Below are 107,036 nucleotides of genomic sequence, written 5' to 3' on the forward strand. Positions count from 1 at the left end.
GCGACCCCTCGGCCGCCGCGCAGGCGTTCCTGGCGTTCCCCGTGCTGTGGGCGGCCACCCACCTCCGGCGCGGGGCCGTCGCCCTGATCACCGGCGTCGCGCTGCTGGGCGACGCCGCGAGCCTGCTGGCGATCCTGCCCGCCGCGGACGCCCTCATCGACGTCGTCTTCTTCGGGGCGGTGCTCGTGGTGACGGCCGCGATGCTCGACCGCGCCGCCGTCGTCCAGGACCGCCTGGTCCAGGCGCTGCAGCAGCAGGCCACCGTCGACTCCCTCACCGGCCTGCTCAACCGCCGGGTGTTCGAGGAGGCTCTGGCCCACGCGCTGGACCGGGCACCGCACCCCGACGGCACCGCGCTGGTGCTCCTCGACGTCGACTCGTTCAAGCAGATCAACGACCGCCACGGGCACCCCGTGGGTGACGACGCGCTCGTCCACCTGGCCGGGCTGGTCCGCCGGCACGTCCGCGCCGGCGACGCGGTGCTGAGCCGGCTGGGCGGCGACGAGCTCGCCGTCCTGCTGCCCGGCTGCACGCCGGAGGTCGCCGCCCAGCGGGCCGACGAGCTGCTGCAGTCGGTGCGCTCCACCCCGCTGGCGCTGCCGGGCGGCGGGCTCCTGGCGCTGTCGGTCAGCGTGGGTGTCGCGCACGCGCCGGAGCACGCGCAGGGGATGCGGGACCTGTACGCGGCCGCCGACGCCGCCCTCTACTCGGCCAAGCGCGGCGGTCGCGACCGCGTCGAGGTCGCGCCCTAGCCCGTCACCGCAGGTGGCGGACGGCGGCGGCGAGCGTCCGCGCGCCGAGCCGCCCGTCGGCCAGGCCGAGCGCCACGACGTCGTCGAACACCCGCTGGTCGGCGGCCGCGCCCCGGACGGCCGCGTCCATCAGCAGCGGCCACCGGGACAGCTGCGAGGCCGCGGACGTCGACCGCAGGTGGGCGCCCAGCCGTCGCCGCAGCGCCCGCCGGTAGACCCGCCCGGCCTCGGCACCCGCGCCGGCCGCGCTCCCGGCCAGCGCCCCCGACAGGACGGCGTAGAAGATCCCCTCCCCGGTCAGCGGGTTGATCAGCGAGGCCGCGTCGCCGGCGAGCAGCACCCGGCCGTCGGGCTGGCGCGGCCGGCCGGTCGACAGCGGCAGCCGGTGGGCGCGCAGCCCCTCCGGTTCCACGCCGGGCAGCAGCCGGTGCAGACCCGCGACCAGCGCCTCCCGGCTCGCCCCGCCGGAGACCAGCTCGCCGTACCCGACGTTGGCCCGCCCGTCGCCCAGCGGGAACGACCACGCGTAGGCCGGCCAGCGCAGCTCCGTCGTCACCAGCACCTGGGTGCCCGGGCGCACCGGCGGCTCGGGGGCGTAGCCGCGGATGGCCACGGCGATCCGGTCGTCGCGGGTACGGGGGAGGTCCAGCGCCCGGCGGACGACGGACTCCGCGCCGTCCGCCCCGACGAGGACCGAGGCCCGGAGGGTCCCGTCGACGACCACGCCGTCGTCGTCCACCTCGAGCGACCGGACCCGGTGCCGGCGGAACTCCGCGCCCGCCGCCTGCGCCGCCGCCAGGATGCGGGCGTCGAGCACCTCCCGCGGCACCACGTGCGAGGGCCGGTGCGTGTCCCGCTCGACGACGGCGCCGCGCGGCGCCCGCAGCGACAGCCGCGGCACCGCCGGGTAGCCGGCGACCAGCTGGTGCGGATCGGCGCCGAGGACGGCCAGGACGTCGAGCGCCTCCGGGGCGATGCCGTCGCCGCAGACCTTGTCGCGGGGGAAGTCGGCCCGGTCGAGCACGAGCACCGAGGCGCCGGACCGCCGCGCGGCCAGGGCGGCCGCGGCGCCCGCGGGGCCACCGCCGACCACGACGACGTCCCAGCTCTCCACCGCGCGAACGCTAGTTCAGGGCTGCTGGGCGAGCAGGGCGCGCCAGCTGTCCCGGTCGTGCGCGGCCGGCTCGGTGGTGCGCAGGAAGTCGGTGACCACCCGGCAGAACCGGTCGGGGTCGTCGATGTGCGGCCAGTGGCCGGCGCCCTCGAAGACCTCCACCCGCGCGGTCGGGACCAGCGTCCGCACGATGTCGGCGTGGCTGATCGGCACGATCGGGTCGCGGCTGCCCCAGACGACCAGCATCGGGATCGCGTTCGCCAGGTACAGCCGGTCCACCGCGGTCACCGCCTGGCCGCGGGCGTCGACGACGCTGCGCAGGGTGCGCAGGAAGGCCCGTCGCGCCTCGACGTCGCGCAGCGCCAGCAGCGCCTCCCCGGCCTCGGCCAGGTCGCGGGCCTGCTTCCAGCCGACGAGGCGGCCGACGCCCTCCACCGCCTTGAACCCCGCCCGCAGGACGCCGGAGACGCCGGCCAGACCGGTGAGCACCAGCTCGGCGCCCGGCAGGGTGGCCGCGCGCAGGCCGGCGGTGAGCTCGGGCCCGAGGCCGCCGCTGCCGACCAGCACGATCCGCTGGCAGCGCTCGGGGAACTGGTAGGCGAACTGCAGCGCGATCCCGCCGCCGAGGGAGTGGCCGACCACGGTGACCTGCTCGACGTCGAGCACCGAGAGCAGGTCGCGCATCCCGTTGGCGTAGCCGGCGATCGAGTAGTCGGCCCGCGGCTTGTCGGAGTTCCCGTGCCCGAGGAGGTCCGGCGCGATCACGGTGTGGTGCTCCGCGAGTGGCCCGATCACGCTCGCCCAGGTCTGCGCGTTGTTGCCGATGCCGTGCACGAGGAGCAGGGCCGGGCCGCTGCCGGCGCGCAGGAACGCCCGCCGGTGGCCGTGCACCACCCGCGTCTCCTGCACCACCCCGGCCGTCATGGGGCCCAGTGGAACACCGTTCCTTTGCGCGCGGGTTACGCGGCTCTCGTGCGGGATGGCGGTTCTGCACCGTGCAGAACCGCCATCCCGCACGGGGAGGGTCAGGGCGGGGTGGCGGTCCACTTGCGGGGCGGGTGCTCGTAGCCCTCGACGAACGCCAGCAGCCCGGCGGCGTCGGTCACCACACCGAGGGCGTCGAGCCGGCGGCGGTCGAGGTAGCCGTCGTCGGCCATGCGGCGCAGCTGGGTGAGCAGCGGCTGCCAGAACCCGTCGACGTCGACCAGGACCGTGGGCTTGGCGTGCAGGCCGAGCATCCCCCAGGTCCACGCCTCGAACAGCTCCTCGAGGGTGCCCGCCGCGCCGGGCAGGGCGACGAAGGCGTCGGAGAGCTCGGCCATCCGGGCCTTGCGCTCGTGCATCGAGGAGACGACGTCGAGCCGGGGCAGCCCGCGATGGGCCACCTCGTCGTCCACCAGGTGCTGCGGGATGACGCCCACGACCTCGCCGCCGGCGGCCAGCGCCGCGTCGGCGACGACGCCCATCAGTCCGACGTTCCCCCCGCCGTACACGATGCCCACGCCGGCGCGGGCGAGGTCGGTGGCCAGCGCCGCGGCGGCGGCGCGGTGGGACTCCGGGCCGCTCTGCGAGCCGGTGAAGACGGCGACGCGCACCTCAGCGGGCCAGCACGTCGTCGACGAACCCGTTGACCTGCTCGGTGACCACCCGGGGGAAGGTCTCGAAGGCGGCGGCCTTCTCCGGAGAGGCGTCGTAGGCGGCCACGGCGGCGGTGAACGCGGCCTCGTCGCCGTCGTGCGCGACCGCCCAGGTGAAGGTGTCGAGCGCGGAGTCGGCGTAGGCGAACACCACGCGGAACCCGAACTGCTCGCGGACGGGGAGGACCGTCGGGAACCAGGCGAGGAAGTCGGCCATCCGGCCCGGCTCGAGGCGGTAGCGGCGCAGCTGCACGGTGGTCACCGGTCGATCCTGCCAGCGCCGTCCGTGGGGTTCACTGGGGCGGTGTTCTCCCCGACCGACGGCTGGACCACCTGCGACCTCGGCCACCGGCACTGGGGACGCGCGGGTGCCGCCGGGCTGCTGCTGCACCGCGCCGGCGAGGACGGGCCGGAGCTGCTCCTCCAGCACCGCGCCGAGTGGTCGCACCACGGCGGCACGTGGGGCACGCCCGGCGGCGCGCTGCACCTGGACGAAGGGCCGTCGGAGGGCGCGCTGCGGGAGGTGCGCGAGGAGCTCGGGCTGACCGCCGACGACGTCGTCCTGGGGGAGTGCTCCGTCGACGACCACGGGGGCTGGGCGTACACGACGGTGCTGGCGACGCCGGCCCGGCCGATCGACCCCGCCGGGCTGCGGCTGGACGGCGAGAGCACCGCGGTGGGCTGGATCCCGCTGACCGGCCTGGACCGGGTGCCGCTGCACCCCGGCCTGGCCGCCTCCCTGCCCCGCCTCCTACCGCTGCTCTAGGGGCGGAGGAGATCCAGGGGCGTCACGCCGACGATTCTCCTCCGCGGACCGGGGCGACGAGGGCGCGGTGGTCCCCGACGTCGACGGCGATCGCCCGGCCCGGCCCGGCGGGCTCGGCCCCGAGCGCCACGAGGTGGTCCAGCTGCAGCCGCGGATCGGCGCCCGGGAACGTCGCCGCCCGCACCAGGGGGACGCCGCCCAGCACCCGCGCCGGCAGCGCCCCCGGCAGGTTCAGGTCGCCGGCCAGCACGACCGGCCCGGGCAGCGCGGAGATCCAGCGGCGGAGCGCCCGCAGCTGACGCAGCGCCGTCGGCGGCGAGAAGGACAGGTGGGTGCCCACGACGGTGAGCCCCTCCAGGCGGGCGGCGACGGCGACGCGCGGCTCGTCGGGCACCCACCACCAGCGGAGTCGTCCGGAGCGGGGGTCCGGCGCCTTGACCGGCAGCCGGGCGCGGCCGCCGCCCAGTGGGAGGACCGACCACTCCAGCACCGGCCGGCGGCTGACCAGGGCGATGCCGTACCGCGGTCCGGGGAGCTCCGCGCCGGGGCCGCGGGCGACCGGCGGGTCCTCCGGCGACCAGGAGCGGACCGGACCGGGGGTGCCGGCCACGGTGGCGACGAACCGCCACCCGGTCGATCCGAGGGCCGCGGCCACGACCGCAGCCTGGTCGGTGCTCCCGGAGCGCGGCTGCCCGGCGTCCACCTCCTGCACGGCGAGCACGTCGACGTCGAGCGAGGCGACCGAGGCGGCGATCCGCTCCGCCGTCAGGACGGCTCCCGTGGGGCCCCGGCCGGAGGCCAGGTTGAGCGTGCCGACCTGCAGTACCGCGCCGTCGGTCACCCGACCGACGGTACGGGACACGAATCGGGGAAACGTGGTGTGTGACACCTCCGGACACGGGTAAGGGCCTGCGCGTGAGCACCCGTCACCGCGCGCCCGAAGCCACCGGTCGCCCTTCGTCCGGCCGTCCGGCAGCTCCTCGTGCGGCCGTCTGGGCCCGCACCCCCGCGGCGGACCGCCGTACCTGGCGGGTCCTCATGACGGCCGCCGTGGCCGGGCTGGTGGCGGCGCCCGTGCTCGCCACCGCGGGTTCGGGCGGGGCCGAGGCGTCCGCGAGCTCCGCCGACGGGGCCGGCGGCGGAGGTGGTGCCGGGGCCGTCGCCGGGGGACCGGACACGTCGGCGCCGGAGGACTTCGGCCGGCTCTCCCCCCTCTTCGGGGCCCCTGGGCTCGACGGCTGGCCGTTCACCACCACCGCCGCCGCCAGCGGTGGGTACTCCGCCGCGCGGGTCTCGGGCATCGGCGTCGCCGGGAGCCGGTTGCAGGGCTTCCTCGTGACGGTCGACTCCCCGCAGGCGGGCGGTGCCGCGGGCGCCCTCCCCGGCGCACCGCTCCCGGCCGCCGACGCCGGCGGTGCCGCCGCCGGTGGCGCTCCCGTTGCCGGCGGTGGCCCGGCTCCCGGAACTCCGACCGCGCAGCCCCCCGCCACGGGCAGCACGCCCGTCGTCCCCGTCCCCGGAACGCCGGGCACCTCCGCGCCTGCTCCCGCGCCCGCGCTCCCGCCGGTCGTGTCCGGCCCGGTCGGCGGGGTCGTCCAGGGCACGGGTGAGGTGGTCGGCGGCGTGACCGGCGGTGTCGGCTCCGTCGTCGGCGGTGTGACCGGCGGCGATCCGGTCGGCGGGGTCGTCCAGGGCACGGGCGAGGTCGTCGGCGGCGTGACCGGCGGTGTCGGCACGGTCGTGGGCGGCGTCACCAGCGGGGTCGGCGGGCTGCTCGGCGGGTGACCGGCCCCCGGAACCGGCCGCGGGCCGGCGCGGCAGCGGCACTAGCGTGCCGGTCATGAGCGCGCGCGACGACGTCTCGGAGATCTTCGACCCGACGGCGTGGCGGCCGGTCGAGGACTTCGAGTTCGCCGACATCACCTACCACCGGGCCGTCGAGGCCGGCGTCGTCCGCATCGCCTTCGACCGGCCCGAGGTGCGCAACGCCTTCCGGCCGCAGACCGTCGACGAACTGCTCACGGCCCTCGAGCACGCCCGGCTGTCCACCGACGTCGGGTGCGTGCTGCTCACCGGCAACGGTCCGAGCCCCAAGGACGCCGGCTGGGCGTTCTGCTCCGGCGGCGACCAGCGGGTACGCGGCCGGTACGGCTACGAGCACGCCGCGGGCAGCTCCGGGCGGCTGCACATCCTGGAGGCGCAGCGGCTGATCCGCTTCATGCCCAAGGTCGTCATCTGCGTCGTCCCCGGCTGGGCGGCCGGCGGCGGGCACAGCCTGCACGTCGTCAGCGACCTCACCCTGGCCAGCGCCGAGCACGCCCGGTTCAAGCAGACCGACGCCGACGTCGGCAGCTTCGACGGCGGCTTCGGCTCGGCCTACCTGGCCCGCCAGGTCGGGCAGAAGTTCGCCCGCGAGATCTTCTTCCTCGGCGACGAGTACTCCGCCGCGGACGCCGTCGCGATGGGCATGGTCAACCGGGCGGTGCCGCACGCCGAGCTCGAGGCGACCGCGCTGGACTGGGGCAAGCGGATCGTGGCCAAGAGCCCGACCGCGCAGCGGATGCTCAAGTACTCGTTCAACCTGATCGACGACGGCCTGGTGGGCCAGCAGCTCTTCGCCGGGGAGACGACCCGGCTGGCGTACATGGCCGAGGAAGCCGTGGAGGGCCGGGACGCCTTCCTGGAGAAGCGGGACCCTGACTTCTCCCGGTTCCCCTGGCACGTCTGACCGCCGAAGTGGCCGCTTCGGCGGGGGAGTGAGGAGGACGACGCCGTGATCGTCGAGGTGGTCGGGGGCGCGGACCAGCGCCCGGAGGTGCGGGTCGTCGAGGTCGAGGAGCTGAGCCGGGTGGTCCTGGCCCTCGGCGAGGTCACCGACGCGGAGGCCGACGAGGCCCTGCAGGCGGCCGGTCTGGGCCGGCTCGAGGGCGCCGACACCGCGCTGCTCGAGGTGGCGGCGTTGCGCGCCGCGGCCGGCGCCCCCGCCGGGGAGTGGGTGCAGCGGTGGGAGGAGCTCGTGGCGCGGGACGCTCCCGACGGGGGCAGGCTCCGGGTCAGGGTGGAGGGCGCAGCCGGGGCGTGATCGCGCCCACACCCGCGTGGAGGTCCTCTGTCCTTGTGGTCGGTCCACCGAACGGCCAGGATGTCGCGGTGCGCACGACCAGGGACGGGAGCGCGGTGTGAGCGGGACGCCCGGCAGACCACTGAGTGCCGAACTGTCCGAGCAGCTGCTCGCAGTCGCGGTCGACATCCTGGCCGAGGAGGGCTGGGGCCGGCTCAACAGCGACCGCGTCGCCGCCCGCGCCCACGCCGGCAAGGCCGGCATCTACCGCCGCTGGCCCACGATGTCGGCACTGGCCCGGCACGCGGTGAGCCGCTTCCGGCTGGTCGACCGGCCGGAGGACACCGGAACGCTCCGCGGTGACGTCTCCGCCCTGGTCGACCGACTGCGCCGCCCGCTGTCCCACGAGGAGTGCGCCGTCGCGAGCCTGGTGGGCGCCGCGCGGCACGACGACGAACTGCGCGCCGGTCTCGACGCCGCCCTGGTGCGGCCGCTGGCGCTCGCCGTCTCCTCCGTCGGCGACTGCGCGACCGCCCGGGACGAGCCGATCCCCGAGGCCCGGCTGGCGCTGCTGCGCTCGGTGATCGAGGCCTTCTACTGGCAGCGCTACACCGCCGCCGGAGACGGGTCCCTCAGCGACGAGCGGCTCGAGCGGCTGGTGGACGACGTCCTGATGCCGCTGATCGCCCCCGAGCGGGAGTCCGCCGCGGTCTGAGCCCGCTCAGTCCCGCCCGTTGAGGGTCTCGCTGCTCGCCAGCGCCGACTCCAGCCCGAGCAGGACCCGCTCCACCAGCTGGGCCGCCTCGCGTGCCCGGGCGGGTGCCTCCGCGGCTGATGGCAGCGGCTGCCGGTACTCGTCGGCGACGGCCCGCGCGGTCGAGGTCCACGTGGCCGAGGTCAGCCCCGCCGCGCGGCGGAACTCCTCCGGCTTGCGGTCGAGCAGCTCGGCCCACGCCTCGGCGAGGGCCGTCTGCAGCATCCGCCGCGAGGTCTCGGCGAGCTCGCGCTCGTGCACCCGGAGCGCCGGGGTGACCGCGACCGTCGCGACCATCCCGCGGTGTCCCGGCTCGGCCAGCCGCGCGATGTGGTCGCCCACGATCTCGATCAGCGAGCGGCGCAGCGCCTGCTCGGGGGACTCGTCGGCGGCACGCCCGCTGACCGCCTCCGCGGGAGCCGCGACCCACTCGGCGCGGTCGGCGAAGAACAGCTCCTCCTTGGTGGAGAAGTGGTTGAACACCGTCTGCACGGCGACGTCGGCGGTCGAGGCGATGTCGGCGATGGTCACCGCGTCGAAGCCCCGCTCGGCGAACAGGCCCTGGGCGGTCGAGAGGACCAGGGCCCGAGTCGCTGCCTTCTTCCGCGCCCGCCGGTCGCCCCCGTCACTCATCGCTCAAACCCTAACCACCGAGAGTCATCGCTCGCGACTCAGGACCGGGCTGCCCGGCTCCAGTCCTCGGCGACCGTGCGTGCCCAGGTGTCCACGAGCGCCTCCAGCCCGACGACGTCGAGGTCGGCGGCGACGTCCGCGGTCGTCATCTGCCAGACGGTCGGGCGGTGCGGCGCGGGATCGGGGTTCGGGTCGTCGTCCAGCCGCCGCACGAGCGTGTCGACGACGGCGTGCACCGCGGCCGGGTCGTCGGGGTCGGGGTGCTGCGCGGCGTAGGCGGTGTCGGCCAGTGCCACGGTGGCTGCGGCGCGGGCGTCGCCGGCCGCCTCCTCCCGCAGACCCCGGGTGGTCTCCTCGAACAGCCGGCGGCAGGCCGCCGCGGCGCCGTCCGCCCCGCTGCGGCCCGTCGGTGGTGCGAGCACCGCCCCGCACCCGGGGCAGGCGGCGGGCTCCGCCGCGGTGGTGGCGGGAGGAGTGGCGGGACGCGGTGCGGACACGGCGTCCATCGTCCTCCACCCCGGGGCCTCCCGCCGGTCGCGCCCGCGCGGGACCCGGTGCGCGGCCGGCCGCGCCGTCCGGGGAAGCTGAGGGGACGTCGTCGCAGGTGAGGAAGGAGCCCGTACCCGGTGCGGACCACAGGAGCGGTGCTGTTCGAGCCCGAGACCGACTACCGGGTCGTCGACCTCGAGGTGGTCGACCCGGGTCCGGGCGAGGTCCTGGTCGAGATGGCGTTCGCCGGCCTGTGCCACTCCGACGAGCACATGCGGCACGCCAACCCCGGCGGCGCGTACCCGATCGTCGGGGGGCACGAGGGCTCGGCCGTCGTCCTCGCCGTCGGACCGGGCGTGACCCGGGTGGCCCCTGGCGACCACGTCGTCACCAGCTTCCTGCCCGCGTGCGGGCACTGCCGCTACTGCGCGACCGGCCGGTCCAGCATCTGCGACGCCGGCGCGACGATCGCGACCGGCCGACTGCCCACCGGCACGATGCCGTTCCGGCTGGACGACGGCCGGGAGCTCGGGGGCTTCTGCATGGTGGGGGCCTTCGCCCGGCACACCGTGCTGCACGAGTTCTCCTGCGTGCGCATCGATCCACAGGCGCCGCTGGACACCGCGGCGCTGCTGGCGTGCAGCGTGCCGACCGGGTGGGGATCGTCGGTCTACGCCGGCGACGTGCAGCCGGGCGACACCGTCGTCGTGATGGGCCTCGGCGGGGTCGGCGTGAACGCCGTCCAGGGGGCCGCGCACGCCGGCGCGCTGCACGTGATCGGCGTCGACCCGGTGGAGATGAAGCGCTCGTTCGCCGAGACCGTCGGGGCCACGCACACCGTCGCCGACGCCGCGGCGGCCGCCGGCCTCGCCCGCGAGCTCTCCCGGGGCACCGGCGCCGACGTCGTCGTGGTGACGGTCGGGAAGATGTCGGCCGAGGTGCACGCCGGGGCCAGCCGCTGCCTGGGCAAGGGCGGCACGCTCGTGCTGACCGCGCTGGCCGACCGCCCGGGCGACGGCATGGCGACCCTCAACGGGCAGCTGACCACGGTGTTCGAGCACCGCGTGCAGGGGACGCTCTTCGGGCACTGCAACCCGTTCTCCGACATCCCGCGGTTGCTGCGGCTGCACGAGGAGGGCCGGCTCGAGCTCGACCGGCTGATCACGCGGCGGTACGCGCTGGACGAGCTGACGCAGGGCTTCCGCGACCAGGCGGCCGGGGAGACGGTGCGCGGCCTGCTCGTCCACCAGGCATAGGAAGCTCTCCCCACGCCTCCGGGACCGCGGACGTGGGGAGAGCTTCCTATGCCTCGGGTCCTCGGGGGAGTTGTGGGGTTGCGCGGCGTCGGGGCGGGGCAGTGGTGCGACCGTGGCTGCATCCGCGATCGCCGTCCTCGACGTCGACGGCACTCTCGTCGACACCAACTACCAGCACGCCCTGGCCTGGTACCGGGCGTTCCGGTCGATGGGCGAGACCTTCCCGATCTGGCGTATCCACCGGCTGATCGGCATGGGCGGTGACCAGCTGGTGGCGGCCATCGGCGGCGACGAGCTGGAGGAGCGGATCGGCGACGAGCTGCGCGAGCGGTGGGTCGAGGAGGCCGATCCGCTGATGAAGGAGGTCGCGGTGCTGCCCGGCGCCCGCGAGCTGCTGCTGGCGCTCAAGGAGCGCGGTCACCGGGTGGTGCTGGCCAGCTCCGGCAAGCCGCACCACGTGGACCTCTCCCTCGACCTGCTCGACGCCCGCGACGTCGCCGACGCCTGGACCACCAGCGACGACGTCGAGGAGACCAAGCCCGCGCCGGACCTGCTGCAGGTGGCGCTGCAGAAGCTCGGCGCCCCGGAGGACGCGGCGGCGGTCCTCGTCGGCGACTCGGTCTGGGACGTCGAGGCGGCGAAGCGGGCCGGGATGCCGGCGGTCGTGGTGCGCTCGGGCGGCTTCGGCGACGACGAGCTGCGCGACGCCGGCGCCGTGGCGATCTTCGACACCCCGGGCGACCTCGCGGCCGCACTGGACGACACCCCGCTGGCCTAGGAGCGTCGCCCTCAGCCGGAGGCGGCCTGGCGGGCCCGGTACTCCGAGATGCTCAGCATCGGCGGACGCTCGTCGACCGCGACCGGGCTGCTGTAGGGCACGAAGACGTCGCCGTCGCGGCGGAACTGGGTGAGCAGCCCGCTGACCGCCCGGCCGTGCCCGGCCCGGGCCAGGATCGACGAGAGGACCTGCCCGGCCATCCGGCTCAGCGCGTCCTGGGTCTGCGAGGTGTGCCGGCGCACGCCGAGGTCCACCTGGGCCAGGCCGGGGAGCCCGATCAGCTCCAGCAGGTCGAGCAGCAGGCCGACCTCGACGCCGTAGCCGGAGGAGAACGGCACCTGTTCGAGGAACTCGCGGCGGCCGGCGTACTCCCCGGCCAGCGGCTGGACGACGCCGGCGAGCTCGGGCCACCAGGCGTTGAGCAGCGGCCGCGCGGTCAGCTCGGTGACCCGACCGCCCCCGGCCGGGCTGGTCACGCCGTCGGCGGACAGCGGCCGGGTGTAGCAGCCCTTGACGTAGCCGACGGCGGGGTCGGTGAGCAGCGGGCCGAGGAGTGCCGGCACGTAGTGCGAGACGTCGCCGAGCAGGTCGGCGTCGTGGAAGACGACGAGGTCGCCGGTGGTCGCGGCCAGCGACTTCCACAGCGCCTCGCCCTTGCCGGGGCGGGAGCCGTGGGCCGGCAGCACCTCGGCGGTGGTCACGACGTCCGCGCCGGCGGCCCGGGCGAGCTCCGCGGTGCGGTCGGTGGAGTCGGAGTCGACGACGACGAGCTCGTCGACCAGTGGCACCCGGCGCACCCAGAGCTCGACGATGTCGGTGACCAGCCGCCCGACCGTGGCCTCCTCGTCGCGGGCAGGGAGGACGACGCTGACCCGGTGCCCGCCGCGCCGCTTGGCGCGCAGCAGGGCCGCGGCGTCGATCTCGGCCGGCCCGGTGGCGGACGTCGTCCGCGACTCGAACCAGGCGCGCGCGTCGGGTCTCACCGGTCCACTGTCGGTGCTGGCCGGGCGTCCCGCCAGGGCCCGTCCAGGGGATTCACCTGCCGGTCACCGGACGTCCCCTCGCCCCGGACCCGTGCCAGCTCCCGCGCGGTGACGCTGTCGGGGCCGATCACGGCGCCCTCCCCGGTGGGCTCCGGGTGGCCGAGGTCGGTCAGCCAGCCGCGGAGCACCCGGTGCAGCTGCTCGGCGCCGACGACCTCGCCGGGCGGGGCGAACGAGCGGGGGTGGACCAGGAAACCGCGCTGCTGCGGCCCGCCGAGACCGCCGTGCGACCCCACGTGCGGCTCGAACGGCGAGGCCTCGTCGGTGGCGGGGTCGTAGGCGCTGTTGACCACGACGTCGGGGCAGTGCGGGAACGCCGACACCCGCGCGACCAGCCGGGGCGCGTGCTCGCCGTAGGGTGCCAGCGGGTCGCTGCCGAGCACCTCGCCCGTGGCCAGCCGGTGGATGCCGTCGCGGCCGAGCACGACCGGGCCGTGTTCGGTGGACTGCACGAGCAGGAAGCCGATGCCCGCGTGGTCGACCAGGCCGGGGAGCAGGTGCGGCCAGTGCTGCTCGATCTCCTCCAGGGGCACCCGGCCGGGCAGGTCGGCGAACGAGATCGACGCGGTGTGGCCCGAGACCGTGGCCACCACGCCGGGAGCGACCCGGGCCACGTCACCGGGGCGGCCCTCGGGCAGCTCGTGGTCGTGGGCGTCGCTGCCGGCCTGCACCCGGGCGCGCAGCCGGCGGGCGACCGGGCCGGCGCCCTCGCCGAGCGCGGCGCCGATCTGCCAGCCGCCGTCGGCCGGGTGCCGGCTGCTCCGCGACCCGGTGCGCACCGCCCCCGGATCGGCGCCGCAGAGCCGTCCGACCAGCGCCTCGACGGTCTCGCCGAAGCGCTCCTCGAACGCCTCGCCCTGGGTGAGGCCGTGGTCGGAGAGGCAGACCAGGTGGTACTCCCGCGGGGCGAGCGCGGCGGCGCGGTGCAGCCGGCCGATCTGCTGGTCGATGGTGCGCAGGACGGCGAGGGTGTCGGCGCGCTCCAGCCCGGCGTGGTGCCCGGCCTCGTCGTAGCCGAGGAAGTCCGCGTAGGCCACCGGCCGGCCGGCCAGCATGTCCTCCAGCAGCGCGAAGACGACGACGTCCCGGCTGATCACCGTGGTGCCCGGCCGCAGGAGCGGCCAGAGCCCCCCGCGGGACACCCGCGGTCGGACGTCGTCGCGGCGCTCCCGGGCGGCCGCAGCGAGTTCGCGGCCGATGTCGACGGCCGACACCGCGAGGGTGCGCAGCGCGTTCACCGGGTTGGCGAAGTAGGCGTAGTAGCCCGAGCCCACGCGGTCGAGCGTGCGGGTGCGGCGGCTGCCGGCGGGGACGATGTGCGCCAGCGAGCTCATCGTGAGGCTGACGTGGGGGGCGTCGCCGGTGAACAGGTTGCCCCGGCCCGCGCCGTCGCCGGCCAGCAGCCCGCGCCCGTCGGACAGCCGGCGCTCCACCATCGCGGCGTCCTCCGGGTGGGAGACCCGCACCACCCGGTCGCGGTCCTTCTCGTACCAGCGGAAGCCGAAGACTCCGTGGTTGCTGCCGTGCAGGATGCCGCTGACGGCGGCCCCGGTCTGCGAGCTCCAGTCGGTGTGCCAGGAGGTCATGGTGTGGCTGCCCGCGCGCAGCCAGCGGGCGACGTTGGGCATGGACCCGTCGCGGACGGCGCGGCGGGCGGTCTCGGAGGAGAGCGCGTCGATCTGCAGGAAGATCACGCCGGGCGGTCGCGCGCCGGAGTCCCCGGCGCGGCGGGCCCGGCGGCGGGCGCGGCGGAAGAACAGCTCGTCGTCGTCGATGGCCAGCACGCTGCTCACCACGCCGGAGACGGCGGCCATGACGACGGCGACGAGCACGCCGGTCCGCACGTCCTCGACGACGACGCCGGGCACGAGGAACGACACCCCGAGCACGGCCACCCCGAGGAGCAGGAAGCTGCCCAGGCCGAGGGTGAGGAAGGCCAGCGGCAGGGCGACCCGCATGACCAGCGGCCACACGACGGCGGTGAGCAGGCCGAGCAGCAGGGCGACCAGCGGCGGTTGCCACCACGAGCCCAGGTCGAGGCGGTCCGACCGCTCGTCGAGCAGGTGCAGGGCGATGGTCGCGGCCAGCCAGGTCACCAGCACGCGGGCGGGGGCGCGGCCACGCTGGAGGACGCGGCCGTGCTGGGCGGGGCGGGTCATGCCGGTCCGGAGTGCTCGCGGGACCCGCAGGGCGCCGGCTCGGGACCGGTCTCGGGCTCGCGCGCGGCGGGCGTCGGGAGGACGGGCGCTGGATCGTGGTCCCGGCGCGCCCGCCGGCGGGCGGCGCCGGCCAGGTTGAGCAGCGCGCTGACGAGGAGCACCAGCAGCGTGGCGATGAGGGTGGCGATCAGCGGGCTGTCGAAGACCCCACCGCTGACCACGCCCAGGGCGGCGTAGGCGGTGGCCCACAGCAGCGCGGCGAGCATGCTGGCCGGGACCAGCCGCCGCCAGGGGTAGGCCAGCGCGCCCGCGGCCAGCAGCACCGGGATGCGCCCGGCCGGCAGCAACCGGCCGACGACGATGATCTGCCAGCCGTGCCGGCGGAACTGGTCGCGGACCTCGGCGATCCGGTCGGCGTGCTGCCCGCGCGACACCCAGGCGACGGCGGAGGGGCCGCCGGACCGGCAGACGGCGAAGGTGACGAGATCGCCCGTCCAGGCGGCGACGGTGGCCAGCAGCACGACGAGGACGAGGTCCATCTGGTCGGAGGTCGTCGCCAGCGCGGCCGCGGCGCCGACCACCGCGCCGGTGGGCACCACGGGGACGATCGAGCCCAGCAGCACGCCGCCGAACACCACCGGGTAGCCGAGCCCGGAGGCGTCGGTCCAGCTCGACGCGAGCGCGCTCATGCGCGGTCCCCGGTGGGGAGCAGGACGGCGGCACCGGGCTCGGTGAGCGCGACCCGGGTGTCGAGGCCACGGGCGGCGACGGCGTCGGCGAACCGGCGCGGCGGCTCGGTGAGCAGCCGGCGCATCCGCGAGCGCAGCGGCGGGACGACGGTGCTGCCGGGCAGGGCGAGGGTGCCCCAGTGCACCGGGACGACGACCCGTGGCCGCACCCGGGCGACCGTCTCGGCGGCGCGGACGGGGTCGAGGTGACCGGGCCCGAGCGTGGGACCCCAGCCCCAGACCGGGAGCAGCGCCACGTCGATGCCGCCGTCGCCCAGGCCGTGCATGCCGTCGAACAGGTCGGTGTCGCCGCTGGCGTAGACGCGGTGCCCGGCGCCCTCGAGCAGGTGCCCGACGGCCGGGGCCTCGGGGCCGTGGGTGAGCCGCGGGCCCCAGCGGTGGCTGCTGTGCTCGGCCGGGACGGCGGTCACGCGGAGCTCGCCGTCGGTCAGCGACTCCCCGGGGGCCAGCTCGTCGACGCGGCGGAACCCCCGGGCGCGCAGCCACGCGCCCGCACCACGCGGCGCGACGATCCGCACCGACGGGCCGAGCATCCGCAGCGAGGGGACGTGCAGGTGGTCACCGTGCTGGTGGCTGAGCACCACCAGGTCGACGCCGGCCCAGGTGGCCGGATCCGGCAGCGCGGCCACCCGCCGCAGCCCGCCGACGCGGGGGGTGAGCACCGGGTCGGTGAGCACGGTGCGACCGGCCAGCTCGACGCGGACGGTCGAGTGGCCCAGGAAGTGCAGCACCGGGGCGGTCACGGCTCCAGTGTCCTCCGCCCTGCTGACGGGATCATCGGGGTTTCCCCTGGTTCACCCCCTGGGGGTGGCTCGGCCCGACTGTGCGCCTGAGCGGTCGATCACGCTGTCCAGGACCCAGCTGAGTGCGACGCCGATGGCGGCGCCGAGCGCGTTCGTGACCACGTCGCGGAGCGTGGCGTCGCGGCCCGGAGCCGCCCACTGCCAGAGTTCCACGGTCAGGGACGCGCCGGTGCACAGCACCCAGGCCAGCCACGGCCGGACGGCGGGGAACGACCGGCACAGCAGGAACGCCAGCGGGACGAACAGCAGGACGTTGGCCCCCGCCTCGACCAGCGAGCTGGAGGCGGCGCCGTCGGTGAGCTCGGTGACGGCGCGGAGCCCGCCGTTGAACAGCCGGTCCGGCCGGGGGCCGAGGGTGATGGCGGCAGCGGCCAGCACGTACAGCGCCAGGGCGAAGCGCGCCGCCCGGACCATGGGGAGAACGCTAACCGGTTCCAGCTCCCCCGAGCGGGTGAGTCCGCGCGGTGGCAGCATCGACGGGGTGAAGACCTGGCTCGACGCCTGGCCGGTGTTCCGGCAGCTCACCGGCAACGACCCGCTGGGCCGCGGCACGGCCGCGCGCAGCAAGGCGACCGAGCAGGTGGTCAGCCGGACGGCCACCGCCGACCACGTCGCGAAGAGCGTCTGCCCGTTCTGCGCCGTCGGCTGCGCGCAGAAGGTGTACGTCGAGGACGGCCGGATCACCCAGATCGAGGGCGATCCGGACTCGCCGGTCAACCGCGGCCGGCTGTGTCCCAAGGGTGCGGCCAGCAAGCAACTGGTGACCAGCCCGACGCGCGTGACGAAGGTCCGCTACCGCCGTCCGTACGGGACGGAGTGGGAGGACCTCGAGCTCGACACGGCGATGGAGATGATCGCCGACCGCGTGCTGGAGGCCCGGCGGAAGGGCTGGCAGGAGGAGGACGGTCCGCCCGGGAACCGGCACCGGGTGAACCGGACGATGGGGATAGCAAGCCTCGGAGGGGCGACCCTCGACAACGAGGAGAACTACCTCATGAAGAAGCTGTACAGCGCCATGGGCGCGATCCAGATCGAGAACCAGGCGCGCATATAGCACTCCTCCACGGTGCCCGGTCTGGGTGCCTCGTTCGGTCGTGGCGGTGCCACGAACTTCCTGGAGGACCTGTCGAACTCCGACTGCATCGTCATCGAGGGTTCGAACATGGCCGAGTGCCACCCGGTCGGCTTCCAGTGGGTGATGGAGGCCAAGGCGCGCGGCGCGAAGATCGTGCACATCGACCCGCGGTTCACCCGGACCAGCGCCGTCGCCGACCTGCACGTGCCGCTGCGGGTGGGCACCGACATCGCGTTCCTCGGCGGGCTGATCCGGTACGTGCTGGAGAACGACCTCTACTTCCGCGAGTACGTCGTCGCCTACACCAACGCCTCGGCGCTGGTGGGTGAGGACTTCGTCGACACCGAGGAGCTCGACGGCCTGTTCTCCGGCTTCGACCCGGAGACCAACCACTACGACGAGGCCAGCTGGCAGTACGAGCCGGAGGAGCCGCCGCACTCGGGCTCCGACGACCCGGCCGAGGCCGCCGAGCAGGAGCGCTCCGAGCAGCACCCCGACGTCAAGGAGTCCGACCGCGCGCAGGCCGCCGGCAGCGGCGGGCCGCCGATCCCGGCCAAGCCCAAGCGGGACGAGACGCTCGAGCACCCGCGGACGGTCTTCCAGGTCCTCAAGCGGCACTTCGCCCGGTACACCCCGGAGATGGTCGCCGAGGTGTGCGGCATCGAGCCGGCGGTGTTCGAGCAGGTCGCGAAGTGGGTCACCGAGAACAGCAACCGCGAGCGGACGACGGCGTGGGTGTACTCGGTGGGCTGGACGCAGCACAGCGTCGGCGCGCAGTACATCCGCACCGCGTCGATTCTGCAGACCCTGCTGGGCAACATCGGCCGTCCCGGTGGCGGGATCATGGCGCTGCGCGGGCACGCGAGCATCCAGGGCTCGACCGACGTCCCGACGCTGTTCAACCTGCTGCCGGGCTACCTGCCGATGCCGCACGCGATGCAGCACCAGACGCTGGACGAGTACTGCGCCGACGCGGCCGGCAAGGCCGGGTTCTGGGGCAACAAGCGGGCGTACACGGTCAGCCTGCTCAAGGCCTGGTTCGGCGACGCCGCTCAGCCGGAGAACGACTTCCGGTTCGACTGGATCCCGAAGATCAACGGCGACCACAGTTCCTACCGGACGATCGCCGACATGATCCAGGGGAAGGTGTCGGGCTACTTCCTCGTCGGCGAGAACCCCACGGTCGGGCACCCCAACGGCCGGATGAACCGCTTCGGCCTGGCCAACCTGGACTGGCTCGTCGTCCGCGACCTGCAGATGATCGAGTCGGCGACCTTCTGGAACGAGTCGCCGGAGATCGAGACCGGGGAGCTCGCGCCGGAGACGATCGGCACGGAGGTCTTCTTCCTGCCCGCCGCCTCGCACGTCGAGAAGGAGGGCACCTTCACCCAGACCCAGCGGATGCTGCAGTGGCGGGAGAAGGCGGTCGAGCCGCCGGGCGACGCCCGCAGCGATCTCTGGTTCTACTTCCACCTCGGCCGGATCCTGCGCTCCCGGCTCGAGGGCTCCACCGACCCGCGCGACCAGGCGCTGCTGCACCTGACGTGGGACTACCCGGTGCACGGGGAGACCCAGGACCCCGACGCCTCGGCCGTGCTGCGCGAGATCAACGGCACCGGCCCGGACGGCCGCGCGCTGTCGACGTACATCGACATGAAGGACGACGGCTCGACCACCGGCGGCTGCTGGATCTACACCGGCGTCTACGCCGACGAGGTGAACCAGGCGGCCCGCCGGAAGCCGGCCCGCGAGCAGGGCGCGGTGGCCTCGGAGTGGGGCTGGGTCTGGCCGCTGAACCGCCGGATCCTCTACAACCGCGCCTCCGCCGACCCCGACGGGAACCCGTGGAGCGAGCGGAAGAAGTACGTCTACTGGGACGAAGCCGCCGGCGAGTGGACCGGCCCCGACGTCCCGGACTTCGAGGAGACCAAGCGGCCGGACTATGTGCCGCCGGAGGGCGCCAAGGCGCAGGACGCGCTGGCCGGCAACGACCCGTTCGTCATGCAGGGCGACGGCAAGGCCTGGCTGTACGCGCCGGCCGGGCTGGTCGACGGTCCGCTGCCGACGCACTACGAGCCGGTGGAGTCCGTCGCCGAGAACGCCTTCTACAAGCAGCAGGCGAGCCCGACGATCGAGCGGATCGAGGGCCCGTGGAACCGGGAGAACCCCTCGATGAGCGAGGTCTTCCCGTTCCAGGTGACCACCTACCGGCTCACCGAGCACCACACCGCCGGCGGGATGAGCCGCACGCTGCCCTACCTGTCGGAGCTCCAGCCGGAGTTCTTCGTCGAGGTGTCACCGGAGCTCGCCGCGTTGCGCGGGCTGACCCACGGGGACTACGCGACGCTGGTCAGCACGCGGACGGCGATCGAGGCGAAGGTGCTGGTCACCGAGCGGGTGCGGCCGATCCGGCTGCGCGGCGGGCAGGTCGTGCACCAGATCGGGATGCCCTACCACTGGTCCTACAGCGGCATCTCGACCGGCGACTCGGCCAACGACCTGCTGGGCATCGCGCTCGACGCGAACACCCACATCCAGGAGGACAAGGTCAGCACCTGCGACATCGTGGCCGGCCGCCGTCCGCGCGGTTCGGAGATGCTGGAGTTCGTGGAGTCCTACCGGCGGCGGGCCGGGGTGGCCTCGGGCCGGGTCGGCGTCAACGGCCGGGCGCCGGTCGAGGGCTCGACCGGCCACGCGGAGACCGGCTCGTGAGGCCGGCCCCGGCGGCTCCCGGCACAGGTGCTCGGAGCGTTGTCGTGCTCTGCCCACGCATCTGGGCAGAGCACGAAGAGACGCACGGGATAGGTGCTCTGCCGACGCTTGTGCTCTGCCCGGCACCGTGGGCAGAGCACGAGTTCCGGGGGACCCACTACCCCACCCTCGGAGGGAGGCCGGCATGACCTCGATCAGCTCGGCGAGCCCGGCCTTCACCGGCAAGGACCCCGACCACCGCCTGTTCGGGCCGCTGCCCGACGTGCAGGGGGAGGCCGGCTACACCGAGAGCCACCCGGCGCGGGTCGGGTTCTTCACCGACACCTCGGTCTGCATCGGCTGCAAGGCCTGCGAGGTCGCCTGCAAGGAGTGGAACACGCTCCCGATGGACGACTCGCACGGCACCCGCGACACCATGGGCCTGTCCGGGATGTCCTACGACAACACCGGGCAACTGGGCGCCAACAGCTGGCGGCACGTGGCGTTCATCGAGCAGGTGCGCACCGTCGACCTGCCGATGCCGACGTTCGGCCGGCCCGGCGACGACCGGCAGGGAAGCAGTCCCTCGCCCGCGGCGCACGACCACCCCGACGCGCAGGCGCACGCCCAGGCCAGCGTGCTCAACGCCGAGGCGCTGAGCGAGTTCGACCCGCAGACGGGACAGAGCGGCACCGACAAGCAGGTGCGCTGGCTGATGAGCTCCGACGTCTGCAAGCACTGCACGCACGCCGGCTGCCTCGACGTCTGCCCGACCGGGGCGCTGTTCCGCACCGAGTTCGGCACGGTCGTCGTCCAGCAGGACATCTGCAACGGCTGCGGCTACTGCGTACCCGCCTGTCCGTACGGCGTGATCGACCGCCGGGAGGACGACGGCCGGGTCTTCAAGTGCACGATGTGCTACGACCGGCTGACCGACGGGCTGATGCCGGCCTGCGCGACCGCGTGCCCCACCCAGTCGATCCAGTTCGGGGACCTCGACGAGCTCCAGGCCCGCGCCGACGCCCGGCTGGCCACCCTGCAGAGCCAGGGCGTGGAGACCGCCCGGCTCTACGGCCGCGACGAGGACGACGGCGTCGGCGGGAACGGCGCCTTCTTCCTGCTGCTCGACGAGCCGGAGGTCTACGGGCTGCCGCCGGACCCGATCGTCACCACCCGGGAGCTGCCGGCGATGTGGAGGGCCGCGGGCAAGGCGGCCGTGATGATCGTCGGTGCCGCGGTGGGTGCCGTGCTCAGCTCGAGGCGCCCCCAATGACGGAGCACTTCGCGCGCGAAAGTCTCCTGGGAGGGTTCCGGTGACCGAGGGGATCGCGACGCCGGGCGGTGGCTGGCGGCGGGCGGACGGCCCGCCGGCCGAGACCCGGAAGAAGAAGCGCAAGGGCGGACGGCGCGGTCGTGGCGAGGTCGCCATGGTCGACGACGTCGAGTTCACCTCCTACTACGGCCGGCCGATCATCAAGCCGCCGGTGTGGAAGACCCCCGAGGTGCCGCTCTACCTCTTCTTCGGCGGCGCGGCGGGGTCCGCGGCCGTGCTCGGCGCCCTCGGTGAGTTCACCCGGCGACCGGTGATGACCCGGTCGGCGCACCTGTTCGCCGGCGGCGGGGCGCTCGCCTCGGTGGTGCTGCTGGTCGCGGACCTCGGCCGCCCAGAGCGTTTCCTGCACATGTTGCGGGTGTTCAAGCCGACCTCGCCGCTGTCGGTGGGCACCTACATCCTCTCGCCGTTCAGCGGGTTGGCCGTGGCGACGGCGGGCCTGCACGTGCTGGGCCGGTGGCCGGTGCTGCGTCGCCTCGCCGGGGTCGGGTCCGCGGTTTTCGCCGGACCGCTCGCCACCTACACCGGGGTGCTGCTGGCCAACACCGCCGTCCCCTCCTGGCACGCGGCCGGCACGCAGCTGCCGTACGTCTTCGGGGCGTCCGGGATGGCGGCGGGCGGCGGCATCACGATGGCGCTGACGCCGGTCGAGGAGGCCGCGCCGGCGCGGCGGCTGGCCGTCACCGGCGCGGTGGTCGAGCTGGCGATGATGCAGAAGGTCGAGACCGACCACGGGATCGTCAGCGAGCCCTACCACGAGGGCAAGGCCGGCCGGCTGCTGCGCGCGGCGAAGGCGTGCACCGCAGCGGGAGCCGCGGTGACGGTCGCGGCCGGTCGACGCCGGGCCGGAGCGGTGCTGGGCGGCGCGCTGCTGGCCGCGGGCTCGGCGCTGACCCGGTTCGGCGTCTACGAGGCCGGCATGGCCAGCGCGCGGGACCCGAAGTACACCGTCGTCCCGCAGCGCGAGCGGATGGCCGCCCGCGCCGTCGCCGACCACGCCTCCACCGTCACGAGCTAGGAGGCGTCGAGCTCCGCGAGGTCGGCGTCCACCATCGCCTGGACCATCTCCCGGAAGCCGACCGTGGGCGCCCAGCCCAGGCGCTCCCGGATCCGGCGGGAGTCGCCGGTCAGCACGGCCGCGTCCGTCGGCCGCAGCAGCGCGCTGTCGGAGCTGACGTAGGCCTCCCAGTCGAGGATCCCCACGCGGGCGAAGGCGGTCGCGACGAGGTCGGTGAGGCTGTGCGCTTCGCCAGTGGCGACGACGTAGTCGTCGGGCTCGTCGGCCTCCGCGGCCAGCACCATCGCGCGCGCGTAGTCCGGCGCCCAGCCCCAGTCCCGGTGCACGGCCAGGTTGCCCAGCGTCAGCCGCTCGGCCCGGCCGGTCGCGATCTCGGCGACGCCGGCGGTGATCCGGCGGGTGACGAAACGGTGCGGACGGCGGGGTGACTCGTGGTTGAACAGGATCAGCGAGCTGCAGTGCAGGCCGCGCGACCGGTACATGCCCACCACCTGGTGGCTGACGGCCTTCGCGGCGCCGTAGGGGTTCAGCGGGCTGACCGGCGAGCTCTCGCTGATCGGTCCGCCGTCGCCGCTGCCGGCGAAGACCTCCGCGCTGGAGGCCTGCACGAACCGGGTCGGGAGGCCGCGCGTGTACAGGTGCTCCAGCACGCCGATCACCGGCCGGGCGTTGGTGTCGAACGTGCCGACCGGGTCGTCCCACGAGGCGGCGACGCTGGACATCCCACCGAGGTTGACGAGGACGTCGGGCTCGACGGCGTCGACCACGGCGGTGAGCGCCGCGAGGTCGCGCAGGTCCGCCCGGTGCAGCGTCAGCCGGTCGCCGAGGGCAGCCAGGTGCGGCAGCTCCCGCGCGGCCGCGGGGTCCTCCTGGACGACGCCGGCGACGGCGTACCCCGCGGTGACGAGCTGCTCGGCGAGGTAGCCGCCGTCCTGCCCGGTGAGCCCGGTCAGCAGTGCCGTCCGCATGCTCAGACCCCCAGCGTGCGCTGCTCCGCCAGGTCGGCGTCGACCATCATGCGGATCATCTCCTCGAAGCCGACCTTCGGCCGCCAGCCCAGCGTCTCCCGGGCCTTGCTGCAGTCGCCGATGAGCAGGTCGACCTCGGCGGGCCGGAGGTAGGCGGGGTTGAGCGCGACGTAGGACGACCAGTCGTCGATGCCGGCGTGCGCGAAGGCGACGTCGAGCAGCTCGCGGATGGAGTGGGTCTCGCCGGTGCTGATCACGTAGTCGTCGGCGGTCTCCTGCTGGAGCATCAGCCACATGGCCTCGACGTAGTCGCCGGCGAAGCCCCAGTCGCGGCGGGCGTCGAGGTTGCCGAGCTCCACCTTCTCCTGCAGGCCGAGCGTGATGCGGGCGACCGCGCGGGTCACCTTGCGCGTCACGAACTCCGGCCCGCGGCGGGGTGACTCGTGGTTGAAGAGGATCCCCGACGAGGCGTGCATCCCGTAGGACTCGCGGTAGTTGATCGTCATGTAGTGGCCGAAGACCTTGGCCACGCCGTACGGCGAGCGCGGCCACAGCAGCGTCGACTCCCGCTGCGGCACCTCCTGGACCTTGCCGAACATCTCCGAGCTCGACGCCTGGTAGAAGCGCACCTTGGCGGGGTCGTCGCCGCAGTACAGCCGGGTCGCCTCGAGCATGTTGAGCACGCCCATGCCGGTGACGTCCGACGTCAGGCGGGCGTTCTCCCAGGAATAGGCCACGTAGGAGATGGCGCCCAGGTTGTAGATCTCGTCGGGCCGGGCGGTGTGCACCGCGCGCAGCAGGCTGGACAGGTCGGTGAGGTCACCGAAGAGCAGCTTCAGCCCGGGGATGCCCCGCACGATCTCGACCTTGGGGTTGTTCTGCCCGCGGACGAGGCCGTACACCTCGTAGCCCTTCGCCAGCAGCAGCTCGCTCAGGTACAGGCCGTCCTGACCGGTGACACCGGTGATCAGGGCTGTGGGCACGAGCCACCCCTTCGTCGACAGCGGGAAACGTGGGACCGGGCGCCGAGGAGACTAGTGGGGCACGAGCGAACGGCTGGACGAGCCGGGGAGTGCCGTCCCCCGTAGGGGCCAGTGGCGCACGTCTCGTGTGCGATCGTCCTCGGGTCTTCGGCCGCACCGAGGCGACGACCGACTCACGGGGGCTCCTCCGCCGATGGCGACGACCGACACGATCGCGGGGCCGGCCGTTGCGTCGCCGCATCGGTCGGGTCCGCCGTCGCCGGACGCCGGCCGCCACCTCCGGGGCGACATCGAGGGGCTGCGGGCGGTCGCCGTCCTGCTGGTGATCGCCGACCACCTCCTCGGGTGGCCGAACGGCGGCTTCATCGGCGTCGACGTCTTCTTCGTGATCTCCGGGTTCCTGATCACCGGGCTGCTGCTGCGCGAGCACCGGGCGACCGGGCGGATCTCCTTCGCGGACTTCTACCGGCGGCGGATCCGCCGCATCCTCCCCGCGTCGGTGCTGGTCCTCGTCGTCACCGCGGCCCTCGCGCACGTCGTCTTCTTCGCCAACCGGGCCCGGGAGACGGTGGACGACGCGTTCTGGGCGTTGCTGTTCGCGGGGAACTGGCACTTCGCCTCCGACGGGACCGACTACCAGCAGGCCGGCGACGCGGTCTCCCCGCTGCAGCACTACTGGTCCCTGGCGGTCGAGGAGCAGTTCTACGTCGTCTGGCCGGTGGTCCTGCTCGCGGTCCTCGGGCTCGTCGCGCGCCGCGGGAGGACCGGCCGGGTCGCCGTGGGCGGGGTGGCGGTGCTGGTCGTGGCCGCCGGCTACGCGTGGGCGGTGCACGAGACCGCCAGCGCCCCCACCTGGGCCTACTTCTCCACGTTCTCCCGGTCCTGGGAGCTGGGGCTGGGCGCGCTGCTGGCGGTGTGCGCCCCTGCCCTGTTCGGCATGCCGGTGTGGCTCCGGTCGGTGCTCGGCCTGGCCGGGCTCGCCGGGATCGTGCTCGGCGCGCTCCTGATCGACTCCGCGACACCCTTCCCCGCACCCTGGGCGCTCGTGCCCGTGCTCAGCACCGTCGCGGTGATCGCTGCGGGCACCGGCGGTGCGCCGCCCCTGCTGCTGGACAACCCGCCGGGGCGCTACGTCGGCGGGCTGTCGTACTCCCTCTACCTCTGGCACTTCCCGGCGATCGTGCTGCTCGCCGAGCTGGTGCCGGCCGGCGTCGGCCACCAGGCGCTCGTCGCCGCGGTCACCGTCGTCGCGGCGACCGCGAGCTACCACCTCGTGGAGCAGCCGATCCGGCGCTCGGGGTGGCTGCGCCCGGGCCCGCGCCTCCCGCGCCGTCGCGTCGCGCGGCTCGGCGGCTGGACGGCGACGGCGCTGGCCGCGGCTGTGGTCGCCGTGGCCGTCGTCCTCCCGGCCACCGGCTCCGGCTGGCCGTGGGCCCAGGCCGCCGTCCCGGCGGCGACGCCGGCACCCCCGCCGCCGCTCGCCCCGGCACCCGTGGTCGTCACGCCGGACCCGGTCGCGGAGGCAGCCGCGGTCGCCGCACAGGCACAGGCCGTGCTCGGCGCCGACATCGGCACGGCTCTCGCGGCGACCGAGTGGCCGCCGGCGGTGTCCCCGTACCTCGACGCGCCGGCGGCGGCGTTCGAGTCGCCGGAGTGGGCGGTCGACGACTGCCTCAACGTCACCACCGAGGCCGACCTGCCACGCTGTTCGTACGGCGACCCGGCCGCGCTCCGGACCGCCGTCGTCCTGGGGGACTCGGTCGCCATCAGCTGGATGCCCGGCATCCGCGCGGCGCTGGAGCCCCGGGGCTGGCGGATCCAGCTGCTGACCCTCGGCCAGTGCCCGCAGGTGGGCGTCCCGGTCCGGGCCATCTACGTCGAGGCGGACTTCACCGCGAGGTGCACGGCGCACCAGCAGTGGGCGATCGAGCAGGTCCGGCTCCTCCGGCCCGACGTCGTCGTCCTGTCGTCGGCCGCGAACTCGATCACCCGCCTCGCCTCGGGCAGCACTGATGCGCAGGCGCTGGCCGAGTGGCGCGAGGGGCTCCTGGGAACGCTCAGCGCGTTGGACTCCGTGCCGTCGCGGACGGTCGTCCTGGGGACGCCGCCCCCCGGCGAGAGCATCCAGGACTGCCTGACGCGGTTCAACGGCCCACCGGACTGCGTGTCGACGATCAGCGGGTGGACCAGCGACTTCATCCGCACGGAGCAGGAGACCGTCGCGCAGTTCCGGGGGACGCAGCTGCAGGCGACCTACGTCGACACCCGGCCGTGGGTGTGCGACGCCGCGGCCCGCTGCCCGCTCGTCGTCGGGTCGACTCCCGTCTACGCCGACGGCACACACCTCGTGGCGTCCTACTCTGCACGTCTGGCACCGCTGCTCGCCCCGGCCCTGATCGGCTGAGTCCCGCCCCCCGGCCCGCGCCCGGCCACGACAGATCCACGGGAGTTCCACCAGCGATGGCGACTGACACATCCGCGACGCGCCCGGCCGCCGAGGCGCCGCCGGGGCCGCGCCTGTCCGGTCTGCCGCGGGACGGCGCGCACCACGTCCGGGGCGACATCGAGGGGCTGCGGGCGGTCGCCGTCCTGCTGGTGATCGCCGACCACCTGTTCGGCTGGCCGCACGGCGGGTTCATCGGGGTCGACGTCTTCTTCGTGATCTCCGGGTTCCTGATCACCGGGCTGCTGCTCCGCGAGCACCGGGCCACGGGGCGGATCTCGTTCCCCGACTTCTACCGGCGGCGGATCCGGCGCATCCTCCCGGCGTCGGTGCTGGTCCTGGTCGTGACCGTCGTCCTGGCGCACGTCGTCTTCTTCGCCAACCGGGCGCGCGAGACGGCGGACGACGCGCTGTGGGCGCTGCTGTTCGCCGGGAACTGGCACTTCGCGATCGACGGCACGGACTACCAGCAGGCCGGCGACGCGGTCTCCCCGCTGCAGCACTACTGGTCGCTGTCGGTGGAGGAACAGTTCTACGTCGTCTGGCCGGTCGTCCTGCTCGTCGTCCTCGGGCTCGCCGCCCGGCGCGGACGGTCGGGCCTGTGGGCCGTGGCCGCGGTCGGGGTGCTGGTCGTGGCGGGCGGCTACGCGTGGGCGGTGCACGAGACGGCCGACGCCCCGACGTGGGCCTACTTCTCCACGTTCTCCCGGTCGTGGGAGCTCGGGCTGGGCGCCCTGCTGGCGGTCTGCGCGCCGGCGGCGGTCCGCATCCCGGCGCGGCTGCGCCCGTTGCTGGGCTGGGGCGGGCTCGCCGTGATCGCGGTCGGGGCGTTCTCCATCGAGTCGACCACGCCGTTCCCCGCCCCGTGGGCGCTCGTGCCGGTGCTCGGCGCGGTCGCGGTCATCGCGGCGGGCACCGGCGGCGACTCCCGGCTGCTGCCGCTGGACAACCCGGTCGGCCGCTACACCGGTGGGCTGTCGTACTCCCTGTACCTCTGGCACTTCCCGGTCATCGTGCTGCTGGCCGACCTCATGCCGGTCGACGGCCGCTACTACGCCGTCGTCCTGGCAGCGACGCTCGTCGCCGCCACGGCGAGCTTCCACCTCGTCGAGCAGCCGATCCGCCGGTCGAACTGGCTGCGGCCGGGTGCGAAGCGGCAGCCGCGCCGCCGGTCCGCCCGGCTGGGTGGCGCGCTGGTCACCGCGGTCGCCGCGGGGCTGGCCGTGGTCTTCGTCGTCCTGCCGGCCACGGGGTCGAGCTGGCCGTGGGAGCAGCCGGCGGAGGCCGCCGCGGCGCCGGCCCCGGCGCCGGTCCTCCCGCCGCCGGACCCGGCCGCGGACGCCGCGTCGGTCGCGGCGACCGCGCAGGTGGCGCTCACCCAGGCGATCGACGCCGCCGTGGCCGCGACGGAGTGGCCCGAGCTCGTGCCGGGCTTCGACTCCCCGTCGGAGCAGGTCTACGCGCCGGAGTGGGTGGTGGACGACTGCCTCGACATCCGCTCGGAGGCCGACGCCGACCGCTGCACCTACGGCGACCCGGACGCGACGAGGACCGCCGTCCTGATCGGGGACTCGGTGAGCATCAGCTGGCTCCCGGGCATCCGGGAGGCGCTGGCGGGCACGGGCTGGCGGGTCCGGCTCCTCACGCTCGGCCAGTGCGCCCAGCCCGCGACGACGGAGACGGACACGCGCGCCGCCCGGTTCGCCGACTACTGCGCGATGCACCGCGACTGGACGGTCGAGCAGGTGCGGCTGACGCAGCCCGACCTGCTGATCATGTCGTCGGCCGGCAACTCGCTGACCCGCCTGGCGTCGGGCAACGAGGGCCCCGACGCGCTCGCCGAGTGGCGTGCCGGCCTCGCGGAGACGCTGACGGCGCTGGACACCGTGCCGTCCCGGCTCGTCGTCCTCGGCACGCCGCCGCCGGCGGCGAACCTCCAGCAGTGCGCCACCCGCTTCAACAGCCCGCAGGACTGCGTGACCTCGATCTTCGACGAGACGACGGACTTCATCACCGCGGAGGCCGAGACCGTCGCGCAGTTCCGCGGGACGCAGCTGCAGGCGACCTACGTCGACACCCGGTCGTGGATCTGCGACGCGCAGGAGCGGTGCCCGCCGTTCGTGGGGACGACGCCGGTGTACGCCGACGGCACGCACATGACGGCCGCGTACTCGCGGGGGCTGGCGCCGCTGCTGGCCGGCGTCCTGCTCGACTGATCCGCATCCGCGGACCGCGCGCGGGACGAAGGCCGCCGTGGGGATGCTCGTCTTCGCCGTCCCGGCGCTGCTGGTCGTCGTCCTCGGCTATGCCGTCGGGTACACGGTCGCGGGCTGGTTCGGTGCGTCGCCGGCCGTGGCCGAGGGGCTGGGCTGGGCGACCGGACTGGTACTGCTGGCTGCCGTCGTGACGGCCGCCGTGCGATGGCGACGGCGGAGCCGCCGGGCGAAGGGATGAGCACCGCCCGCGGAGGCATGACGCAGCTCTCGCGCCCGGGCGCCGCAGCGAGGTGCGGAGCCGGCCGGGTGGCACGATCGGGGCGGGCGGAGGACCGCCCGGACGCAGCCGATCGGGGACCCATGGACGACGAGCGCACCACCGGCCCGGCCGAGCCGAACGGCGAGCCGCCGTACGGGCAGCCCGGGTACGGCCAGCCGCAGTACGGTGCCCAGCCGCCCGCCGACCAGCCCTACGGGACGCCGCCCCCGGCCCCGGCGCCCTACGGGGACCAGCCGTACGGCGCCCAGCAGTACGGGACGCCGCAGTACGGAGCCCAGCCGTACGGAGCGCAGCCCTACGGCGCGCAACCGTACGGCGGCCAGCAGTACGGGGCCACCGCGTACGGAGCGCCCGGTTACGGCACCGACCAGTACGGCAACCCGTACCCGCCCGCGCAGTACGGCTACCCGCCGGGCTACGCGCCGCCCTCGCAGGCGCCGGGCACCGGGATGGGCATCGCGGGCTTCGTCACCGGGCTGATCGGCCTGCTGCTGTGCTGGATCCCCGGCCTCGGCATCATCTGCGCCGCCCTCGGCGTCATCTTCGGAGCCATCGGCATGAACCAGCTCAAGCGGGTCGGCGGGAACCCCGGCCTGGCGATCACCGGGCTGGTGCTGGGCATCCTCGGCGTCGTCCTCTTCGTCGTCTTCCTGTTCGCCTGGACCAACGACCCCTACTACTACTGACCGGCGAACCGGGATGGCGACCGAGCAGTTCGCCGCCCCGCCCGGAGCCTGGGTCCGTCGGGCGCCCCGACCCCTCGGGATCGGGGTCCTGCTGCTGCTCGCTGCCCTGCCCGCGGTCCTGGGCGTGCTGGCGCTCCTGCTGGACGACGACGACCACCTGCCGTTGGGCGACATCGCGATCTCCGAGCTGGCCGTCCGTGACATCGGCCAGCACGAGGTGCTGCTCGGCCCCTACTCCCGCTTCGGCTGGCACCACCCCGGCCCGATGGAGGCCTACGTCCTGGCCGTGCCCTACCGGCTGCTGGACGGCGCCCACGAGTCCCTCGCGGTGGGCGCCCTGGCCGTGGCCGGGATCAGCCTGGTCGCGGCCGTGCTCCTGGTCCGGCGGCACGCAGGCTTCCTCGCCGCCGTCTGGACGCTGCTGGTCCTGATGGTGAGCGTCCGGATGCTGGGCGCCGACTTCCTCCACGACTCCTGGAACCCCCTCCTGCCGGTGCTGCCGCTGCTGGCCGGCGCGCTGCTGTGCTGGGCCGCGGTCCGCGGCTCCGCGTGGGCGCTGCCCGTCGCGGTGCTCCCGCTGTCGCTGGCCGTGCAGTCCCACATCGGCTACCTGGCGCCGGTGGTCGCGGTCGGCGTCGTGCTCGTCGCCGGTCTGGGGGTCCGGCGCTTCCGGCGGCTGCCGGCCGGCCAGTGGGGCGGGAAGCCGCGCCCGCGACCGGCGGGCCGCTGGCTGATCGCGGCGGGTGCGGCCGTCGGGATCGCCCTGGTGCTGTGGCTCCCGCCGATCATCCAGCAGGTCACCGGCGACCCGCGCAACGGCGACCTGCTCCTCGACTACCTGCGGAACGGCACCGGCGAGGCGGCGACCGGGTTCCCGACCGGGTTGCGGGTGGTCGCCGACGAGTTCGGCAAGCTGCCCGTGTACCTGACCGGCGGGGAGCCGCCGGAGGCATCGCTGCTCCCGGAGCGGTGGCCGGCATGGGCGATCGCGGTCGGGCTCCTCTGTTTCGGAGCGTCCCTGGTCGTCGCCGCGCTCCGCCGCCGCGAGGAGGTCCTCTGGCTGGGCGCCTTCACGCTCGCCGTGGCCGCCGCCGGCGTGGCAGCCGTCGCCCGGCTCGAGGGCCTCCCGTTCTTCTACATCACGCGGTGGACGGTCGTCATCGGCGTCCTGGCCTGGGTGACGGTCGGCCTCGGCCTGCTCCCCGAGGTGGTGCTCGGCATCCGGCGGGCCGTCGCGTGGGCGGGGCAGGGGTCGCGGGCGGAGGTCGTGCTCGGCGTCCCGTTGACGGCGCTGGCGACGACTGCGGTGTTGGTCACCGGGGTCGGCGTCGCCTGCGCGGAGATGCCGTCGACGGACCCGACCGGCGAGGTCGTCGAACTCGAGGCGGCGGTCGTCGACGACCTGGACGGGCTCGGGCTGACCACGGCCGCCGACCCGCCGGTCGTCCGTGTCGAGTTCGCCCCGACGACCAGGTCGACGTTCCTCGGCACGTCGTTCGCCGGCACGGGACTCCTGCTGGAGCTCGTCCGGGACGGGATCGATGCCCGGGGCACCGAGGAGTTCCGTCTGCAGCTGGGCCTGCGCTACACGCAGGGCGCCGAGGTGCCCGGCTACGTCGCGACGCTCGCCTACGCCGACGGCACCTCGCCGCCACCCCAGCCGTGGCAGCGGGTGCTCGCCGTGGGCGCGGAGTACCAGGTCTACGGCGGGGTGCCACCGTCCTGACCTGGGTCGCCGTCAGCCGAGCAGCCCCCGCTCGGCCTTGGCCAGCAGGGCGGTGCGGACGGCGTCGTCGACCTGCGCGGAGAACGCCGGATCGGCCTCGGCGCGGGCCAGCACGGCGTCGATCATCGCGGGCAGCACGTCCGGCGTCACGGTGAGCACGAGGGTGCCGCCGGCGGCGAGGAACCGCACCGCACGGTCGCCCGGGGCCACGTCCTGCACGGCCTCGGCCGAGCCCAGGTCGTCGGAGATGACGACGCCGGCGAAGCCCAGCTCCCCGCGCAGCAGGTCGGTGACGACGACGGAGGAGAACGCCGCGGGCGCGGTCGGGTCGATCAGCGCGTAGGTCGCCGAGCTGGTCATCACGAACGGCGCGGCGGGGGAGCCGGCCAGGGTGCCGAAGGCAGCCACCTGCTCGTCGTCGCGGGTGGTGACGGTGTCGGTCACCCCGGTCGCGTCGTCGGTGTTGCCCTCCACCCGGCCGAGGCCCGGGAAGTGCTTGACGGTGGCGGTGACGCCGTGGGCGGCCAGGCCGTCGATCACCGCGCCCGCGGCGGGGACGACCTCGGCCGCGGTCGAGCCGTACTGCCGCCCGAACACGCCGATCGGCCCGTTGCGCCGCTCGGTGCCGGCGGGGACGACGTCGACGACCGGAGCCAGGTCGAGGGTGATGCCGGCCGACGCGAGCGAGGCGCCGAGCCCGTCGGCCAGCGCGGCGAGCTGGTCGGGCGGGAGCGCGCCCTGGACCACGGCCGACGGGAGCTCGGCGAAGCTCGGGCCGGAGAGCGTCTGCACCTGCCCGCCCTCCTGGTCGACCGCCACCCAGGGCCGCAACCCCGGGGTGAGAGCGGCCCACTCGGCGGTGGCGGCGGCGTAGTCGGTCGCCGGGAGGCTGCTGCGCCCCCGCAGGAAGACGCCTCCGACGCCGGGATCACGGACGAGCGCGACCGCCGTCGGCGACGGGTCGGCCGCGGGGACGCCGACGACGAACAGCTGGGCGACCTGGCGACGGCGGTCCAGCCCGGCCAGCGCGGCGTCGACCTGCGCCTCCCGCGCCGCCTGGGCCTCCGCCTCGGGGTCCGGCGGCGGCGGAGCGGACGACGGCGCGCTCGAGCCGTCGTCGGCGGAGGGATCGGCGGCCGGGGGATCGTCGCCGCTGCCGCAGGCCGCCAGGAGGAGCAGCAGCAGGATGCTCAGCGTGACCGCGAGCTGACGCCGCGTCGAGGATCGGCGGGCGCGGCTCGGCGCGTCGTCCGCCGCGGACCCCGGTGAAAGTCCGGGAAACCGACCCGGCCCACTACTCTCTGCGCACACCGGAACGTGCCCGGCCCGAAGGGGAGGGTCGTCCGGGGTCACGGACGCGCGGGGGACGGCGGCATGGCGCACAACGGTGAGGACCCCGCGGCCGGACCGGCGAGCAACGGCACGGAGCCCACTCTGCCCGAGCGGGGCGCCGGCTCCGGCCGTGCCGCGCCGACCGTCACCGGCCAGCCGGCGTGGTCGGCTCCACCGCCGGGCTGGTCGACGTCCGCGCCCGGCCCGGCCGCTCCGGAGGCGGGACCGGGAGCGGGCTACGGCGAGTACCCGGCGATGGTCGGCGCCCTGCCGCCGCTGGGCTGGACGCTGCCCACGCCGCCGGAGGGCATCCCGGTCGTCGTCCCCGGACAGCAGCCGGAACCGGAGGCCGGCCGCGGCGGCGCTGGGCTGGGGATCCTCATCGGCGTGCTCGTCGCGTTCCTGGTGCTCGGCATCGGCGCTCTGACCTGGTTCCTCCTCGCCGGGGCCGACGGCGACGGCTCCACCGACGGCGCCCTCGGCGGACACAGCGGCGGGGTGACGTCGCCGGCCGACGTCCAGCCGGTGGGCGACGACGAGGAGGGCACCGGCACCGGCCCGGCGGCGGACCCGGAGGCCGACGCGGTGGCGGAGCTGGACGCCCTCGCCGCGGCCGATGCGGCCCGCGTCGACCTGGACGGGCGGTGGGTCGCGCAGCTCGCCTCCAAGAGCGTCGGCACCACCGACCCGCTGCAGGTGGCCGCGAACGGCAGCCACGTCTTCTACGGCACCGACATCCTGCTCGAGCACCAGGCGCTGCTTCAGGAGGTCGGGGGCGCCGCGGACGTGCTGCTGCTGACCAGCACCGACTTCGGCAAGCGCGCGGTCGACGGCGCCGGCCGGCCGTACTGGGTCACCCTCGCCGACCCGGGCTGGTTCACCAGCAGCGAGGACGTCGTGGCCTGGTGCGCCGACCTCTACCCGACGATGACGGCGGAGCAGCTGGCCAACAGCTGCGCGCCGCGGACGCTGGACCTGCCACACGACTGAACGACCGGCTCACGGTTCCCACCGTTCACAAGGGGCTGGGCCGCGGGGCACCGTCTCGATAACCTCCGCCTCCGGCGGCAGATGGGGGGAGCTGACGATGGGGGAGCAGCAGGTTCGGGGAGTGCGCCGGTACGTGGCGCTGGCGATGTGGCTGGTCGCTGCGGGCGCTGCCGCGGTCATCGGGCTGGACCCGGACGGCTTCCTGAGGTCCTGACCGGGCGGTCAGGCCGTCACGGCCTCACGGCGGTCCGACGGTCGCGCCTGCACCGGTCAGGGCGGCGTGGAGTCGCTCGCCATCCCCGCGCATCGATGCTCCTGGTCCGACGCCCATGCGCTGGAGCAGGAACGGAGCGACGTCCAGCAGGTCCACCTCGGGACGCCCGTTCCCGCCCGTCAGTCCCGGCCCGACCATCACGAGGATGCCCTCGGGGACGTGGTAGGCGGTGTTCCCGCCCCCCAGCCGGGTCCGCGTCTCGATGCCGAGCTCTTCGAGCGGCCAGGACGTCGGCGATGTCGTTCCGCTGCGCACCTGGCGCGGCAGCGCGCTCTCGCCGACGGTGAGGTCCCAGTCGATCCGGAACGAGACGGTGACCCCCTCGGCCCGGATGTCGGTCAGCAGCGGGCCCAGGTCGGTGCGCAGCGCGCCCAGGACCGAGGCCGCTGCCGCGGCGGCGCCGGGGTCCGGCAGCAGGAGGGAGGTGCCGGGGTACATGGCCAGCCCGACCTCCACCGAGCCCAGCCCGAGGGCGGCGGCGAACCGCTCGGGGTCGGCGACGACGTAGGTCTCTGTGATCGGCTTGTACGGGATGGCGCCCTGCCCCATCGACGAGGCGATCACCACGGTGGTGTCCGGTGACCGGCGTGCGTGTCGCAGCATGCGGCCGAGGTGGTCGTCGAACAGGTCCATCGCCGCGGGCACCAGCCCGGCGAAGACGTCGTCGGCCCGGTAGTCCGCCTCGTAACCGGGCATCGCGTCGCCCCAGTACCGGTGCATCATCCCGGCGACGTGGTTGGTGAAGAAGACGCTGAGGTCCGGCGTCGCGCGCCGGTGCAGCCGCCAGAACAGGTCGAAGGCCGGGACCACCTGCATCATCGGGCGGGCGGCCTTGTGCCGGGCGTCGCGCCGCTCCCGCGCGAGATGTCGCACGAGCGTCGCCACGGAGCGCGGGGTCATCCCCCGGATCGCGAGGTCGGCGCCGGTGCGGATCATCTCGGACGCCGAGAGCGCGGCGTCCGACGAGAAGGCGTTGCCCGCGGTCATGGCGAGGTTGAACCGCTGGAAGCGCTGCAGGCCGACCGGCACGGTGTCGGCCGTCCGGGCGAAGGTGTCCGGGACGTGGAACCCGCCGGTCGGCTGCACCCGCGCCGGCCAGCTCTGCATCGCTCCGAAGAGCCCGACCCGCTTCCCGGCGGCGGCCGCGACGTCCCAGAGGTTCTCGCCGCGGAACGTGTCCGGGTCCTGCCCCAGGTCGAACGACCGGTGCTCGTCGGTGTACGAGGAGGTGTGGAACGAGGGCCACGTCCGCCACGGCTGCAGCTCGACCGGGTCGTGGCAGACCGTCGTGGCCGCGACTCCGTCCCGGAGGGCGGTCGCCAGCGCGCCGCCCGGCCGACGGGCGACGTGGTGGTCGACGAGCTCCCACGGCACCTCGTTGAGCTCGTACAGCAGGATGCGACCCACGACCACCGTCCGTATGCGGAACCGACAGGCTCGCCACCCTAGGGCCGTGACCAGGACCGGGACGGTCCTGCGGCCGGAGCTACCCCGCTCGGGTGACACCTCCCGCCGGTGTGACTGCCAGACGCACGCTGCCTGGTTCGATCGACCGGGCTGGAAGTGGTCACGCAGCGTCGCCTCGAGCCGACCGCAGCGGGAGGTGAGAGATGACGCGGCAGTGGCACGGAGCCGACGAGGCCAGGGGTGACGTCTCCGGCGACGTCGGAGCCCGAGGCGCGCCGCCGCGGTTCCCGACAGCGGCCTTCTGGCTCGTCGGCGGTCTGATCGGGCTCGTCAAGCTGGTCACGGTCGTCACCACGCCGGACCGCTTCCGCATCCTCGCCTTCAACTCCGACGACCTGCACTACTACGTGCTCACGGCGCTCAACCTCGCGCAGGGGAACGGGTCGACGTTCGACGGCCTGCAGGGGACCAACGGCTACCAGCCGTTGTGGTTCCTCCTGCTCTCCGGCGCCTTCCGCGTCACGGGGGTCGACCGGCCGGGCGCCTACGTCGTGACGATGGTGCTGCTCGTCGTCCTCTGGGGGCTGGCGCTGCTGCTCCTGCACCGGCTGAGCCGCGACGTCCTCGGCGCGACCGGTGCGCCGGCCGCGCTGCTGGTCCTGCTGCCGCACGCCCGGTGGTGGACCGGGTGCGAGAACGCGCTGGTCGTCGCGGTGCTGCTCGCCGCCGTGCTGCTCCTGCTGCGGCGCGGACTGCTGCGGCCCGGTGCGCCGCGGATCCGGGACGTCGCGCTGCTCGGTGTCCTCCTCGCGGTCCTCGTCCTCAGCCGCCTCGACACCGCCGTCCTCCTCGGCGTCCTCGCAGTGGTCGGGCTCTCCCGGTGGCGGCGGATCGGCGCGGTCGTCGTCCTCGTGGCGCCGACGGCGGTCGCGCTGGCGGTCTACGCCGCGGTCAACCAGGCCGCGTTCGGGGTCCCCGTGCCGGTCAGCGGCCTCGCCAAGCAGCTCGGGCCGCTGGGCCGCAACTGGTCGGTGGTCGGCGACTTCCTGCTCTACGGCCAGCTCGGGCCGGTGCCGATGCTCCTCGGCGTCACGGTGGTCGCCGGTGCCGCGCTCGCGCTCTGGCTGCTCGCGCCCGCCCGCCGGTCGGCACTGCCGGAGCCGGTGCGCGACAGGGCGGGTGACCTCGGCACGGTCATCGCCGTCCTGCTCGCCGCCCAGCTCGGGCAGCTCGCGTACTACGCGGTCGCCTCCTCGTGGGAGCTGCAGGGCTGGTACTTCTCCTTCGGCGTCGTCGCGCTCGTGCTGTCGGCGGGGGTCGTCGGCGCGCGGCTCGCGGACGTCCGGTTCCTCCGGCCGGCGGTCGCCACGGTGCTGGCCGCGTTCCTCGCCGTGACGCTCCTGCACGAGGCCACCGTCGTGGGGCAGCGGGACCCGGACGCCGACCCGACCACGCGCGACATCGACGCCGGCACCTGGGCCGACGAGTCGCTGCCCGACGACGCCGTCCTCGCGATGGGCGACTGGGCCGGCTCACTGGCGGCCTCCACGACCCACCCCGTCGTCCAGCTCGAGGGCCTGGTCGGGTCGCCGGACTACCTCGACGCGCTGCAGGACGGCACGGTGCCGGCGTACCTGGAGTCGCTGGGCGTCACGCACTACGCCCGGCTGCTCCACCCCGGCGAGGTGGAGACCTGCCGGCCGGCCGAGCCGTACTTCGGGCTGGGCCCCACGGCCACGATCGACGTGTGTGGCGCGCGCGAGGTCTACCGGGGGAGCGTGCAGGGGCAGGTCGACCTGGTCATCTGGGAGCTCCGGGTCGCGAGCTGACGGCTCAGCCTGCCCAGGTCTCGTAGAGGCGGACGTCGGCGGCGGTCGGGTCGTTCTTGTAGAACTCCCAGCAGGCCGCCGCGCCGGTCGGGGTGAACCGCGGGTCATCGAGCGTGGTCACCGTGCCGTCGGGGGCGGTCACCCAGGCCGTCGTCCCGGCGAACCGCACGTCGGCCTCGACCTCGCTGCCGTCCTGCGGCACCGCTGACCGGTAGGGCCGGGTGGTCACCTCGACGACGCCGTCCTCGGTGACGATGCCGGCGATCCACCGGTCCGGCGCGAAGACCATGTGGCAGTGCGCGGTCGGCGGGTCGGTCCGGTTGAACGCGATGAGCGCCAGCGACCCGGACGCGCTGCCGGGCCCGAAGCCGAACCGGGCGCCGATGCGGGTGACCGGCCGGCCGAGGTCCTGCTGCACGTAGGCGGCGCCGGCGGAGCTCGCCGGCAGGTTGCTCACCAGGGCGCCGTCCTGCACCGTCGGCTCGGCGGTGGTCGCCGCCAGCGCGACCACGATCGGGACGCCCTCGTCGCCGGTGGCGGGCAGCGGGCCGTCCGGCTTCCCGTCCCACCGGGTGGTCAGGCGTACCGGGATGTCCGGTGGCGCAGCGGCCGGTCGCCCCGCACCGTCGATCCGCGAGGTGCAGGCGGTCGCGGCGACGCCGATCCCGGCGAGCAGGACCGCCCGCCGGGACCACCGGGCGCCGTCAGACACGCGGCTCCACGAGAGGGGCTCCCAGCTGGTCCTCCTGCCGGTGCCTGTGCGGACCGGAGGCGGGGGACTGCGTCGGCGGCTCCTCGGCGGATCCGTCGGACCGGCGCGCGGAGGCCTCGCGCACCACGGCGGCGGTGCAGCCCAGCAGGACGCCGAGCGCCAGGCCGACGGCGAGGGTGAGGGCCACCCGCGGGCTCACCGGGTCGTCGCTGGCCCGGGCCTCGTCGACCACCTCGACGCTGACCTGCGCCGGGCGCCCGCCGGGCTGCTCGAGCTCGTCGACGACGTCGATGAACTCCGTGGTGATGGCGTTGGCCAGGTCTGCCGCGCGCTCGGCGGAGCGGTCCTCGACGGTCACGCGGAGCAGGGTGCTCTCCCCGTCGGCGACCACCGACACCCGGTCGGCGAGCTCGGAGGTCGAGTCGTCGAGGCCGAACCGGTCGATGACCGGGAACAGCACCCGGTCGCTGAGCACCAGACCCGGATAGGACTTGATCTTCTGCTGCGCGAGCAGGGTGCCCTGGTAGGCGTCCTGCAGGGAGGTCGCCGTCGCCTCGCCCGACCCGCCCACGGCGGTGACGTAGACGCTGGCGGTCCCGGCGTAGACCCGCGGGCTGAACACCACCACGGCCGCCGCGGCGATCAGGCCGGCGAGCACGGAGGCGACCAGCAGGACCCAGTGCCGCCGGAGGGCGGTCAGAAGGGCGGAGAACGTCATGAGGGACCTCCCGAGAAGGACAGGACACGGTGCGGAGCGGCGGTGCCCGCCGGCTGCGGGAGTGCGCAGAGGCCGGCGAGCAGGGCGAAGGGGACGTAGAGATAGACGTCGGTGAGCTGGTTCTCCACGAGACCGACGAGCAGCCACACGCCCAGGGCGACGAGCAGGACGCGCGGCAGGTCGCCCTGCCGGCGGGCGAGCGCCCGGGCGTCGAGGGCGCATCCGACGACAGCGAGGGCGAATGCGAGCGCGAGGAGCACGCCACCGGCGGCGAGCAGTTGCAGGTAGATGCTGTGGCCGTCGGCGATCACGGGCAGCCCGATGCCGCGGAACGGCGAGTGCCCGAAGTCGACGAGGGCCTGGTCGGCGATTCCGGCGCGGATGGAGTCGCTCTCCGCCGCGCTGGCCGCGCCGGTGAGGCGGAGCGACTCCGCCAGACCGGTGACCGAGTCCGGCGCGACCGCGACCGTCACCGCGGCCGCACCGAGCAGCAGGCCGGCCGCCGGCACGATCAGCCGCCGCCCGGCAGGCAGCACGCACAGGGTCACGAACACGCCGACGGCCGCGCCCACGAGCCCGCCGCGGCTGCCGCTGACCAGGAGGCCACCGGCGAGCACGGCGCCGACGCCGAGCCACGCGGCCCCGCGGGCGAGAGTCGACGTGGTGACGACCCGCCAGGTCACGACCGGCGCGACCAGCGCGATGGCCACGGCCAGGTGGTTGGGCTGGGCGCTGAGCCCGGCCTGGCGGCCGCCGATGTCGATGACCGGGATGAGAGCCGCGCTGATCCGGGTGACGCCGACCGCGTCGGTGAGCGCGACAGCTGCGCTGACGGCCGCGCCGAGCACCCAGGCGTCGGCCAGGCGGCCGGCCATGGCGGGCCGCACCCGGACTGCGAGGCAGGCCGCGAGCGGCAGGGCGGCCGCGGAGATCAGCCATCCCACGGCGCCGAGGACGTTCGCCGCGTGCCAGGTCGGCAGCGTCGCGGCGATGACGGCGGGGATCGGCACCTGCACCCGCCGCTCGAGGTAGGAGTCGGCGGTGGGCCAGACCTCGGAGGCGGCGAACACCAGCACGATCGCGGCCGGCAGCACGACGGCCCACGGGGGGACGGCGAGCGAGCGCTTCCGCACGACCGCCACGGTGACCAGTACGAGGGTGGCGGCGGCCAGGGCCAGGTGCGCGACCTGGAAGCCGCCGATGCCGGCGCCGTTCCACGAGGCGGCACCGACCGCGACGGTCAGGAGCGCGAGGCCGACGGCGTCCGGACCCCGGAGCGCCGCGGCGACCGCACCCACCGCGAGCAGGACGACGACGGCGACCAGCACGCTCAGACCGGCGACGCGGGGGACGTCGGCGAGCAGCACACCGGCGACCACGGCCGCGACCAGCGGCGGCACGAGCAGGGCCGTCCACCGGCGTGTCACGAGGGCACCCCCGCGGCCGCCGGAGGAACCGTCACGGTAGCGGGCCGGCGGGCGCCCAGCGCCATCGAGACGAGGGCGAGCGCGGTCGCGGCCACCAGGCCCCAGGCCAGCCCCTCCACCCCGCCAAGCGCCATGCCGAGCACGGCTGCGGCCACGAGGGTCGTGAACTGCACGAGCTGCTGGCCGAACAGGGCGCGACCGCGCCGGTCGCCGCGCAGCTGCGCCTGCAGCGGCACGGTCAGCGCCGCGATCGCGGTCTGCAGGGCGATGGGGGCGACCAGGTCGGCAAAGCCGGTGTACTGCGGGAACAGCGCCTCCAGCAGCACGTTCCGCAGCGGGATCGCGAGCAGCACGACCAGGCCCACGCCGGCCATGGCGATCGTCGCGACACGGCGGGCGCGGCGGAGGGCAGCGTCGTCCCCGGCGGCCGAGAGGCGGGCCAGCACCGGGGTCAGCAGGACCAGCAGCGCGGCCATCAGCGTGACCGCGGGCTGGAAGACCAGCAGTTGCACGGCGCGCAGGCCGGCGGTGTCCCGCTCGCTCAGCACGGCGCCGGCGAGCAGCAGGACGACATAGACCTGCACCTGGCCGAGCACCGAGGTGAGGGTGAGCCAACCGGAGAGGTAACGGCTCTCCCGTACCCAGGCCCCGGGGTGCACGGGCCACTGCCGGGCCGGCAGCGCGAAGGCGGCCGCGGCTGCCAACGCCCCGGCGCCCCAGGCGAGGGCCAGCGGGCCGACCGACCAGCTGCCGGCCACCCAGACGACACCCAGAGCGGCGAGCTGCACGACCGCCCACACGCCGTCGACGACGAGCGCGCGCACGGTGTCGCCGCGGGCCAGCAGCACGTAGCGGGCGGCGTCGGCGAGCAGCACGAACGGCACCCACGGCACGAAGACCAGCAGCGCCGGCACGAGGACCGCGCCGACCAGGCAGACCAGAGCGCTGAGGGCGCCGAGGACGGCGGCGGTGCCGAGGGCCGAGCGCTCCAGCGCCGTCCGTCGGTCCGGAGCGGTCGCCGGCAGGTGCGCGAGCAGCGACTCCCCGACGACCGCGCGGGCGCCGGCGAGCAGCACGGTGACGACGGCGTAGGCGAGGACGAAGCCGCCGAAGTCGTCGGGGGAGAGCACGGCCGAGGCGAGGAAGGCCGTGAGGTAGTTGCTGGCGGAGCTGACGACCTGGTCGGCGATCCCGGCGGCCGCCCGTCGGCGGGTGGGGATCACCAGATCTGCGAGGTGGTGCGCGTGAAGAACGGTGCTTCCGGGTCGAGCTCCCGCACCCCTCGCGCCGGGACCCCGGCGAAGACCCGGGAGCCGGTCAGCTTGCGGCTGACGACCGAGCCGGCGGCGATCAGCGCACAGTCGGGCACCTCGGTGCCCGGGAGCAGGAGGCAGCGGCTGGCGACCAGCGAGTGGTGGCCGATCCGGATCGGTTCCGTCGTCTGGCGCACCGTGTCGATGTCCACCGCGTGCGTCTGCACGATGATCCCGTAGCCCGCCAGTCCGGAGAAGTCGGCGAGCTCGACCAGGTCGCAGGCGTCGATGAAGTGCAGCACGGTGACCACCGCGTGCCGGCCCATGATCAGAGCGGGTCGGCGGTCCTGGCCGGCGAAGTAGCCCTTGTCGGCGCGGACGGCGTTCACCCAGACGAGCATGTTGATGATGGAGCTGTCACCCATGCGTACCTCCGAGCACCCGCGGAGCAGGTTGAGGTGGCCGATGCGGGCGCCCTCGCCCATCTCGAGGGAGTCGACGTCGACGATCGACCGGCCGATCGAGGCGGTCGGGTGCAGGCGGTAGCCCAGCAGCCGGGTGTGCACGAACCGCCGGAGGCCGCCGGGCAGGAGGACGCACAGCACGGCGAGCGCGGTGCGCAGGGTGCGGGGACGGACGGTCACGAGGAGCTCCCGAGGGTGGTCGCGGGCGAGGTGATCCACGGCTGCTCGACGGCGAGGTCCTTGCGGACGACGAAGCCGAAGATGTTGCCTTGGCGGCGAGCCAGGCCGTTCAGCGCCGCGTTGAGCAGCGGGACGGCGGCGCGGCGTCCCGACAGCAGGCCGCGCATGGAGGGCGTCAGGGCGCGGTCGCTGCCGATCAGCCACGCGGAGGTGAACTCGACGGGCACGGCGTGCGCGGGATCGAAGGAGGCGACGGTCTTGACCACCTCGCGCCGGGTCCAGCGGTAGACGTGGTTGGGCACCGCGGTGCCGTCGACGCCGCCGGTGACCCCGCCGCCGTCGCGGACCGCGTCGTGCTCGTAGACCCCGGCCAGGCCGAGGCGGCAGGCCAGCCGCATGAGCGGGGAGTCCTGGTTCTCGACGGCGACGACGGTCTTGCGGGCCAGCCGGTACATCTCGTACAGCGCCTGGTGCGGCCGCGAGCAGTGGTGCAACCCGGCGTGGGCGAACACGTGGTCGAAGCTGCCGTCGGGCAGGTCGACGGCGTGCGCGTCGGTGGTCAGCCCGCCGCTCAGCCGGCTCGACGGGGAGTCGGGCTCCAGGTTGGCGAAGACGACGTCCTCGAGCCCGAGGTCCGCGGCGACGGCCTGGTCGAACTCGCCGGCGAACTGCACGAACACCCGGTCGGACCGCTGGATCACGCCGGCGTCGAGCAGCCTGCCGAGGATCCGTGCGTACGCGCCGGCTCCGGCCTCAGCCATGCGACATCTCCCTCGTGCGCTGCGCGGCCGTGTAGACCGCCGTCAGGTTGTCGATCCACGCCGGGATCGAGAAGTACGTCTCGTACGCCGACCGGCAGGCCGCCGAGAGGGCGGCCCGGTCGCGTTCGACTCCGGCGAGTGCGGCGGCGAGCTCGTCGCGGGCCGGCTCACGGGGCACGACGGCGCCGGTGCCGTGCCGGGTGACGTCGTCGGCCGCGCCGTTGCCCGCCCAGGCGACGGTCGGGACGCCGGCCGCCAGCGCCTCGACGTAGGTGAGCGGCGGGCCGGCCTCGGGCCAGAGGCTGGGCACGACCAGGCCGGTGTAGCCGGGCAGCAGCGCGCGGACCGCGGCGTTGGTCCGGCCGCCGAGCAGCCGCACCCCTGGGCGGGCGCGTAGCTCACCGGCCAGCTCACCGTCGCCGACCACGTCCAGCTCCACGCCTTGGGGCCACAGCTCCAGCAGCTCTCGGACGCCCTTCTCCGCCGACAGCCGGCCGAGGAAGAGCCACCGCGCCGATCCCGGGGGGGCCGGCGACGCGCCCGGGACGTCGGCGACGGCGTTGGGGACGACGGTGAAGCGCGCCGGGTCCACCCCGGCGACGGCGAACTCGTCGACGGCGCGCTGCGAGATGGCGACCAACCGGTCGGCCCGGCGGACGACGGGACCGGTGGCAGCACCGTGCCGCCCGGCGACCGCGAGCGGGAGCGTCGCGATGCGGGAATCCCGGAAGCAGCCGTGTCGCAGCCCGGCCCAGCGGTCGGTGAGGCAGTCGGTACAGCGGTGCCCGTCGCGCAGCAGGGTCGCGGCGGCGCACATCGGCCGGAAGTTGTGCAGCGTGGCGACCACCGGGCCCGTCCAGCGGTCGAGCCAGCGGGTGCCGAAGTTGGGGAAGAGGTTGTGCACGTGCACGACGTCAGGGGCGGCGGCGCGCAGCTGCGCCGTCGGGTCCGGGCCGAGGCCGGTCGCGATCGTCGCGGCCGCCTCCAGGCGGTAGCTGCGCCGGCGCCGTCGCTCGTCGTGGGACTGGCTGACCAGCGTGACCTCGTGTCCGGCGGCCGTCAGCGCCTCGACCTGAGCGCGGACGACGACGTCCTCACCGCTCGGGACGTCGGCGGCGTGGAAGCTGTGCACGACGGCGACCTTCACGCCGCCTCCGCCCGGGAGACCGGGCGCCGCCCGGCGAGCTGTTCGACCCAGCGGACGTAGGCGTCGCGGGCGGCGCTGGAGTCGAGGACGTCGCGGGCGAAGGCGCGCCCGCACGCGGCGAGGGCGCGGCCCAGCGCGTCGTCCCCGGCGATCCGGACCACCGCGTCGAGCAGGGCGGCCGGATCGGCGGGCGCGACGCGGAGGCCGCCTCCGGAGGCGGTCATCTCGGCGGCGCTCGCGCTCAGCGGCGAGGTCGCGGCGACGACCGGCCGGCCGGCGGCGAAGTAGGAGGTGAGTTTGCTGGGAACGCACATCTCGGCGATCTCGGGCCGCTCGTTGAGCACCAGCACGTCGGCGGCGCGCAGCGCGGTCTCGAACACGCCGTCCGGCAGCGGGTCGAGGAACTGCAGCGTGCGCAGGTCCCCGGCCAATGTCTCCAGGGAGCGCCGCTGGTGACCGTCGCCGAGGAACACGAAGCGCACCGGCAGTCCGCGGGCCTGAGCCGTCCGGGCCGCCTCGACGACGCTCTCCAGCCCCTGCTTGGCGCCCATGTTGCCGGCGTGCAGGGCGATGACCTCGTCATCGCGCCAGCCGAGCTCCCGGCGCAGCGCGAGGGGGTCGCCGGTCGCGGACCGGACGTGGGTCCAGTTCCGGATGGTCGTGATGCGGTCGTCGTCCACGCCGAGGCGGACGAGCGACTCGCGGAAGCGGTCGTGGATGGCCGCCACGCCGTCGGCGGCGCGGAGCAGCCGGCGCTCGAGCGCGGCGGTGGCCGCGGCCTCGCGGCCCGTCAGCGCACTGACCTCGACCGCGGCGCGGCTGTAGAGGTCCTGGACGACGACGCCGACAGGGGTGCCGCCGGTCAGCCGCCGCCCCAGGGCGGCAGCGACGGTGAGCAGTGCCGGGCTCACGGCGAGGACGACGTCGGGCCGGGGCACCCGGACGGTGGCGGCGCGCGCGGCGAAGGCCGCCTCCATGAGGATGCGGGTGCGGCCGGACGGGGTCCGGGGGATCGGGTGCGGCACCCGGAGGTGGTGGACACCGTCCTCGACGGTCCGGTACGTGCGGGGGGCATACCCCTCGGACAGGGACCACTGGGGGTAGTGCGGGAGGCCGGTGACGGCGTGGACCTCGTGCCCGGCGTCGGCCAGGAAGCGCACCATCCCGGTGGTGTAGGGCGCGATGCCGGTGGTCTCGGGGGCGTAGTTCAGACCGAGGACGAGCACGCGGAGCCCGGTCATCGTGCCTCCTCTCTGGTCTGTCCGGCCGGCTGGGAGCACGGCGGGCCGGAGCCATGAGGCCATGCACTCGTGGATCCGGCCATCACCCGACCGGGGGTCCCGTCCGCAGCGCGCGGGGAGTGGAGCGCCGTCTCCCCCCAAGGGGTCGACCGCGCCGGCGCCGAGGCGTCAGGAGGCCTCGGACATGCGCTCGGGGGCGACGTTGTCGCAGAACCACGCGTAGCTGTCAGCGAGCCCCTCGCGCAGCCCGGTGGTCGGCGCCCACCCGAGGTCGGTGATCCGGCTGACGTCGAGCAGCTTGCGGGGCGTCCCGTCGGGCTTGGACGTGTCGAACACGAGCTCACCCCGGTAGCCGACGACGTCGGCCACGAGCTCCGCGAGCTCGCGGATGGTCACGTCCTCCCCGGTGCCGACGTTGATCGTCTCCGGCTCGTCGTAGTGCTCGAGGAGGTGGACGCAGGCGCGGGCCAGGTCGTCGACGTGGAGGAACTCGCGGCGCGGCGTGCCGGTGCCCCAGATGGTCACCGACGGCGCACCGGTGCGGGCGGCCTCGTGGAAGCGCTGGATCATCCCGGGGATGACGTGGCTGTTCATCGGGTCGTAGTTGTCGCCGGGCCCGTACAGGTTGGTGGGCATCACGGAGATGTAGTGGACGCCGTGCTGGCGGCGCAGGGCCTGGATGTGCAGGATCCCGGCGATCTTGGCGATGGCGTAGGCGTCGTTGGTCGGCTCGAGCGCGCCGGTCATCAGCGAGTCCTCGCGGATCGGCTGGGCGGCGAACTTCGGGTAGATGCAGCTCGAGCCGAGGAACAGCAGCTTGCTGGTGCCGTAGCGCGCCGCGGCGTCCAGGACGTTGACCTGGATCCGCAGGTTGTCGGAGATGAAGTCGGCCGGATAGGTCGAGTTGGCGATGATGCCGCCGACCTTGGCGGCCGCCAGCACGACGGTGGCGGGGCGGTGGGCGGCGAAGAAGGCGTCCACGGCCGCGCCGTCACGGAGGTCCAGTTCATCGGAGCTCCGGGTCAGCAGGTCGGTGAAGCCGAGCCCCTGGAGACGGCGGAGGACGGCGCTCCCGACGAGCCCCCGATGGCCCGCGACGTAGGTACGCGCGTGCCGGTCGAGCGGTGCTGGCGTCATGGGGTGTCTCCGCGGTCTCGGGCGTGCTCCGAACGGTCGGCGAACCGTCGACCACGTGGCTCCTATCCCGGGGGAGCGACCGCGATCAAGGCCATGGGTGGACATCAGCCCCGCACGGGGTCCCCCGATCGGTCGTCGGCCACCCGATCGGGTGCTCCGCCGGCTGACGCGTGATCCGCGCTCAGCGGTGCCTCCCAACCGTCGGCTGGCGGGTCGAGGAGGGGGCGAGGCAGTGCGCAGGCTCAGGGGCCCGGAGGCGCCCTCAGCGGCAGACGGGCACCGCGACGTCGGTGTTGTGGATGTACGGGCCGCCGGGGACGTCGCCGTTCATGAACGAGTTCGCCGGTGTCCAGCGGCCGTTCCACTCGTCGGACTCGACGAGGTACCAGAACCCGTCCGGCGTCACGCTGGGGACGCTGGGCGCGTGGGTCACGGACCCCACTGGTGCGGGCGCGCAGATGGTCGGGACGGTGCTCTGGCGGGAGATCAGCCGCGACAGCCGGTTTGTCCGGTTCGCCGTCGCCGACTAGGTGAGCTCCTGGCCCACGGTTCTGTTCGTCCCCGTCGGCCGGCGGACGGTTCCCGCGCTGCCGGTGGCGGCAGCGCCGGCTGCACAACGCGGACGCAGCGTCCCGTCGAGACGCGCGCTCAGGAGGAGCCGTCCCAAGGCCGCCGCACCTCATCCCAAGAGGTGACGGGGGGCTGTGCGCCGCCGGTAGGACGCCGATCATCGATCCAGGACCCTCGAGCATCGCTCCGGCGGTCGGGACCGGCCGGAGGGGGAGCATGGGCGCGCGCACGGACCGCACCGCCGGTCGTCTGGCCCTCGGGCTCGCCGACTCCGCCGTCTCGAGCATCGGCAACCTCGGCGTCAGCGTGCTGGCGGCCCACCTCTGCTCGCTGACCGGCTTCGGCGTCTTCGCCACGGCGATGCTCGTGCTGCTGCTCGCCACCATGGCCGCGCGCAGTGGCCACGGGGAGGCTCTGGTGCTGCGCATCCGGGACGGTGGCGCGTCGCCGGCGGACGTACAGGACTCGACGACGTCGGTCGTGCGGCTGTCCGGGGCGCTGGGCGGCGGGATCGCCGTCCTGGCGACCGTCGTGGGGTTCGTCGCCGGCTTCGGCGAGGGGTTGACCACCGTGCTGGTCGCCGCGGCCGCCCTCCCGCTGCTGTGCCTCCAGGACCACCTGCGCTGGATCGAGTACGCCCGCGGCGCCAGCCAGCACGCCCTGGTCAACAACGCCCTCTGGACCGGCACCTCTCTCGGCGCGCTCGCGGCCGCAGCCGCGGTCGTCCCGCACCCCGTGTCCGCGCCGCTGTGCCTCGCGGCGTGGGCGGCAGGCACGATCCCGGGCATCGCCTACGGACTACGGCGCACCGGCGTCTCGCTCACCCCCGCGCTGCGGCCCGGCTGGCTCCAGCGGAACCGGCGGCTGGCGACACCGCTGTTCCTCGACTTCACCCTGACCCAGGCCACCGCCCAGGGGGCCACGCTCGTCATCGCCGCCCTCGCCGGGCCACTGGACATGGCCGCGATCCGCAAGGGGCAGATCTGGTTGGGGGCGGCCGCCGTCGCGACGACCGGTCTGCTCGCCGCGCTGCAGCCGCTGCTCGCGCAGCGGGCCGCCGTCCAGGGCCACGCCGCCACGGTCCGTCTCGGCACCCTGCTCGGCCTGGCGGGCATGGCCGGCCTCCTCTTGTACGGGCTCGTCGTCGCCCTTCTCCCAGGGGATCTCGCCCGTGTGCTCGTCGGGGAGGGCTGGGACGAGGCCCGTCCCTTCGTCTGGCCCCTGGCGGTGCAAGCGGCCGCAGGTCTGCTCGGAGGGTGCTGGGGCCTGAGCCTGCGGGTCACGGGCCGGCTGGCGGCTCAGGTGCGCTGGCGGACGGTCCTGGGGCCGCTGTCCCTGGTCGTCGTCGCCGTCGTGACCGCCGGTGCGGGCGCGGTCGCCGGCACCTGGGCGCTGGCGGCGGTCGCCGCGGGCACCACGGCCGTCTGGGGAGTCCTGCTCGCCACGGCTGATCGAGAGGAGCGCCGGCGTGTACCCGTCATCGTCTGAGCCGGCGCAGCCCGCCGTGCCGCTGGCCGCCCGCGTCCTCACGCTCCTGTTCGCGGTCACGGCCGCGGCGCCGTTCCCGGGGAGCGGGCCGGTGGTCTTCGCCGTCGCGCTGCTGGCCGTCGGCTACGCCGCGCTCGTCGGTCCGCTGCGCCGTCCGTCCCTGGCCCTCACCGGCTTCATCGCCTGGTGCGCGGTCACCGTGGCGTGGTCGGTCGCACCGGGCCAGACCGTGCGCGGGGTGCTGATCACCGCCGCGACCAGCCTGGCCCTGTGCTCGCTGGCGGCACGGCTGCCCCGGCTGACCGTCGTGCGCGCGCTGGCGACGGCCCTGCAGCTGCTCATCGGCCTGGGGTGGGTCATGTACCTCGCGCTCCCGGCGGTGGGGACCGAGCAGGAGGCCTACCATTCCGGCGCCTGGACCGGCCTGTTCGCCCAGCGCAACAACGCTGCCTTCGTCCTCGCCCTCGCCGCTCTGACCTTCCTGTTCCTGGCTCTCTCCCCGGAGGCGCCCGGCCGGGGGTCCTCGCTCGCGTGGACCGCGGTCGCGCTGATCACGCTGACGGCCGCCGAGAGCGGGACCGGGCTGGCCGTCACCACGGTCTGCGCGCTGCTCATGCTGGCGGTGACCCACGCCCGCCACTGGTCGCGGTCCGCCAAAGGGCTGGCCCTGGGCGTCCTCGGGGCCGCCGCAGCGGCGGTCGCGCTCAACGTGGCGGCGACCGTCGAGTTCGTCACCGGGCTGCTCGGCCGGGACGACACGCTGACCGGGCGCACCGTGATCTGGGCGGCCGTCGAGCCCTACATCGCCGCGAGGCCGGACGTCGGCTACGGCTGGCAGGCGCTGTGGACGCCGGACTCGGTGGAGACGCGCGCCATGTGGGCCACCGCGCACTTCGACTTCCCGCACGCGCACAACAGCTACCTGGACGCGCTCGCCCAGACCGGCATCGTCGGCCTCGTGCTGCTCCTGCTCGCCGTCCTCGGCGTCCTGGTCACGGCCGGACGGGCGCTGCTGCGCGGAGAGGACGGCTCGCTGCCGGCCTGGCCGGCGGTGATCACCATCTGCCTGCTCCTGTACGGCATCAGCGAGCAGTCGTTCCTCGGCTACTTCGGACTGCTGCTGGTGGTGACGGCCGCGGTGCTGGCCCGGCCCACCGCGGTGGAGCGGACCGCCGCCGGGGAACCCGCGCAGGGCGCCGTCCCGGTCGGCTGACGGCCACAGTCAGGCGCGGGTGCCCTCCACCAGCTCGGCCACGCCGCGGAGGAATCCCGCTCGGGAGAACTGCTGCTCGACGACGGTTCGGCCGCGGGCGGCCGCCGTGGCGAGGTCCTGCGGGGTCAGTCCAGCCAGGGCACCGGCGAAGTCCTCCGGCGTCCGCACGACGGCAGCCGCGGCCTCGTGCGGGATCCCCTCGAGGGCGACGGGCGTGGCGACCAGCGGGACGCCGAGCGCCATCAGGGTGAGCGTCTTGAGCTTCACGCCCGCCCCGGCCCACACCGGCACGACGCCCGCGGCCACGCCCGCGCAGGCGTCGGCCAGCTCGGGGACGAAGCCGCGGTAGTCGACGGCAGGGTGCCCGGCGAGTTCCTCGGCCTGGGCGGCCGAGCCGCCGGCGCCGACGACCCGGAGCGTCCAGCCGCCCCGCTCCAGCTCGGGGCCGGCTGCGCGCAGGAAGCGCTGCAGCCCGTCCCAGTTCGGCGTGTAGCTCAGCGTGCTCATCCACAACAGGACACGTCCCGCCGGGTCCGTGCCGGGAGCCGGCGGGGGCGCGTCGACCGCGGAGGGCAGGACGGCGGCCGGCCGGTCACCGAAGAACCGGCGCAGCCGCTCGCGCTCCTCGGCGGAGGTCACGACGACCTCGTCCACCGAGCGCAGCACCCGCCGCTCGAAGGCCCAGTGCAGCGGCAGCGCCGTCAGCGCCCGCAACTTCCCGATCGGCGAGGAGACGGTGGAGAGCGCGTCGAGGTCGGTCGCGGTCAGCACGTTCGACTTGTCCCAGATCACCCGGGTGGCGTGCACCCGGCCCGCCGCCAGTCCTCCCGGCTCCCCGACGAGGACGGCGAGGTCGTGTCCGCTGCCGGCCTCGGCCAGGGCGGCGTCCAGCTCCGGGCTCCACTGGCGGAACACCCAGGGCGGGGTGGCCCGGGACAGGCCCCGAACGATGCGCCCCAGGCGGGCCGCCGGCGTGCCGAGGTCGCGCTGCCACGGGGCGAGGGCGAGGACGTGGACGCCGGGGAGCCGGTCGCGCAGCTCGGCGACCTGGGCGTCGGTCGTGTCGGGACGCCGCACGCAGACGGCCGTGAGGTCGGTGGTGGCGGCGAGCCCCTCGAGGACCATGAAGCGGCGCAGGGCGTCGCCGTGGTCCAGCGGCCACGGGAAGAAGGTGACGACCGCCAGGGCGCGCGGCCGGGCGGTGTGGTCGGCGGGGTCAGCGGGCGAGGACACGGCGGTAGACCTCCTCGACCCGGTCGACGTGGACCCCCAAGATGTACCGGCCGAGGTAGCGCGTCCGTGCGGACGCGCCCATCCCGGTGAGCGTGTCGGGGTCGAGCACCTTGCCGACGGTCGCGGCGATGGTGGCCGCGTCGGCGTCGACGTCGTAGACGAGACCCGTGACGCCGTCCTCGACGGCCTCGCCGCAGCCGCCGACGTCGGGGACGACGGCCGCGCGGCCCATGGCCGCGGCCTCGAGGAGCACCAGCGGGAGCCCCTCCCACCGGGAGGTGAGAAGCACGAGGTCGGCCTCGGCGAGCCGGCCCGGGACGTCGTCGGACGGCCCGGGGAAGCGGAGCCCCGGCACGTCCCGCTCGCGCACCTGCCGGCGACACTCCTCGAGGAGCTCTCCCTCTCCGATCCAGATGGCGTCGACCGCCTGCATGCCGTGATTGAGTTCGGCGACGGCGTCGATGAAGCGGAGCGGGTCCTTCTGCGGGGACAGCCGGCCGACGGCGAGCACGGTCGGCCGTCGTCCGGTGGTGACCGGGAGGGTCCGGTCACGGCCCGATCCGGTGTCGGGGACGGCGTTGGGGACCGTGGTGACCCGCGCCGAAGATCGCCCGAAGTCGCGGACGAGCATGGCGGCCACCGCGTCCCCGCAGGCCACGAGGACGTCGCCGCGGAAGGACACGAGACGGGCCGCGGCGGTCGCCGGGAAGACGTTGTGGACGTGCTCGACGACGCGGGTGCGCAGACCCGTCCGGGCCAGACGGGCGAGCAGTGCGACGCCGCGCTGGTGGGCGTGGACGACGTCGAACTCTCCGGACCGCACCACACGGACCAGCCACAGGGCGTGCCGTAGCCGGTCGGTGGCGCCCCGCCGGAGTGGGGCGAGGGTGCGGGTGACGCCGTCGGGCAGCTCCGCCCACAGAGCTCCGCCGGGCTCGGCGGCCACCGTGACGTCGTGGCCCCGGGTGGCCAGCTGCCCGGCCAGGGTCACGACCACGCGCTCGAGCCCACCGACGCCGAGGCTGTCGGTGAGGTGCAGGATGCGCAGGGGCGCAGGTCCCGTCATGCCACCTGGCCCCATGGGGAGGGGATCACCCGGCGCCCGGCGGCGCGGCGCAGAGCGGGGGCGTCCAGGCGCTCGACCTCGAGGACCGACGCCAGGCCGTTCGCCGCGAGGAGGCCGGCGATCTCCGCCTGGTGGTCGTCGACGTGCTCGCCGCGTGTCGCCCGCCGGGGGACGAGCACCGGGTACACGCCGTTCTCGAGGGCCGCGAGTGCCGTGCCCACTCCGGCGTGAGCGACCACGACGTCGGCCTCCCGGAGGCAGGCAGCGAACTCCGCCGCATCCATCGAGGCGAACGTGCGGCCGGGCAGGTCGTCGCGGGTGGTCGAGCCGAGCTGCCACACGGTGCGCTCGTCGGCCAGGCCGCTGGCGAGGACGGCGTCGACGAGCGCGTCGAAGCGGTAGGGGCGGATGGTGCCGAGCGTGACGAACAGGCGCGGCCGTGTCTCGGTCCGGCGTCCGGCCTCGAGCGGGAGGGCGAGGAAGTCGGCGAGGACGTTGCGGTACGGCTGCCAGACCCCCGTCGCCCAGGACGCGTGCTGGGTGTAGAGGCGGCCGAGGCGGAGGGCCGCTACGATCCGGCCGGTCAGGGAGGGCCCCTGCATCCGGGCGAGACTCTCGACATAGACGCACGGGATGCCGAGCAGACGCGCGGCCAAGAAAGCGCTGATCGCGACGGCGGCACCGGTGCTGACCACGACGTCCGGGCGCTCGAGCCGGAGGACCCGCCAGAGCGTGGTCATGGCGGCCAGTGACCCGCGCAGGTCGCGCGGGCCGACGTAGGGCACGACGGTCACCCGCTCGCCCCGGAGCACCGAGCGGCTCTGCGGGGTGTCGAACGTGACCCAGGACGAGTCCTCGGGCGCCATGACCGCAGCCAGGCGGTACAGCTCGCTGAGGTGTCCCCCGGTGGAGGCGACCAGGAGCGCGCTGTGCCCCCGCAGGTCCAGCGTCGGCGGGTCGCCCCGGTCGACGAGGAAGTCCTCCGAACCGAGGTCGAGGAGTTCGGTGAGGGCCACCTCGGCGACGTGGGAGTCGTTCTCCATGCCACGTGCTCCTGCTCGCGCGGCCGCCGGACGGACGGGTCGTCCCCTCCGACGGATGCGGCTGGGCCTTGCGAGCGTGTGGTCCCGGATGATGCATTGCGAGCAATCTGATGGGGGTCTCACTCCAAGGGAGCAGACGCCGACGGGACCTCGACCCCATGGGGTCAGGTCGTCCGCCGAGACGGGGTCGGACAGCCCCGGAGCCACCTACAGTTCCGGCCGCGCGGCATCGATCACTGCAGTGCCGCCGACTCGGAGGGGGATCCGGATGGAAGCCAAGGACATCGCCGGCGCGCTGCGAGCGCGCTGGTGGCTTCCGCTGCTCGGCCTGCTGCTCGGCGGCGCCGCCGCGGCGCTGCTGGTGGCGCAGTCGACGCCGCTGTACACGTCCACCACTCAGTTCTTCGTCTCGACGGCCGGGTCCACCTCCGCCTCGGAGGCGCTGCAGGGCGGCCAGTTCTCCGAGCAGCGGGTGGCGTCGTACGCCGAGCTGCTGCGCGGCCCGGACCTGGCGGCGGCCGTGATCGACCGTCTGGGTCTGGACGAGACTGCGGAGGAGCTGAGCTCCCGGCTGACCGTCACCGCACTGCCCGAGACCGTGCTCGTGTCCGTCTCCGTCGAGGATCCCTCGGCAGAGCAGGCACAGCGGATCGCCGCGGCGGTGGGCGAGGAGTTCGGCGACCTGGTCGCCTCCCTCGAGCGCGCCGACTCCGACGGCGACGCCTCCGTGGTCGTCTCGACGACCCAGGAGCCAGTCGTGCCGGACGAGCCCTCGTCGCCACAGTCGCTGCGGCTGCTGGCGATCGGCCTCGGCGGCGGGCTCCTCCTCGGTGCGGTGGGTGCCGTCGTGCGAGCACGGCTGGACCGCTCGGTGTCGACGACCGAGCAGGCGGTGGCTGCGGCCGGCGCGCCGGTGCTCGGCGTGGTGGTGCGCGACCGCGGCCTCCGGTCGACGCACGTGGCGGGCGGTCAGGCCGCCGAGGACTTCCGCCGCCTGCGGACCAACCTGCAGTTCCTCGACGTGGACACCGCTCCGCGGGTGCTCATGGTCTCCAGCGCCCTGCCGGGCGAGGGGAAGACCACGACGGCCGTCAACCTGGCCCTCTCGCTGGCGGAGTCGGGGCAGCGTGTGGTGCTCGTCGAGGCCGACCTCCGCCGGCCGAAGGCCGTCGAGTACCTGAACCTGGTGCCGAGCGTGGGCCTGACCCAGGTGTTGACCGGCCGGGCAGAGCTCGGCGACGTCACCCAGGTAGTGGGCGAGGTCGGCCTGGAGGTCATAGGGGCCGGCCCGCTGCCCCCGAACCCGGGCGAGCTGCTCGGCTCGGCACGGATGGCCCGCCTCGTCACGGAGCTGCGGGAGAGGTACGACTACGTGCTCTTCGACGCGCCGCCGCTGCTGCCCGTGGCCGACGCGGCGGGTCTCGCCCCGCTTATGGACGGCGTCCTCGTCTCCGTCCGTCACCGGTGGACGAGCCGGGGCCACCTACGGGAGGCCGCTGACACCCTGACCCGGGTGAACGCCCGGCCGCTGGGGGTGGTGGTCGGCATGGTCTCCGGCCGCAGCCCGCTGGCGGCGGCGCAGGGCCGTACCGCCCGCTACGGGTACGCGCTGGCCCGCTGACCGGCTGATCCCGGTCGGTCGCCGTGACCGCGGGCCGGTAGCTTCCGCTCATGGCACGGGGGGATCACTGGTGGAACGAGCCGCCGTGGTGGGCGTGGGCCACGATGGCGGTCAGCCTCGTGGCGATCATCGTGATGCTGCCGTTCGCGCTGAACCGCACGCCGCCGGACGCGGGGCCGTCGACAGGTCAGACGCCGCGGCCGAGCAGTTCGCCGAGTTCCTCTCCGTCGTCGTCGTCCGCTGAGCCGACGCCGACGGCGGATGCCGACGCCGCTCAGGTGCTCGTCATCGGCGACGTGGACACGCGGGGCTTCGCGACGGGCAGCGAGGGCTGGCCCGCCCTCGTCCAGGAGCGCCTCGACGGCGTCGAGCTGACGGTCGCCGCGACCGGCGACTCCGGCTACGCAACCCGGGAGACCCCCTCCTCGCCGACCTTCGCCGAACTCGCCGACGGGGCCGACCTCACCGACGTGGACGTCGTCGTGGTGTTCGGCAGCCGGTTCGACGAGGCGGGCATCGCCGACTACGTGCAGATCGGCGCGAGCGCGACGCTGGGCGCCATCGCCGAGGAGGCGCCGGACGCCGAGATCGTCGTGGTCGGTCCCACCTGGCCGCCGGAGGGCCTCGCACCCATCGGCGTCCGGACCAACCGGGACATCGTCCGGGCCGCGGCGCAGGGGGTCGGGGCCTCGTTCATCGACCCGTTGGCCGACGGGTGGTTCTCCGACGTCCCCGGGGCGCTGGGATCCGACGGCGTGCACCTCACCGCCGCGGCCGACGCCTACCTCGCCGACCGCATCCAGCCGCTCGTCGAGCAGGCGCTCGCGGCCGCCTGACTGCGGCCTCTCGGGGGAGGTGGTGGGCCTGACGGTCCTGCCGGCGCCGGTGATCGCCGCCGCGCTCCGGTCCGGTCTCGTGCAGTCGGTCCGCCGTCGTCTCGGCATGGTGCTGGTCCTGCGATAGCGGCTGCACCGTGAAGGTCGCGGGTGTCGCCTGCCGAGTCCCTCATGGCGCATTCGGCGCACTCCCCTCGCTCGTCACCGGGGTCCGTGTCGTCGGGCGGGTACCCGTACGCCTGTGGCTAGCGTCCACCAGGACATGTGCCCGGACCGACGGCGGTCAGGGCGCCACCACGGGAGGACTGCACATGAAGCGACGTATCGGACTCGTCGGCGCGATCGCGCTCGGCCTGGGACTCATCACCGCCGGCACGGCAGAGGCCGCACCTCGGGCCGCGGACACACCGCAGGCCACGGACACCATCTACGCCCCCCAGGACTTCGTAGAGGCGCTGTCCGACACCCGGGCCACTGGCCACTACGAGGTCGAGGGCACGGGTCTGCGCATCTGGACCGACGGCACGCCCAGCAGTGCGAGCACCAACAAGGTCGCCGAGTATGTCGCCACGAGCACGCCGCTGGCGCGGGTGGGCGAGCCGAGCCTCGACTACACGGGGACGACCGGCACCACCCCACCTGGCTTCCAGCTCGTGGTCGACTTCGACGGCAACGGCACGCGCGATGGCATCCTCGTGGGCGAGCGGGTCTACAACGGTGACTGGTGGGTGAACGGGGCCGCAGCTGGGTTCGTCAAGGCCGGTGCGCCCGTCACCGGGGGTGGGTCAGGCACTCAGTGGCACGGCACCCTCGACCAGTGGCGCGCGAACTTCCCGGCCGCGAACGTGGTGGCCTTCGGCTTCTCCTTGGGCTCCGGTGTGCAGGGCGACGGCGTTCTCGACGCGATCAACTTCGCGGGTACCCGCTACACCTTCGCGGAGACGGTGACCCTGGAGAGCAAGAACGAGTGCAAGAACGGCGGATGGGCGACGAGCACGGACCCCGTGTTCCGCAACCAGGGTGAGTGCGTGAGCTCGTTCGCACGGACGAAGGACTAGGACACCGGACGGGCCCCGTCGCGCCGACGCCGGTGCGCCGGGGCCCGTCCTCTGTGTGTGCGGGCACACCTCCCACCGCGAGTAGGCATGCCGATCGCCGGATATCCCCATGCGACGGCAGCCGGGCGCATGCGGGGCTCCGTCGGCCAATAGGCTCACCGGCCCACGGAGACGACGTGGCAGAGAGGCCACGCCGAGACGGGAGTCCGATGCCGCAGGTGCAGCTGTCGTGGGGGAGCTCCACCCACATCGGACAGCGCGAGGAGAACCAGGACAGGCTCCTGGCCGCTCCTCCGGTGTTCGCTGTCGCCGACGGCATGGGCGGGCACGCCGCGGGCGCGGAGGCGGCACAGAAGGCGGTCGACTGCCTGTCCGCGCTCGGCGGTCGCGAGTCCCTCGCCGTCGAGGAGCTACAGGAGGCGGTGCGCCAGGCCGACGACGGCATCCGGGCACTGGGGGAGGCCGATCCCTCCATGGTCGGTGCCGGCAGCACGGTCGCGGGCGTGGCCCTGGTCGAGGACGCCGGCGAGCTGATGTGGGCCGTCTTCCACGTCGGTGACTCGCGCGTGTACTGCTGGACGCCGCACGCATGGGGTCAGGTGACCGTCGACCACTCGTTGGTTCAGGTGCTCGTCGACAGCGGCCACGTGGCGCCGGAGAACGCGGCCACGCACCCGCAGCGCAACATCGTGACCCGCGCACTGGGCGTCGGGGCCGGGGGCGATGCGGCCGTGACGCTGTTGCCCCTCGTCGAGCGGCAGCGCTTCCTCGTCTGCTCCGACGGCCTGTCCAACGAGGTGACCGACGAGTGGCTCGGAGAGCTGCTCGGCGGGCCCCGTTCCCCCGATGTCCTAGCCCAGCAGATGGTCACCGAGGCCGCCGAGAACGGCGGTCGGGACAATATCGCTGCCGTGGTCGTCCAGGTCGACGGTCTCGTGGAGGACGTCGCCCCGTTCGCCTGAGCGGGGAGCGCACTCCTGCCCGGGCGCGCCTGGCTCCATCGCGCACTCGTCAAGGGGTAGGCGTAGCGACGTGTTCGATGCCCTCGGTGGTGGCGGGAAGTGGCTGAAGGAAGCGGCGTGAACCCGCAAGTCCGCGAAGGGATGATCGCTTCGACGGAAGGCCGGTATGGGCGTCTGGGCGTCAATCACTGGCGCGAGCTGAGCCTCCGCGCGGGAGGGCGAATTGTTCAACGGGCGACCCCCTTGTCCACGTGATCGACTGAAGCGTCGAGTGTTCCCAGGCGAGGTGCTGGAGGCGGGGCGATGCGCATCTCGGTCGTCGGCTGTGGGTACCTGGGTGCGGTGCACGCGGCCTCGCTCGTGGAGTTGGGGCACGAGGTCGTCGGCGTGGACGTGGACGCACGCAAGATCGCTGATCTTCGCGCCGGGCGGGCTCCCTTCTACGAACCGGAGTTCGCTGAGCTCCTCACCCACTCGGTCGCCTCGGGGCGGCTCACCTTCACCACGGACATCGCGGCAGCCCGAGACTGCACGGTCCACTTCATCTGCGTCGGGACGCCGCAGAAACACGGCGAGTACGCCGCGGACCTCCGTTTCGTGCAGGACGCCGCCGAGTCGCTGCTGGGGGTGCTTGAGCCGGGGGATGTCGTCGTCGGCAAGTCGACGGTCCCGGTGGGGACGGCCGCTGGGCTGGCTGCGATGGTCTCCGAGAAGGCACCTGGCGTACGACTGGCGTGGAATCCGGAATTTCTCCGAGAGGGCTTCGCCGTCCGAGACACGCTCCACCCGGACCGGCTCGTGTACGGGGTTCCGGACGCCGACGGGGGGGTGGTCGAGGAGACGCTCGACGAGGTCTACGCCCCGATCGTCGCGCGCGGCATCCCGAAGGTCGTCACGGACTACGCGACGGCGGAAATGGTGAAGACGGCAGCCAACAGCTTTCTCGCCACCAAGATCAGTTTCATCAATGCCATGGCGGAGCTGTGCGAAGCCACCGGTGCTGACGTGAAGCAGCTCGCCGACGCCATCGGCTACGACGACCGGATCGGGCGGAAGTTCCTCAATGCCGGCCTCGGATTTGGTGGCGGGTGTCTCCCGAAGGACATCCGGGCGTTCATGGCTCGGGCGGGAGAGCTCGGCGCCGACCAGGCGCTGACCTTCTTGCGCGAGGTCGACAACATCAACATGCGCCGCCGTATCCGCATGGTGGAACTCGCCCGTGAGGTCTGCGACGGCTCGCTGCTCGGCAAGCGCGTCGCCGTGCTGGGTGCGGCGTTCAAGCCCGACTCCGACGACATCCGCGACTCCCCGGCTCTCAACGTCGCGGCCCAATTGCAACTACAGGGCGCCGTCGTCCGGGTGACCGATCCTGCGGCCATCGAGAACTCCCGACGGCAGTGGCCCCAGCTGGACTACGCAGACAGCGCGGAAGAGGCGGCTGAGCGTGCGGACGCCGTCCTCGTGCTGACCGAGTGGAAGCAATACCGCGCACTCGACCCTGTTGCCTTCGGTCAGGTCGTCGCGCAGAAGCGGGTGCTGGACGGCCGAAATGCGCTCTCGCGGAAGGCCTGGACCGAGGCCGGTTGGACTTATCGAGCTCTGGGGCGCCGCGCCAGCTGATTGTCGACTGGTGGTCGACCGTGTTCAGGCGGTACTGGAGTGACTACACAACTGCTCTGTCGCGAGTCGGAGTCGGTCCGTAATGTCGACGGGGTCGGTTGAGGGTTGGAGCAATTGGTTCATTCGCAGGGTCGGTCCTTAGCCATGCCAGGGCTCGGAATCGACGTTCCGCACGGGGGTGCGTCTCTTCATGGCCGTCGCGTCCAACGAAGACTTCCATCCACCTGACGTCACGCATGCTCGCGGGTGGGGGTTCCTCGCCCCCCGCCTGCGCGGTGACGGGACGGCCGCCCGCCGGGCATGGCGTACGGCCTACGTCCGCCGACTCATGGTGGTCGATGAGATCGTCGCCGGTGTGGCGGCATGTCTCGGCTACCTTGTTCGTTTCGGCCCTTCCGACGCCTCGACTGATCACATGCCCTTTCTGCTGGCTCTACTACTCCCTGCGGTATGGGTTCTGGCCATGCTGTTCGGGCGTGCCTACGAGCAGCGGTTCCTCTGGGAGGGGCCGGAAGAGTACAGGCGGGTGTTCACGGCCTCGATGATGGTCCTCGCCGGCGTCGGCACCATCTCTTGGGCCTTCCAGCTCGACGTCGCGCGTGGCTTTGTCGTCCTCGCTCTGCCGCTGGCCGCCCTCCTTACTCTCGTCGCCCGCTATGTGCAGAGGCAGATGTTGCACCGGGAGCGCAGTCGCGGGCAGAAGATGCAGACCACGATCCTTGTCGGGCACCGCGGCGGGGTGGCCTCGCTCGACGAGCAGCTCGATCGCGAGGCCTTCCACGGCTATCGGGTGATCGGCTGCTGCCTGCCGGCGGCTCAGCAGAGTGATGCGAAAGATGCCTTCAACGGCCTGCCCGTGCTCGGCGACCTCACTGAGGTGGCCGACGTGGTCAAGGCCTACGAGGTCGACACCGTCGCCGTCCTCCCGTGCCCGGAGCTCGATGGTTCGGCGCTGCGGCGCCTCGGCTGGGAGCTCGAGGCCACCGATGCCGAGCTCCTGCTCGCGCCGGCGGTGACGGAGATCGTCGGCCCGCGGGTGCGGATCCGGCCGGTGAGCGGGCTGCCGCTGCTGCACCTGGAGCGCCCCGAGCTGAAGGGCGTCCGGCGGCTCACCAAGGAGGCCTTCGACCGCACGAGTGCCGCTCTCGGCCTGCTGTTCCTGGCTCCCGTGCTCATCGGTGTGGCACTCGCGATCGCCGGGACCAGCCGCGGTCCGGTCTTCTTCCGACAGGAGCGCGTGGGCCGCGACGGCCGCACGTTCTCGATGCTGAAGTTCCGCAGCATGGTCGTCGACGCCGACCGGATGGTCGAGAAGCTGGTGGCCGAGGCCGGCAGTGACGGCAACGGCGTGCTGTTCAAGCAGAAGGCCGACCCGCGGATCACCCGCGTCGGTCGCGTGCTGCGGCGCTACTCGATCGACGAACTGCCGCAGCTGATCAACGTGATCAAGGGCGACATGAGCTTGGTGGGCCCGCGGCCGCCGCTGCAGCGCGAGGTCGAGAAGTACGGGTTCGACATGCACCGCCGCTTCCTGGTCAAGCCCGGGCTCACCGGGCTGTGGCAGGTCAGCGGCCGCTCGGACCTCTCCTGGGACGACTCGGTGCGCATCGACGTCCGCTACGTGGAGAACTGGTCGCTGGCCTTCGACTTCATGATCCTCTGGAAGACGGTCGGGGCCGTGGTGCGTGGCAGCGGGGCGTACTGACCGGACGCACAATGTGCCGGTGTCCCGTCATCTGTCGCACGAGCCGGTCTTCACCGTGCTCGTCGTCTGCACGGGCAACATCTGCCGCTCCGCGTTGGCCGAGCGACTCGGTCGTGCCTACCTCGACGAGACCCTAGGCAGCGGGGCCTGGCAGGTCCGGCTGACGAGCGCCGGCGTCGGCGCGGTCGTCGGCTCGGCCATGCATCCCGACAGCTCGCTGGTGCTCCAGGGCTATGGCGGCGACCCATCCGGCTTCGTCGCACGCCAGATCGTCGAGGACATGGCCATCGACGCCGACCTCACCCTGACCATGACGCGGGCCCACCGGCGTCGCGTGCTCGAGCTGGCCCCGCGCGCGCTGTCCCGCACGTTCACGCTGCGCGAGGCGACGGCTCTCGTCGGGTTGGTGGGCGACGGCGCCGACCTGCCGGGAGACCTCCTCGCCGACCGGGCACGAGCCCTCGTGCGGGAGATGAGCGTCGCCCGGTCGCGCCGCGCGGTCGCACACGGCGACGACATCGCCGACCCGATCGGCCAGCCGGTGGAGGTGCACGAGGCTGTGGGCGCCGCCATCGCGGAGGCGCTCATCCCCCTGCTCGGCCGCATCGTCGAGCTCAGCCCGGCTACCGACGCGGCCTGACCGGCCTCAGCGGGGGACGTCCGGCAGCGCCTCGTCGTCGAACTCGGCCGCGTTGGCCCCCAGGGAGTCGCTGCGCAGATAGCTCCACATGCGCTCGCCCGTGACGGTGTCGAGGTAGACGACGCTCGCCGCCCCCTCCTGGCCCGTGCCCAGCACCGGCGCGGTGAACGACTGCACGTTCTCCGGGCGAAGATCGCGCAGCGAGTACGCCATCGACAGGAGGTCGGTGTTGCTCAGCGAGTCGTCGACGGCGACGTTGCCCGTGACGGCGCGCAGCGCCCCGTCGAGCCGCGAGGGGTTCGTGAACGTGTCGCTGCTGAACAGCTGGGTGAACATCGCCTTCAGGAACTGCTGCTGACGCCGCACACGGTCGAAGTCGCCGCCCTCGAGCCCGTAGCGCTGACCCAGGTACCAGCGGGCCTGGTCGCCGTCGAGGTGGTTCACCCCGGCCGGGAACGTGTACGGCCCGTTGCTGGTCTCCGACGCGACCACGACGTCCACGCCGCCCAGGTCGTCGGTCACCTGGATGATCCCCTGGAAGTCGATGGTCACGTAGTGGTCGATGCGAACGCCGGTGAGCTGCTCGACGGTCTGGATGAGCAGCGTCGGCCCACCGAACGCGTAGGCGGCGTTGATCTTGTTCCGGCCATGGCCGGGGATGTCGACCCACGAGTCGCGCGGGATGGAGACCAGCTGCGCGTGCCGCCGGTCACCGGCGAAGCGGGCGATCATGATCGCGTCGGAGCGGCCGCCCTCGGCGACCCCCTCGTCCGAGGTCTCGCGGGTGTCCGAGCCGACGAGGAGGAAGGTGACCGGGTCCTCGGCTGTCGCCTGCTCGGGCGTCGGCGCGGCGGGCCGGGAGTTCTCGTCGAGGTCGTCGAAGACGTCCGCGATCCGGTCGATGTTGCCCGCGTACCGGTCGGTCAGGAACCAGACGCCGCCGCCGATCAGCACGGCGAGCACCAGTACCAACACGCCGAGGCCTGCCAGTGCCCGGCGAACTCCGCCGGAGCCTGCCCGCGGCGCGTCGTCCCGGTGCCGGCCGGCCTCGACAGCCGCGCCGGCCGTCGCGTCGGGCTCACCCGCTCCATCGTCCGTGCTCACTGCGTCCCCCGTTCGACTGCTGTCGGTCGGAGCGTAGGAGCGTTCGCGCTGGTCAGGTAGCTGCCGGTCCCTCGGCGGAGTGAGGCCCGACGCGGCGCCGGTGCCGTGTCAGGCGAGGAGTGGAACGGCCAGCCGGCTTCGCACGCTGGTGAAGAGGACGTCGGCGAGCGGGCGCAGTGCCCGCTCGATCCGCGCCGCGACCTCCGTGTGGACGGCGGACCGCTGACCCATCGGGTCGGCGATGTCGTCGGCCGGGGAGGTCTGACGGCGGGCCCGCGCGGCGTCCAGTCGCAAGCCGAACTCGCGTGCCCGCCCGTCCATCGGCGACAGGTTCAGACCGGAGAGGTCGGCCAGGGCCGCGAGGTCGGCGGCCTCGGCCAGCGTGAACGTGCGACGCAGACCGCGGGGCGCGAGGCTCAGGACGGCCTCGCGGTGCTTGCGGGTCATCGTCAGCACGAGGTCGGCGGACTCGGCGAGCTCCGCAGTGAGGCGCTGGGAGCCGAAGCCCCCGGGATCGCCGCCCAGCGACTCCAGTGCCCGTGCACTGTGCCGGTCCATCGGGGCGCCGGCCACAGCCTGCACGCCGGCGCTGACCACCTCGACGGAGCCGAGTTCGGGGCTGCCGGCGAGGGCGCCCGATGCGCGGGCCAGCGTCAGGCGCTCGGCGACGGGGGACCGGCAGATGTTGCCCGTGCAGACGAAGAGGAGGCGCACGAGCGGACGGTAGGGCCGAGCCGGCCCCGATTCGGCCGGATCGGCAGGTCTCCTCACCCCGGCGAGGGAGAGGGAGGCGACGCCGGCTCTCACCGGTGGCCAGCGGCCGGCCGCCGCGCGGCGGTGCGTAGGTCCGCCTCGAGGGCGGAGAAGCGCGCGGCGGGACCCGCCCGCCGATCGGCGGCCGAGACGACCTTCCCGATCAGGACTCCCATCGCGGGCGCGGTGAGCAGCCAGGCCAGGCCGACGAACACGAAGAGGTACACACCTCCTTTGTAGGAGGCGAGACCTGGGGTCTTCAGCCGAAACCGTGGGCATTTCCTGCCGAAGGGCGAGTCGACATCCGGGGGTTCGACCGCTCCTCGCCCCGCTCGTCACACCGGGCTCATGATCACCACTGGCGGGACTGCTCCGTCACACACCGCAGACCGGAGTGCGCCGGCGGGGGGTGCGGGGCAGGAGGGGCGGAGGGGGTGGCCGCGGTACCGATCGCGCCTCGGTCTGCCGATGACGTCGCCGTGCAGATCTGGGTGATGGTGCTCTCGACGTGGGCAGTCCTGGCCGTGCTCTCGGGTGTTGTGCTCGGGCGGTGCATCCGGCTGGCCGACGAGCGGACCCCGCGCGCCGGGCGGCCGCTGACCACGGCCGACCTGCCCGACGACTTCCGGCCCGCCGCCACCCGCACGCCCTGAGCCCGGTCCACCCCGATGGGATGACAGGCGGTCCCGTCCGGCCCCCGGCCTGCCGATGAGTGGCTTGTGTGGTTCTGGATCGCCGTCGCGTTGATCGCCTGGGTGCTGCTCGCAGCGCTCGCCGCCGTCGTGCTCGGCCGGGGCATCCGCCTCGCCGATCAGCGCGCCATCGACACCGGCGCCGACCCCGCCCGGGTCGGGGCCATGTTCTCGGCCCGCCGGCGCATCCCGCTGCCGCCGGTCGGCATCGCCCTGGCAGGCACCGCCGTGGCCCTGGAGGCCGTCGGCTATGCCCTCCGACTCGACGGTGCCACCGGTTCGACCGCCCGCGCCCTCTCCATGGATGCCGCCTTCTCGGCGCCGCGGCTGTTCGTGGCCGCGATGTTCGCCGTCGCCGCCGTCGCCGCCCTGGCTGCCGCCGCCCGCATTCCCGGCCGGCGCGCCTGGTGGCTCGCCGTCGGCCTCGTCGCCGCTGTCATCGCCGCGGTGAAGACGGGCAGCACCGTGCACGCCGAGGCGATGCGGAGCCTGGCCGGCGCCGTCGGGAAGCCTGAGGCGGTCGCGCTGAGCGTGGCCGCCGCCGGTGTCGTCATCGCCACCCTCGCCTTCATCACCCGAGCCGAGCGGCGCGACCGCCGCCGGGTGCTCTCCTGCCTGGCCGCCTACGCCGTCGCGTCGGTGGGCCTGTCGGCGGTGTCCACCGTCGCGCCGGGGCAGCTCGCGATCACCGCGACCTTCCTCGAGGAGTCGGGCGAGGCACTCGCCGGCGTCGCGTTCCTGCTCGCGGTCCTCGTCGGCGTAGCGCCGCGGCTCGTTCTTCCGGCTTCGTGGCCGCTGCGCCGGGACGCCGACGCGCACACCCTTGAGGTCGCCGAGGGCGCGCGGTCTCCCGAGGGCAAGGGCGCTTGGGGCTGACCCCTTCGAGGTGTCGCCGCCATTCGGCTGCTTGTGACCGTGAGGTCGTGACTAATCTCCGGCCCATGACGTGGCTGGTAACCGGCGGAGCCGGTTACATCGGGGCGCACGTCGTCCGGGCGATGCGGATGGCGGGCGAGGAAGTCGTCGTCCTCGACGACCTCTCCACCGGAGACCCGGGGCGGATCGCCGGCGTCCCGTTGGTGACGGCCAACGTGAGCGATGCCGATTCGGTGACCCGGGCGCTCCACGACCACGCGGTGCAGGGCATCGTGCACCTCGCAGCGAAGAAGCAGGTCGAGGAGTCGGTCCGCCTTCCTCTCTACTACTACCGGGAGAACGTCGAGGGGCTGCGCGTCCTGCTCGAGGCCGCCACGCAGGCCGGCGTCGAGTCGTTCGTCTTCTCCTCCAGCGCGGCCGTGTACGGCGCGCCCGATGTCGACCTGGTCGACGAGGACGCTGAGCCCCGGCCGGTCAATCCCTACGGGACCACCAAGCTCGTCGGTGAGTGGATGGTCGCCGACACGGCCCGGGCCACGGGTCTGCGACATGCGAACCTGCGCTACTTCAACGTCGCCGGGGCGGCAGCCCCGGACCTCACCGACCGAGGCGTATCCAACCTGGTGCCGATGGTCTTCCAGGCGCTGGACCGTCGACAGCCGCCGAGGATCTTCGGCGACGACTACGACACCCCCGATGGCACCTGCATCCGCGACTTCGTCCACGTCGGCGACATCGCATCGGCGCACGTCGCCGCCGCACGGGCACTCGGCTCAGATGCGGTCCGTGCGTTGACGGCGAACATCGGCCGCGGCCGGGGCGTCTCGGTACGCGAGATGGTGCAGACGATCCGAAGGGTCACCGGGACCGCGGAGGAGCCGTGGTCGGCTCCGATCGTGGAGGCGCGCCGAGCCGGTGATCCGCCGCGGGTCGTGGCCTCGACCGATCGGATCAGGGAGGTGCTGGGGTGGAGGGCAGAGCACGGGGTCGAGGAGATGGTGGCCTCGTCGTGGGAAGGCTGGTCCCGCTCAGCGGCCGGCAGCTGACGCGCCTGCGCCGGTGGCTCAGTACGCACCCTCGCCCCGGATCACCGCGCGGAGCGTCTTGCCCAGGATCATGAGGTCGTACGTCAACGACCAGTTCTCCACGTACCGGATGTCCATGCGCACGGAGTCGTCCCACGAGAGGTTCGACCGGCCGCTGACCTGCCAGAGCCCCGTGAGCCCCGGCTTCACCAGGAACCGGCGCCGCATGTCCGGGCCATAGCGCGCGACCTCGGACAGCAGCGGCGGACGCGGCCCGACGAGGGACATCTGGCCGCTCAGGACGTTCACCAACTGCGGCAGCTCGTCGAGCGAGTGCTTGCGCAGGAACCGGCCGACCGACGTCACCCGCGGATCCCGACGCAACTTGAAGAGGACGCCGTTCCCATCATCGCTGACGGCCATGGTCATGCTCTCGGCGTCGGCCATCATGGTGCGGAACTTGATCATCCCGAACACCTCACCGTCCCGGCCCACGCGCTGCTGACGGAAGAGCACCGGGCCCGGACTCGTGAGCTTGACGGCGCTCGCGATGGCGAAAAGGGCAGGGAGGAGCACGAGCAGACCGAGCAGCGCGGCGCTGCGGTCGAACGTCTCCTTGAGCAGGCGTCGGACTCCGCGGAGCTCGGGCCGCTCGACGTGCAGCAGCGGCAGGCCGCAGGACGGGCGGATGCGCACGCGCGGTCCGGCGAGTTCCGTCACCGCCGGGGCGAGGAGCAGCTCCGCCCGGGTGGTCTCCAGATCCCACCCGAGCTGGCGCAGTGCGCCGCCGTCCAGTTCGGGTGTCGGCAGGACGGCGACCGTGTCGACCTCGTACAGCTCGACGACCTTGAGGACGTCCGCTAGCTCGCCGAGCACCGGAAGGCCGTCGAACGCCTCCTCACCGGTCGACGGCAGGCAGCACCCCACGACCCGATAGCCATGGTGGGTCTCCCGCCGCAACTGGTCGTGCAGGGCGACGATCCCGCGCTGGTGTCCCACGAGCAGGGTGGTCTGCAGTGCGCGGCCCAGGGCGCGCTGCCGGTGCAACAACTTCCGCTCCCCGTACCGGTGGACCAGGGTCAACACGCACGTCAGCGGCAGCGTGATGACGACGAAGCCACGGGCGACCTCGAGTCGCAGTCCCCACGAGACGGTGCCGATGGCGGCCAGGAGCATCGCGGTGGCGAAGAAGACGCGACGGAACTCCTCGGCGCCGTCCCAGAGGAAACGCTGCTCATAGCTGCGGGCCAGCGACATCGCGGTGACCCAGGTCAGAGGTATGAGGAGGGCCAGGCTCGGCATCGTGGCCGCGTTCGCGGCCGGGACCGGGCCGAGCCCCATGGTCAGGACGGCGACGACGAGCGCGCACGCGAAGTCCCCGACCACGAGTCGGCGCACGTAGGCGGTGCGCCATGCGCGGCGGGCGACCGTCCCGGCGCCGCGCACCTGCGCGGGGGAGACGAGCGGTTTTGAATGGATCTTGACCGGCCTCATGGGAGTCCCTCTGCTGAGACTGCGCGGTGGGTGAGAGGCGACTGCGGCGAGCGGCAGTCGAGGGGTGCGGCGCCCGCTCACACGGGACGCCCGAGAGCGTGATCGGGGGCGAACCCTCGGCTCAGTCGGGCAGTGAGTCCGGCTCGCCGGCGCGGTCGGTGACGCGCTCGGCGGCGCGTTCCATCCGGCGCACCGCCGCCTTCGCGGCGGCGACGGCCGGCTGCGTGACCATCACGGCAGGGAGCGGCGTGCTCGTGGTCGCCTGGCTGCCACCTGCAGAGACGCCGGCGCCACCGCTCGGCGGGCAGGGCCCCGCCGGCGCGGGCGCCGGCAGGGGAGCCGGGGTCGGGGTGGGGGTCGGGAGGAACGGACCGACGGGGGTCGCCCCCGTGCCTGGTGCCGCGGTGCCGGCCTCGCGGTCAGAGGTCGCCGAGCTGACCGGGATCTCGCCGATCGCCGCCGTCCGCGCGTTCTCGGCCGAGGCGGCGCAGGGCGCGACCTGCGGGTGGGGGACGTCCCCGAGTCGGGAGGCCTCGCCAGATCCGAGCTCGGCGACGGGCTCGGTCCCGGCGGTCGTTGGCAGCGTCACGTCGCTCGCCGCCGTCGTGGCCGGCAGCGGCTCCACGGTCTCCTCGACCACCGACTCGGTGGCGGTCGCCCGTGGAGCCGGCTCGGCTGCCTCTCGCGGTGTCGGCTGAGGTGTGGGCTCGTCCTGCGAAGGTAGGGCCAGCGGAGGCAGGAGCTGGAGTGCCGCGGTGACCGCCGGTTGCGGGGTCGGCTGGAGCGGAGCCGCGGGGGCCGGCTGAGGTGCCGGCTCGGCTTCCGCTCGCGGTAGCGGCTGGGATGCGGGCTCGGGCTGCGGCAGGAAGGCCGGAAGGGCCAGGGGCAGGAGTTCGAGTGCCGCGGGGTGGGGCGGGTGCGGGGCCGGCTCGACGGGAGCCGCTGGAGCTGGTTGCGGGGTCGGCTGGAGCGGAGCAGCGGGGGCCGGCTGAGGTGCTGGCTCGGCTTCCACTCGCGGTAGCGGCTGGGATGCGGGCTCGGGCTGCGGCAGGAAGGCCGGAAGGGCCAGGGGCAGGAGTTCGAGTGCCGGGGGGTGGGGCGGCTGCGGGGCCGGCTCGACGGGAGCCGCTGGAGCTGGTTGCGGAGTGGCGGCGGGCGGAGCCGGCGGGGTTGGTTCGGGCAGGAGCAGGAGCGCCGCGGGGGCCGCCGGTCGTGGGGCCGGCTCGGGCGGAACCCCAGGAGCCGGCTGCGGGCCAGGATCCGCCACCACAGCGGGGGTCGGCGGGGCGGGGCGGTCAGCGGGAACGGGGGGTGCCGGGGAGGTGGGTTCGGCAGCAAGATCCAGCACCGCGGGCACGGGCGGGTGCTCGGCCGGCACGGGTAGAGCCGCTGGGACTGGTTGCGGGGTGGGAGCAGCCGGCGGAGTGGGGGCGGGGGGGACCTCGGGTGCCGCGGGAACCGCCGGCCGCGGGGCTGGGGTCGCTGGAGTGGCTGGGGCCGGCTGCCCAAGATCCGCCACCACGGGAGGCGTCGGCAGGGGTGGGCGGTCAGCGGGGGCCGGGAACCCGGGAGCATCCGGCGGCGGATCGGGAGTCTGCGGGGGGATCGCTCCCGACGACGGCGCCTCGGGCCCCGGTGAGGGCTGGCCCACGGTGGGCGACGCCGCTGGGACGACAGGCGCCTCGGACGTCGTCCGCGGCGGCGTCGGGTCCGGTACCAGGGTCTCCGCTGCTCCCGGCATTCCGCTCGCGGACGGCTCGCCCGACGAGGGCTCGGCGGGCTGCGGGGGGAGGGCGACAGATGCGTCGTCCGTGACCGGCGGCAGTCCGAGAGCCGTGCTGTCCACCCCCGCGGCACCTGTCGAGCTCACGTCCATCGCGGATGTCGGGCCGTCCACGTCCGCGCGAGCCCGATCCATGACGTCGGCGAGCAGCAACCACCCCACGACTGCGAGGAGGAGCGTGAGCAGCACGCGTCGAACGAGGGTGCCGACGAGGACGGGGAGGCGGCTCGCGGGGATGGCGCGCACCCCCTCTCGACTGCCGCACTCCACCGATGGAGTGCCGTGGGAGGCCCGACCTTCACACGTGATGACTCAGCGTCAACTGCTTCCCGGCGCGCGGCCTGGACATATACGGCGCCAGTCCGGCGGGGGCTCACTCTGAGTGAGGTCGGGCGCCGAAGTCTGTGAAAACGCCAGCACCTCGACCCGAAGGCCGGCGTGCATCGGGCGAGGGCCGCGTGGCCACCACAGGGCGGCTCGGCCAGGCGCGATATCACCGTCGGACCGATCTGATGCGGTCGCTCTCGTCTCGAAACGCGTGCGATCGACCCCATCCTCCCCACTCGTCACAGCAGCCCCGTCAGACCCCCCCATTGCTCACGGCCGGTGTGCACCGTGGTTCGCTGAGTGACGAAAGCCGGCCACCTCGCGAGGGGCCATCACCCGAGGCCCTGCCCGAACGACGGGGCCGTCGACCACTTGTACCTGACCGTGGAGTCGGGGTGCGTGTCAGGACCGCGCCGACCACCTGCTGGGCGTCATCCCGCCCCAGAACCCGAGGAACACGATGACTTCCCATGCCGCTCCCAGGAATCGGCGGCCCCGCACGCGGGCCCGACGACTCCTCCAGATCCTCGCGATCGTGACCGCAGCGCTGTTGGTCCCGATCGCGGCGGTGGCTGCGACGTCCTCCGCCCGCAGCGGCTCGTCCTCGAGCGGGACGAACCTGTCGCCCAACCCCGTCCTGGCGTCCGACCTGCGCGGGTTCTCCATCCAGGAGGGAGCCGGCGACCTCCGTCGCGTCGCTGTCACCGACCACGTCGCGGCCTCCTGGGCCGCCCGGGTCACCTCGTCCGGACCGACCACGCGGGTCCGGGAACCGAACGTGGGTGTCCGCCCCGGTGAGACCTGGACCTTCGCCTCCGACGTCCGGGCCAGGGCCGGGGCGAGGGCCCAGATCACCGTGTCGTGGTTCGGCCGTGACGGGGCCTTCCTGTCGTGGACGGGCGGGACTGCTCGAGCGGTGAACGACTCGGCCTGGACCCGGGTCCAGGCCACGCTCCCCGTCCCCACCGGCGCGGTGACCGCACAGACGGTCGTGAACGTCCTGGGCACGGCGAGGTCCGCGACGGTCCGGGTGACCCAGCACGACGTGCGGGCTCCTGCGGCGGTCTCCACCTCGAGCCCCCCGCCCGCCGCAGGGACGACGACCCCCTCGACGAGCACCACCACGCAGACCTCGACCCCGCCGTCCTCCACCGCTCCGACGTCCCGGCCCGCGCCGTCTTCATCGGCGACGCAGAGCGCCGGCACGTCGACGTCCACCCCGCCGTCCAGCTCGACGTCCACGCCGCCGTCCACCTCGACGTCCACCTCGAGACCGCCCGCGACGTCCACCCCGCCGCCCGCGACGTCCACCCCGCCGCCCGCGGCGGGAACGGTGACGAACCTGCCCGCGCAAGCCGGCGGAGTCTTCTACGGGGGTGGCTCGGGTGCCACGGCCTACGCGCACCCGGGAGGGCTCGTGGTGGCGGGCCGGGACAACTACCAGGACCCGGCGTTCGAGCAGGTCTCGGCCGGCGGCGGCAGTGTGCTGATCTACCTCGACGCGCTGATCGACAACGACTATGGCCGCTACCACGACATGTTGATCAACGCGTCGGCCTGTGGTCCTGCGACGTCGCGTTGGCCGGGCAACTACCAGGCCAACGAGTGGGGGTTCCTCAACGACTTCCGCGTCGGATCGGTGTTGCAGAGCAAGTTCCGGTGCGTGCTCGAGGCGATGGTCGCGGAGAACCCGCACATGGCCGGCTTCTTCGCCGATGACCTCGGCTCACGGTCGTGGTACCCGGGCGTGAACTGGTCGACCTTCCCGGACAGGGCCGCGTACCGCGCCGGCGCGATCGCACTGACCCAGACGCTGCGATCGGTGGCCGACGCGCACGGTCTGGTCGTCCTCGTGAACGGCACCTGGTCGGCGAACGACGGCGGCGGGTACCCCGACGCCGCGCAGTCGGGCAACGCCCTGGCCGACGGCGGCTTCGTCGAGCACCACGACGGCCAGATCGGGTACTTCGGCCCGTACGGCTGCTCGTCCCAGTGGGCCGCACAGTCCCCGATCACGCGTGGCCGGGCGATCAACTTCGCGGTCACCAACACCTCCGCCGGCCGGACGGAGTACGTGAACTCGGGCTGCTACGCCTACGTCAACCAGCAGTCCGACTACAGCGGAGTGGCTCCCTGGGGCAGCTTCCATCCCACCGGACTGCCCTCCCGGGTCGCCTCCTGACGACCCCGGGTGCCGCGCTGCTGCCGCCGGACCACACGTCCGGCGGCAGCAGCGCGTTCTCGGTCGCTCGTACCGGCCCACCGCTCCGTACGATCGAGGCACAGCCGTGCATCCATGGCGTCGTGCACGCGGCAGGTCGGGACGCACTGGTCCCGCTGCCGTGGCGGCCGAGCAGGAGGAGCGACCATGGTCGCCGACCGAGGGCGCCGACCCGGCTTCGCGCTGCAGCTCGGCCGGGCGACGTGCGCGGCGGTGTGCGCTGCGGTGCTGGCCCTGACCGCCTGCGGGAGCGGCCCGGCCTCCGGCGGGCCGCCTCCGACGTCCGCCCTGACGATGGTCCGGAACTCGCCCGCGCAGCCGGCCGCACTCTTCTACGAATCTGCGCCGGGTGCGACCGCGTACGCGCACCCCGGGGGCCTCGTGGTGGCCGGCCGCGACAACTACCGGGCACGCGAGTTCAGGGACGTCTCATCCGCGGGCGGCAGCGTGCTCATCTACCTCGACGCGGTCATCGACGACGCGCACGGCCGCTACCACGACATGTTGATCAACGCGTCTGCCTGTGGTCCTGCCACGTCACGCTGGCCGGGGGACTACCGGGCCAACTCGAACGGGTTCCTCAACGACTTCCGGGTCGGATCGGTGCTGCAGAGCAAGTTCCGGTGCGTGCTGGAGGCGATGGTGGCGGAGAACCCGCACATGGCCGGCTTTTTCGCCGATGACCTGGGGTCGCGGTCGTGGTACCCGGGCTTCGACTGGCAGACCTTCCCGGACAAGGCGGACTACCGGGCCGGTGCCATCGCACTGAGTCAGACGCTCCGCTCGGTGGCCGACGCCCACGGTCTGGTCTTCCTGGTCAACGGCACCTGGTCGGCGAACGACGGTGGCGGTTACCCCGACGTCGCGCAGTCGGGCAACGCGCTCGCCGACGGTGGATTCGTCGAGCACCATGACGGCGAGATCGACTACTTCGGGCCTTACGGTTGCTCGCCGCAATGGGCCGCGGAGTCCCCGGTCACCCGTGGCCGGGCGATCAACTTCGCGGTGACCGACACGGCGGCGGGGCTGAGTGAGTACGTCGACTCCGGCTGCTACGCCTACGTCAACCAGCAGTCCGACTACGACGGCGCCGCGCCGTGGGGGGAGTTCCACCCCGCCGGACTGCCATCCCGCGTCGCTTCCTGACTCCGCCGTCCGGCCATGTACACGGCTGGGAACAGCAGCCGAGCGACACGCAACTGGACCATCCCGTCGATCAGGCGCCGTCTCGAGGAGTAGAGCGCCGAGTAGTAGGCGTGAGCGACATCGGTGACGGGTCCGATCGTCGCGCAGAGCCGCATGAGCTCCCCAGCGGTGAACCCGGCATGCGCCCCGGCCTCGTTCGACCAGCGACCGGCTGCCCGGGCGCGCAGATCGGCGACGTTCCACCGGATCCGATCACGGACCGGCGCGTCACTGTTGATGTAGCCGACGAGTCGTGACTTGTTCGGCGTGCCGATGACGAACGCCCCGCCCGGAGCGAGCACCCGGTGGATCTCGCGCACCGCCTGGCGCGGATCGCTGATGTGCTCGAGCGCGTGGAACGAGTAGACCAGGTCGAACGACCCGTCGGCGAAGTCGAGGTGCTGCGCGTCCATCACCTGCAGACGCGCGGGGGCGGAGTCGGCCTCGACGAAGTCGTCCTCGATGTCCACGCCGATCGTCTCCGCACCGAAGTGCCGGGCGAGCACGCCGGCCTCTCTGCCGTCGCCGCAGCCGACCACCAGCGCGCGGGACGGATGGCCGAGCCGCTCGATGATGCTGATGACGGCGGCCGTCTTGGCGTCGGTCCTGCTCATGTCGTTCGCCACGGCGCCAGCTTGCAGGACAGGGCCCGCGCAGAGAGCCTCCAGCTGCGTGCCCGGCATCGGCGTGACGACGAAGGCCCTCAGCGAGTCGATCACAACCTATCGTGACGGCGGCTGTCGCCCTCCGCTCCGGCGCAGGACGGCCAGCGGTCGGCCATCGGCGGATCTGGCGGCTCAACCGGCGAGGGAGTTGCGTAGTGAGATCACATGCAGCGGGCGGCGCGCCGGGCAGGCACGGGACCGGTGGGGTGGGGAACTCCGACGTGTTCATGACAGGTGTCCGCCGCTACTGGCTCGTGGTGCTCGCTGTCACCGGGATCGCCGTGCTCGGCGCTGTCTTCGCCACGAAGACGACCGACACCACCTACGTCGGCCGAACCTCCCTGATCGTCTCCTCCAACGACAGGTCGCCCGACCAGGACGCCGTGCTCGTCCAGGGCTACGTCGCGTACTTCAACGACATCGCCTACCAGCGGGAGCTGGCCGGCCGGGCGGGCGTGCCCGACGGCACCGAACTCGAGGCCGAGGCTGCTGCAGCGAGCCCCATCATGATCATCAGCGCCTCCGCGTCGGACCGCGCAACGGCACAGAGTTACGCCATCGAGGTGGCCGACGGGTTCCGTGAGGACATCAACGGGGTCCGCGCCGACAGCCGGGCCGAGCAACTGGCCAGCTTGCAGACGCAGCTCGACGCGGCGCTGCGCAGCTCCGGCGCGAACGCCGCGGCCGTCGTGTCCGACCTGCAGATCCGGATCGATCAGATCCAGTCCGACCGGGTGAACGTCCTGCAAGAACTCCAGACCGAGGGCGGAGTGTCGGTCGAGGAGCCCTCGTTGCTCCGTAACGTCCTCCCCGCCGGCGCCGGGGGGCTGCTCCTCGGGCTGCTCGGGGCCTTCGCTCTGGTCAAGTTGTCGCGGCGCCTTCCCACCGGAGGGGACGTGGCCGAGAAGGTCGGGCAGCCCACACTGGTGGAGGTCCCGTCATCTCGCGGCAGGTCGGGCGGAGTCCGTCAGGAGCGCCGGTTGGGCCAGCTGGCCAACATCGTCAGGGGTCGACTCCCCGGTCCCAGTGTCGTGGCCGTCGCCCAACCCGACGCCGGTGTGGCGTCGTCCTTCGTCGCGCTGAAGATGGCCCGCGAGTGGGCGCGGCAGGGCCATCCCACCGTTCTCGTCAGTGCGGACGCAGGAGGGGTCCTCGACGGCGCGGAGGCGGTCGCACCGCAGGTCCGGCCGGGCGCCCTCCCCGGGCTCTCGTTGATCCGGCTCACGCCGGGACCGGCCGACGACACGCCGATCCTGTCGGTCAGCAAGCTGAACGAGCTGTTCCGGCACGAGACGCTCGCCGGACAGTACGTCGTCATCGACGTGCCCGCGGTGGTCGAGTCGGCCGCTGGTCAGGCTCTCTGCCAGGCGGCCGACCAGACCGTCCTCGTGGTCGACAGCAGGGTGACCCGGGTCGCCACAGCCCGTGAGGCGGTCGCCGTCCTGCGGGAGATGTCGGCTGTCCTCATGGGGGCCGTCGTCGCGACGGTGGGCAGAGCCGAGCGCGCGGAGGTCGCGGCGGCGCGGGAGCGGCCGGCCGACCCGCCGGAGGACCTGGCGACTGCCGACGAGCCACCCGGCGATGCCTCCGATCGTGTGGACGGCGCGGAGAGTCCCGAACGCCTGCCGGTCGAGACGACGCCGTCGGCGAGCCGGGGCCCGGGCACTCCCGCGGAGCCGCGATGACCCAGGCTCCTGCCCGGCAGGAGTCGTCAACGGTGCCGGCGCCCGCGCGGGTGTCCGCGCCACGGCTGTGGCTGCGAGGCGGATGGTCCGAGGCGACAGCCGTGTGCGCCGTGCTCGGGGGAGCAGTTGCCGTCGTCCTCGCACTGCTCGTCGTCGCGCCCGGCCAGCTGGGCCTGCTGGTCCTGATGGGCGCGGCGGGGATCCTGGCCGCCGTCCTCGGGCTGCGCAGCCCCGTGCTGGCCTGCGTGTTCCTCCTCGTCACCACGTTCTTCCGGATCGCGATACCCCCGGGCACCCTGCCGGTCGACCCGTTCCTCCTCGCCTTCGCGGGAGTGCTCGCGTCGACCTGGCTGTGTACCTCCCCCTGGCGACGCCGACCGGGCGCGGTGCGGCCCGACCCGGTCGCGTGCGCCGTGACCGTGTACGTCGCCTGGAACCTGGTGTCCGCAGTGGTTCCGCATGCCTATGCGGCGGGACCACTCGGCGGAACGGAGGACTACTCGCTGCTGCGCTTCCTGATCATCGGCATCGTCATGCCCCTCGTCATGTTCCTGGTGGCGCGCCGGGTCTTCGTCGATCCGCGGGCCATACGCGTCCTGCTGTGGAGCCTGATGGCGGCGGCCGGCTACTCGGCCCTGGTGAGCATCCTGCAGTTCTCGGCACCGCAACTGGTGTGGCCTCGCTACATCGTGGAGTCACCCAACTGGGCCGATCGAGCGGTGGGCGTCTTCAACCAGCCCGTGGTGAACGGCCTGGTGCTCGTCGTCGGGTTCCTGGTGGCGGTGCTCATCGCCTCCTCGGGCGCGGAGCGGCCCTCGATCCGAGCGCTCGCCGGGGTGATGGCCGTGGCGTTCGTCTACGCCGTGTACCTGACGCACACCCGGGTGGTGTGGCTCTCCTTCGGTCTGGTCATCGTCCTGGCCATCGCGCTGGCCAAGGGCTTCCGCACCGGATTCGTCGTCATCGGCGCGGCCATCGTGACGGTGGTGGTGTCGAACTGGTCCACGTTCACCAGTGAGGACCGCAGCGCCGGTGGCGTGGGTTCCCCGGGGGAGATCCAGGATCGGTTGAACACCATGGCGACGTCGTTGTGGGCCTTCCGGCAGGAGCCGATCGAAGGGTGGGGCATCGGCCGCTTCGTCGCCGTCAACACCTTCCACCACGAGGCGTGGTCGCCGGAGACGCCGTGGGTGCGGGGCTTCGGCATCTCCTCGCACCTGGACAGCCTCGGCGTCCTCGTGGAGCTCGGCATCGTCGGGCTGGGGCTCTGGCTGGTGGTCACGGTGCTGCTGTACAGCCGGGTCATCCAGGCGACCCGCCGGCTCCCGGCCGACGGGATGCTCGGTCGCGCCCTCGGAGTGACCGCTCTGCTGTGCCTGTTCGCCCAGTCGGTCACCGGGCTGACCGTGGACCTCCGGTTCTTCGACTTCCCGAACATCATCGTGATGCTGCTCGCCGGCGCGGCGGTGGGGTGGCAGCAGGCCCAGTCGCGGGCGGCGCCTGCGCTGCACGTGGCTGACGACGGCCGCCCTCCGCGCGTGCCGGGATCTGCGGTTCCGGAGTGGGCTCGGTCATGAGCCCTCGACGCGTGCTCTGGGTCTCGACCAGCACGCGGACGCGCGGCGGCGTGGCTACGTACGTCCGGACGATGCAGCAGACCCCCCTGTGGACCGAGTGGGGGATCCGGCACGTCACGACGCATCGCAACGGTTCGGTGCTGACCCGGGTGACGACCTTTCTGATCGGAGCAGCAGCGTTCCTGCGCGAACTGCTGGTCCGCCGGCCGGCCGTGGTCCACCTGCACACGGCCTCGTACGGCAGTTTCGTCCGCAAGTCGCTGCTCGCGTGGGCGTCCCGCGGCCTGCGCGTGCCCGTCGTCCTCCACATCCACGGTGGTGCCTTCCGGGAGTTCTACCGGTCGGTGCCGAGGCTCCTGCAGCGTTACGTCCGGGCGACGCTGCAGATGGCCGACGCCGTCGTCGCCCTCGGAGAGACGTGGCAGCGCGTGCTCCACGAGATCGCCCCGGAAGCCCGGATCGCCGTGGTGCCCAACGCGGTGCGGCCCGGCGTGCCGGTGGAGCAACCGGGCCAGGGGGAGACGGTCCACGTGCTGTTCCTGGGCGACGTCCACGAAGCCAAGGGCGCCTTCCTCCTCCTGGACGCCTGGGGCAGGCTGGGCGAGGAGGGACGACGACCGCCGGCCGATCTCGTGCTGGCCGGCAGCGGAGCGGTCGAGGAGGCCCGGGCGAGTGTGACGGCCCTCGGCCTCGACGACGAGGTCCGGGTGACCGGCTGGGTGCCGCCGGGAGACGTCGAGTCCCTGCTGCGGCTGTCCCACGTGCTGGTGCTGCCCTCGTTCCTCGAGGGGCAGCCGATGGCGTTGCTCGAGGCGATGGCCCACGGGCTGTGCGTCGTCGCCAGCGACGTGGGGGGCATCCCGGACCTCATCGACGACGAGTGCGGTGTGCTGGTCCCGGCGCGCGACCGGGACGCGCTCACGGCCGCGCTGCAGACCGTCCTCGTGGACGCCCGGCTGCGGTCCCGGCTGGGCGGGCGCGCCCTGGTCCGGGTGCGCGAGCGGTTCGACGTGGACGTGGTGTGGCGCGAGATCGACGCCCTCTACGACGAGATCACCGCATGACGTCGCCCCGGCGGCTCCGGGTCGCCTTCGTCGTCCCCGACCTGGGTCTCGGCGGGGCGGAACGGCACGTGACGACGCTGACGGGCCGGCTCGACCGCCGGCGGTTCGAGCCATCGGTCATCTGCCTCGGACGCGAGGGGGAGCTGTTCCCCACGCTGGCGGACGACGGGGTGCCGGCCGTCGCCCTGCACCGGACCAAGCGGCAGGCCCTGCGGTGCCTGGTCGACCTGGTACGCGAGTTGAGGAGGACCGCGCCGGACGTGGTGGTGCTCCGCGGGTACAGCGCGGAGCTGCTCGGCCGGGCGGCCGCCGTCCTCGCGCGCGTTCCGCGCACGGTCGTGTGGATCCACAACTGCGGCGACATCGAGCGTCGCGGCGCGGTGCGGCGGGTGACGGACGCCGTCCTCGGCCCGGTCACCGACGCGTACTTCGGGGTCGCGCACGGGCAGGTCCCCTATCTGGTGGACGAGCTGCGCGTGCCACGCCGGAAGGTGCGTGTCATCCAGAACGGGGTGGACCCCTCGCTGTTCGACGGCCGGAGGAACGCGGCGGTCAGGACGGCCCTGGGGCTGCGTGAGGACGACCTCGTGGTCGGCATCGTGGCCGCGCTGCGACCGGAGAAGGACCACGAGACGTTCCTCCGGGCGGCTGCGCTGGTGGCTGCCGAGGATCCGAGGGCCCGGTTCCTGATCGTCGGCGACGGTGCCCGACGGGCCTCGCTCCAGGAGCTGGCCGCCCGGCTGGACCTCGCCGGACGGGTGGTCTTCGCCGGTGCCCGGAGCGACGTCTCCGCCGTGCTGTCGGCGATCGACGTGTTCGTGCTCAGCTCCCGCACGATCGAGTGCTTCCCGATGGCGCTGCTCGAGGCGATGGCCTCGTCGCGACCCGCGGTGTGCACCGCCGTGGGAGGTGTTCCCGAGATGCTGGACGACGGGGTCACCGGCTACCTGGTGCCTCCCCGGGATCCCGGGGCCCTGGCGGAACGGCTGCTCGTGCTGCTGCGGGACGACGGGGCCCGCCGCGACTTCGGGAGGGCTGCCCGGACCCGCGTGGAGCGGGAGTTCACCCTCCAGCGCAGCGTCGAGGAAGCGCAGCGGCGACTCCTCGAGGTCGCACGACGCCCGCGAGGAGGCGACGTGGCGCGCCGGCCGCTCCGTCTGGCCTTCGTGCTGGACGAGACGGCGGTCGGCGGCGTGGAGAAGCTGATGCTCGACGTCTTCCGGTCCTTCGACCCGGCCGTCGTGGAGCCGGTGCTCATCTGCCTCCGGACGCCGGGGCCGCTCGCCGACGCCTACCGGGGGGCGGGGTTCCCGGTCGAGGTGATGGGCCGCACCGGGAGGTTCGACCCGCGGACCCTGCCCCGGCTGGCCGCGACCCTGCGCCGACGCGACGTGGACGCGGTGCTCGTTCCGCATCACCACCGCGCGGCACTGGCCCTCGGCCGGCTGGCAGCCCGGGTGGCCCGCGTGCCGGTGACCCTGGTGGCCGCCCACGACATGGACCTCACCAGCGTCGGTGGGCAGGTCCTGCCCCGGTGGGCCGTCAACACACTGGGGGAGACCGACGCCCTGGTCCTCCTGGCCCCCAGCCAGGGGGAGTACCTGCGCCGGGAGGAAGGGGTCGGCCGCCGTCCCTGGAGCCGGACGCGGGAGGTCGTGATCCCGAACGGCGTCCGGGTGGGACCGCTGCCGGACGAGGCGGCGCGGCGCGAGGCGAGGGCCCGCCTCGGCCTCCCCGCCGACGCCTTCGTGGCCGGGATCGTCGCCCGGTTGAGCGCTCAGAAGGCCCACCACGTGCTCTTCGAGGCCTTCGCGATCCTCCGCCGGTCACATCCGCTCGCGCAGCTGGTCGTGGTCGGCGGCGGCCCCCGCGACCGGGAGCTCCGGGCGCTGGCGACGGACCTCGGGCTCGGGGACGCCGTGCACTTCACGGGCGTCCTGAGCGATGTCGCCGCGGTGCTGCCCGCCCTCGACGTCTCCTGCCTGTCCTCGGTCCACGAGGGCGTTCCGATGGCGGTCATCGAGTCCATGGCATCCGGGATCCCGGTGGTGGCGACCGACTGCGGGGCGATGCGTGACCTGATCGTGGACGGGGCGCAGGGGTTCCTGGTGTCGGTCGGGGACGCTGCGGCGCTGGCCGATCGGCTGCGCCGCCTGGCCGGGGATCAGGACCTGCGGAGGCGGATGGGAGCGGCCGGCCGCAGACACGTGGTGGAGCACCACCGGATCGAGCACACGGCACGCGGCTACGAGGAGTTGCTGATGGACCTGGTGGATTCCCGATGAGCCGGCACGTCCTGATCCTGGTGGAGAACCTGCCCGTTCCGTTCGACCGCCGGGTCTGGCAGGAGAGCCGCGCCCTGGTGGAGGCCGGCTACGAGGTCACCGTCATCTGCCCGAAGGGGACCGACGCGCAGGAGAGCGAGGTGACCCTCGAGGGCGTCCACGTCCTCCGGTATCCGCTGCGTCCCGCCCAGGGCGGTCCGCTCGGCTTCCTGCGCGAGTACGGCGCGGCGATGTTCCACACGGCCAGGCTCGCGCTGCGCGTCGCCCGGACACGCCGGGTCGACGTCGTGCATGCGTGCAACCCGCCCGATCTGCTCTTCCTGGTCGCGCTGCTCCTGCGTCCCACGGGCACCCGGTTCGTCTTCGACCACCACGACCTGGTCCCGGAGCTGTTCCTCTCCCGATTCGCCGGAGGCGGCCGCGCGCTCTACTGGGTGACGCGGGCGCTGGAGTGGCTCACGTTCCGGTGTGCCGACGGCGTGATCTCGACGAACGAGAGCTACCGGGCGGTGGCCACCGGCCGAGGGGGCGTGGACCCGGGCCGGGTGGTGGTGGTCCGCAGCGGACCGGACCTGTCCCGGTTCGTCCAGCGGCCGCCGGATCCCGACCTCCGTCGGGGGAAGCGGTACCTCGCGGCCTATCTCGGTGTCATGGGCCCGCAGGACGGCGTGGACTACGCGCTCCGCGCCCTGCACGTGCTGAGGAACGACCTGGGGCGCGAGGACCTGCACTGCATCTTCATGGGTTCCGGCGACGTCTACGAGCAGATGGTCGAGCTGAGCCTGGAGCTCGGGCTCGAGAACGTCGTCGAGTTCACGGGTCGGGTCCCCGACGAGTTCGTCCAACGCTGCCTGTCGACCGCCGACGTGTGCCTCTCACCGGACCCGAAGAACCCGCTCAACGACGTCTCGACCATGAACAAGGTGCTGGAGTACATGGCGATGGGCCGGCCCGTCGTGTCCTTCGACCTGGCGGAGGCGCGGGTGTCGGCCGGGGACGCGGCCGTGTACGCGCCCGCGAACGACGTGCGCGCGTTCGCGGTGGAGATCGACGGGCTCCTGTGCGACGAGCAGCAGCGGCGGGCCATGAGCCTGCAGGGACGGCAGCGCATCGAGTCCGAGCTGTCCTGGGACCGGTCCCGCGAGGTACTGGTGGACTTCTACGGTCGGTTGACCGGTTCCGCCGGCTGAGGGGCGGCCCGGTCCGGCTCCCGGGTCCTGGCGGCGCCTGCCTTGCGCGCGACGGCTCGTACGACCTCGGCGGCGAGTGCGGTGAGGTCGGTGAAGGTGGTCCGGGCGAGGACGCGGAGTGCCAGGGCGTACACCGCCAGGAAGACGACGACGTCCAGCGCCATGGTCGCCAGTCCCGAGGTCCCGCGACTCTCGGACTGCAGCCACACGAGTTCGAGGGTGGCGACCACGGCGTAGCCGAGCAGCGCGCTCAGCACCGCCGGTGCCGTGGCGCTGAGGGTCTGGCGCCGGGAGACCCCCACGACGGGAGCGGCGGTCCAGGCCACGACCACACCGAGGATCAGCGCGGTCAGCGAGATCGAGAGACCCACCCCGACCAGCCCCAGCGGGCCGATGAGGACGAGTAGCAGGACCACGCTCAGGGTCGTCTCCGTGACCGTGAACCTGTTGAGCAGCCGGGTACGTCCGGCGCCCTTGATGGCCTCCTCGCCGACCGTCATCATCGACTTGCCCAGTCCGAGCCCCGCCATGGCGACGAGGACCTCGCCGGTGCCGCGCCACTCCTCCCCGAGGACGAGGACCACGAGCGGCACCCCGATCGCGATGATGATCGCCGCCATCCCCGCGGCGGCGGCCACCGAGAGCCGGAGAGCCTGCAGATATCCGGCCTGGAATCTGCCGCGATCGCGGGAGAGCCGGGAGAACGCGGGGAACAGGGAGTTCGACCCCGCCTCGACGAGTGCCATGACGGGGATGCGGGCGATCCGCTCGCCGTATCGCAGTAGTCCCAGCTCCCCGGCGCCCAGAACTCTCCCGGTGACCACCGCCTGGACCACCTTCTGCCCCCGATCGGCGAGCATCCCGAGGACGAGGGGAAAGCCGTATCCCGCGAGTTGCCGCCACGTCCGGTACGACGGACGGGTCCTCCCGGGACGCCAACGGCAGATCCACCAGAGGGTGAGCACCCACACGAGCGAGGAGGCGTAGCTCCCCAGGACCATGCTCCAGACGCCGAGGCCCAGAGCGGCGGCCGTGACGGCGACGACGGCGAAGGTCGCCGACGCGGCGGGGCCCACGATCAAGCGCCGTTGCACGCTGAACTCCCGCTGCAGCAGCGCCTCCGGGACGTTGGTCAGCGCGAAGAGGAGGAGGCCTCCGGACATGGCGGCGGCCACGAGCCCCGCAGTGCGGCTCTCGAAGACGTGCCCGATCACGGGGGCCGCCATCAGGGCGAGCAGTGCCATCAGGGCACCCGTCCCGAGGGTCACCCAGAACACCGTCGCGGCCGCCTCGTCGAGGTCGGCGTCGGGGTCCCGGTGGACCAGACCCGAACGGAGTCCGCCTTCGACGAAGTTGCCGACGAACGTGGTCAGGACGCTGCCCGCCACGAACAGGCCGACCTCCGTCGGCGTCAGCAACCGCGCCAGGGCGACGGTCTGCCCGAGGCTGATCAGCTCACCGACGACGAGTGCCACCGCTGACGCACCGGCGACCTTGCCGATGCGGGAGCGGAGCGAGCCGCCCTCGGGCGCGGCCGGGGGACGCGCGACCTCGTGCTCGGTGATGACCCCGCTGCCGGCCTCCTCGACCGGGCGGCGTCCCGATGTGGGCGGTGACGAGTCAGACAAGGTCGCAGACCCGCTGGAAGGTCGTCCGGCTGCGTGCGATCTGCTCGGCCGCGCCGGCCAGCAGAGCCGGCCTCGCCTGCGGGGCCTGCGCCCATGCCGAGCCGATCGCGGTGGAGAGCCGCTCGGTGAGGTCGTCGCCGTCGATCCGGACGAGATGCAGGCCGGTCCCGAACATGTCCGCCAGGCCGAGGAACTTGTCGTCGTAGTACACCGACGAGGTGAGGGCGACCACGGAGATCCCCTGGGACAGCGCGAAGACGGCGGCGTGGTAGGCGCCGGTGACCATGACGCGGCAGCGGCCCACCTGCGCGGCGACCTCCTGGGGGCGGGCGAAGCGATGCGGGGGGCGGCTCCCCCGCTCGAGGCCCTCGACCAGTGGCAGGGTCGACCGGCGGTCCTCGGAGCGGATCTCACTGATGATGACGGGCACCACCTGGGTGGCCAACTCCCGGACGGCGGTCCGCAGGGCGCGGCCGACCGACCTCCTGGCGGCGTCGCTGACTGGCGAGTATCCCGCGATGCGCAGGCAGATCCCCAGCCCCTGACCGAGTTCGCGCGGGCGCTGCGAGTACGCCAGTTCGATCGCATCGTCGCCCGTGACGACGACGCGGCACGACGGGACACCGGCCCGATCGAGCAGCGCCGGCCCCCGCCTCCCCTCACGCAGCGCGATCACGTCGACGGACGGCAGCACCTCTGCCGCTCGGGACACCAGCCAGGGCTCCTCGATCGGACCCAGGCCCTGCCCCAGCATGGCGGTGGGGACCCCGTGTCGGCGGGCGTACTCGAGGAGGCTGAGGACGCGGGCCGACTGACGCGGGTCCGCATCAGCGAGATATCCGCCGCCGAGAGCGACGACGAGGGACGACGCCGCGGCAGCCGCCCGCGTGTTCGGCGGCAGATCCCGGGAGGGGGCCGTCGGCGGTGCCTCCTCCGGACCCAGGCCGTGGCCCCGGTCGTGTCGCCGCCGCCGCAGCGCACGCACCAGTTGGTCCGCCGTCGCGCGTGCCTGACCGGCCGTCCGCCGTAGCCACCCCGCTGCTTCGACGCGACCGATGGCGTAGGGACCCACGGCACGCGGGCCCAGCGCCCCGGCGAGACGGGCCAGCGGGCCGGCCGAACGCCAGGCGGAACGCGCCCATGGCTCGATCGGATCGACCCCAGGGAAGTAGGCGCGCAGCAGCGCGGGGGTCTCGGTGAGCACGCCGATGCGGCCTCGGGGCCACCTGGCCCGTAGCCGCCGGATGGTCACCTCGAGCATCGCAAGGTCCCCCATGTTCTGGAGCCAGTACTCGCTGCTGTCGATGAGGATCCGAGGCGCGTCGTCGGGCGGCGGCTCCTGGGCGGTAGCGCTGATCGGCGCGGACACTCCCCGTGGCTCAGTCATGGGGCGCTCGCACCGCTGCCTTCAGCTTTCCGCTCGAGTCGCGGGGGACGGCGTCCATGATCTGGAAGGTGACGGTCTGGCCGGGGCCGAAGTAGGTGTCGACGTTCTTGCGGGCCTGTCGCTGCACCGCGGAGAGGTCGGTGCTGTCCGTGGGGCACAGGCGGAACTCGAAGTGGCCGGGGGCGAGTTGGGCGACCTGGACCTCGCGCAGGCCGGTCAAGTTCTTGATCACCGTGTGCGGCAAGGGGAGTGGTCGTCCGTCGGCGGAGGTGAAGGTGTCCTCGACCCGGCCGTCGATCCGGCCCAGCAGCGGGAACGCCCGCCCGCAGGGGCAGGGGCCGGCGGGGGCGGGCCCGACCTCGTCCCCGGTGCGGTAGCGGAACAGCGGGAAGCCCCAGTTGTGCAGCGGGGTCCCGACGATCTCCCAGGAGTCGGTCCGGCCGGGCACCGGGAGCAGTTCGGTGATGCCGTAGTCGGGGAACTGGTGGTAGCCGCCGGCTTCGCAGTTGCCGGCCATCGCGACCCGCTCGGTCTGCCCGTAGTGGTCCACGACGGGGCCGACGTAGACCTGCTGCATCAACGCGCGCTGCTCGGCGGTGATCACCTCGGAGGAGGTGATCACCGCGGTGACCGGCAGCCGCTGCCCGGCGTCCTCCAGCAGGCAGCCCAGCGCGGTGATGCTGGAGGGCCAGCCCTCGATCACCTGTGGATCGAACGCCCGGATCTCCTCCAGCAGGCGGGGCAGCCGGTCCGGGTCGAGGCGATAGCTGGAGATGGTCAACTGACGGGCCCCCGGCACCTGACGCGTCAGCACTCCGGTGCCGTGCGGATCCGGGTCATGGCTCCGCAGCACCAAGCTGCGCGGCCGGTGCGGTATCCCGAACCATGCCCACTGGCGCTGCAGTGTGGCGAGCTCGTAGGCCGACGAGCCTGCGGTTCGGTGGACGGTGACCACCTGGCCGGAGGTGCCGCTGGAGTGCGCTGTCCACATCGCCTTGCTCGGGTAGACCCGGAACCGGTCGGGACGGCGCGCCAGGTCGTGGCGTTCCAGCAGGGGCAGCCGGGGCAGGTCGGCGAGCGTCCGGATCGACCTCGGGTCCACCCGCGACGCTGCGAACCACTCCCGGTAGAACGGCGATCGGGACGCGGCCAGCCGCACCATGGCCCGCAGCCGACGTTCCTGGTAGCCGACGATCTCCTCCGGCGACGCCCGCTCCATCCGCCGCAGGGTCCAGCGCATCCCGCCCCTCAACGGGAACGCGTGCCGCAGACGGTGCTGCAGGCTCGCATGCCTCCCGGGCGGCGCCACCGGCGAAGTGTGCCACGAACGACACCGGATCCAGGACGGTGTGACCGCCCGTGCGGAGTCGACAGGTGTCAGCGGCGGCGGGCCTCGATGGCGAGGTCGCGACCCATGAGCATCCGCTCGAGCACTGCTCGCCACGGGCGCTCGAGTCCGGCTCGCTTGCAGCCACCTCTGATGATCCGGCCGTTGAGCACGCGGAGGATCCCCCGGTCTCCTGCAGGTTGCAGCGACCTGACGCGCAGGTCCGAGAAGCCACTGGCAGCCAGCATGCTGCGCAGGTCCCCCAGCCGTGGCCAGTTGCGGAGCATCCCCTCACTCGTCGGCTTCAGCTGACTCCATCGACGCCACACGAAGCCGTTCTGGCTCATCAGCAGGAACACGCCGCCGGGGCGCAGCAGTTCCGCGACGCGGCGGATGTAACCGGCCTGGTCGGCGACGTGGGCGATCACCTCGGAGCTGATCACCAGGTCGAACGGCCCGACGAGCGGCGCGTTCGCGACGTCACCCGCGACGAAGCGGACGCGGGGGAACTCCTGCTTGGCGTGCTCCACCGCTGCCGGGGCGAGATCGATCCCCGTGACCTCACCGAGGTCGGTGAGCGACGCGCCCAGCCATCCCGTCCCGCATCCGAAGTCGAGGATGCGGAGGGGCCGGTCCTCGTCCATCGACGCGGTCAGGCGATCCGCAGCCCGGCGCACCCAGCGCAGCTGTCGCAGTTGGAGCGGGCTCCGGTCGGAGAAGGCGTGATGGGCGAGGTTCCACTCACCCCAGAAGCGGACCTGCGTCTCCAGAGAGGGACCAGTCCGCTCCGCGGGCGCGTCGACCATCGCCGCACCGTAGGGGGAGCCCGTACCGGTGTCCATGACCTCGTGTCTGCGGCGCTCGCACGATCGGGCTCGGCCTCGTCGACGGCGGTGCGTGGTTGGCTGCCACGGATTCGGGCCGGGGCGGGCCGGGCCGACAGTGATCAGCCGGTGCCGGTGCCGCAGTCGCCGTCGCCGTCGTGCGCGCGGACCGTGGAACAGGGGGGTCTGATGGCGGTGCGGTCGAGGCCACGCGTGGAGCGTCTCCGGTGGTACCTCCACCGCCTGCGCTCCATGAGCCCGCGAGAGGTGTGCTGGCGGAGTGCCGGCGTCGTCGAGCGGCACATTCCTCGGCACTCCCTCGAGGCGGCTCCGGTGTCCCGACTCCTCGTCCCCCCGATCGACTGGGAGCGTGCCCTGACCGATTTCCGGGGAGGTGTCGACCGGCCGGTGCTCCTCGACCGTTCCCGCGCCCGGGAGATCGCCGACCGCTGTCCGGAGCAGGTGGCGGCCCTGATCCAGGCGGCGGAGCGGATCTGCTCCGGCGTCGTCTCCTATTTCGGCTATCCCGACGCCGAGCTCGGCTCCCCGATCGACTGGAACCACGATCCCCTCCGTGACGTCGGGTGGCCCCTGGTCGAGGCCGCCCGGATCGACCACCGCAGGGCTGCGGCGGACCCGAAGTGGATCTGGGAGCTGAACCGGCTGCAGCACCTTCCGCTGCTCGCCGAGGCGTGGCTGTTCACCGGGGACGACCGGTACGCCGAGACGGCGCTCGCGCACCTGGACTCGTGGCTCGACCAGAACCCCGTGGATCGTGGCATTGCCTGGCGCGGCGCTTTCGAGGCCGGGATCCGGGCCATCTCGGTGGCCGTCGCCCTCCAGGGGCTGCGGGACCACGAGGGGCTCACCCCGGCCCGCTTCGAGCGTGTCGTCCGGATGCTCGTGGCGAGCGCCGAGCGCTGCTGGTGGCATCGCTCCCGCTTCAGCTCGGCCAACAACCACCTCGTCGGCGAGCTCGCCGGTCTCGCCACGGTCGCCATGCTGTTCCCGGAACTCGCGCCGGCCTCCCGTTGGGAGCGGCAGGCGATCAGCGGGCTGGTGGCGGAGGCGTCCCGACAGATCTTCCCCGACGGGAGCGGGGCCGAGCAGGCCGTGGGCTACCAGGTCTTCACCGCAGACCTGCTACTGCTCGTGTCAGGGCTCCTCGCGTCACGGGGGGAGGACCCGCCGGCCGCTCTGCTCGCCGCGGTCGACCGCAGCGCCGAGTACCTCACGGCGGTGGTCGGTGATGCCGACCCGGCTCCGCGATACGGGGACGACGACGAGGGATTCGCCCTGCGGCTGGGCCCCGAGCCGCGACCGACGGTCCGCGACCATCTCGGCGTGGTCGCGGCCCTGACCGGCAACCCGCGCGCGCGCCGGGCGGGCACCGACACCCTGACGGCCCGTTGGGTCGGCACCATCGCGAGCGGGTCGATGCGGGGCGCGCCCGCACCTGCCGTGTCCGGGGAGAGCAGCTTCGTCGCCCCGCACGGCGGGCTGGTCGTCCTGCGATCCGCCGGCCGCCGGATCACGGTGGACGTCGCTCCACTCGGCTATCTGGCGATCGCCGCCCACGGGCACGCCGACGCCCTGTCGGTCACTCTGAGCCTGGACGGCAGGGAGGTCATCGGGCATCCCGGTGCGGCCAGCTACTACGGGCACCCGGAATGGCGCGCGGTCCACCGCAGCACTCGGGCGCACCCGACGGTGACGGTGGACGGGGTGAGTCAGTCCGTGTCCGGCGGCCCCTTCCTGTGGACCCGGCACGCACGGGTCCGCATCCGGTCCGTCGACCTCGAGCGGGGGGTCGTCGACGCGGAGCACGACGGATACCGGCGGCTGAGCGCACCCGTAACGCACCGCCGGTGGCTGATCGCGCCGCCGGGCGATCCAGCGATCCTCGTCGTCGACCAGATCAGCGGTGCCGGCGGCCACGAGATCCGCACCGCGTGGCCTGTGCACCCCGAGTTCGACGTGGCGGCGACGCCGGAGGGGCACCTGGTCACGAGGGATGGCGCCCGCGTGCTACAGATCCTCACGGCCGCAGCCGGCGGCCTGGACCTCGAGCAGGTCAAGGGGGACGAGGCGAGCCACCTCGGGTGGTGGTCGGACCGGCTCGAGAGCCGCGTGCCGGCCTGGGTGGTCGGGGGGACCACCTCCGGATCGACCCCACTGGTGATGGCCACCGTGTTCGGTCCACCGGTCGGCGAGGTCGGCGCCGTCACCGACCTCGACGTCGTTCAGGGGGGAGACCTCATCACCGTCGCCTGGCGCGTCGGGGGGCGTCCCCGGGAGCGCGTGATCGATCGGGCGGTCCCGGTGGCTCCCGGCCGCCGTCCGTGGCTGCGGCGCGGAACCGGGGCGTGGTGACTCGCCTGCGGTCCCTGACGGCCGCCGCCGGCGTCCGGATCTCCGGGAGAAGGCGCCGATCGGGGCAGGCGCTGCGAATCAGCGGCGCAGGCAGGTACCTGGACACGCCCTGGCCCGCGGCCACGGCGAGGGCATCGGCGGACGGGCCGCCGTTCGTGTCGTCGGTCGATTCCGGCGGTCGGTTCTTCCGCGACCAGTACGGCGCGCCGATCCGGCTTCGCGGCGACTCGCCGTGGTCGATGATGACGAAGCTCTCCCCCGACCAGGCCGAGCTCTGGTTCACCACCCGCGAGCAGCAGGGGGTCAACGCGGCGATCGTCTCGCTCCTCGGCTGCCTCGGGAACGGCGGTCCGAGAGAGGACGGTCGCACCTATGACGGGCTGGCCCCCTTCGTCGGCGGCGACGTGCTGCGCTGGAACGAGCCCTACTGGCGACGGGTGACGTCCTACGTCCGGATGGCTGCGGACCACGGGATCACCGTGCTCCTCTACCCCGTGGACGGCTGGACGATCGGCCGCTCGTTCGTGCCGCGGTCCATCGACCAGTGTCGCCAGTACGGCCGGCGGGTCGCCGAACGGTTCGCGGACCTGCCGAACGTCATGTGGATGACCGGCGGGGACTACGTCCCGGCCACCGACGAGCCCGGCCGCGGCAGCGACGTCGACCGGTGCTGGGACGCGATGATGCGCGGGGTGCGAGAGACCGGCGACGGCCGCCCCTTCTCGATCCAGCTCGCCGCCGACAAGTCGGTCTCCAGCGACAACCCCTTCTGGAGCCGACGGGTCGACTGGAACTTCGTCTACACGTACTTCCCCACCTATACCGCCGTGCTCGACGCCTACGGCCGCACTCCACGGAGGCCGGCGGTGATGGGCGAGGCGAACTACGAAGGCGAGAACAACCAGCCCGAGTCCCAGCCCACCACGGACGAGACGCTGCGCCGCCAGGTGATGTGGAGCCTGACCTGCGTAGCCGCCGGCGAGTTCATGGGCAGCGACGACTGGGAGTTCCACCCGGGGTGGGAGTCTCGGCTCTCGACCCGCGCCGTCACCCAGGTGGCGCGCCTGCGCGAGCTGTTCGAGAGCCTGCGGTGGTGGGAACTCGTGCCCGACACCGCCGGCGAGTTCGTCACGGCCGGCCGGGGGGACCCGCTGACGACCGACACCCCGATGGACGTGCTCGACGACGACCACGTGACGGTGGCGCGGACGCCCGACGGAAGCCAGGCCGTCGTCTATGTGCCCACCGCGAGGACCATCGCCGTGGACACCGGGGTCCTGCTCCCCGATGTCCGGGCCGTGTGGGTGGACCCGACGTCGGGTGTGCAGACGCCCGCCCCGATGTCAGCCACCGTGACCACCCCCGGCCCCAACGACGCCGGCGACGGGGACTGGATCCTGCTGCTGAGCGGGTGAGGGCCGACCAGGCGGGCGGTCGGCGAACCGTTCGGCAGCCGGCCCGGCAGCGCCGCCCCCGCGGTGCTCAGGCGGTCGCGCCGCCCGGTGCGGGAGTGCCGCCTTCCAGCACGACGACGTCGAAGCCGCCGTGGGTGAAGGTGCGCGTCTGCTCCAGGCCCAAGCGGTCCGCGAAGGCATCGGAGAAGCGGGGATCGACGTAGATGACCCAGATGTGGCGGGGGTTGCGGTCGATCGACTCACGGATGCGCTCGACGACCAGCTCCAGCACGTCGCGCTCGAAGGGGTTGTAGAAGTAGAAGACGTTCTCGTCGTCCGCGAGTTGGTACGCCGTCGCATCCGCGCAGACGGGCTGGATCCGTGCGGCGACTGGCTGGGCGAGGCGCTTGATGTTCGCCAGCGCGATGCGGTGCAGTTCCGGCGCGTACTCGATGCCGACGATCCGCTTGAACCGGAACTCCGTCGCCAGCATCAGGAGCTTGCCCTTGCCGGAGCCGTAGTCGACGAAGACGCTGTCTGCCGGGAAGTCCAGCGAACGGAGCACCGCGCGGAAGGGCCGCCCCCGCGTCGGGATGTACGCGTGCGCCGACGCCTTGTGGGGGCTGTCGACCTCGATCTCGTCCTGCTGCAGGCGGCTCATGGTGTCGGTGCCATGGCGCCGGTCGAACCACCAGTCGCCCAGGATGTTGGTGGTGCTCTGCAGCGAGCGACGCATCCCGCGGCGCTGCAGGCTGTCGAGACTCCGCGTGAGGGGATTCATAGTCTCGGCAGTTTGGGATCGGGAACGGCGGACTGTCCAGGGCCGCCGGCGTCACCGAGGGGCGCGTCCCGCCGGAACCGCTACCCCGGGCTCGCCGCCGTGACCTAATCTGCGCCGTCGACCATGCAGTCGAAGGAGGTTCTGCGGTGACCACCTGGACCAAGGACCCGCGCTCGTGGCCTCCTGCGGAAGAGCGCCCCCGACAGCACTGGCTGATCGAGCAACGGCTTCGGGAGGAGCTGCTGGCCACCGCTCCGATGCAGCGGGAACGCGCCACCAGGGAGCTCTACAACACCCTCTTCGACACGGTGCCGTGGCACGACGCGAACGTCGCGGACCCCGTCGCGGCCGAGGCCTACGAGGAGTACTGGTTCCGCCTGTACGGCCCCCTCACCCGCCCCGCCGACGTGCTGCTCGACATCGGTTGCGGACGTGGCAGCCTGGTCCGTCGATTCGCCGGTGCCGTCACCGAGGCCATCGGCCTGGATGCCTCGGACTCGATGGTGGCGATCGCCCGGGAGGCCGAGTCGCCGTCGAACGCCCGCTTCGTCGTCGGCAACCTGCTGACGCCGCCGTTGCCGGCGCGGTCCGTGGACTTCGTGGTCAGCCGCCAGCTGATGGAGCACCTGCACCCGGACGACGTACCGGGGCACCTGCGCGCCGTCCACGAGATCCTGCGGCCGGGGGGCCGGTTCCTGATCGAGACGCCGAGCCGCATCACCGGCCCGTGGGACATCTCGCGGGGGTTCACCGAGACGGCGTCCGGTTTCCACCTGCGGGAGTACACCAACGCCGAGATGGGCGAGATGCTGCGAGCAGCGGGCTTCCGCCGTGTGCGTGGCCCGGCGGTCCCGGCGCGCGTTCTCGCCCGGCTGGGACCACGGGCCCGGCGACTGACCTACGTCCCGGTCCGGGTCAAGGGTGCACTGGAGGCTGTGCTGCGCGCGGCACCCTCTACGGCGCGGGCAGCGCTGGCCGGTCCGCTGCTGGTTCGCGACGTCACGCTGGTGGCCGAACGTCGCTGACCTCGAGGGGTCTCGGTCATCGTCGTCCCCCGCGCCGACGTTGCCGCCGTCCGGACGTCGTCATGTCCTGACCACAGGGAGTAATCGTCCACGGAGCGGAAGTGCTTGATCCGTAACGCTGCCAGTGCATCCAGTCCCGACGCGCCGCCCCGGTACTAGCCGGCGACAACAGAGAGTTAGACCGGGGGTTGTCGCCCTAACCTGCGCAGATGCCAGCGGCAGCAGTCTCCTCAGCAGCGGGAGCCGAGATGGTGTCGAGCCAGGTCTTGCCCCGGATCAGCGTCTTCGGACTCGGGTACGTCGGGTCCATCTCGGCCGCGTGCTTCGCCTCCCGCGGCCACGGTGTCATCGGCGTCGACGTCGACCCGAACAAGCTCGACCTGCTCCGGCGAGGTATGGCCCCCGTCATCGAAGAGGGGCTGGGCGCGTTGGTCCAGGACGCGGTGGAGTCCGGTCGCCTCTCCGTCACGGATGACGCCGCCGGCGCGGTACGGGGTAGCGACATCTCCCTGGTCTGCGTAGCCACGCCGTCGCTCCACGGTGGGGGCCTCTCGACCGCCTACCTCGAAGCCGTGACGTCCCAGATCGGGGCCGCCCTGGCCGGCAAGGCCGGCTGGCACACCGTCGTCTACCGCAGCACGATGCTCCCTGGCACATGTGAGTCGGTGCTGATCCCGCTCCTCGAGCAGCTCTCCGGCAAGCACGCTGGCGTCGACTTCGGAGTGTGCGTCAACCCGGAGTTCCTGCGGGAGGGCACGGGTGTCCGGGACTTCTTCACACCGCCCAAGACCGTCGTGGGCTACACCGAGGAGCGGTCTGCCCGACTGGTCGCGGACCTGTACACAGGGCTCCCGGGCCCCTGCATCCGCGTCCCGCTGGGCGTGGCCGAGATGGCGAAGTACGTGGACAACTGTTTCCACGCCCTCAAGGTCGACTTCGCCAACGAGATCGGGGCCATCTGCGCCGCCGTGGGCTTGGACTCACATGCCGTGATGGACGTCTTTCTCTCCGACAGCAAGCTCAACCTGAGTGCCGCCTACCTGCGGCCCGGATTCGCATTCGGTGGGTCGTGCCTGCCCAAGGACGTCCGTGCCCTGACCCACACCGCCCGCCAGCACGACGTCGAGGTGCCGGTGCTCGCGCACATCCTGGCGTCGAACGAGGCGCATCTGCACCGGGCGCTCGACACCGTCCTCGCGCTCGGCAAACGCAAGGTCGGGATGTTCGGACTCTCCTTCAAGGCCGGGACCGACGACCTGCGCGAGAGCCCGATGGTGGAGCTGGCGGAGAGGCTGATCGGCAAGGGATGCGAAGTCATGATCCATGACGAGAACGTCTCGCTCTCCCAGCTCACCGGCTCGAACAGGGCGCACATGGACCAACGACTGCCGCATCTGGCCGAACTGCTCGCCGAGGACAGGGACGCCGTCGCCCGCCACGGTGAGGTGCTCATCGTGGCCGCGAAGGACGAGGCCACCCTCACCGCCATCGAGCGCGCTCCCGCCGGAACGGTGGTGTTCGACCTGGTCCACGTGCCCCGGCTGCGCGAGGCGCGGGCGGGGAGTACGTATCTGGGGCTGAGCTGGTAGATGGCGGCCCCGATCGAACCTCACCCGAGGCTCAGCTTCCTCACGTCCGCCTACCGGACCGAGGCGTACCTACCGGGGACCATCGCGTCGGTCCTGCGGCAGACGAATCCGGACTGGGAACTCATCGTCGTCGACAACGGGCTCTCGGACTCGATCGCGTCGATCGTCCGCTCCTTCGCCGCCGACCCGCGGGTGCGGCTGGTGCGGCAGGAGAACCGTGGATACGAGGGTGGAGTGATGGCTGCGGCCGCCAGGGCCCGAGGCGTCTACTTCAGTGTCCTCGACAGCGACGACGAGGTCCTGCCCGAGTTCACCGCCACGATGCTCCGCTACCTCGATGCGCACCCCTGGGTGGACGCAGTCGGATGCGATGCACACATGGTGCTCGACGGAGACGAGCGGCCCTCGCTCCGGAGCTACTTCCAGTCGATCGGTTGCCGTCCTCCGCCCGAGGGCGGGGATGTCCTGACCGTCGAGGAGGTCCTCAGCGGGCGGGTGCCCTACTACACGGGCGCCGTCCGGGCGGAGGCATGGCGGGCGGTCGGCGGCTACGAGCCCGAGGGTGAGTGCGACGTGCTGCAGTGGCTGCGACTCGCCAGCCGCTTCGAGGTGCGTCTGCTGCCCGACAGGTTGGCCCGGTACCGGGTGCGGGACGATTCCGCGTCGCGCAGCCCGGACCGCATCGAGGCCTTCGAGAGTTCGCTCATCGGCACGTTCGCGAGTTTTGCGGAGGAATCCGGCGAGCCTGCCCACCGCGCCATCGCCCAGGCACCGGCGCGTCGAGTGCGCTACGCCCAGGCGCTGCGCCGTGCCCGATGGGCGTTCGTCGAGGGCGACATCTCCGCGGCCCGCCGGCACGCGCGTGAAGCCCGGAAACAGCGGGCCACTCTGCGCGCGGGCGTGATCGTGCTCTTCCTCCAGCTGTCCCCGGGGTTGCTCACCCGGTTGTACCCGCTCAAACAGCAGGTGGCGCACCGAGGACGCCGCGCCCGTCAGCGCATCCTCGGCTGGGGATCACCCCTGTGGTCGCCCGTCGGCGCCAGCTCGGGCCCAGATGCGGTCGAGCTCGGTTCCCAGCTGAGAGAGGGGGGGCGCCGTGGCGTCCGACCGTGACATGGCACTGACGGGGAGGGGCCAGGGGATGGCGAGACGAGGGTCGTCATGAGCGATGGTGAGGTCCTCGTGGGCGTCGTGCCGCCGGTCGATCCGGTAGGCGGTGTCCGCCGTCTCGGTGAGCGCCTGGAAGCCGTGGGCGCAGCCGGCCGGGATGTAGACGGAGTTCTGCCTGTCCCCGTCGAGGACGACCGACAGCCACTCGAGGTGGGTGGGCGAGCCGGGGCGGAGGTCGACCACGACGTCGAACACCCGTCCCGAGGAGCAGCGCACGAGTTTGCTCTCGCCCTCACCCACCCGGATGTGAAGCCCCCGGATCACCCCGAGCCGGGATCGGGACATGCTGTCCTGGAGGAAGCTGCCGGGGTCGATCCCCGCCTCGCGCGCGACGTCCGCATCGAAGGTCCTGCTGAAGAACCCGCGGTCGTCGACGTGCGGCGTCGGGGTGAACTCCAGGACGCCGGCGATGCTGGTGGGACTCCAGCGCATGATGCCTCCTCCCGGACGGGTGCACACGTGCCCCGCAGCCAAGCGCGTCACGCCGCCGTCTGCAACGCCCGGCCGCACCCACCACGGCCGGCCCGGCGCCCCTCCACCTCGACTGTGAGGCCACGACCATGACTGCACCCACGTGCCGACTCTGCGGCGCCGATCTGGCCGACACCTTCGTCGACCTGGGCATGTCACCGCCCTGCGAGAGCTACGTGGCCGCGGACCAGCTCGACCGCGGGGAGGTCTTCTACCCGCTGCACGTGCGGATCTGCGGCCAGTGCCTGCTGGTCCAGCTCCCGGCCTACATCGCCGCGGAGGACATCTTCAGCGACTACGCCTACTTCTCCTCCTACAGCGACTCGTGGGTCGCCCATGCCAAGGCCTTCGTGGAGGACGCGGCCGACCGCCTGTCCCTGGGCGAGGACTCCTTCGTCGTGGAGGTCGCGAGCAACGACGGCTACCTCCTCCAGCACGTCGCTCAGCGGGGGATCCGCGCGCTGGGGATCGAGCCGGCGGCCAACGTGGCCGAGGCGGCGGTCGAGAAGGGAGTCCCGACGGAGGTCCTCTTCCTCGGCGAGGGGACGGGGGCCGACGTCGCGGGTCGGCACGGGGCGGCCGACCTCGTCGTCGCGAACAACGTGTTCGCCCACGTGCCCGACATCGTCGACTTCGCCAAGGGCCTGCGCCGGCTGGTGGCTGACGACGGCACGGTGACGATCGAGATCCCCCATCTCATGCGGCTCATCGAGGGCAGCGAGTACGACACGATCTACCACGAGCACTACTCCTACCTCTCCCTGCTGACGACGCAGCGGGTGCTCGCCGAGGCGGGCCTGGCCGTGGTGGACGTCGAGGAGCTGCCGACGCACGGCGGTTCCCTGCGCACCTGGTCGATGCCGGTCGAGAGTGCGCGGCCCCCGAGCGACGCGGTCGCCGCCGTGCTCGCCGCCGAGGAGGCCGCCGGCCTGCACTCGCTGGAGGGGCACGCAGGCTTCGCCGAGGCCGTCGCCCGTGTGCGCAACGACCTGGTGGAGTTCCTCGTCGAGCGCTCCCGCCGGGGCGAGACGGTGGTGGCCTACGGCGCGCCGGGTAAGGGGAACACGCTGCTCAACCACTGCGGCATCCGTGGTGACCTCGTCTCCTTCGCGGTCGACCGCAACCCGTTCAAGCAAGGCAAGTTCCTGCCGGGCACGCACATCCCGATCCGCGCGCCGGAGGCGCTGGCGGAGGCGCGGCCCGACTACGTCCTGATCATGCCCTGGAACCTCCGGGACGAGATCGCCGACCAACTGCACGTCGTCCGGGACTGGGGCGGGAAGCTCGTCGTGGCGCTGCCCCGCCTCGAGATCCTCTGAATCGAGCGAGGAGACAGCCATGAAGGTCGTCATCTTCTGCGGTGGGCTCGGCATGCGGATCCGGACCGGGCCAGAGTCCCTGCCCAAGCCGATGATGCCCATCGGCAGCCGGCCGGTCCTGTGGCACGTGATGCGGTACTACGCGCACTTCGGCCACACCGAGTTCATCCTCTGCCTGGGCTACGGGGCGCACGCGGTCAAGGACTACTTCCTGGACTACCGCGAGACCAGCTCGAACGACTTCGTGCTGACCAAGGGCGGCAGGCACGTGGAGATGCTCGCCACCGACATCAGCGAGTGGACCATCACGTTCATCGACACGGGGGTCTCCACGGCGATCGGCGAGCGGCTGCGCCGGGTGCGGCCGTATCTCGAGGACGACGAGATGTTCCTGGCCAACTACGGCGACGTCCTCACTGATGTCCCCATGAACGACCTGATCGCCGAGTTCGAGTCCAAGGACGCCGTGGCCAACCTGCTCGCCGTCAGGCCGCAGGACTCGTTCCACGTCGTTCAGGTCGCCGGGGACGACCGGGTGACCGGGCTGGTCCCGGTCGCGGACATGTCGATGCGCATCAACGGCGGCTACTTCATCCTCCGGCAGGGCATCTTCGACTACCTGGAGGAGGGCGACGACCTGGTCATGGACGGGTTCGTCCGCGCCGCCGCGGACGGCAAGCTCTGCGCCACCTCCTACGACGGCTTCTGGGCGCCCATGGACACGCTGAAGGAGCGGACGGCCCTCGAGGAGCAGTACCGCAGAGGGGTCAGCCCGTGGGCAGTCTGGCGCGACGCACCGGTCGAACCGGGACGACCCATCATCCCGGTCGTCATGCCCGAGCCGACTGTCGGCGATGCCAAGTAGCCGCACCGGCGCCTGGGGCGCCCGATGATCGGCCTGGCCCCGCCGGGGGTCCCGCTGCACCTCCTCTGCGTCGGCGCCCATCCCGACGACATCGAGATCGGCTGCGGCGGGACGCTGCTCGGACTCGCCGGCCGGCCCGCGACGACCGTCACCGGTCTGGTCCTGACCGGCACCGTCGACCGGCGCAAGGAGGCGGAGGACGCGCTGCCGCAGTTCTTCCCCGGGGCCTCGGTCCGCGTGCTGGACCTCCCCGACGGGCGGCTGCCCGCCCACTGGGACGCCGTCAAGGACGCTCTGGAGGAGGCGGCCGACGAGTGGCGGCCGACCATCGTCATGGCCCCCCGGGCGGATGACGCGCACCAGGACCACCGGCTCCTGGGGGGCCTGGTCAGCACGGTGTGGCGGGACGCGCTGATCCTCCACTACGAGATCCCCAAGTGGGACGGAGACCTGCGCACCCCGAACGTCTACGTCCCGCTGACCGACGACGTCGCGCGGCGCAAGGTGGAGCTCCTCCACCGCTGCTTCCCCTCGCAGGTCCACCGCGACTGGTGGGACGACGAGCTGTTCACCGGGCTCCTGCGCATCCGGGGGGTGGAGAGCAGGACCCGTTACGCCGAGGGGTTCTCCTCCGCCAAGCTGGTCCTGGACCTCGAGACACGGAGCGGCGGATGACCTCCTCCTGGCAGGCCGACCGGACGTTCACCACGTCCATCGCCATGCAGGACCGGCTGCACGAGCTGGTGCCCGGCGGCGCCCACACGTACGCCCGCGGCTCGGACCAGTACCCCGAGGGCATGGCCCCGGTCGTCGCCCGCGGCGAGGGCGCGCACGTGCAGGACGTCGACGGCAACTGGTACGTCGAGTACGGCATGGGCCTCCGCTCCGTGACGCTCGGCCACGCCTACGCGCCCGTGGTCGAGGCCGTGACGGACGCCGCCCGCTCCGGGGTGAACTTCAGCCGGCCCTCCGTGTGGGAACTGCGGGCCGCCGAGGAGTTCCTCTCGCAGGTCTCCGGCGCGGACATGGTCAAGTTCGCCAAGAACGGCTCCGACGCCACGACCGCATCGGTGAAGCTCGCCCGCGCCGCCACGGGCCGGGACCTGGTGGCCGTCTGCCGGACGCACCCGTTCTTCTCCACCGACGACTGGTTCATCGGCACCACCGAGATGGACGCCGGGATCCCGGACTCCCAGCGGGCCCTCACGGTGGGCTTCGAGTACAACGACCTCGGCTCCCTCGAGAGGCTGCTGGCCGAGCACCCCGGCCGGATCGCCTGCGTGCTCCTGGAGGCCGCGACGGGGACGGCCGAGCCGGCCCCGGGCTTCCTCGAGGGCGTGCGGTCACTGGCCGACCGCGACGGGTTCGTCCTCGTGTTCGACGAGATCATCACCGGGATGCGCTGGTCGCGGCACGGCGCGCAGGGCCTGTACGGCGTCACCCCGGACCTCTCCACCTGGGGCAAGGCCCTCGGCAACGGCTTCGCCGTCTCGGCCCTCGCCGGCAAGCGGGAACTGATGGAGCTCGGCGGCCTGCGGACCGACTCTGCCCGCACCTTCCTCCTCTCCACGACGAACGGTCCGGAGGCCACCGGCCTCGCGGCCTACCTCGCCGTGGCGCAGGCCTACCGCGAGCGCGACGCCGTCGCGATCATGGAGGAGCGGGGGCGCAGGCTCGCCGACGGTGCGAACGCGGCGGCGGCCGCGCTGGGCATCGGCGACCACTTCGCCGTCATCGGGAGGCCGTCCTGCCAGGTCTTCGTGACCCGTGACCACCAGGGCCGCCCCTCGCAGGAGTTCCGGACGCTGTTCCTGCAGGAGATGCTGCAGCGGGGAGTCCTCGGGCAGTCGTTCGTCATCTCCGCGGCGCACACCGAGGACGACGTCGACCGGACCGTCGAGGCCGTCGGCGAGGCCCTGACGCTGTACGTGAAGGCCCTGCACGCAGGCTCGACCGCCGGCCTCCTGCGAGGCCGGCCGGTCGCCCCGGCGCTGCGGAAGTTCGCGGCGCCCCGCCGGATCCCGGATCCGGGCGGGGCGTGACCACCGTTGTCGACCGAGGAGTAGGTGCCCGATGCGTGTTCTGGTGGACGGCGACCGCGGCTACATCGGCGCGGTGCTCGTGCCCCTGCTGATCCAGGCGGGGCACGAGGTCGAGGGCCTGGACGCCGGCTGGTACGACGGCTGCGACTTCGGGGAGCAGCCGGGGGGCTACACCTCTCGAACCGGCGACATCCGCGACGTCGCCCCCGAGGACCTGGCCGGCTTCGACGCGGTGATCCACCTCGCGGCCATCTCCAACGACCCGGTGGGGCACCTCAACCCCGAGGCGACGTACTCGGTCAACGCCGAGGGGGCGGCCCACGTGGCTCGCGCGGCGAAGGCGGCAGGCGTCCCGCGGTTCCTGTTCTCCTCCTCGTGCTCCCTGTACGGGGCTGCCGGCGACTCCGCGGTGACAGAGGACAGCCCCTTCAACCCGGTGACGCCGTACGGGGAGAGCAAGGTCCGGGCGGAGCGCCACATCAGCCTGCTGGCGGACGAGACCTTCAGCCCGACCTACCTGCGGAACGCGACCGCCTACGGCTCCTCGCCGCGGCTCCGCGCCGACATCGTCGTCAACAACCTGACCGGCACCGCGTTCACCCGCGGAGAGGTGCGCCTGCAGAGCGACGGCAGCCCGTGGCGGCCGCTGGTACACGTGCAGGACATCTCCCGTGCGTTCCTGGCGGTGCTGGAGGCGCCGCGGGACGCGGTCCACGACCAGGCATTCAACGTCGGTCGCGACGAGGACGTCGTGCAGGTGTGCGACATCGCGAACTCCGTGGCCGAGGTCATGGGCGCCCCGGTGACGTTCGCCGAGGGGGCGAGCGCGGACAAGCGCGACTACCGGGTGGACTTCACGAAGATCAACGAGCAGCTGCCCGCGTTCCGCCCGGAGTGGATGGTCCTCGACGGCATCAAGGAGCTGGCGGTCGACATGGACCGCATCGGCCTCACGGCCGAGGACTTCGAGGGTGAGCGGTACGTGCGCCTGCACCGGGTGAACCGGCTCCGGGACGAGGGCCTGCTGGACGACGACCTGCGCTCGGGGTCGTGAGCGGTTGAGTCTCGCGCAGCACGTCGACGCGCTCCGCTCAGGTGACCGGCGTCTCGCCGGGCTCGGCGAGGCGATGCACTCGGCCATGGCCCGGCTGTACCCGATCTGCCGCAGCATCACCGGGGACGGCGTACGGGCGACCCTCGACGTCCTCGCGGAGTCCCTCGACATCCAACGGTCGGCCGTGCCCTCGGGAACCCAGGCGTTCGACTGGACCATCAACGACGAGTGGAACGTCCGGGACGCCTACATCGCCGACCAGCAGGGCCGCCGCGTCGTCGACTTCCGCCAGCACAACCTGCACCTGGTCGGCTACAGCGTCCCGGTCCGCGCCACCATGACGCTCAGCGAGCTACGGCCGCACATGCACACGCTGCCGGACCACCCCGACTGGATCCCGTACCGGACCAGCTACTACAGCCGCGACTGGGGGTTCTGCCTGTCGGATCGCCAGTTGGGGGCGATGGACGAGGGGCCCTACGACGTCGTCGTCGACACCACCCTCGCGCCTGGAGAGCTGACGTACGGGGAGCTCGTGATCCCCGGGGACAGCGCCGAGGAGGTGATGATCACCTCGCACGTGTGTCATCCGTCGCTGGCGAACGACAACTGTTCCGGGCTCGCAGTCGCCACCCAGCTCGCACGTCACCTGTCGGGCCTGCCGTCGCGGCGGTACACCTACCGCTTCCTGTTCGCGCCGGGGACCATCGGCTCGATCACCTGGCTGAGCCGTAACGCCGACGTGCTCCCACGCCTGCGGCACGGGCTGGTGCTCACCGGGCTCGGCGGCACGGGCAGCCTGGTCTACAAGCGCACGCGGCGCGGCGACCGGGACATCGACCGGGCCGCTGCCCACGTCGTCTCCCGGCGCGGCGGGGAGATCCGGCCCTACTCGCCCTACGGATACGACGAGAGGCAGTTCAACGCCATCGGCTTCGACCTGCCGTTCGGCCGGCTGTCGCGGACGCCGCACGGGGAGTACCCCGAGTACCACACCTCGGCGGACGACCTCTCCTTCGTGAAGCCGACGGAGCTGGCGGAGTCCTACCTGGCCGTGCTGGAGGTCCTCGACGTCCTGGAGAACGACGTCCGCTTCGAGAACCTCAGCCCGTTCGGGGAGCCGCAGCTGGGGAAGCGAGGCCTCTACCCGTCCACCGGCGGGAAAGCGGCCACTGATGAGGTCATGGCGATGCTGTGGGTCCTCGCGTACTCCGACGGGTCGGCGTCGCTGCTGGACATCGCGGCCGTCGGCGGTACCGACTTCGCGGATGTGCGTGGTGCCGCGGCGAGCCTCCACGCAGCAGGCCTGCTGACTCCGACCCGTGGTCCCGGCGAACCGCCGTGACGGTCAGTGCGCTGTCGTCAGCGACCGCATCGCCACTTCCGAGGGCGGCGGTGGCGAGGTCTGGCAGACAGTCGAGATCCGGGGGCCACGGCCCGCGGCCGGCCTGGCATCGGCGGCCCGCACCGTGCGACCCAGCAGCATTCCGACGCCGAGGGACGCCACCAGCCAGGCGGAGGCGAACAACAGGATCAGCAGCATGAGGTGTCCTCCTGCGCTACGGCGGCTCCCGTCCAGCCCATCCGCTGTGACCGCTGTCCCCCACGGGCGGCTACACCTCGGGACATCCCCGGTTCATGCGGCGGCGAAACCCCGTGTCATCCGCCCGACGGAATCCGGGGAGCGCACGTGACCGCACGGGTGGACCGTCGGCCTGCTCGACCGTCCGCGACGGGCGGCATCGGATACTCGGACCATGGCGTTCGACCAAGCGGTTCTCGACTACGTCGTCGAGCACCGGACCAGCTGGGCGGACTCCTTCGCCCGCGGCCTGATGGACGCGGGGCAACCCGCCGCCACCTATGTGACCGCTGCGGCTGTCGCGCTGGTCTGCGCGTGGGTGTTCCGCGCGTGGTGGGCGGTCGCTGCGGCGCTGATCGGGTCGTTCGCGGCCACCATCGTCGCCGAGGCCGCGAAGGAGTGGATCGGCCGCCCGCGACCGCCGCTGGCGCAGGCGCTGGTGGACCACGGCGGCGGCTACGCGATGCCCTCGTCGATCGGCGCACTCACGGCCGGCGCCGCCGTGCCTCTCATGCTCTTCGCCTGGCGCTCCGGGACCCGGACCGGGCGACTGGTCGCCGTCCTCCTCGGCGCCGGCACCGTCCTGGTCGGCGTGTGCATGGTCTACCTCGGCGCGCACTGGGTGACCGACGTCCTCGCCGGCTGGGCGCTCGGTGCCGCGATCGGTTACGGCGCCTCCCGGGTTCTGGACCGCCGCACGTGGCGGCAGCGCGCACCGGCGGTCTGATCGCCCGTCCGGGTGCGTTCCGGAAGTGATGGTGCACGAGACGGTCCACAGGTGGGCCTCCGCGGTTAGGCTTCCGCCGCTCGACACCAGTACGCCAGGTCCCGTGGGAGTGCGGGGCGCGACCAGGGAGGCACAGTGACCCGCGGGCTCGTCTTCGACGTCTACGGTGCCGGTGGCCACGCCCAGGTCGTCATCGACGTCCTCCGCGCGCTCGGGATCGACGTGCGGCACCAGTACAACGACACACCGGCGAACCAGCACCCGGCCAGCCGGAGCGTCCAGCAGGGCATCCGCATCGTCGGCCCCGACCGGTTCCCGAAGCTCGACGTCCCGCTCGTCCTGGCCGTCGGCTTCAACGGCGAGCGCGCCGAGCTGGCGCAGGTGCTCCAGGCGGAGTTCGGGACCGCCGTCCACCCCAGCGCGATCGTGGCGCCGACGGTGCGGATCGGAGAGGGGACCGTCGTGCTGCACGGCGCGATGCTCCAACCGAACGCGACGATCGGGCGCCACGTGCTCATCAACACCGGTGCGAGCGTGGATCACGACTGCGTGATCGGCGACTACGCGCACATCAGCCCCCAGGTGGCGCTCAGCGGGCACGTGACGGTGGGGGAGGGGACGCACGTGGGTGTCGGGGCGGTGGTGATCCCCAAGGTCACCATCGGCCGGTGGTGCAAGGTCGGCGCCGGCACGGTCGTCATCCACGACGTCCCCGATCACTGCACCGTCGTCGGCAACCCGGCGAGGGTCGTGCCGAACCGGCACGGGGAGGTGCCGCCGGACCCCCTGTTCATCAGCTCGGGGGGTCGGGCCAAGACGGGGGCCGGAGTCGGATGACGCAGTTGACCACCTGTCGGAGCGACCTGGACGACGGCGCAGCAGGCGCACCGCTGTACGACCTCGCCTTCGTCGGCGCCGGGGCCTCGACGTCCTACGTCCTGCTCGCCCTTCTCGGCGCGCTCGCCACGGCGCCGCCGCCGCGCGCCCTGCGCATCGCCGTCGTCGAGCGGGCCCGCGACCCCTACCCCGGTCTGGCCTACGGTAGCCGCGCTGCGCGGACCGCCCTCCTCATCACGCCACTGCGCGACTTCCTCCCCGACGGAGAGCGGAAGCACTTCACCGACTGGCTGGCCGCGAACAAGGACTGGGCCTTCGACGAGTACCTCGCCGCCGAGGGCCCGGTGTCGGCCCGGTGGTGGCAGCGGCACAGCGAGGCGGTTGCCAGGGACGACTTCGAGGACCTCTTCCTCCCGCGCCACGTGTTCGGCACCTACCTCGCACTGCGGGTCCGGGACGCCGTCGACCAGGCGGCCGAGGCCGGTGCAGCGATCGTCGACGTCGTCCGCGACGAGGTCGTCGCCATCGAGACGGGGCCGTCGGCCCACCGTCTCTCGTGCCGCGGTGGCACGGTCCTCGCCCGGCAGACCGTTCTCGCGACCGGTTCCTCCACGATCCAGCCGCGACTCTCCGGCGCGGCACCCACCGCCGCAGCGGTGCTCGTCGACGACCCGTACGACGGGATGGACGACGTCGCCGGGCGGATCCGCGAGTCCCTCGAGCGGATGGGGCCCGACGAGCCCGCCCCCCACGTGGTGCTGCTCGGCGGCAACGCCGGCACCATGGACATGCTCTACCAGGTCGCCGACCTGGACGTCGTGGCAGCCCGCGGCGCAGTGGTCACCGTGCTCTCCCCCCGCGGCGAGCTGCCCGAGCGCATGGAGCGGGCCCGGGAAGACGTCCCCTTCACCGCGGAGTGCCTCGGCGCGCTGACGGAGGGGACCGGCGTGACGGCGGCGCAGGTCTTCGAGGCGGCGCTCGCCGACCTCGAGCGCGGCCGCCGAGCCGGCTACTCCGTGGCCGACACCCTCGCGCCCATCTCCGAGGGCGTGATGGCCGTCCTGCCCCGGCTGTCGGCCGAGGAGACCCTCGAGTACGCCGGGCACTGGGGCGTCGAGCTCGGGCGGCACCAGCGGCGTGCGGGTTGGGAGTACTGGGAGGTCGTCGAGGAGCTGACCGCGGCCGGTCGACTCTCGGTCGTCGGCGGCAGCTTCACCGGCCTCGAGGCCACCGAGGGCCGCGGGGTGCGCGTGCTCTACGAGCGTGGTGGGGTCCGGACGGAGCTCGACCGTCCTGCGGACGTCGTCATCAACTGTGCTGGTCCGGCCCGTCACCTCCGCGACACCGACCCGTCGCTGGTGGCGACGCTGATCGACGAGGGCGTCGTCCGTCCCACCGCCTACGGAGGCGGCATCGAGGTGCAGCCGTCGCTGGAGGCCGCTCCGGGGCTGCACGTCATGGGTCCGCTGCTCGCCGGCAACCTCGTGCACGGGCGGCCGGTGTGGCACATGGAGCACTGCGGGCGGATCAGCGCCTTCGGTACCGCGCTCGGCATCCAGCTGGCCGAGAGCCTCACAGCAGACGTGCGGACCCCGGCCGGCTGAGCGCCGGAGGCGACGAGCAGCCGGTCAGGCGGCCGCCTTCTCCGTCCGCTACCGGGCGCCGGTGACGGGGCCCGTCACCGGCGCTCGCCCAGGAAGGTGCCGAGCGCGCGGAAGACCGTCTCGACCTGCTCGGCCGTCAGCGCGGACCCGCTCGGCAGCGTCAGTCCGGTGGCGAACAGGTGGTCGGCCGAACCGTCGAGGAACGACCGCGCGCCGGCGAAGACCGGCTGGCGGTGCATCGGCTTCCACAGCGGACGGGACTCGATTCCGGCCCCGTCCAGGAACGTCCGCAGGTCGTCTGACGACCAGCCGGCCGTCTCCGGGTCCACGAGCACCGCGGTGAGCCAGCAGTTGTCGGCCGCGTCGCCCGCCCGCTGGAAGACACTCGCGCCCGGTACCCCGGCGAACGCGGCGGCGTACTGCTCACGCAGTGCCCGGCGCCGCCCGATCATGCCGTCGAGCCGTTCGAGCTGGGCCAGGCCGAGGGCCGCCAGCACGTTGCTCAGCCGGTAGTTGTAGCCGATCTCGGTGTGCTCGTAGTGCACGGCGGGCTGGCGGGCCTGGGTGCTCAGGTAGCGCACCCGGTCGGCCAGCGCTCCATCGTCGGTCAGCAGCATCCCGCCGCCGCTGGTGGTCATGATCTTGTTGCCGTTGAAGGAGAGCGCGGCGGCGTGCCCGTACGACCCGGCCGGCCGGCCCGCGCACGAGGCGCCGAGCGCTTCGGCGGCGTCGGCCAGCACGGGAACGCCGTAGCGCTCGCAGATCGCATCGAGCCGGGGGTAGTCCGCCGAGCGACCCAGCAGGTCGACCGGCACGACCGCGGCCACCCGGGTGCCCTCCGCAGTCAGCTCGCCGAGCGCCCGCTCGAGCAGTTCGGGGGAGAGCAGGCCGGTCTCGGGGTCGCAGTCGACGAAGACGGGCTCGGCGCCCGTGTAGACCACCGCGTTCGCCGTGGCGGCGAAGGTCATGGTGGGCACGATGACCGCGGTGCCGGCTCGCGCGCCCAGCTCCAGCAGCGCCAGGTGCAGCGCGGCTGTACCGGAGGAGAGAGCCACGGCGTGGCCTCGGCCGCAGCGCTCGGCCATGCGCGCCTCGAACTCGTCGACCTTCGGGCCCAGCGGGGCGATCCAGCCCGACGCGATGGCCTCGGCGACCAGCTCCTGCTCTCGCTCGCCGACGTCGGGCGAGGACAGCAGGATCCGGGGCCGGGGTGGCGCCGCCGTCACCGCGAGACCGCGGTGTGCCGGTCGCTACGCGAGCCGTCGTCCACCAGCTGGGCCGGGACGATCCCCCGGGCCGCGACGTTGCTCGCGGGGGCGAGCGTGTAGCGGGGCCCGAGCCGGTCGAGCTCGATCGGCTCGAGCGCGGGCACGGGCACGTGGCTGATCATCGGGTGGATCGGCCGGCTGTCCCCCTCGCCCGCGCCGAACAGGTCCTCGTGCAGCTTCTCTCCCGGGCGCAGACCGGTCACCTTGATGGCGATCGGCCGGTCCTCGAGGCCGATGAGGTGTGCGGCGACGTCGCCGATCCGCACGGGCGTCCCCATGTCGAGGACCAGAGCCTCCCCGCCCCGGCCGATGGCGCCGGCCTGGATCACCAGCTGGACCGCCTCGGGGATGGTCATGAAGTAGCGGGTGACCTCGGGGTCGGTGATGGTCACCGGCCCACCGCGGGCGATCTGCGCCGCGAAGGTCTCGAGGACGGAGCCACGGCTGCCCAGGACGTTGCCGAAACGGACGGAGAGGAACCGGCCCGCGGTGCGCTGGGCGTA

At 73.3% G+C, this 107,036-nt stretch carries 95 protein-coding genes and 1 pseudogene (1 of these 96 cut by a window edge); 51 read left to right on the plus strand and 45 right to left on the minus strand.

Annotated features, from left to right (window positions below; genetic code table 11):
- On the plus strand, positions 1–752 hold the 3' portion of the coding sequence (locus N555_RS29050; protein ID WP_304412903.1) for a GGDEF domain-containing protein. 241 nt of this gene lie to the left of the window's left edge; 752 of the gene's 993 nt are visible here — the last part of the coding sequence; its start codon lies off the left edge, out of view; its stop codon occupies positions 750–752.
- Between the two features lie 4 nt (positions 753–756).
- On the opposite strand, the gene N555_RS0104235 is transcribed toward N555_RS29050, so the two are convergent.
- The 4 genes from N555_RS0104235 to N555_RS0104250 form a co-directional block, all read right to left on the minus strand.
- Entirely contained in the window at positions 757–1,866 is a 1,110-nt protein-coding gene (locus N555_RS0104235; protein WP_029430258.1) for an NAD(P)/FAD-dependent oxidoreductase, read from the minus strand.
- Between the two features lie 15 nt (positions 1,867–1,881).
- A complete protein-coding gene (locus N555_RS0104240; RefSeq protein ID WP_029430259.1) occupies positions 1,882–2,790 on the minus strand; it encodes an alpha/beta fold hydrolase in 909 nt (302 codons plus the stop codon).
- Between the two features lie 101 nt (positions 2,791–2,891).
- Positions 2,892–3,461, minus strand: a complete 570-nt coding sequence (locus tag N555_RS0104245; RefSeq protein WP_029430260.1) for an LOG family protein — start codon at positions 3,459–3,461, stop codon at positions 2,892–2,894.
- Position 3,462: 1 nt separating this feature from the next.
- Complete coding sequence (locus tag N555_RS0104250) at positions 3,463–3,765, minus strand: NIPSNAP family protein (protein ID WP_051683722.1); 303 nt, start codon at positions 3,763–3,765, stop codon at positions 3,463–3,465.
- 24 nt (positions 3,766–3,789) lie between these two features.
- On the opposite strand from N555_RS0104250, the gene N555_RS0104255 reads away from it, so the two are divergent.
- Positions 3,790–4,269, plus strand: coding sequence for an NUDIX domain-containing protein (locus N555_RS0104255; RefSeq protein ID WP_034508744.1), 480 nt, complete (start codon positions 3,790–3,792; stop codon positions 4,267–4,269).
- A 22-nt stretch (positions 4,270–4,291) separates the two neighbouring features.
- Here N555_RS0104255 and N555_RS0104260 read toward each other — a convergent pair whose 3' ends face one another.
- Positions 4,292–5,110: an endonuclease/exonuclease/phosphatase family protein gene (locus tag N555_RS0104260; protein ID WP_231502588.1), complete on the minus strand. Its 819-nt coding sequence runs from the start codon at positions 5,108–5,110 to the stop codon at positions 4,292–4,294.
- A 197-nt stretch (positions 5,111–5,307) separates the two neighbouring features.
- On the opposite strand from N555_RS0104260, the gene N555_RS27775 reads away from it, so the two are divergent.
- The 4 genes from N555_RS27775 to N555_RS0104280 all read left to right on the plus strand — a co-directional run bounded on the left by N555_RS27775 (position 5,308) and on the right by N555_RS0104280 (position 8,045).
- A complete protein-coding gene (locus N555_RS27775) occupies positions 5,308–6,054 on the plus strand; it encodes a hypothetical protein (protein WP_029430264.1) in 747 nt (248 codons plus the stop codon).
- A gap of 55 nt (positions 6,055–6,109) precedes the next feature.
- Positions 6,110–6,997 carry a 1,4-dihydroxy-2-naphthoyl-CoA synthase gene (locus N555_RS0104270; RefSeq protein WP_029430265.1) on the plus strand — a complete coding sequence of 296 codons (888 nt, stop codon included), beginning with the start codon at positions 6,110–6,112 and terminating at the stop codon, positions 6,995–6,997.
- A gap of 45 nt (positions 6,998–7,042) precedes the next feature.
- Positions 7,043–7,351 carry a hypothetical protein gene (locus N555_RS0104275; protein WP_029430266.1) on the plus strand — a complete coding sequence of 103 codons (309 nt, stop codon included), beginning with the start codon at positions 7,043–7,045 and terminating at the stop codon, positions 7,349–7,351.
- A gap of 97 nt (positions 7,352–7,448) precedes the next feature.
- On the plus strand, positions 7,449–8,045 hold the full coding sequence (locus N555_RS0104280; protein ID WP_029430267.1) for a TetR-like C-terminal domain-containing protein: 597 nt from the start codon (positions 7,449–7,451) through the stop codon (positions 8,043–8,045).
- Between the two features lie 6 nt (positions 8,046–8,051).
- On the opposite strand, the gene N555_RS26585 is transcribed toward N555_RS0104280, so the two are convergent.
- Positions 8,052–8,717 carry a TetR/AcrR family transcriptional regulator gene (locus tag N555_RS26585; protein ID WP_051683723.1) on the minus strand — a complete coding sequence of 222 codons (666 nt, stop codon included), beginning with the start codon at positions 8,715–8,717 and terminating at the stop codon, positions 8,052–8,054.
- A gap of 38 nt (positions 8,718–8,755) precedes the next feature.
- Entirely contained in the window at positions 8,756–9,214 is a 459-nt protein-coding gene (locus N555_RS0104290) for a DUF5946 family protein (RefSeq protein WP_156036159.1), read from the minus strand.
- Positions 9,215–9,343: 129 nt separating this feature from the next.
- Between N555_RS0104290 and N555_RS0104295 the strand changes: the two genes are divergently transcribed.
- Both N555_RS0104295 and N555_RS0104300 read left to right on the plus strand, forming a co-directional pair.
- On the plus strand, positions 9,344–10,462 hold the full coding sequence (locus tag N555_RS0104295) for an NDMA-dependent alcohol dehydrogenase (protein ID WP_029430270.1): 1,119 nt from the start codon (positions 9,344–9,346) through the stop codon (positions 10,460–10,462).
- Positions 10,463–10,574: 112 nt separating this feature from the next.
- Positions 10,575–11,240, plus strand: a complete 666-nt coding sequence (locus N555_RS0104300) for an HAD family hydrolase (protein ID WP_029430271.1) — start codon at positions 10,575–10,577, stop codon at positions 11,238–11,240.
- Positions 11,241–11,251: 11 nt separating this feature from the next.
- Here N555_RS0104300 and N555_RS0104305 read toward each other — a convergent pair whose 3' ends face one another.
- From N555_RS0104305 to N555_RS26590, 5 genes are read right to left on the minus strand one after another with little or no spacing between them, the layout of a single operon-like run.
- A complete protein-coding gene (locus tag N555_RS0104305; RefSeq protein WP_029430272.1) occupies positions 11,252–12,223 on the minus strand; it encodes a glucosyl-3-phosphoglycerate synthase in 972 nt (323 codons plus the stop codon).
- Entirely contained in the window at positions 12,220–14,442 is a 2,223-nt protein-coding gene (locus tag N555_RS0104310; protein ID WP_081865975.1) for a phage holin family protein, read from the minus strand. Before N555_RS0104310 ends, N555_RS0104305 begins: the two co-directional genes overlap by 4 nt.
- Entirely contained in the window at positions 14,439–15,131 is a 693-nt protein-coding gene (locus N555_RS0104315; protein ID WP_051683724.1) for a DedA family protein, read from the minus strand. The genes N555_RS0104310 and N555_RS0104315 overlap by 4 nt, the downstream gene beginning before the upstream one ends.
- On the minus strand, positions 15,128–15,934 hold the full coding sequence (locus N555_RS0104320; protein ID WP_029430275.1) for an MBL fold metallo-hydrolase: 807 nt from the start codon (positions 15,932–15,934) through the stop codon (positions 15,128–15,130). Before N555_RS0104320 ends, N555_RS0104315 begins: the two co-directional genes overlap by 4 nt.
- 51 nt (positions 15,935–15,985) lie before the next feature.
- A complete protein-coding gene (locus N555_RS26590) occupies positions 15,986–16,408 on the minus strand; it encodes a VanZ family protein (RefSeq protein WP_051683725.1) in 423 nt (140 codons plus the stop codon).
- A gap of 58 nt (positions 16,409–16,466) precedes the next feature.
- Here N555_RS26590 and fdh point away from each other — a divergent pair.
- From fdh to nrfD, 3 genes and pseudogenes are all read left to right on the plus strand, one after another.
- Positions 16,467–19,781 (plus strand): annotated as a pseudogene (gene fdh / locus N555_RS0104335) (formate dehydrogenase).
- Positions 19,782–19,965: 184 nt separating this feature from the next.
- Complete coding sequence (locus N555_RS0104340; RefSeq protein ID WP_029430279.1) at positions 19,966–21,033, plus strand: 4Fe-4S dicluster domain-containing protein; 1,068 nt, start codon at positions 19,966–19,968, stop codon at positions 21,031–21,033.
- A 40-nt stretch (positions 21,034–21,073) separates the two neighbouring features.
- On the plus strand, positions 21,074–22,111 hold the full coding sequence (gene nrfD / locus N555_RS0104345) for an NrfD/PsrC family molybdoenzyme membrane anchor subunit (RefSeq protein WP_029430280.1): 1,038 nt from the start codon (positions 21,074–21,076) through the stop codon (positions 22,109–22,111).
- Here the strand turns inward: nrfD and N555_RS0104350 are convergent.
- Positions 22,108–23,079 carry a GDP-mannose 4,6-dehydratase gene (locus N555_RS0104350; protein WP_029430281.1) on the minus strand — a complete coding sequence of 324 codons (972 nt, stop codon included), beginning with the start codon at positions 23,077–23,079 and terminating at the stop codon, positions 22,108–22,110. The genes nrfD and N555_RS0104350 overlap by 4 nt on opposite strands.
- Before the next feature lie 2 nt (positions 23,080–23,081).
- A complete protein-coding gene (gmd, locus tag N555_RS0104355) occupies positions 23,082–24,062 on the minus strand; it encodes a GDP-mannose 4,6-dehydratase (RefSeq protein ID WP_029430282.1) in 981 nt (326 codons plus the stop codon).
- 193 nt (positions 24,063–24,255) lie between these two features.
- On the opposite strand from gmd, the gene N555_RS0104360 reads away from it, so the two are divergent.
- The 5 genes from N555_RS0104360 to N555_RS0104380 all read left to right on the plus strand — a co-directional run bounded on the left by N555_RS0104360 (position 24,256) and on the right by N555_RS0104380 (position 31,413).
- A complete protein-coding gene (locus tag N555_RS0104360; RefSeq protein ID WP_081865977.1) occupies positions 24,256–26,466 on the plus strand; it encodes an acyltransferase family protein in 2,211 nt (736 codons plus the stop codon).
- 56 nt (positions 26,467–26,522) lie between these two features.
- Entirely contained in the window at positions 26,523–28,721 is a 2,199-nt protein-coding gene (locus tag N555_RS0104365) for an acyltransferase family protein (RefSeq protein ID WP_051683726.1), read from the plus strand.
- 43 nt (positions 28,722–28,764) lie between these two features.
- Positions 28,765–28,959: a hypothetical protein gene (locus tag N555_RS0104370; protein ID WP_051683754.1), complete on the plus strand. Its 195-nt coding sequence runs from the start codon at positions 28,765–28,767 to the stop codon at positions 28,957–28,959.
- A 122-nt stretch (positions 28,960–29,081) separates the two neighbouring features.
- Positions 29,082–29,687 carry a DUF4190 domain-containing protein gene (locus tag N555_RS29055; RefSeq protein ID WP_029430286.1) on the plus strand — a complete coding sequence of 202 codons (606 nt, stop codon included), beginning with the start codon at positions 29,082–29,084 and terminating at the stop codon, positions 29,685–29,687.
- A gap of 13 nt (positions 29,688–29,700) precedes the next feature.
- Positions 29,701–31,413, plus strand: coding sequence for a hypothetical protein (locus tag N555_RS0104380; RefSeq protein ID WP_029430287.1), 1,713 nt, complete (start codon positions 29,701–29,703; stop codon positions 31,411–31,413).
- A gap of 12 nt (positions 31,414–31,425) precedes the next feature.
- Here N555_RS0104380 and N555_RS0104385 read toward each other — a convergent pair whose 3' ends face one another.
- Complete coding sequence (locus N555_RS0104385) at positions 31,426–32,724, minus strand: glycoside hydrolase family 3 N-terminal domain-containing protein (protein ID WP_051683727.1); 1,299 nt, start codon at positions 32,722–32,724, stop codon at positions 31,426–31,428.
- A 63-nt stretch (positions 32,725–32,787) separates the two neighbouring features.
- On the opposite strand from N555_RS0104385, the gene N555_RS28180 reads away from it, so the two are divergent.
- Positions 32,788–33,735, plus strand: a complete 948-nt coding sequence (locus N555_RS28180; protein WP_029430289.1) for a hypothetical protein — start codon at positions 32,788–32,790, stop codon at positions 33,733–33,735.
- Between the two features lie 238 nt (positions 33,736–33,973).
- Here N555_RS28180 and N555_RS0104400 read toward each other — a convergent pair whose 3' ends face one another.
- Positions 33,974–35,416: a hypothetical protein gene (locus N555_RS0104400; protein ID WP_156036163.1), complete on the minus strand. Its 1,443-nt coding sequence runs from the start codon at positions 35,414–35,416 to the stop codon at positions 33,974–33,976.
- A gap of 203 nt (positions 35,417–35,619) precedes the next feature.
- On the opposite strand from N555_RS0104400, the gene N555_RS25590 reads away from it, so the two are divergent.
- Entirely contained in the window at positions 35,620–37,245 is a 1,626-nt protein-coding gene (locus tag N555_RS25590) for a hypothetical protein (RefSeq protein WP_034508747.1), read from the plus strand.
- A gap of 4 nt (positions 37,246–37,249) precedes the next feature.
- Here N555_RS25590 and N555_RS0104410 read toward each other — a convergent pair whose 3' ends face one another.
- From N555_RS0104410 to N555_RS27785, 10 genes are all read right to left on the minus strand, one after another.
- Positions 37,250–37,957 carry a hypothetical protein gene (locus N555_RS0104410; protein WP_029430291.1) on the minus strand — a complete coding sequence of 236 codons (708 nt, stop codon included), beginning with the start codon at positions 37,955–37,957 and terminating at the stop codon, positions 37,250–37,252.
- On the minus strand, positions 37,950–38,675 hold the full coding sequence (locus N555_RS27780; protein WP_051683728.1) for a YveK family protein: 726 nt from the start codon (positions 38,673–38,675) through the stop codon (positions 37,950–37,952). The genes N555_RS0104410 and N555_RS27780 overlap by 8 nt, the downstream gene beginning before the upstream one ends.
- The gene (locus N555_RS28185; protein WP_029430293.1) at positions 38,672–40,102 is read right to left on the minus strand and encodes an O-antigen ligase family protein; all 1,431 of its coding nucleotides are present in this window, start codon (positions 40,100–40,102) and stop codon (positions 38,672–38,674) included. Before N555_RS28185 ends, N555_RS27780 begins: the two co-directional genes overlap by 4 nt.
- Complete coding sequence (locus N555_RS0104425) at positions 40,099–41,325, minus strand: MATE family efflux transporter (protein WP_029430294.1); 1,227 nt, start codon at positions 41,323–41,325, stop codon at positions 40,099–40,101. Before N555_RS0104425 ends, N555_RS28185 begins: the two co-directional genes overlap by 4 nt.
- Positions 41,322–41,999: an acyltransferase gene (locus N555_RS0104430; RefSeq protein ID WP_156036167.1), complete on the minus strand. Its 678-nt coding sequence runs from the start codon at positions 41,997–41,999 to the stop codon at positions 41,322–41,324. The genes N555_RS0104425 and N555_RS0104430 overlap by 4 nt, the downstream gene beginning before the upstream one ends.
- A complete protein-coding gene (locus N555_RS0104435; protein WP_029430296.1) occupies positions 41,996–42,760 on the minus strand; it encodes a class I SAM-dependent methyltransferase in 765 nt (254 codons plus the stop codon). The genes N555_RS0104430 and N555_RS0104435 overlap by 4 nt, the downstream gene beginning before the upstream one ends.
- Positions 42,753–43,907 (minus strand): glycosyltransferase family 4 protein, encoded by a 1,155-nt coding sequence (locus tag N555_RS0104440; RefSeq protein WP_051683729.1) that lies wholly within the window; start codon positions 43,905–43,907, stop codon positions 42,753–42,755. The genes N555_RS0104435 and N555_RS0104440 overlap by 8 nt, the downstream gene beginning before the upstream one ends.
- Positions 43,904–45,148 carry a WcaI family glycosyltransferase gene (locus N555_RS0104445; protein WP_029430298.1) on the minus strand — a complete coding sequence of 415 codons (1,245 nt, stop codon included), beginning with the start codon at positions 45,146–45,148 and terminating at the stop codon, positions 43,904–43,906. Before N555_RS0104445 ends, N555_RS0104440 begins: the two co-directional genes overlap by 4 nt.
- Before the next feature lie 168 nt (positions 45,149–45,316).
- Positions 45,317–46,285, minus strand: coding sequence for a GDP-L-fucose synthase family protein (locus N555_RS0104450; protein ID WP_034508751.1), 969 nt, complete (start codon positions 46,283–46,285; stop codon positions 45,317–45,319).
- Between the two features lie 262 nt (positions 46,286–46,547).
- Positions 46,548–46,691, minus strand: coding sequence for a hypothetical protein (locus N555_RS27785; RefSeq protein ID WP_156036169.1), 144 nt, complete (start codon positions 46,689–46,691; stop codon positions 46,548–46,550).
- A gap of 380 nt (positions 46,692–47,071) precedes the next feature.
- Here N555_RS27785 and N555_RS0104460 point away from each other — a divergent pair, with 380 nt between their 5' ends.
- Positions 47,072–48,343 (plus strand): MATE family efflux transporter, encoded by a 1,272-nt coding sequence (locus tag N555_RS0104460; protein WP_029430301.1) that lies wholly within the window; start codon positions 47,072–47,074, stop codon positions 48,341–48,343.
- Positions 48,324–49,556, plus strand: a complete 1,233-nt coding sequence (locus N555_RS0104465) for an O-antigen ligase family protein (protein ID WP_029430302.1) — start codon at positions 48,324–48,326, stop codon at positions 49,554–49,556. The genes N555_RS0104460 and N555_RS0104465 overlap by 20 nt, the downstream gene beginning before the upstream one ends.
- A 9-nt stretch (positions 49,557–49,565) precedes the next feature.
- Here the strand turns inward: N555_RS0104465 and N555_RS0104470 are convergent, their stop codons facing one another.
- From N555_RS0104470 to N555_RS0104480, 3 genes are read right to left on the minus strand one after another with little or no spacing between them, the layout of a single operon-like run.
- Positions 49,566–50,789, minus strand: coding sequence for a glycosyltransferase (locus tag N555_RS0104470; RefSeq protein WP_029430303.1), 1,224 nt, complete (start codon positions 50,787–50,789; stop codon positions 49,566–49,568).
- Complete coding sequence (locus N555_RS0104475) at positions 50,773–51,855, minus strand: glycosyltransferase (protein ID WP_029430304.1); 1,083 nt, start codon at positions 51,853–51,855, stop codon at positions 50,773–50,775. The genes N555_RS0104470 and N555_RS0104475 overlap by 17 nt, the downstream gene beginning before the upstream one ends.
- Positions 51,852–52,898 (minus strand): glycosyltransferase, encoded by a 1,047-nt coding sequence (locus tag N555_RS0104480; RefSeq protein ID WP_051683730.1) that lies wholly within the window; start codon positions 52,896–52,898, stop codon positions 51,852–51,854. The genes N555_RS0104475 and N555_RS0104480 overlap by 4 nt, the downstream gene beginning before the upstream one ends.
- A 268-nt stretch (positions 52,899–53,166) precedes the next feature.
- Between N555_RS0104480 and N555_RS0104485 the strand changes: the two genes are divergently transcribed.
- From N555_RS0104485 to N555_RS0104525, 7 genes are all read left to right on the plus strand, one after another.
- Positions 53,167–54,519, plus strand: coding sequence for a tyrosine-protein kinase domain-containing protein (locus N555_RS0104485; protein WP_051683731.1), 1,353 nt, complete (start codon positions 53,167–53,169; stop codon positions 54,517–54,519).
- Between the two features lie 50 nt (positions 54,520–54,569).
- Positions 54,570–55,355: an SGNH/GDSL hydrolase family protein gene (locus tag N555_RS0104495; RefSeq protein ID WP_156036171.1), complete on the plus strand. Its 786-nt coding sequence runs from the start codon at positions 54,570–54,572 to the stop codon at positions 55,353–55,355.
- A 311-nt stretch (positions 55,356–55,666) separates the two neighbouring features.
- A complete protein-coding gene (locus tag N555_RS0104505) occupies positions 55,667–56,413 on the plus strand; it encodes a hypothetical protein (RefSeq protein WP_029430308.1) in 747 nt (248 codons plus the stop codon).
- 209 nt (positions 56,414–56,622) lie between these two features.
- Positions 56,623–57,375, plus strand: a complete 753-nt coding sequence (locus N555_RS0104510) for a PP2C family protein-serine/threonine phosphatase (RefSeq protein ID WP_051683732.1) — start codon at positions 56,623–56,625, stop codon at positions 57,373–57,375.
- Positions 57,376–57,678: 303 nt separating this feature from the next.
- Complete coding sequence (locus N555_RS0104515; RefSeq protein WP_029430310.1) at positions 57,679–58,995, plus strand: UDP-glucose dehydrogenase family protein; 1,317 nt, start codon at positions 57,679–57,681, stop codon at positions 58,993–58,995.
- 190 nt (positions 58,996–59,185) lie between these two features.
- Positions 59,186–60,700: a sugar transferase gene (locus N555_RS0104520; protein WP_029430311.1), complete on the plus strand. Its 1,515-nt coding sequence runs from the start codon at positions 59,186–59,188 to the stop codon at positions 60,698–60,700.
- Between the two features lie 19 nt (positions 60,701–60,719).
- Positions 60,720–61,340, plus strand: a complete 621-nt coding sequence (locus tag N555_RS0104525; RefSeq protein ID WP_034508843.1) for an arsenate reductase/protein-tyrosine-phosphatase family protein — start codon at positions 60,720–60,722, stop codon at positions 61,338–61,340.
- 6 nt (positions 61,341–61,346) lie between these two features.
- Here N555_RS0104525 and N555_RS0104530 read toward each other — a convergent pair whose 3' ends face one another.
- The 3 genes from N555_RS0104530 to N555_RS27790 form a co-directional block, all read right to left on the minus strand.
- Positions 61,347–62,444 carry an LCP family protein gene (locus N555_RS0104530; RefSeq protein ID WP_081865983.1) on the minus strand — a complete coding sequence of 366 codons (1,098 nt, stop codon included), beginning with the start codon at positions 62,442–62,444 and terminating at the stop codon, positions 61,347–61,349.
- A gap of 108 nt (positions 62,445–62,552) precedes the next feature.
- Positions 62,553–63,158: an arsenate reductase/protein-tyrosine-phosphatase family protein gene (locus N555_RS0104535; protein ID WP_051683735.1), complete on the minus strand. Its 606-nt coding sequence runs from the start codon at positions 63,156–63,158 to the stop codon at positions 62,553–62,555.
- Positions 63,159–63,247: 89 nt separating this feature from the next.
- Positions 63,248–63,424 (minus strand): hypothetical protein, encoded by a 177-nt coding sequence (locus tag N555_RS27790; protein ID WP_156036173.1) that lies wholly within the window; start codon positions 63,422–63,424, stop codon positions 63,248–63,250.
- Between the two features lie 252 nt (positions 63,425–63,676).
- Between N555_RS27790 and N555_RS27795 the strand changes: the two genes are divergently transcribed.
- From N555_RS27795 to galE, 3 genes are all read left to right on the plus strand, one after another.
- Positions 63,677–63,850 carry a hypothetical protein gene (locus N555_RS27795; RefSeq protein ID WP_156036175.1) on the plus strand — a complete coding sequence of 58 codons (174 nt, stop codon included), beginning with the start codon at positions 63,677–63,679 and terminating at the stop codon, positions 63,848–63,850.
- A 66-nt stretch (positions 63,851–63,916) separates the two neighbouring features.
- Positions 63,917–64,765, plus strand: coding sequence for a hypothetical protein (locus tag N555_RS0104550; protein WP_051683736.1), 849 nt, complete (start codon positions 63,917–63,919; stop codon positions 64,763–64,765).
- Positions 64,766–64,830: 65 nt separating this feature from the next.
- Positions 64,831–65,811: a UDP-glucose 4-epimerase GalE gene (gene galE, locus N555_RS0104555; protein WP_029430316.1), complete on the plus strand. Its 981-nt coding sequence runs from the start codon at positions 64,831–64,833 to the stop codon at positions 65,809–65,811.
- Between the two features lie 18 nt (positions 65,812–65,829).
- Here galE and N555_RS0104560 read toward each other — a convergent pair whose 3' ends face one another.
- From N555_RS0104560 to N555_RS0104570, 3 genes are all read right to left on the minus strand, one after another.
- Positions 65,830–67,284, minus strand: a complete 1,455-nt coding sequence (locus N555_RS0104560; RefSeq protein ID WP_029430317.1) for a sugar transferase — start codon at positions 67,282–67,284, stop codon at positions 65,830–65,832.
- A gap of 121 nt (positions 67,285–67,405) precedes the next feature.
- Positions 67,406–67,909, minus strand: coding sequence for a hypothetical protein (locus N555_RS0104565; protein WP_156036177.1), 504 nt, complete (start codon positions 67,907–67,909; stop codon positions 67,406–67,408).
- 1,887 nt (positions 67,910–69,796) lie between these two features.
- Positions 69,797–70,705 (minus strand): hypothetical protein, encoded by a 909-nt coding sequence (locus N555_RS0104570; protein WP_029430319.1) that lies wholly within the window; start codon positions 70,703–70,705, stop codon positions 69,797–69,799.
- A 22-nt stretch (positions 70,706–70,727) separates the two neighbouring features.
- Here N555_RS0104570 and N555_RS0104575 point away from each other — a divergent pair, with 22 nt between their 5' ends.
- Positions 70,728–71,576 carry a hypothetical protein gene (locus N555_RS0104575; RefSeq protein WP_156036179.1) on the plus strand — a complete coding sequence of 283 codons (849 nt, stop codon included), beginning with the start codon at positions 70,728–70,730 and terminating at the stop codon, positions 71,574–71,576.
- Between the two features lie 186 nt (positions 71,577–71,762).
- Positions 71,763–72,761 carry a hypothetical protein gene (locus N555_RS0104580; protein ID WP_029430321.1) on the plus strand — a complete coding sequence of 333 codons (999 nt, stop codon included), beginning with the start codon at positions 71,763–71,765 and terminating at the stop codon, positions 72,759–72,761.
- Here the strand turns inward: N555_RS0104580 and N555_RS26600 are convergent.
- Positions 72,695–73,519 (minus strand): class I SAM-dependent methyltransferase, encoded by an 825-nt coding sequence (locus tag N555_RS26600; RefSeq protein ID WP_051683738.1) that lies wholly within the window; start codon positions 73,517–73,519, stop codon positions 72,695–72,697. The two genes, N555_RS0104580 and N555_RS26600, sit on opposite strands and share 67 nt — an antisense overlap.
- Positions 73,520–73,686: 167 nt before the next feature.
- On the opposite strand from N555_RS26600, the gene N555_RS0104590 reads away from it, so the two are divergent.
- The 5 genes from N555_RS0104590 to N555_RS0104610 all read left to right on the plus strand — a co-directional run bounded on the left by N555_RS0104590 (position 73,687) and on the right by N555_RS0104610 (position 81,266).
- On the plus strand, positions 73,687–75,150 hold the full coding sequence (locus tag N555_RS0104590) for a P-loop NTPase family protein (RefSeq protein ID WP_156036181.1): 1,464 nt from the start codon (positions 73,687–73,689) through the stop codon (positions 75,148–75,150).
- A 101-nt stretch (positions 75,151–75,251) separates the two neighbouring features.
- Positions 75,252–76,727 (plus strand): O-antigen ligase family protein, encoded by a 1,476-nt coding sequence (locus N555_RS0104595; RefSeq protein ID WP_051683739.1) that lies wholly within the window; start codon positions 75,252–75,254, stop codon positions 76,725–76,727.
- 71 nt (positions 76,728–76,798) lie between these two features.
- Positions 76,799–77,791 carry a glycosyltransferase family 4 protein gene (locus N555_RS0104600; protein ID WP_197028899.1) on the plus strand — a complete coding sequence of 331 codons (993 nt, stop codon included), beginning with the start codon at positions 76,799–76,801 and terminating at the stop codon, positions 77,789–77,791.
- Positions 77,788–80,076, plus strand: a complete 2,289-nt coding sequence (locus tag N555_RS0104605) for a glycosyltransferase (RefSeq protein ID WP_029430326.1) — start codon at positions 77,788–77,790, stop codon at positions 80,074–80,076. The genes N555_RS0104600 and N555_RS0104605 overlap by 4 nt, the downstream gene beginning before the upstream one ends.
- The gene (locus tag N555_RS0104610; RefSeq protein ID WP_034508758.1) at positions 80,073–81,266 is read left to right on the plus strand and encodes a glycosyltransferase family 4 protein; all 1,194 of its coding nucleotides are present in this window, start codon (positions 80,073–80,075) and stop codon (positions 81,264–81,266) included. Before N555_RS0104605 ends, N555_RS0104610 begins: the two co-directional genes overlap by 4 nt.
- On the opposite strand, the gene N555_RS0104615 is transcribed toward N555_RS0104610, so the two are convergent.
- The 4 genes from N555_RS0104615 to N555_RS26605 form a co-directional block, all read right to left on the minus strand.
- A complete protein-coding gene (locus N555_RS0104615; RefSeq protein ID WP_051683740.1) occupies positions 81,236–82,894 on the minus strand; it encodes an oligosaccharide flippase family protein in 1,659 nt (552 codons plus the stop codon). The two genes, N555_RS0104610 and N555_RS0104615, sit on opposite strands and share 31 nt — an antisense overlap.
- Positions 82,887–84,281: a polysaccharide pyruvyl transferase family protein gene (locus N555_RS0104620; RefSeq protein WP_081865985.1), complete on the minus strand. Its 1,395-nt coding sequence runs from the start codon at positions 84,279–84,281 to the stop codon at positions 82,887–82,889. Before N555_RS0104620 ends, N555_RS0104615 begins: the two co-directional genes overlap by 8 nt.
- Positions 84,274–85,521, minus strand: coding sequence for a phenylacetate--CoA ligase family protein (locus tag N555_RS0104625; RefSeq protein WP_197028900.1), 1,248 nt, complete (start codon positions 85,519–85,521; stop codon positions 84,274–84,276). The genes N555_RS0104620 and N555_RS0104625 overlap by 8 nt, the downstream gene beginning before the upstream one ends.
- Positions 85,522–85,658: 137 nt before the next feature.
- Positions 85,659–86,414, minus strand: a complete 756-nt coding sequence (locus N555_RS26605; protein WP_197028901.1) for a class I SAM-dependent methyltransferase — start codon at positions 86,412–86,414, stop codon at positions 85,659–85,661.
- Positions 86,415–86,765: 351 nt separating this feature from the next.
- On the opposite strand from N555_RS26605, the gene N555_RS0104635 reads away from it, so the two are divergent.
- Complete coding sequence (locus N555_RS0104635) at positions 86,766–88,805, plus strand: heparinase II/III family protein (protein WP_051683742.1); 2,040 nt, start codon at positions 86,766–86,768, stop codon at positions 88,803–88,805.
- 155 nt (positions 88,806–88,960) lie between these two features.
- Positions 88,961–90,220, plus strand: a complete 1,260-nt coding sequence (locus N555_RS0104640) for a glycoside hydrolase family 140 protein (RefSeq protein ID WP_051683743.1) — start codon at positions 88,961–88,963, stop codon at positions 90,218–90,220.
- A 67-nt stretch (positions 90,221–90,287) separates the two neighbouring features.
- Here N555_RS0104640 and N555_RS26610 read toward each other — a convergent pair whose 3' ends face one another.
- Positions 90,288–90,935, minus strand: a complete 648-nt coding sequence (locus N555_RS26610) for an SAM-dependent methyltransferase (RefSeq protein ID WP_051683744.1) — start codon at positions 90,933–90,935, stop codon at positions 90,288–90,290.
- Positions 90,936–91,126: 191 nt separating this feature from the next.
- Here N555_RS26610 and N555_RS26615 point away from each other — a divergent pair, with 191 nt between their 5' ends.
- The 3 genes from N555_RS26615 (at position 91,127) to N555_RS0104660 (ending at position 94,707) form a co-directional block, all read left to right on the plus strand.
- Positions 91,127–92,005 (plus strand): class I SAM-dependent methyltransferase, encoded by an 879-nt coding sequence (locus tag N555_RS26615; protein WP_156036185.1) that lies wholly within the window; start codon positions 91,127–91,129, stop codon positions 92,003–92,005.
- Between the two features lie 209 nt (positions 92,006–92,214).
- Positions 92,215–93,594, plus strand: a complete 1,380-nt coding sequence (locus tag N555_RS0104655; protein ID WP_081865987.1) for a nucleotide sugar dehydrogenase — start codon at positions 92,215–92,217, stop codon at positions 93,592–93,594.
- Entirely contained in the window at positions 93,595–94,707 is a 1,113-nt protein-coding gene (locus N555_RS0104660) for a glycosyltransferase family 2 protein (RefSeq protein WP_081865988.1), read from the plus strand.
- Here N555_RS0104660 and N555_RS0104665 read toward each other — a convergent pair.
- The gene (locus tag N555_RS0104665; protein ID WP_029430338.1) at positions 94,609–95,196 is read right to left on the minus strand and encodes a dTDP-4-dehydrorhamnose 3,5-epimerase family protein; all 588 of its coding nucleotides are present in this window, start codon (positions 95,194–95,196) and stop codon (positions 94,609–94,611) included. The two genes, N555_RS0104660 and N555_RS0104665, sit on opposite strands and share 99 nt — an antisense overlap.
- A gap of 128 nt (positions 95,197–95,324) precedes the next feature.
- Here N555_RS0104665 and N555_RS0104670 point away from each other — a divergent pair, with 128 nt between their 5' ends.
- Genes N555_RS0104670 through N555_RS0104695 form a run of 6 tightly spaced genes read left to right on the plus strand, consistent with a single transcriptional unit; the run spans position 95,325 to position 101,860 of the window.
- A complete protein-coding gene (locus N555_RS0104670) occupies positions 95,325–96,554 on the plus strand; it encodes a class I SAM-dependent methyltransferase (protein WP_029430339.1) in 1,230 nt (409 codons plus the stop codon).
- A gap of 19 nt (positions 96,555–96,573) precedes the next feature.
- Positions 96,574–97,419: a sugar phosphate nucleotidyltransferase gene (locus N555_RS0104675; protein WP_051683746.1), complete on the plus strand. Its 846-nt coding sequence runs from the start codon at positions 96,574–96,576 to the stop codon at positions 97,417–97,419.
- A 24-nt stretch (positions 97,420–97,443) separates the two neighbouring features.
- A complete protein-coding gene (locus N555_RS0104680) occupies positions 97,444–98,094 on the plus strand; it encodes a PIG-L deacetylase family protein (RefSeq protein ID WP_029430341.1) in 651 nt (216 codons plus the stop codon).
- A complete protein-coding gene (locus tag N555_RS0104685) occupies positions 98,091–99,461 on the plus strand; it encodes a glutamate-1-semialdehyde 2,1-aminomutase (protein WP_029430342.1) in 1,371 nt (456 codons plus the stop codon). Before N555_RS0104680 ends, N555_RS0104685 begins: the two co-directional genes overlap by 4 nt.
- 31 nt (positions 99,462–99,492) lie before the next feature.
- Positions 99,493–100,515 carry an NAD-dependent epimerase/dehydratase family protein gene (locus N555_RS0104690; RefSeq protein WP_029430343.1) on the plus strand — a complete coding sequence of 341 codons (1,023 nt, stop codon included), beginning with the start codon at positions 99,493–99,495 and terminating at the stop codon, positions 100,513–100,515.
- Between the two features lie 4 nt (positions 100,516–100,519).
- Positions 100,520–101,860, plus strand: a complete 1,341-nt coding sequence (locus N555_RS0104695) for a DUF4910 domain-containing protein (protein WP_197028902.1) — start codon at positions 100,520–100,522, stop codon at positions 101,858–101,860.
- A 3-nt stretch (positions 101,861–101,863) separates the two neighbouring features.
- Here N555_RS0104695 and N555_RS0104700 read toward each other — a convergent pair whose 3' ends face one another.
- Entirely contained in the window at positions 101,864–102,058 is a 195-nt protein-coding gene (locus tag N555_RS0104700) for a hypothetical protein (RefSeq protein WP_029430345.1), read from the minus strand.
- 214 nt (positions 102,059–102,272) lie between these two features.
- Here N555_RS0104700 and N555_RS26620 point away from each other — a divergent pair, with 214 nt between their 5' ends.
- The 3 genes from N555_RS26620 (at position 102,273) to N555_RS0104715 (ending at position 105,265) form a co-directional block, all read left to right on the plus strand.
- Positions 102,273–102,824, plus strand: a complete 552-nt coding sequence (locus N555_RS26620; RefSeq protein WP_051683747.1) for a phosphatase PAP2 family protein — start codon at positions 102,273–102,275, stop codon at positions 102,822–102,824.
- A 135-nt stretch (positions 102,825–102,959) separates the two neighbouring features.
- Positions 102,960–103,661: an acetyltransferase gene (locus N555_RS0104710; protein ID WP_051683748.1), complete on the plus strand. Its 702-nt coding sequence runs from the start codon at positions 102,960–102,962 to the stop codon at positions 103,659–103,661.
- Positions 103,658–105,265 carry an FAD/NAD(P)-binding protein gene (locus N555_RS0104715; RefSeq protein WP_029430348.1) on the plus strand — a complete coding sequence of 536 codons (1,608 nt, stop codon included), beginning with the start codon at positions 103,658–103,660 and terminating at the stop codon, positions 105,263–105,265. The genes N555_RS0104710 and N555_RS0104715 overlap by 4 nt, the downstream gene beginning before the upstream one ends.
- 74 nt (positions 105,266–105,339) lie before the next feature.
- On the opposite strand, the gene N555_RS0104720 is transcribed toward N555_RS0104715, so the two are convergent.
- Positions 105,340–106,491, minus strand: a complete 1,152-nt coding sequence (locus N555_RS0104720) for a DegT/DnrJ/EryC1/StrS family aminotransferase (RefSeq protein WP_029430349.1) — start codon at positions 106,489–106,491, stop codon at positions 105,340–105,342.
- Positions 106,488–107,036 (minus strand): polysaccharide biosynthesis protein (locus N555_RS28580; RefSeq protein WP_029430350.1); only part of this gene is annotated, 549 nt, incomplete at its 5' end. The genes N555_RS0104720 and N555_RS28580, both read right to left, overlap by 4 nt.

It is taken from the genome of Blastococcus sp. URHD0036 (assembly GCF_000701365.1).
In the GTDB taxonomy this organism is placed as follows: domain Bacteria; phylum Actinomycetota; class Actinomycetes; order Mycobacteriales; family Geodermatophilaceae; genus Trujillonella.

Bases quoted from the DNA above. Each gene is read 5' to 3' on its own strand.
- N555_RS0104240 (WP_029430259.1), bottom strand. From the start codon at position 2,790: ATGACGGCCGGGGTGGTGCAGGAGACGCGGGTGGTGCACGGCCACCGG.
- N555_RS27775 (WP_029430264.1), top strand. From the start codon at position 5,308: ATGACGGCCGCCGTGGCCGGGCTGGTGGCGGCGCCCGTGCTCGCCACC.
- N555_RS0104270 (WP_029430265.1), top strand. From the start codon at position 6,110: ATGAGCGCGCGCGACGACGTCTCGGAGATCTTCGACCCGACGGCGTGG.
- N555_RS26585 (WP_051683723.1), bottom strand. From the start codon at position 8,717: ATGAGTGACGGGGGCGACCGGCGGGCGCGGAAGAAGGCAGCGACTCGG.
- N555_RS0104310 (WP_081865975.1), bottom strand. From the start codon at position 14,442: ATGACCCGCCCCGCCCAGCACGGCCGCGTCCTCCAGCGTGGCCGCGCC.
- N555_RS0104315 (WP_051683724.1), bottom strand. From the start codon at position 15,131: ATGAGCGCGCTCGCGTCGAGCTGGACCGACGCCTCCGGGCTCGGCTAC.
- N555_RS26590 (WP_051683725.1), bottom strand. From the start codon at position 16,408: ATGGTCCGGGCGGCGCGCTTCGCCCTGGCGCTGTACGTGCTGGCCGCT.
- N555_RS0104340 (WP_029430279.1), top strand. From the start codon at position 19,966: ATGACCTCGATCAGCTCGGCGAGCCCGGCCTTCACCGGCAAGGACCCC.
- N555_RS0104350 (WP_029430281.1), bottom strand. From the start codon at position 23,079: ATGCGGACGGCACTGCTGACCGGGCTCACCGGGCAGGACGGCGGCTAC.
- N555_RS0104360 (WP_081865977.1), top strand. From the start codon at position 24,256: ATGGCGACGACCGACACGATCGCGGGGCCGGCCGTTGCGTCGCCGCAT.
- N555_RS0104365 (WP_051683726.1), top strand. From the start codon at position 26,523: ATGGCGACTGACACATCCGCGACGCGCCCGGCCGCCGAGGCGCCGCCG.
- N555_RS0104370 (WP_051683754.1), top strand. From the start codon at position 28,765: ATGCTCGTCTTCGCCGTCCCGGCGCTGCTGGTCGTCGTCCTCGGCTAT.
- N555_RS29055 (WP_029430286.1), top strand. From the start codon at position 29,082: ATGGACGACGAGCGCACCACCGGCCCGGCCGAGCCGAACGGCGAGCCG.
- N555_RS0104380 (WP_029430287.1), top strand. From the start codon at position 29,701: ATGGCGACCGAGCAGTTCGCCGCCCCGCCCGGAGCCTGGGTCCGTCGG.
- N555_RS28180 (WP_029430289.1), top strand. From the start codon at position 32,788: ATGGCGCACAACGGTGAGGACCCCGCGGCCGGACCGGCGAGCAACGGC.
- N555_RS25590 (WP_034508747.1), top strand. From the start codon at position 35,620: ATGACGCGGCAGTGGCACGGAGCCGACGAGGCCAGGGGTGACGTCTCC.
- N555_RS27780 (WP_051683728.1), bottom strand. From the start codon at position 38,675: ATGACGTTCTCCGCCCTTCTGACCGCCCTCCGGCGGCACTGGGTCCTG.
- N555_RS0104435 (WP_029430296.1), bottom strand. From the start codon at position 42,760: ATGGCTGAGGCCGGAGCCGGCGCGTACGCACGGATCCTCGGCAGGCTG.
- N555_RS0104445 (WP_029430298.1), bottom strand. From the start codon at position 45,148: ATGACCGGGCTCCGCGTGCTCGTCCTCGGTCTGAACTACGCCCCCGAG.
- N555_RS0104450 (WP_034508751.1), bottom strand. From the start codon at position 46,285: ATGACGCCAGCACCGCTCGACCGGCACGCGCGTACCTACGTCGCGGGC.
- N555_RS0104460 (WP_029430301.1), top strand. From the start codon at position 47,072: ATGGGCGCGCGCACGGACCGCACCGCCGGTCGTCTGGCCCTCGGGCTC.
- N555_RS0104475 (WP_029430304.1), bottom strand. From the start codon at position 51,855: ATGACGGGACCTGCGCCCCTGCGCATCCTGCACCTCACCGACAGCCTC.
- N555_RS0104480 (WP_051683730.1), bottom strand. From the start codon at position 52,898: ATGGAGAACGACTCCCACGTCGCCGAGGTGGCCCTCACCGAACTCCTC.
- N555_RS0104485 (WP_051683731.1), top strand. From the start codon at position 53,167: ATGGAAGCCAAGGACATCGCCGGCGCGCTGCGAGCGCGCTGGTGGCTT.
- N555_RS0104495 (WP_156036171.1), top strand. From the start codon at position 54,570: ATGGCACGGGGGGATCACTGGTGGAACGAGCCGCCGTGGTGGGCGTGG.
- N555_RS0104505 (WP_029430308.1), top strand. From the start codon at position 55,667: ATGAAGCGACGTATCGGACTCGTCGGCGCGATCGCGCTCGGCCTGGGA.
- N555_RS0104510 (WP_051683732.1), top strand. From the start codon at position 56,623: ATGCCGCAGGTGCAGCTGTCGTGGGGGAGCTCCACCCACATCGGACAG.
- N555_RS0104515 (WP_029430310.1), top strand. From the start codon at position 57,679: ATGCGCATCTCGGTCGTCGGCTGTGGGTACCTGGGTGCGGTGCACGCG.
- N555_RS0104520 (WP_029430311.1), top strand. From the start codon at position 59,186: ATGGCCGTCGCGTCCAACGAAGACTTCCATCCACCTGACGTCACGCAT.
- galE (WP_029430316.1), top strand. From the start codon at position 64,831: ATGACGTGGCTGGTAACCGGCGGAGCCGGTTACATCGGGGCGCACGTC.
- N555_RS0104560 (WP_029430317.1), bottom strand. From the start codon at position 67,284: ATGAGGCCGGTCAAGATCCATTCAAAACCGCTCGTCTCCCCCGCGCAG.
- N555_RS0104580 (WP_029430321.1), top strand. From the start codon at position 71,763: ATGGTCGCCGACCGAGGGCGCCGACCCGGCTTCGCGCTGCAGCTCGGC.
- N555_RS0104600 (WP_197028899.1), top strand. From the start codon at position 76,799: ATGCAGCAGACCCCCCTGTGGACCGAGTGGGGGATCCGGCACGTCACG.
- N555_RS0104605 (WP_029430326.1), top strand. From the start codon at position 77,788: ATGACGTCGCCCCGGCGGCTCCGGGTCGCCTTCGTCGTCCCCGACCTG.
- N555_RS0104610 (WP_034508758.1), top strand. From the start codon at position 80,073: ATGAGCCGGCACGTCCTGATCCTGGTGGAGAACCTGCCCGTTCCGTTC.
- N555_RS0104620 (WP_081865985.1), bottom strand. From the start codon at position 84,281: ATGACTGAGCCACGGGGAGTGTCCGCGCCGATCAGCGCTACCGCCCAG.
- N555_RS0104625 (WP_197028900.1), bottom strand. From the start codon at position 85,521: ATGCGCTGGACCCTGCGGCGGATGGAGCGGGCGTCGCCGGAGGAGATC.
- N555_RS26605 (WP_197028901.1), bottom strand. From the start codon at position 86,414: ATGGTCGACGCGCCCGCGGAGCGGACTGGTCCCTCTCTGGAGACGCAG.
- N555_RS26610 (WP_051683744.1), bottom strand. From the start codon at position 90,935: ATGCGTCGCTCGCTGCAGAGCACCACCAACATCCTGGGCGACTGGTGG.
- N555_RS0104655 (WP_081865987.1), top strand. From the start codon at position 92,215: ATGCCAGCGGCAGCAGTCTCCTCAGCAGCGGGAGCCGAGATGGTGTCG.
- N555_RS0104660 (WP_081865988.1), top strand. From the start codon at position 93,595: ATGGCGGCCCCGATCGAACCTCACCCGAGGCTCAGCTTCCTCACGTCC.
- N555_RS0104665 (WP_029430338.1), bottom strand. From the start codon at position 95,196: ATGCGCTGGAGTCCCACCAGCATCGCCGGCGTCCTGGAGTTCACCCCG.
- N555_RS0104670 (WP_029430339.1), top strand. From the start codon at position 95,325: ATGACTGCACCCACGTGCCGACTCTGCGGCGCCGATCTGGCCGACACC.
- N555_RS0104675 (WP_051683746.1), top strand. From the start codon at position 96,574: ATGAAGGTCGTCATCTTCTGCGGTGGGCTCGGCATGCGGATCCGGACC.
- N555_RS0104680 (WP_029430341.1), top strand. From the start codon at position 97,444: ATGATCGGCCTGGCCCCGCCGGGGGTCCCGCTGCACCTCCTCTGCGTC.
- N555_RS0104685 (WP_029430342.1), top strand. From the start codon at position 98,091: ATGACCTCCTCCTGGCAGGCCGACCGGACGTTCACCACGTCCATCGCC.
- N555_RS0104690 (WP_029430343.1), top strand. From the start codon at position 99,493: ATGCGTGTTCTGGTGGACGGCGACCGCGGCTACATCGGCGCGGTGCTC.
- N555_RS0104700 (WP_029430345.1), bottom strand. From the start codon at position 102,058: ATGCTGCTGATCCTGTTGTTCGCCTCCGCCTGGCTGGTGGCGTCCCTC.
- N555_RS26620 (WP_051683747.1), top strand. From the start codon at position 102,273: ATGGCGTTCGACCAAGCGGTTCTCGACTACGTCGTCGAGCACCGGACC.
- N555_RS0104715 (WP_029430348.1), top strand. From the start codon at position 103,658: ATGACGCAGTTGACCACCTGTCGGAGCGACCTGGACGACGGCGCAGCA.